This window comes from Niabella ginsenosidivorans, assembly GCF_001654455.1.
In the GTDB taxonomy this organism is placed as follows: Bacteria; Bacteroidota; Bacteroidia; order Chitinophagales; family Chitinophagaceae; genus Niabella; species Niabella ginsenosidivorans.
Window position 1 is genome coordinate 2,133,842 of sequence record NZ_CP015772.1, and the last position, 115,343, is coordinate 2,249,184.

General features: G+C 45.0%; 95 protein-coding genes and 1 tRNA gene (1 of these 96 cut by a window edge). 51 read left to right on the top strand and 45 right to left on the bottom strand.

Translation table 11 applies throughout. The annotated features are described in order from the left end of the window. Positions 1–518: 518 nt before the first annotated feature. The 9 genes from A8C56_RS08940 to A8C56_RS08975 all read left to right on the top strand — a co-directional run bounded on the left by A8C56_RS08940 (position 519) and on the right by A8C56_RS08975 (position 7,883). Entirely contained in the window at positions 519–1,076 is a 558-nt protein-coding gene (locus A8C56_RS08940; protein ID WP_067754721.1) for a dihydrofolate reductase family protein, read from the top strand. A gap of 385 nt (positions 1,077–1,461) precedes the next feature. Next, positions 1,462–1,647: an SRPBCC family protein gene (locus tag A8C56_RS24425; RefSeq protein ID WP_157097929.1), complete on the top strand. Its 186-nt coding sequence runs from the start codon at positions 1,462–1,464 to the stop codon at positions 1,645–1,647. Positions 1,648–1,706: 59 nt separating this feature from the next. Next, a complete protein-coding gene (locus A8C56_RS08945; RefSeq protein WP_067754724.1) occupies positions 1,707–2,075 on the top strand; it encodes a DoxX family protein in 369 nt (122 codons plus the stop codon). 538 nt (positions 2,076–2,613) lie between these two features. Next, positions 2,614–2,823, top strand: coding sequence for an ArsR family transcriptional regulator (locus A8C56_RS08950; RefSeq protein WP_067754727.1), 210 nt, complete (start codon positions 2,614–2,616; stop codon positions 2,821–2,823). Between the two features lie 175 nt (positions 2,824–2,998). Continuing rightward, the gene (locus tag A8C56_RS08955; RefSeq protein ID WP_449406603.1) at positions 2,999–3,259 is read left to right on the top strand and encodes a phosphatase domain-containing protein; all 261 of its coding nucleotides are present in this window, start codon (positions 2,999–3,001) and stop codon (positions 3,257–3,259) included. 69 nt (positions 3,260–3,328) lie between these two features. Further along, on the top strand, positions 3,329–4,228 hold the full coding sequence (locus A8C56_RS08960) for a serine hydrolase (protein WP_067754731.1): 900 nt from the start codon (positions 3,329–3,331) through the stop codon (positions 4,226–4,228). A 578-nt stretch (positions 4,229–4,806) separates the two neighbouring features. Next, on the top strand, positions 4,807–5,655 hold the full coding sequence (locus A8C56_RS08965; RefSeq protein WP_067754733.1) for a class I SAM-dependent methyltransferase: 849 nt from the start codon (positions 4,807–4,809) through the stop codon (positions 5,653–5,655). 355 nt (positions 5,656–6,010) lie between these two features. Beyond that, positions 6,011–7,096: an alpha/beta fold hydrolase gene (locus A8C56_RS08970; RefSeq protein ID WP_084490128.1), complete on the top strand. Its 1,086-nt coding sequence runs from the start codon at positions 6,011–6,013 to the stop codon at positions 7,094–7,096. Positions 7,097–7,205: 109 nt separating this feature from the next. Continuing rightward, positions 7,206–7,883 carry a hypothetical protein gene (locus tag A8C56_RS08975; protein ID WP_084490130.1) on the top strand — a complete coding sequence of 226 codons (678 nt, stop codon included), beginning with the start codon at positions 7,206–7,208 and terminating at the stop codon, positions 7,881–7,883. A gap of 366 nt (positions 7,884–8,249) precedes the next feature. Here the strand turns inward: A8C56_RS08975 and cysM are convergent, their stop codons facing one another. From cysM to A8C56_RS08990, 3 genes are all read right to left on the bottom strand, one after another. Next, complete coding sequence (cysM, locus tag A8C56_RS08980) at positions 8,250–9,122, bottom strand: cysteine synthase CysM (RefSeq protein ID WP_067754741.1); 873 nt, start codon at positions 9,120–9,122, stop codon at positions 8,250–8,252. 180 nt (positions 9,123–9,302) lie between these two features. Beyond that, positions 9,303–10,118, bottom strand: coding sequence for a serine O-acetyltransferase (locus A8C56_RS08985; RefSeq protein WP_067754745.1), 816 nt, complete (start codon positions 10,116–10,118; stop codon positions 9,303–9,305). 130 nt (positions 10,119–10,248) lie between these two features. Then, entirely contained in the window at positions 10,249–10,596 is a 348-nt protein-coding gene (locus tag A8C56_RS08990) for a Dabb family protein (RefSeq protein ID WP_245645812.1), read from the bottom strand. Between the two features lie 347 nt (positions 10,597–10,943). On the opposite strand from A8C56_RS08990, the gene A8C56_RS08995 reads away from it, so the two are divergent. The 4 genes from A8C56_RS08995 to A8C56_RS09010 all read left to right on the top strand — a co-directional run bounded on the left by A8C56_RS08995 (position 10,944) and on the right by A8C56_RS09010 (position 14,806). Beyond that, positions 10,944–11,561, top strand: a complete 618-nt coding sequence (locus tag A8C56_RS08995) for a TetR/AcrR family transcriptional regulator (protein WP_067754747.1) — start codon at positions 10,944–10,946, stop codon at positions 11,559–11,561. Between the two features lie 61 nt (positions 11,562–11,622). Continuing rightward, positions 11,623–12,906 carry an MFS transporter gene (locus A8C56_RS09000; protein WP_067754750.1) on the top strand — a complete coding sequence of 428 codons (1,284 nt, stop codon included), beginning with the start codon at positions 11,623–11,625 and terminating at the stop codon, positions 12,904–12,906. Positions 12,907–12,940: 34 nt separating this feature from the next. Beyond that, a complete protein-coding gene (locus A8C56_RS09005) occupies positions 12,941–13,498 on the top strand; it encodes an isochorismatase family cysteine hydrolase (RefSeq protein WP_067754753.1) in 558 nt (185 codons plus the stop codon). A 423-nt stretch (positions 13,499–13,921) separates the two neighbouring features. Further along, a complete protein-coding gene (locus A8C56_RS09010; RefSeq protein ID WP_067754755.1) occupies positions 13,922–14,806 on the top strand; it encodes a dienelactone hydrolase family protein in 885 nt (294 codons plus the stop codon). A gap of 522 nt (positions 14,807–15,328) precedes the next feature. Here the strand turns inward: A8C56_RS09010 and A8C56_RS09015 are convergent. The 5 genes from A8C56_RS09015 to A8C56_RS09035 all read right to left on the bottom strand — a co-directional run bounded on the left by A8C56_RS09015 (position 15,329) and on the right by A8C56_RS09035 (position 21,086). Next, a complete protein-coding gene (locus A8C56_RS09015; protein WP_067754758.1) occupies positions 15,329–17,851 on the bottom strand; it encodes a DNA gyrase/topoisomerase IV subunit A in 2,523 nt (840 codons plus the stop codon). Continuing rightward, a complete protein-coding gene (locus tag A8C56_RS09020; RefSeq protein ID WP_067754761.1) occupies positions 17,838–18,206 on the bottom strand; it encodes a DUF4260 domain-containing protein in 369 nt (122 codons plus the stop codon). Before A8C56_RS09020 ends, A8C56_RS09015 begins: the two co-directional genes overlap by 14 nt. A gap of 18 nt (positions 18,207–18,224) precedes the next feature. Then, entirely contained in the window at positions 18,225–19,076 is an 852-nt protein-coding gene (locus A8C56_RS09025) for a DUF1835 domain-containing protein (protein WP_067754763.1), read from the bottom strand. Between the two features lie 296 nt (positions 19,077–19,372). Continuing rightward, entirely contained in the window at positions 19,373–20,530 is a 1,158-nt protein-coding gene (gene dnaJ, locus A8C56_RS09030) for a molecular chaperone DnaJ (protein WP_067754767.1), read from the bottom strand. A gap of 1 nt (position 20,531) precedes the next feature. Continuing rightward, positions 20,532–21,086 (bottom strand): nucleotide exchange factor GrpE, encoded by a 555-nt coding sequence (locus A8C56_RS09035; protein WP_067761804.1) that lies wholly within the window; start codon positions 21,084–21,086, stop codon positions 20,532–20,534. A gap of 200 nt (positions 21,087–21,286) precedes the next feature. Between A8C56_RS09035 and A8C56_RS09040 the strand changes: the two genes are divergently transcribed. From A8C56_RS09040 to A8C56_RS09050, 3 genes are all read left to right on the top strand, one after another. After that, positions 21,287–23,683, top strand: a complete 2,397-nt coding sequence (locus A8C56_RS09040) for a hypothetical protein (RefSeq protein ID WP_067754768.1) — start codon at positions 21,287–21,289, stop codon at positions 23,681–23,683. Positions 23,684–23,866: 183 nt separating this feature from the next. Next, positions 23,867–26,245 carry a hypothetical protein gene (locus A8C56_RS09045; protein ID WP_067754771.1) on the top strand — a complete coding sequence of 793 codons (2,379 nt, stop codon included), beginning with the start codon at positions 23,867–23,869 and terminating at the stop codon, positions 26,243–26,245. Between the two features lie 24 nt (positions 26,246–26,269). After that, the gene (locus A8C56_RS09050) at positions 26,270–26,818 is read left to right on the top strand and encodes an NADPH-dependent FMN reductase (protein ID WP_067754774.1); all 549 of its coding nucleotides are present in this window, start codon (positions 26,270–26,272) and stop codon (positions 26,816–26,818) included. 233 nt (positions 26,819–27,051) lie between these two features. Here the strand turns inward: A8C56_RS09050 and A8C56_RS24665 are convergent, their stop codons facing one another. The 5 genes from A8C56_RS24665 to A8C56_RS09065 form a co-directional block, all read right to left on the bottom strand. Further along, positions 27,052–27,210, bottom strand: coding sequence for a hypothetical protein (locus tag A8C56_RS24665; RefSeq protein ID WP_169818758.1), 159 nt, complete (start codon positions 27,208–27,210; stop codon positions 27,052–27,054). A gap of 3 nt (positions 27,211–27,213) precedes the next feature. Continuing rightward, positions 27,214–27,540: a hypothetical protein gene (locus A8C56_RS09055; protein WP_218917270.1), complete on the bottom strand. Its 327-nt coding sequence runs from the start codon at positions 27,538–27,540 to the stop codon at positions 27,214–27,216. A gap of 312 nt (positions 27,541–27,852) precedes the next feature. Continuing rightward, on the bottom strand, positions 27,853–28,137 hold the full coding sequence (locus tag A8C56_RS09060) for a PIN domain-containing protein (protein WP_084490131.1): 285 nt from the start codon (positions 28,135–28,137) through the stop codon (positions 27,853–27,855). Continuing rightward, positions 28,113–28,256, bottom strand: coding sequence for a PIN domain-containing protein (locus tag A8C56_RS24430; protein WP_157097931.1), 144 nt, complete (start codon positions 28,254–28,256; stop codon positions 28,113–28,115). The genes A8C56_RS09060 and A8C56_RS24430 overlap by 25 nt, the downstream gene beginning before the upstream one ends. Beyond that, positions 28,240–28,473, bottom strand: a complete 234-nt coding sequence (locus tag A8C56_RS09065; protein WP_067754778.1) for a hypothetical protein — start codon at positions 28,471–28,473, stop codon at positions 28,240–28,242. The genes A8C56_RS24430 and A8C56_RS09065 overlap by 17 nt, the downstream gene beginning before the upstream one ends. A gap of 130 nt (positions 28,474–28,603) precedes the next feature. Here A8C56_RS09065 and A8C56_RS09070 point away from each other — a divergent pair, with 130 nt between their 5' ends. The 3 genes from A8C56_RS09070 to recN all read left to right on the top strand — a co-directional run bounded on the left by A8C56_RS09070 (position 28,604) and on the right by recN (position 32,344). Continuing rightward, complete coding sequence (locus A8C56_RS09070) at positions 28,604–29,698, top strand: Nif3-like dinuclear metal center hexameric protein (protein ID WP_067754781.1); 1,095 nt, start codon at positions 28,604–28,606, stop codon at positions 29,696–29,698. Between the two features lie 45 nt (positions 29,699–29,743). Next, positions 29,744–30,499: a zinc ribbon domain-containing protein gene (locus A8C56_RS09075; RefSeq protein WP_067754784.1), complete on the top strand. Its 756-nt coding sequence runs from the start codon at positions 29,744–29,746 to the stop codon at positions 30,497–30,499. Between the two features lie 189 nt (positions 30,500–30,688). After that, complete coding sequence (gene recN, locus A8C56_RS09080; RefSeq protein ID WP_067754786.1) at positions 30,689–32,344, top strand: DNA repair protein RecN; 1,656 nt, start codon at positions 30,689–30,691, stop codon at positions 32,342–32,344. A gap of 127 nt (positions 32,345–32,471) precedes the next feature. Here recN and A8C56_RS09085 read toward each other — a convergent pair whose 3' ends face one another. Next, complete coding sequence (locus A8C56_RS09085) at positions 32,472–33,083, bottom strand: 4'-phosphopantetheinyl transferase family protein (RefSeq protein WP_067754788.1); 612 nt, start codon at positions 33,081–33,083, stop codon at positions 32,472–32,474. A 157-nt stretch (positions 33,084–33,240) separates the two neighbouring features. On the opposite strand from A8C56_RS09085, the gene dcd reads away from it, so the two are divergent. Next, complete coding sequence (gene dcd, locus A8C56_RS09090; protein ID WP_067754790.1) at positions 33,241–33,777, top strand: dCTP deaminase; 537 nt, start codon at positions 33,241–33,243, stop codon at positions 33,775–33,777. A 136-nt stretch (positions 33,778–33,913) separates the two neighbouring features. Here the strand turns inward: dcd and A8C56_RS09095 are convergent, their stop codons facing one another. From A8C56_RS09095 to A8C56_RS09105, 3 genes are all read right to left on the bottom strand, one after another. After that, a complete protein-coding gene (locus A8C56_RS09095; protein ID WP_067754792.1) occupies positions 33,914–35,644 on the bottom strand; it encodes a DUF4091 domain-containing protein in 1,731 nt (576 codons plus the stop codon). Positions 35,645–36,206: 562 nt separating this feature from the next. After that, positions 36,207–37,307, bottom strand: coding sequence for an AI-2E family transporter (locus A8C56_RS09100; RefSeq protein ID WP_067754795.1), 1,101 nt, complete (start codon positions 37,305–37,307; stop codon positions 36,207–36,209). Between the two features lie 33 nt (positions 37,308–37,340). Then, positions 37,341–38,723 (bottom strand): methyltransferase RsmF C-terminal domain-like protein, encoded by a 1,383-nt coding sequence (locus A8C56_RS09105; protein ID WP_067754798.1) that lies wholly within the window; start codon positions 38,721–38,723, stop codon positions 37,341–37,343. 163 nt (positions 38,724–38,886) lie between these two features. On the opposite strand from A8C56_RS09105, the gene tpx reads away from it, so the two are divergent. Continuing rightward, positions 38,887–39,384 (top strand): thiol peroxidase, encoded by a 498-nt coding sequence (tpx, locus tag A8C56_RS09110; protein ID WP_067754801.1) that lies wholly within the window; start codon positions 38,887–38,889, stop codon positions 39,382–39,384. Positions 39,385–39,452: 68 nt separating this feature from the next. Then, the gene (locus tag A8C56_RS09115; protein ID WP_067761806.1) at positions 39,453–40,049 is read left to right on the top strand and encodes a TMEM175 family protein; all 597 of its coding nucleotides are present in this window, start codon (positions 39,453–39,455) and stop codon (positions 40,047–40,049) included. Positions 40,050–40,086: 37 nt separating this feature from the next. Here the strand turns inward: A8C56_RS09115 and A8C56_RS09120 are convergent, their stop codons facing one another. From A8C56_RS09120 to A8C56_RS09145, 5 genes are all read right to left on the bottom strand, one after another. Next, the gene (locus A8C56_RS09120; protein WP_067754804.1) at positions 40,087–42,921 is read right to left on the bottom strand and encodes a M16 family metallopeptidase; all 2,835 of its coding nucleotides are present in this window, start codon (positions 42,919–42,921) and stop codon (positions 40,087–40,089) included. Positions 42,922–43,352: 431 nt separating this feature from the next. Beyond that, positions 43,353–44,054: a 16S rRNA (cytidine(1402)-2'-O)-methyltransferase gene (gene rsmI / locus A8C56_RS09130; protein WP_067754811.1), complete on the bottom strand. Its 702-nt coding sequence runs from the start codon at positions 44,052–44,054 to the stop codon at positions 43,353–43,355. Between the two features lie 82 nt (positions 44,055–44,136). Beyond that, a complete protein-coding gene (gene purS / locus A8C56_RS09135; RefSeq protein ID WP_067754814.1) occupies positions 44,137–44,382 on the bottom strand; it encodes a phosphoribosylformylglycinamidine synthase subunit PurS in 246 nt (81 codons plus the stop codon). Beyond that, positions 44,379–45,125: a CDP-alcohol phosphatidyltransferase family protein gene (locus A8C56_RS09140; protein WP_067754817.1), complete on the bottom strand. Its 747-nt coding sequence runs from the start codon at positions 45,123–45,125 to the stop codon at positions 44,379–44,381. Before A8C56_RS09140 ends, purS begins: the two co-directional genes overlap by 4 nt. A gap of 3 nt (positions 45,126–45,128) precedes the next feature. Then, on the bottom strand, positions 45,129–45,692 hold the full coding sequence (locus A8C56_RS09145; RefSeq protein ID WP_067754820.1) for a hypothetical protein: 564 nt from the start codon (positions 45,690–45,692) through the stop codon (positions 45,129–45,131). 154 nt (positions 45,693–45,846) lie between these two features. On the opposite strand from A8C56_RS09145, the gene A8C56_RS09150 reads away from it, so the two are divergent. After that, positions 45,847–46,326: a YbaK/EbsC family protein gene (locus tag A8C56_RS09150; RefSeq protein ID WP_067754823.1), complete on the top strand. Its 480-nt coding sequence runs from the start codon at positions 45,847–45,849 to the stop codon at positions 46,324–46,326. A 181-nt stretch (positions 46,327–46,507) separates the two neighbouring features. Beyond that, positions 46,508–48,049 carry a carbohydrate-binding domain-containing protein gene (locus A8C56_RS09155; RefSeq protein WP_067754826.1) on the top strand — a complete coding sequence of 514 codons (1,542 nt, stop codon included), beginning with the start codon at positions 46,508–46,510 and terminating at the stop codon, positions 48,047–48,049. A 74-nt stretch (positions 48,050–48,123) separates the two neighbouring features. Here the strand turns inward: A8C56_RS09155 and dnaK are convergent, their stop codons facing one another. Continuing rightward, complete coding sequence (gene dnaK, locus A8C56_RS09160; RefSeq protein WP_067761808.1) at positions 48,124–50,052, bottom strand: molecular chaperone DnaK; 1,929 nt, start codon at positions 50,050–50,052, stop codon at positions 48,124–48,126. 370 nt (positions 50,053–50,422) lie between these two features. Between dnaK and A8C56_RS09165 the strand changes: the two genes are divergently transcribed. After that, a complete protein-coding gene (locus A8C56_RS09165) occupies positions 50,423–50,986 on the top strand; it encodes a DUF5715 family protein (protein WP_067754829.1) in 564 nt (187 codons plus the stop codon). On the opposite strand, the gene A8C56_RS09170 is transcribed toward A8C56_RS09165, so the two are convergent. Further along, positions 50,973–51,395: a VOC family protein gene (locus A8C56_RS09170; protein ID WP_067754832.1), complete on the bottom strand. Its 423-nt coding sequence runs from the start codon at positions 51,393–51,395 to the stop codon at positions 50,973–50,975. The genes A8C56_RS09165 and A8C56_RS09170 overlap by 14 nt on opposite strands. A gap of 213 nt (positions 51,396–51,608) precedes the next feature. Between A8C56_RS09170 and A8C56_RS09175 the strand changes: the two genes are divergently transcribed. After that, positions 51,609–52,625: a GlxA family transcriptional regulator gene (locus A8C56_RS09175; RefSeq protein ID WP_067761809.1), complete on the top strand. Its 1,017-nt coding sequence runs from the start codon at positions 51,609–51,611 to the stop codon at positions 52,623–52,625. A gap of 119 nt (positions 52,626–52,744) precedes the next feature. Here A8C56_RS09175 and A8C56_RS09180 read toward each other — a convergent pair whose 3' ends face one another. Further along, positions 52,745–53,812 carry an LLM class flavin-dependent oxidoreductase gene (locus tag A8C56_RS09180; protein ID WP_067761812.1) on the bottom strand — a complete coding sequence of 356 codons (1,068 nt, stop codon included), beginning with the start codon at positions 53,810–53,812 and terminating at the stop codon, positions 52,745–52,747. 241 nt (positions 53,813–54,053) lie between these two features. Between A8C56_RS09180 and A8C56_RS09185 the strand changes: the two genes are divergently transcribed. Next, complete coding sequence (locus A8C56_RS09185; RefSeq protein WP_245645815.1) at positions 54,054–54,842, top strand: phosphatase PAP2 family protein; 789 nt, start codon at positions 54,054–54,056, stop codon at positions 54,840–54,842. A gap of 381 nt (positions 54,843–55,223) precedes the next feature. Continuing rightward, complete coding sequence (locus A8C56_RS09195; protein WP_067754838.1) at positions 55,224–55,916, top strand: DUF1003 domain-containing protein; 693 nt, start codon at positions 55,224–55,226, stop codon at positions 55,914–55,916. On the opposite strand, the gene A8C56_RS09200 is transcribed toward A8C56_RS09195, so the two are convergent. After that, on the bottom strand, positions 55,913–57,388 hold the full coding sequence (locus A8C56_RS09200; protein ID WP_067761816.1) for a glycoside hydrolase family protein: 1,476 nt from the start codon (positions 57,386–57,388) through the stop codon (positions 55,913–55,915). The two genes, A8C56_RS09195 and A8C56_RS09200, sit on opposite strands and share 4 nt — an antisense overlap. Before the next feature lie 149 nt (positions 57,389–57,537). Here A8C56_RS09200 and A8C56_RS09205 point away from each other — a divergent pair, with 149 nt between their 5' ends. Both A8C56_RS09205 and A8C56_RS09210 read left to right on the top strand, forming a co-directional pair. After that, positions 57,538–59,745: an HAD-IIB family hydrolase gene (locus A8C56_RS09205; protein ID WP_067754842.1), complete on the top strand. Its 2,208-nt coding sequence runs from the start codon at positions 57,538–57,540 to the stop codon at positions 59,743–59,745. A gap of 65 nt (positions 59,746–59,810) precedes the next feature. Further along, positions 59,811–60,623 (top strand): enoyl-ACP reductase FabI, encoded by an 813-nt coding sequence (locus tag A8C56_RS09210; RefSeq protein WP_067754845.1) that lies wholly within the window; start codon positions 59,811–59,813, stop codon positions 60,621–60,623. Between the two features lie 527 nt (positions 60,624–61,150). Here A8C56_RS09210 and A8C56_RS09215 read toward each other — a convergent pair. The 6 genes from A8C56_RS09215 to A8C56_RS09240 all read right to left on the bottom strand — a co-directional run bounded on the left by A8C56_RS09215 (position 61,151) and on the right by A8C56_RS09240 (position 69,367). Further along, on the bottom strand, positions 61,151–64,225 hold the full coding sequence (locus tag A8C56_RS09215) for an efflux RND transporter permease subunit (RefSeq protein WP_067754847.1): 3,075 nt from the start codon (positions 64,223–64,225) through the stop codon (positions 61,151–61,153). A 195-nt stretch (positions 64,226–64,420) separates the two neighbouring features. Beyond that, the gene (locus A8C56_RS09220; RefSeq protein WP_067754850.1) at positions 64,421–65,464 is read right to left on the bottom strand and encodes an efflux RND transporter periplasmic adaptor subunit; all 1,044 of its coding nucleotides are present in this window, start codon (positions 65,462–65,464) and stop codon (positions 64,421–64,423) included. A gap of 5 nt (positions 65,465–65,469) precedes the next feature. Next, the gene (locus A8C56_RS09225; protein ID WP_218917271.1) at positions 65,470–66,846 is read right to left on the bottom strand and encodes a TolC family protein; all 1,377 of its coding nucleotides are present in this window, start codon (positions 66,844–66,846) and stop codon (positions 65,470–65,472) included. A 30-nt stretch (positions 66,847–66,876) separates the two neighbouring features. Next, positions 66,877–67,509: a TetR/AcrR family transcriptional regulator gene (locus tag A8C56_RS09230; protein ID WP_067754853.1), complete on the bottom strand. Its 633-nt coding sequence runs from the start codon at positions 67,507–67,509 to the stop codon at positions 66,877–66,879. Between the two features lie 136 nt (positions 67,510–67,645). Beyond that, entirely contained in the window at positions 67,646–68,503 is an 858-nt protein-coding gene (locus A8C56_RS09235; RefSeq protein ID WP_067754856.1) for a fumarylacetoacetate hydrolase family protein, read from the bottom strand. 99 nt (positions 68,504–68,602) lie between these two features. Beyond that, positions 68,603–69,367: an SDR family NAD(P)-dependent oxidoreductase gene (locus A8C56_RS09240; RefSeq protein WP_067754858.1), complete on the bottom strand. Its 765-nt coding sequence runs from the start codon at positions 69,365–69,367 to the stop codon at positions 68,603–68,605. 1,015 nt (positions 69,368–70,382) lie between these two features. Here A8C56_RS09240 and A8C56_RS09250 point away from each other — a divergent pair. The 7 genes from A8C56_RS09250 to A8C56_RS09280 all read left to right on the top strand — a co-directional run bounded on the left by A8C56_RS09250 (position 70,383) and on the right by A8C56_RS09280 (position 83,475). After that, a complete protein-coding gene (locus A8C56_RS09250; RefSeq protein WP_245645817.1) occupies positions 70,383–72,764 on the top strand; it encodes a mechanosensitive ion channel family protein in 2,382 nt (793 codons plus the stop codon). 129 nt (positions 72,765–72,893) lie between these two features. Continuing rightward, on the top strand, positions 72,894–73,505 hold the full coding sequence (locus tag A8C56_RS09255; RefSeq protein ID WP_067754867.1) for a SatD family protein: 612 nt from the start codon (positions 72,894–72,896) through the stop codon (positions 73,503–73,505). After that, positions 73,502–74,236 carry a DUF3307 domain-containing protein gene (locus A8C56_RS09260; RefSeq protein WP_067754870.1) on the top strand — a complete coding sequence of 245 codons (735 nt, stop codon included), beginning with the start codon at positions 73,502–73,504 and terminating at the stop codon, positions 74,234–74,236. Before A8C56_RS09255 ends, A8C56_RS09260 begins: the two co-directional genes overlap by 4 nt. Positions 74,237–74,328: 92 nt before the next feature. Continuing rightward, positions 74,329–75,741 (top strand): amino acid permease, encoded by a 1,413-nt coding sequence (locus A8C56_RS09265; RefSeq protein ID WP_067754873.1) that lies wholly within the window; start codon positions 74,329–74,331, stop codon positions 75,739–75,741. Between the two features lie 109 nt (positions 75,742–75,850). Continuing rightward, positions 75,851–79,711: a TIM-barrel domain-containing protein gene (locus A8C56_RS09270; protein ID WP_067754876.1), complete on the top strand. Its 3,861-nt coding sequence runs from the start codon at positions 75,851–75,853 to the stop codon at positions 79,709–79,711. A gap of 378 nt (positions 79,712–80,089) precedes the next feature. Then, positions 80,090–81,772: a TldD/PmbA family protein gene (locus tag A8C56_RS09275; RefSeq protein ID WP_067754878.1), complete on the top strand. Its 1,683-nt coding sequence runs from the start codon at positions 80,090–80,092 to the stop codon at positions 81,770–81,772. A gap of 59 nt (positions 81,773–81,831) precedes the next feature. Continuing rightward, a complete protein-coding gene (locus tag A8C56_RS09280; RefSeq protein WP_067754880.1) occupies positions 81,832–83,475 on the top strand; it encodes a metallopeptidase TldD-related protein in 1,644 nt (547 codons plus the stop codon). Positions 83,476–83,492: 17 nt separating this feature from the next. Here A8C56_RS09280 and A8C56_RS09285 read toward each other — a convergent pair whose 3' ends face one another. Then, on the bottom strand, positions 83,493–83,966 hold the full coding sequence (locus A8C56_RS09285) for a DUF3276 family protein (protein ID WP_067754882.1): 474 nt from the start codon (positions 83,964–83,966) through the stop codon (positions 83,493–83,495). Positions 83,967–84,113: 147 nt separating this feature from the next. After that, positions 84,114–85,961 carry an ABC transporter ATP-binding protein gene (locus A8C56_RS09290; protein ID WP_067761820.1) on the bottom strand — a complete coding sequence of 616 codons (1,848 nt, stop codon included), beginning with the start codon at positions 85,959–85,961 and terminating at the stop codon, positions 84,114–84,116. A 107-nt stretch (positions 85,962–86,068) separates the two neighbouring features. Between A8C56_RS09290 and A8C56_RS09295 the strand changes: the two genes are divergently transcribed. Beyond that, complete coding sequence (locus A8C56_RS09295) at positions 86,069–87,262, top strand: hypothetical protein (RefSeq protein WP_067754885.1); 1,194 nt, start codon at positions 86,069–86,071, stop codon at positions 87,260–87,262. A 113-nt stretch (positions 87,263–87,375) separates the two neighbouring features. After that, positions 87,376–88,167 (top strand): patatin-like phospholipase family protein, encoded by a 792-nt coding sequence (locus A8C56_RS09300; protein WP_067754888.1) that lies wholly within the window; start codon positions 87,376–87,378, stop codon positions 88,165–88,167. Between the two features lie 513 nt (positions 88,168–88,680). On the opposite strand, the gene A8C56_RS09310 is transcribed toward A8C56_RS09300, so the two are convergent. The 4 genes from A8C56_RS09310 to A8C56_RS09325 form a co-directional block, all read right to left on the bottom strand. Next, a complete protein-coding gene (locus tag A8C56_RS09310) occupies positions 88,681–89,877 on the bottom strand; it encodes a C1 family peptidase (protein ID WP_067754895.1) in 1,197 nt (398 codons plus the stop codon). A gap of 181 nt (positions 89,878–90,058) precedes the next feature. After that, positions 90,059–91,684 carry an ABC-F family ATP-binding cassette domain-containing protein gene (locus A8C56_RS09315; protein WP_067754898.1) on the bottom strand — a complete coding sequence of 542 codons (1,626 nt, stop codon included), beginning with the start codon at positions 91,682–91,684 and terminating at the stop codon, positions 90,059–90,061. Positions 91,685–92,021: 337 nt separating this feature from the next. Further along, complete coding sequence (gene groL, locus A8C56_RS09320) at positions 92,022–93,662, bottom strand: chaperonin GroEL (RefSeq protein ID WP_067754901.1); 1,641 nt, start codon at positions 93,660–93,662, stop codon at positions 92,022–92,024. A 129-nt stretch (positions 93,663–93,791) separates the two neighbouring features. Further along, the gene (locus A8C56_RS09325) at positions 93,792–94,073 is read right to left on the bottom strand and encodes a co-chaperone GroES (RefSeq protein WP_067754903.1); all 282 of its coding nucleotides are present in this window, start codon (positions 94,071–94,073) and stop codon (positions 93,792–93,794) included. A gap of 379 nt (positions 94,074–94,452) precedes the next feature. Between A8C56_RS09325 and nusB the strand changes: the two genes are divergently transcribed. From nusB to A8C56_RS09350, 5 genes are all read left to right on the top strand, one after another. Beyond that, positions 94,453–95,382 (top strand): transcription antitermination factor NusB, encoded by a 930-nt coding sequence (nusB, locus tag A8C56_RS09330; protein WP_067754905.1) that lies wholly within the window; start codon positions 94,453–94,455, stop codon positions 95,380–95,382. Positions 95,383–95,432: 50 nt separating this feature from the next. Next, positions 95,433–95,921: a DUF1573 domain-containing protein gene (locus A8C56_RS09335; protein WP_067754908.1), complete on the top strand. Its 489-nt coding sequence runs from the start codon at positions 95,433–95,435 to the stop codon at positions 95,919–95,921. A 15-nt stretch (positions 95,922–95,936) separates the two neighbouring features. Then, on the top strand, positions 95,937–96,278 hold the full coding sequence (gene yajC, locus A8C56_RS09340) for a preprotein translocase subunit YajC (protein ID WP_067754911.1): 342 nt from the start codon (positions 95,937–95,939) through the stop codon (positions 96,276–96,278). Positions 96,279–96,387: 109 nt separating this feature from the next. Beyond that, complete coding sequence (gene coaE / locus A8C56_RS09345; RefSeq protein WP_067754914.1) at positions 96,388–96,981, top strand: dephospho-CoA kinase; 594 nt, start codon at positions 96,388–96,390, stop codon at positions 96,979–96,981. Between the two features lie 224 nt (positions 96,982–97,205). After that, the gene (locus A8C56_RS09350; RefSeq protein ID WP_067754918.1) at positions 97,206–97,556 is read left to right on the top strand and encodes a YtxH domain-containing protein; all 351 of its coding nucleotides are present in this window, start codon (positions 97,206–97,208) and stop codon (positions 97,554–97,556) included. 654 nt (positions 97,557–98,210) lie between these two features. On the opposite strand, the gene A8C56_RS09355 is transcribed toward A8C56_RS09350, so the two are convergent. Next, positions 98,211–99,242 carry a radical SAM/SPASM domain-containing protein gene (locus A8C56_RS09355; RefSeq protein WP_067754921.1) on the bottom strand — a complete coding sequence of 344 codons (1,032 nt, stop codon included), beginning with the start codon at positions 99,240–99,242 and terminating at the stop codon, positions 98,211–98,213. A gap of 622 nt (positions 99,243–99,864) precedes the next feature. Further along, positions 99,865–100,941, bottom strand: a complete 1,077-nt coding sequence (locus A8C56_RS09365; protein WP_067754928.1) for a Gfo/Idh/MocA family oxidoreductase — start codon at positions 100,939–100,941, stop codon at positions 99,865–99,867. A gap of 359 nt (positions 100,942–101,300) precedes the next feature. On the opposite strand from A8C56_RS09365, the gene amaB reads away from it, so the two are divergent. From amaB to A8C56_RS09395, 6 genes are all read left to right on the top strand, one after another. Further along, positions 101,301–102,824 carry an L-piperidine-6-carboxylate dehydrogenase gene (gene amaB, locus A8C56_RS09370; protein ID WP_067754931.1) on the top strand — a complete coding sequence of 508 codons (1,524 nt, stop codon included), beginning with the start codon at positions 101,301–101,303 and terminating at the stop codon, positions 102,822–102,824. Between the two features lie 156 nt (positions 102,825–102,980). Further along, positions 102,981–104,648 (top strand): S8 family serine peptidase, encoded by a 1,668-nt coding sequence (locus A8C56_RS09375; RefSeq protein ID WP_067754934.1) that lies wholly within the window; start codon positions 102,981–102,983, stop codon positions 104,646–104,648. Between the two features lie 148 nt (positions 104,649–104,796). Continuing rightward, positions 104,797–106,338, top strand: a complete 1,542-nt coding sequence (gene lepB, locus A8C56_RS09380) for a signal peptidase I (protein WP_067754937.1) — start codon at positions 104,797–104,799, stop codon at positions 106,336–106,338. 113 nt (positions 106,339–106,451) lie between these two features. Then, positions 106,452–106,525: transfer RNA gene (locus A8C56_RS09385), tRNA-Asp, on the top strand. A gap of 196 nt (positions 106,526–106,721) precedes the next feature. Further along, positions 106,722–108,095 (top strand): site-specific integrase, encoded by a 1,374-nt coding sequence (locus A8C56_RS09390; RefSeq protein ID WP_067754940.1) that lies wholly within the window; start codon positions 106,722–106,724, stop codon positions 108,093–108,095. A gap of 83 nt (positions 108,096–108,178) precedes the next feature. Further along, complete coding sequence (locus A8C56_RS09395; protein WP_067754943.1) at positions 108,179–108,742, top strand: serine hydrolase domain-containing protein; 564 nt, start codon at positions 108,179–108,181, stop codon at positions 108,740–108,742. Between the two features lie 7 nt (positions 108,743–108,749). Here A8C56_RS09395 and A8C56_RS09400 read toward each other — a convergent pair whose 3' ends face one another. From A8C56_RS09400 to A8C56_RS24435, 5 genes are all read right to left on the bottom strand, one after another. Further along, on the bottom strand, positions 108,750–109,964 hold the full coding sequence (locus A8C56_RS09400; protein WP_067754947.1) for a hypothetical protein: 1,215 nt from the start codon (positions 109,962–109,964) through the stop codon (positions 108,750–108,752). Between the two features lie 47 nt (positions 109,965–110,011). After that, positions 110,012–112,105 (bottom strand): tetratricopeptide repeat protein, encoded by a 2,094-nt coding sequence (locus A8C56_RS09405; protein WP_157097932.1) that lies wholly within the window; start codon positions 112,103–112,105, stop codon positions 110,012–110,014. 23 nt (positions 112,106–112,128) lie between these two features. Then, the gene (locus tag A8C56_RS09410; RefSeq protein WP_157097933.1) at positions 112,129–113,169 is read right to left on the bottom strand and encodes a hypothetical protein; all 1,041 of its coding nucleotides are present in this window, start codon (positions 113,167–113,169) and stop codon (positions 112,129–112,131) included. 150 nt (positions 113,170–113,319) lie between these two features. Then, on the bottom strand, positions 113,320–114,039 hold the full coding sequence (locus A8C56_RS09415; RefSeq protein WP_067754956.1) for a hypothetical protein: 720 nt from the start codon (positions 114,037–114,039) through the stop codon (positions 113,320–113,322). Next, on the bottom strand, positions 113,972–114,280 hold the full coding sequence (locus A8C56_RS24435; protein ID WP_157097935.1) for a hypothetical protein: 309 nt from the start codon (positions 114,278–114,280) through the stop codon (positions 113,972–113,974). Before A8C56_RS24435 ends, A8C56_RS09415 begins: the two co-directional genes overlap by 68 nt. Before the next feature lie 178 nt (positions 114,281–114,458). On the opposite strand from A8C56_RS24435, the gene A8C56_RS09425 reads away from it, so the two are divergent. Further along, a protein-coding gene (locus tag A8C56_RS09425) for a tetratricopeptide repeat-containing sensor histidine kinase (protein WP_169818759.1) crosses the window boundary here: on the top strand, positions 114,459–115,343 show its 5' portion. It continues 1,044 nt past the right edge of the window; the window shows 885 of its 1,929 coding nt (coding positions 1–885); the start codon lies at positions 114,459–114,461; its stop codon lies beyond the right edge, outside the window.

Sequence of the window (115,343 nt, forward strand, 5' to 3'; positions counted from 1 at the left end):
CCTCCTGCCCGTCTTCCTTTATAAAGATGGGCGCGTACCGGATAACGTTAATCGTAAAATAAGGATTATTCATTAAATCCGCCGTTATCGATGTCGGTTCAAAACAATACAATGCGCGGAGCGTGTGTGGAACTATTGTGGTGACATTCTGGAAAATCAAAAGGACACAAAAGCTTTAATAAATCTGCGTTACCGCACAAAACAAGATGAACTGCGGCACATCATTATTATGGTTATCATTCTGGGAGTTACTGTTTTTGTAGCCATTAAGTTTGGAATTCTTAAATCATTATGGCTGCTGATATTAACCAGCGAACGAAATTATAATTGCCTTTTTACCATTCCTCCTGTATTGCTTTGCTACAATTTTTTGCGGTGAGTTTGTACTAGGATGCTGTTCCGCTGCCCAACTATATAAGTAGAAAAAATTATCGTTTTGCTTTGTCAATGCCCCGTAAATAGTTTATCTTTTCACGGGCATCAGGTAATAAAACGGATCATTTACAGCAACAAATAAAATGAGCAAATTAATTGCAGCCATTAATATGACACTGGACGGGTTTTGTGATCATACGGCAATCATTCCGGATGATGCCCTACATCAGCATTATGCTGACCTGTTACGGAACGCAGACGCCATTCTCTACGGGAGGATCACCTATCAATTGATGGAATATTGGCCAACTGTGGTAAAAGATCCTACCGGTAACCCTGCAATAGACGAATTTGCTGTGATCATGAACAACATTCCCAAAATTGTTTTTTCCCACACGCTGGCCCCGACAGCTATCAGCTGGGAAAGTGCACGGTTGGCTGCGGGAAGCATTGAAGAAGAAGTTTCAGCACTTAAACAGCAATCCGGCAAAGATGTTTTAGTGGGCAGCCGGAGTTTAATCGTCACCTTGCTGAACCTTCATTTAATTGATGAATTCCAATTAACCGTTCACCCGGTTGTGGCAGGCAGCGGTTTACCCTTATTCAATAATATAAACGATAGAACTACTTTTAAGCTCTTAAAAACAAAAACCTTTGGCTCAGGCGCCCTAACATTTTACTATAACCCGGTAAAAACATGATTGCCAGCTGGAATGATAAGGTTTCGCAGGCGCACTCCTGTCCGCTACAGGGCGGTGTCTAAAAATTTACGCATTTTGACAGAGTGCGAGCTTATAAAACAGGAACCCAAGGGCAGGGAGATCTATTCTGGAGATTGTTAAATGAGAGAAATAGACCAGTGGCTTAAACTGTTCCGTAAAATTTGGGAAGGCTGTTTTGATAATTTAGACAACTTACTGACAGCAATGAAAAAAAATAAGCTGTAAAAGATGCAAATACCTGGTAAAAAATCCGGTTGCCGGAAACCAGATATATGGCACGTTGGTCAGCAGTAAACTACCTTACTAAAATCAGGATTGCAACAGGAATCTAAACCAGTTTTACCAATACAAAAAATAAACAGAAATGAACAGATTGCCATTCAATGTCATCATGGATCATGAAAACAACACACTTACCATCAGACGGGAGTTTGAAGCAGTACACCAATTAGTCTGGGACTGCTATACCGGAAGTGGGCTGTCAGGCCAATGGTTTGGGCACAAACCGCTTGCTGCTAAAACCCAATCAATGGATATCAGGAACCGTTGACGGCAAAAGCCGTTGACGGAAATTTAAAATAAACAGGCAACAATAAACAGGTCAATACAATGAAAAAGAACAAAATTATTTTTTGGATAACCACAGGTATTATATTTCTGATGGAAGGTGTGATGCCCGCCCTCACCTCACAAACTGAGCTTGCCAAAGAAGGGATCAGGCATTTAGGCTACCCCGGATATTTCGGCAACGCATTGGTCGTGTTCAAAGTATTGGGAGCTTTAATATTAATAATACCACAAATACCGAAGCGCCTTAAAGAATGGGCTTATGCAGGCTTCCTGTTTGATTTTATTTTTGCAAGCATCAGCCATTTTTCAGTGGATGGAATGGATTTTCAATCTTTTTTTCCGCTCATCTTCATTATTATACTCGCCTTATCATACATCAGTTATCATAAACTGAATACGGTAAGTTAAAAAACAAATAAAATGAACAGCAATTTAGTATTTAATTTTATCGTGGATAAGTCTCAAAACCATTTTCAAACTATACAATGCTTTTGCAGACAAAGATGAAAATCCTGAATTACCAGGTTCTGAATGGGATTACACATTAATTGAACATAACGGGCATAACAACAGTGAGCATCACTATTTATAATGAATCTTTTGACCGTTTGGAACGATTGGGGAACCTGTTGGCAACTTTGAAAAATTAAAATAAAATGAATACAGCGGAGCAGATCAAAACGTCTGTGAACAACCTGTCTGCGCCAAAACACGCAGATGGGCAAGTGTTGCATCAGCATATACTTCAAACGGCATCTTCGTCTATATCATGGGTATGAAAGATAAAGCATACTTACCTCAAACATACGAAAAGAAAATAGGTCAAGGCGGTGTGGACGGGCGGTGCATTAAGTTTAACATACTGAAAAGATAAACATTGACATACCTGAAGCGGCAATACGGTATGGAATTAAGCAGACAAAGCAAACGGATAAATTAAAATAAAATGAGTAAAATAAGTAAAAAACCGGCAAAACTTTGCTACACGCATATTGGTGGCAAACTTGGAAGCTTGCTTTTAGAAAAATTTATTCAGGATAAATGGCTTGCAAAAGACAACCCAGCCGATAAGCATTTTTACATTACCGACAAGGGGCAAAAAGAATTTGCAAAACTTGGTATTGACGTTTCACAAATAAAATCTGAAGAACTGTAGATCCCCCCTCTATGCATTACCGGTTTGCCTCCGAAACAAATATCAGTTGTATTATTTGTAACGATCTAATGGATGACCGTGATCTTTTTGATGCCTCAGGTTGTGAAAACGACCGGTTGAACAGACCGTTGCCAGCACACTGGCTTTTTATCATCAGAACGGCCATCCTATCTTACTGGTTTCCGGAGGAGGAGATAAATATCGGCAACAGGCATTGCGGTTTTTAGAGAAACATGCGATCTCTTTTAATGAGTTACCGATGCGCCCTTCAGGAAATTATATAAAGGATAGTGTATGGAAGAGAGAACTTTTCAAACAACAGATAGAAGGTAAATATCATGTTCCACTGGTCCCTGACGACCAGTACCAGGTGGTGGATATGTGGCGGAAGGAACTGCAGTTGCCCTGCTTTCAGGTATTCTATGGTCCGTTTTAAAAATAAAGTCCGTTCCGCGCTTCCTGTACGGAATGGACTTTTCTTATATTTGCTAAAACCTGTTTATTCATGCTAAGATATATCCTGCTTGCGAGTGCACTTTTTATATACCTACCGGGATACACTCAAAAAGAAGATAAAAAATTAAAAGTATTAATTGAGAATGCGATCAGCGGTTTCCACGGAGATATTGGTGTATATGTGCATCATTTAAAAAAGAATACATCAGTGGCTGTTAATGCGGATACCATATTTCCTACTGCCAGTATTGTAAAAGTGCCCATACTAACCGGCGTGTTTAATAAAATTGCACAAAAGGAATTAAAGCTGTCTCAGGAATTTGTGTATGATGCCAAACGGGCGTACGGCGGCTCCGGGCTCATGCAGTTTTATAAAGACAGTGCCCGGACGGATCTGTCTACCATGATTTCCTTAATGCTCAGTTATAGCGATAATGTGGCCGCCATCTGGCTGCAGGAGCTTGCAGGCGGCGGTGCTGCTATCAATCCGCTTATGGACCAACTGGGATTGCGTAATACTAAAGTAAACTCGCGCACAGAAGGGCGCCAGGATCTATGGAAAAAATACGGCTGGGGGCAAACCACTCCCAGGGAAATGGCGCAGCTTTTCACCCTGATCCGGCAGGGAAAAGTAATTGACGCCCGGTATTCGGATAAGATGTACCGGTATTTAAAAAACCAGTTTTACAACGGCCGTTCCTTATCGCAGATCCCGGCAACGGTAAATACCATTTGTAAAACCGGTTCAATAGATGATGCCCGTGGCGAAGTGGTGCTGGTAAATGCACCGGGGGGCGATTATGTTTTTTGTATCCTTACAAAGAACAATAAAGACCGGAGCTGGACGGATGATAATGAGGCGGAAGTATTGACCCGGAAGCTATCGAATATCATCTGGAACCATTTTGAGCCCAAACAGGCATTCACCCCTTTTGAAAAAATAGATTAGCAGCAGGGGCAGGATGGTTTAATATCGCAGTGTTTCCTGGTTTACAGCATCCGGTTCAATAAGCCGGTTGGCATGAATGCTGAAGCCCGCCTAATCCGGTATATCTTTGCGGCTGTTGCCCCGCTTCGTGTCTCAGGAGCCTTTAAACTTTCATGTGTTCAACAATTAGGTATGCCCTTACCCATACCGTTTTTCAGACAAATATGCCGCCTGGTAACAAACGGTTTTTACGAAAACTGTAATCCAAAATGCTCTGGTCCATGCCTGAAATACGCCGGCCTTATTTTCTGTAGCTTTAAGTGCTTACATTATTACCTTGGTGGCATAGTGCGCTTACCGGACTGTTACTGAAGAAATCCTGCTTGTACGCACCGCAATAATATCCCCCGGCTACCGCACCGTTTTTTGTAACATTTTGTGACAATCTGTTTGTGACAAAATGAAACTGTCACTACTATTTTGTCACCAGATGAATTGGTAGCCTCCTCCGTCAGCAGCCGGCTATACTACCCCACCAATCCTGATCCAAAGCAAAGATGCTGTTACCTGCTTTTCCTGAAAAGTAGTATGTTAGCGGCATGGAAACCATAAATAAGCCGGATAACACGGCGGTAAGAACGGCCTTATGGCGGGCGCTGCATGTACAAACAGATGCTGCGCCGCACATTATTGAGGATACCACGGGCCTCCGGCTGATTGCTCCGGAAGAAGGCTGGCAGCAGCGCCCGGATATGCATGCGGAGTTTACCAAACGCCTGCGGGCATCTATGGTAGCCCGTGCCCGTTTTATTGAAGACCTGATCATAGTACAAAGCCGGCAGGGGATTGGCCAGTACGTGATCCTGGGTGCAGGGCTGGATACTTTTGCCCAGCGGCAGCCGGATATTGCCTTCAAATTACAGATCTATGAAATAGACCAGCCAGGTACACAAACCTGGAAACAGCAACGGTTAAAAGAACTGGGCTTTGGTATTCCTGAAAATCTTCATTTTGTGTCGGTCGATTTTGAAAAAGCTTCCTGGTGGGACGAATTATTAAAAGCCGGTTTTGATCTGCATAAACCTGCAGTGGTAGCCTGCACAGGCGTAACCCTTTATCTTACCAGAGAAGCAATCAGCGCCGCCCTGAAGCAGATGGCCACTTTAGCGCCTGGTTCTGTATTAGTCATGACCTTTTACTTACCGCTCCGGCTGATGGACAAGGAAGATCAGCCTTTACAGGAAATAGCCGAAAAAGGTGCCCGGGAGGCGGGAACACCTTTTTTGAGTTTTTTTGCACCGGAAGAAGTATTGACGTTAGCGAAAGAAGCAGGATTTAAAGAAGCAAAGATCATTACAACCAAAGACCTGGAGGCATTGTATTTTGCCAACCGCCCGGATGGCCTGCTACCCGCCAGCGGGGAACTGTTCCTGGTGGCAGCTACATAATAAAAGCATTTTGTTTTGCCTTGCTGACGGGCGCAGTAAATTGGTTGTAACCGGGACTGCTGCTCTGCTTCTTGCAGCTATTCACAAATGAATCCCCGCGCTGGCTATGTATAAACTTCCGGTACTGCTTTTTGCCCTCAATCCAAATCGCCGGATTGGCGGTTAGCTGTAATAAATCACCTCAAAGACAAAGCGTTGCTGCGCTCAAATCTCCAGGCGCCCTTTTTCATCTCTACAATTCCGCCTCCTGTCTACACATCCTTCAGACAGGTCGCTTCACCATACTATTGCCTGTATCGTGCTATTAATATTGTCATAAGAAAACAATAATGATCATCTCTTAAACGCTGTTATTATGCACAAATTTTATTACGACATATTGTTAATGGCAGCCGGCCTTATTACCGCACAGGATCTGCCGGCCCATGCCACAACCCCCGTTTTCATAAACCCGCTAAACAACAAGACAATGAATACAGCAAACGACTCCACACAGATCACGCATCAGTACATAACTGTTAATGGTATCCGTTATCATTATGCAGAAGCCGGCAAAGGCCCGCTTGTAGTGCTGCTTCATGGCTTCCCGGAGCTATGGTACTCCTGGCGGCATCAGCTCACCGCCCTTGCACAGGCCGGTTATCATGCCGTTGCCCCGGACCTGAGAGGGTTTGGAGCATCGGAAGTCACATCCCTAGTAGCAGATTACAGCCTGTTTCAGCATGCCTGCGATGTAAAAGCTCTTATTGATCACATTGGCGATGGAAAAGCCGTACTGGCAGGTCATGACTGGGGCGCCAATCTGGTGTGGCTGATGGCACAGCTTTATCCTGAGACGGTAAGTGCTGTAGCCGCCCTTAGTATTCCCTTTTATCCGGAACCAAGAGACCCGGCAGTGATCCGCCGGCAATGGCCGAGCGTATTTACCAATTTTGAACGAAAAGGCATTGTGGAAGCCGAGTTTGAAAAAAAACCGGAAGGCTTTTTTAAAGGATTCTTTTACGGCCTTTCCGGCAATGCACCGGAAGGTACTATTGAAAAACTGTACACGAAGACCACACCCGATGACCGGTTACTGACTAGTTTGCCCACAACAGATGCCCTGCCTGCATGGCTGAGCCAACCTGACCTTGATTATTATGTAAATGCCTATAAAAAAACGGGCATGAGCAGCGCACTGGGGTTTTACCGGAATACGGATGCAGATTACCCCCGGTTAAAGGAAGTGTATAAGAAAGACATTCAGCAGCCGGTATTGTTTATTGGCGGTGCCAAAGAAGCCGCTGTAAGATTCGGCAGCACAGAACCGATGAAACAGGTCCTGCCCAACCTTAGAAAGATCATCCTCCTGGAGGGCTGCGGGCACTGGATACAGCAGGAACGACCTCAGGAACTGAATACAGCTTTGATCCGCTTTTTAAACCAGGAAGTAAAGCAATAAACAGTATGTCATCAGGTCCGGTTATAAACACATTTTTAAAGTATCTGCCGGCAATCTTCAAACATGCCAAGGTCAGTACTATTCTAATAAACCCTAAAACATTTTTATTATGAATTCCAATGCTTCTGAAACAGCGGGCAGCACTGAGCGCAGCCCATCACCAGGCATCCTGGCAACCGTTTATTTTATTTTATTTGCCGTGGGCATGATCTATACCATTTCCGGAACGGCCGGAGCTTCCTATCCCACCCCATATGATCCGGTACAAAAAGCGCAGGCCTATTACCAGCAATATCATTCTATTATACAGGTGCATGCGCTGTTCCTTTTTTGGTCTGCATTGCCCCTGGGCATCTTCACCGCGTTTTTTACCAATCGCCTCAGCAACCGGGGCATCCACCGCGGGGGTCTCAACATAGCCACTTTTGGCGGATATGGTGCTGCCATATTGCTGGCTCTTTCCGGGTTATGCTCCTGGATCCTCTCCCAACCTGTTATTACTGATGCGCCCGGCACTACAAGAGCATTGCAGCTTCTTGCTTTTGTCACTGGCGGCACCGGGTATGTGGCTTTATCGGGCCTGCTGCTTTCCGGTCTTTCCGTAACTGCTGGCTTAGCACGCCTGTTGCCCCGGTGGCTCATGTGGAGCGGGTTGGTCATCGCCGCTATTTCCGTATTGTCAATGTTGAATATTGTGTTCCCTGGCACATCCATCCTGTTGCCCATTGGCCGGTTTTTGGGAATGATCTGGATGATTATAGCAGGGTTTAAATTGAAGCGGAAATAGTTTCATATTGGCTGCGCGGATTAAGAGCAATTGCATTATCTCCTTCCCGGAGAGGCAGGACTACAAACAAAATGCGTCTTCAACTGGGGGGAGGAAATATCCACCCCCAGTTGTACTATCCTTAAAGCCGGTGTTCCGGCCTCCGCCAGCGGGGGACAATGAACCCTGCTTTTAGTTTGAAAGTGCTATAGCGCCTGCACGAATTAAGCGCAACTGCATTATCCTCCTCTTGGAGGAGGCAGGACTACAAATCAAATGCGCCTTCGATGGGGGGAGGAAAACACCACTCTCATTTTTATATCCCTAAAACCAACGTTCCTGTCTTCACCAGGGGGATACAACGTACCTGCATTTAGTCCGGTGATGCTACCCAAAAAGATCGCTGCTCAAATAACGGTCGCCGCGGTCGCAGGCAATAAATACAATGGTGCCGCTTTCCATTTCCCTTGCCAGCCGGAAAGCCGCGGAGGCTGCGCCACCTGAGCTCATACCCGCAAATACGCCTTCTTCTTTTGCCAGTTGCCGCGTGGTTTGGATAGCTTCTTCTTCTGTAATATCCAGCACCCGGTCTACCCGGCTGGGATCAAATATTTTGGGCAGATACGCCTCCGGCCATCTGCGGATGCCGGGTATCGAAGCTTCTTCAGAAGGCTGACAGCCGATGATCTGTACCCCCGGGTTCTGTTCTTTTAAGAACCGGGAGCAGCCCATAATAGTGCCTGTGGTGCCCATAGCGCTTACAAAGTGGGTAATAGTACCGTTGGTATCTCTCCATATTTCCGGGGCTGTGGTCTTATAATGCGCGCCCCAGTTATCGGCATTGGCAAACTGGTTAAGGATAAAAGCCTCTCCCCTTGCCGCCTTGGCCTCAGCATAGTCGCGGCAGGTTTCCATACCATTCAACAACGTTACATTGGCGCCAAAAGCTTTCATGGTAAGAGTGCGCTCCCGCGTAGAGGTATCCGGCATTACCAGCTCCAGCTCCAGGTTATAGAACCGGGCGATCATGGCCAGGGCAATGCCTGTATTACCACTGGTAGCTTCCACCATCTTGTCTCCGGGTTTAATATCCCCCCGTTCCAGTGCAGAGGAGATCATGTTCAATGCCGCGCGGTCTTTTACACTGCCGCCGGGATTATTACCCTCCAGCTTGACGTATATTTTTACATCGGTATTGGGATTGAGTCTTTTCAACTCTACCATGGGCGTATTGCCCACCAGGTCCAGTAAAGAAGCCATATTAAAAATTACGGATTTTGAATTAAAATTTTGAATGCCGGTTCAGCGAATCAGGAGTTGGTTTTTAGTTTTCTGATATCAGTCATCAGCTCCGACAGCGGTCTATCAGAATCCGTATGCGGACTACTCCTTCTCCTTTCTTATTTAAAAGTTCTTATTCTTATTCTGCATTCCTCTCCGTTACTCCAGCAGATCCTGCTCTACCAGGTCAATAGAAGGGCGATGGTATACCTTGGAGTTCGGCGGAATGCTGCGCGTAAGCCATACGTTACCTCCTATAATGCTGTTGGCGCCAATAACGGTGCCGCCGCCCAGAATGGTGGCATTGGAATAAATGACCACGCCATCTTCCACCGTGGGGTGCCGCTTGCTGTTCATCATGGTCTTTTCCACGCTCAGTGCGCCTAAGGTAACGCCCTGGTAGATCTTTACATGATTGCCGATAAAGGTAGACTCCCCTATAACGGTGCCGCTGCCATGGTCGATGCAGAAATATTCGCCGATGACGGCGCCGGGATGGATATCTATGCCCGTAATACCATGCGCGTGCTCCGTAAGGATACGGGGCAGATGCGGTATATGCGATAACAGCAGCCCATGGGCAATGCGGTAATATGCAATAGCAAAAAAACCCGGGTAAGCACGGATGATCTCAAAACGGGTTTTCGCCGCCGGATCACCGGAAAGAATGGCTTCAATATCTGTATTCAATACGTGGTACAGCTCCGGGAGTTGCCGGAAAAAACTATGCGCTTTTTTAGCACCCTCCCGGCAGGTTTCCGTTACAGCTAAAATAGCTGCCAGCTCTTTTTCCCGCAGTCCAAGCTTATGCTCCACTTCCTCTGCATTAATAGGAAAACAATCTGCCCGTTCAGGAAACAGCAGGCAGATCAGCGAATCGGCCCAGGCAGCCAGTACCTGATTGGGCGGTACTGACGGTACCCCTTTCTGCGATTCAAATATTTTCTGATAAAAATCGGCTCTACGCTCATCCATACCTTACAAAACTAACATAATAAATAGAAATGAAAGTAAAACGAATTGCCAAAACTATATGGAGCGCTAACAGGTGTTTGAACCGTCTGCCTGCCGGAAACCAATAATTATAAACCTGTAAAAGGGCGGTCTATTTCCCGGTTATTCCTGTTGCCATATCATACACCACTACCCGCTCCCATAAATGGCTGTATTTTTCAACAAAGGCTACATGCACCGGGTGCTTCTGGTAGGCATCCTGATCCTGAACGCTGTTGAAATAGGCCAGCTCCGAAACCTGGAAGCTGTTATCCACCACGTCCCGTTTTAAAGTGGAAGCAGGTGTGCCAATGAGCAGTTGCTGTACCTGTGGAATGGTCTTCAATGTTTTTATTCCGGTAATCAGCTCCTTTTTATCTGCTTCCGATTCCGGGTTTTTGAGCCAGAAGAAAACGTGATGGATGACCGGTTGTTGCTGAGAAATTGGATGATTATTCATGACGAGTGGAACTACGGCCAATACGGCTGCATTTTTTATGAACGTTCTGCGGGATAAATTGTTTCGTTGTTGAGACATGGCAAAAATCAATGATCGCCGTAAAAATATTTATATTACCTGGTATTGATCTCAGCCGGTGGCAACCCGGCCGGAGCATTGTTCGGGCTTCAAGTTACAGGATTTTAATGAAAAATAATGCGGCAGTCAGTCATCAGCCGTCAGTTATTAGCATTCAGTGATCAGTTGTAAGTTCAAGACGAACTATGAACAAAGACACCCAAAAATCATATTGACAAATTTTGTTTATTTGTCAGTTTTGGGATAACTTTGCAGAAAATCAGATAGACATGTCTTCAGCAACCGATACCGAAGTGGATATTCTTCCAGGGCAGATCCTGCAGGCAGCATTACAATTGTACTTAAAGCACGGACTGAAGAAAGTGACCATGGATGATGTGTCGAGGGTTATTGGCAAAAGCAGGAGCTCCATTTATTATTATTATAAAAACAGGGATGAGATCTTTGAAGCCGTAATGGATGCTTTACTGGCAGAAGTGCTTCATGAAATGGAAACAGCCATGGAGGAGGCCGGTACAATAGCCGGTAAGATCCGCGCTTTCTGCCTGGCAAAGATCAGGACCTCTGAAGAAAAAAAGCCCCTCTTTACCGCCATTGAAGCAGGAATGAACGTGGAAGAAAAATCGAACCACGCTAAAATTATGATCGGGTTGCACCAGCGCCTCATGAAAGCCGAGGCCGCCTTGCTGAAACAGGCCCTTTCGGCTGCTGTTAAAAGCCGGGAGGTGCGTGCCCTTAAACCCAAAGAACAGGAAACCCTTATTTTTATTTTATTAAGCAGCATCCGCGGCATCAAGCGCGAAATGGCATACGAAAATGATTTCAGCAAGCTGCATACAACCGTTGATACACTGACGGCTGTAACCCTAAAATGGCTGAAAGAATAATTTTTTTATTACCGGTTTGACAATTTTACATTTTTTGTCAGGAAGTAACAGGTGAGGATATATGAGCAGTATTAGTAAGATCAGCACTTTCAGGGCATTCAGAAGTACCAATTATACCTTATATTTTATCGGCCGGTCCGTGTCCCAGTTCGGAACCTGGATGCAGCGAACAGCGGTTGTGTGGGTGGTTTACAGCATGACCCATTCCGCATGGATGCTGGGGCTGACGGTTTTTGCAGAACAGTTTCCCTCTTTCCTGTTCTCTGCGTTTGGCGGCGTGGCAGCCGACAGGCATGACCGGTTTAAAATCATTAATATTACCCAGGTCAGTTCCATGATCCAGGCCGTATTACTGGCGATACTTGTCATTACCAGGCACGGCGGTGTCTGGGAAATATTAACACTTAGTGTGATACTGGGTATCATCAATGCCTATGATGTACCGGCAAGACAATCCATGATCAATGAAATGGTTGCCGATCCGGCCGACCTGCCAAGTGCCCTTTCCCTGAGCGCTGCCATGGCAAGCCTTTCAAAATTACTGGGCCCTGCGCTGTCCGGCATCATACTGGAAAAATTTGGCCCCGGTACCTGCTTCCTCATCAATGCCGCCAGTTTTGGCGGGGTGATGCTTTCTATTTTTTTTATGAAAAAGCCTAAGAAAACGGATATACAACGTACCGGTAAAAACGTGTTTGCGGAACTGGCAGAAGGATTCCGGTACCTGAGGCAGGAATCTTCTATCGGAATGGTCATTGTAATGCTCAGCATTACAGGACTGCTGGTATTGCCTTATGACACGCTGATTCCGGTGTATGCAAAAGAGATCTTTAAGGGCAATGCCAGAACCTTCGGCTATATATCCAGCTTTATAGGGATCGGGGCCGTAGCCGGCACTGTTTTACTGGCTTCCCTGAAAAAAAATGCTTCCATGAGGCGGATGCTGCTGGCAAGCACTGCTATTCTTGGCATTGGCCTGGTTTGCTTTTCCTACACCAGCAGCTTTGTACCGGCTATGGGCTTCGCTGTGGTTACCGGCTTTGGCGGTGTGGCACAGTTTACCACCTGTAATATTATTGTACAGTCTGAAGCCTCCCGTGAAATGCGGGGCCGGGCCATCAGCATTTTGTTAACGGCAATATTTGGTATGCTGCCTTTAGGCAGCCTTCTTGTAGGTGCGGTATCCGAAAAGATCGGTGCGCCCAATACCATCCTTTGCCAGGGCATTCTCGGTATTATCATCTCCTTTATTTTCTTCAGGCTGCTGCGTAAGAAAAAGAAAAGTTTTCCTGTAAACCAGGTACAGCTGGAAGCAGCAGAAGAGCGTCTTTTGGAAAAAGCATAGCTCAGCAAAATTTTATCCACATAAAAAGCAGCATATGGAACAATCAACAACAGCATTACTGGTAATGGACATGCAGGCATCTATTCTGGGTTCATTTCCCGGCGCTCCGGCATTTATATCCAACGTGGCCAAAGCCATCGAAACCGCCCGCAAACGGCAGCTCCCCGTAATTTATGTAGTGGTGGGCTTCAGGGAAGGAATGCCTGAGATCACCAGCCGTAATATCGGTTTTTCAGCAGCAAAAGAAAGAATGGCAAATGCCAGCATGGAAGAATGGATCAAGATCCACCCCGATCTTGCGCCACTGGAGAACGACATCGTTGTTACCAAGCGCCGGATAAGCGCTTTTACGGGCAGCGACCTGGAAGTGGTATTGCGCGCACAGGACATTCAGCATTTAGTATTAACCGGTATTGCCACAAGCGGCGTTGTCTTATCTACCCTGAGGGAAGCGGCTGACAAAGATTACCAGTTAACAGTGATCGCCGATTGCTGTGCAGATGGCGATGAGGAAGTGCACCGGGTACTGACCACTAAAGTATTCCCCAGGCAGGCAGCAGTGGTTGCACTTAACGAATGGCCTCCTGCTTAATACCGGTATTCGCAGAATGGCTTTCATGGTTCGTAGTTCAACAAATTGTTAATGAGAAATGCTGTAAGCAATAATAACAGGATGTTACCCTGAGGCAAGCATAAAAGCGTTGCATTTAAGTTCATCCGGATGACAAGTTTTTTTTAATCGTCATCCGAGTGTTCGGATTCAATGAACTTGACCCTGCGGTTATTTTGGACTCAGCATGACATTACTTATTGAACAGGTTTTGATGACTCTAAAAGGTGTAAGTCATTCATACAAATAGGGCTACTTTCTGAATTCACCCTTTTAATGACTGAATAGGTGGTGTTCCGATAGCTCCGGTGAAGATGGCTGATTTATTCATCTGCCCTGCTTTCCATTATTCGCGCGGACCTTTACTCCATAAATCGTTAACTTAGTACAGTAAAATTGATCCACATGCAGGAAATAAAAAAAGAAGATATCCGGCAGGAAGTATTTGACCTTTATGATGACTATGCGCACAACCGTATCAACCGGCGCGATTTTGTTCAGAAGTTATCTGCCTATGCTGTAGGGGGTCTTACTGTAGCTTCTTTAATGGGCTTTTTAATGCCGGACTATAAAAGCACGTTGCAGGTTTCGCCGGACGACCCCGCGTTAGATACCACCTATATTACCTATGCCTCACCAAAGGGAGGAAAGAAAATAAGAGCGCTGCTGGCAAAATCCAAAGGCCTGACCAAAAAAGCAGGTGGCATCGTGGTAGTTCATGAGAACAGGGGACTGAACCCTTATATTGAAGATGTGGCCCGCAGGGCAGCAATGGCGGGCTTTGTGGCTTTAGCCCCTGATGCGCTGACACCGCTGGGTGGCTACCCCGGTAATGATGACAAAGGGCGGGAGCTGCAGAGCAAACGCGATAAGAATGAAATGCTGGAAGATTTTATTGCCGGATATGAATATCTGAAACAGGATAAAGATGTGAACGGAAAAGTAGGTGTTGTAGGATTCTGTTTTGGCGGCTGGATCGCTAATATGATGGCCGTACGCATCCCTACACTTTCCGCGGCTGTTCCGTTTTATGGAACGCAGCCGGCCGCCGATGAGGTGCCCGCCATTAAAGCCCCGCTCCTTTTGCAGTATGCCGGTCTGGATACCCATGTAAACGAAGGCTGGCCTGAATATGAAAAAGCGCTTAAAGCAAATAAAAAAGAGTTTAAAGCCTATATTTATCCGAACGTTAACCACGGTTTTCATAACGATACCACTCCACGTTATGATAAAGCAGCAGCAACACTTGCCTGGCAGCGAACGATCAGTTTTTTTAAAGAAAAGCTATAGCGCTTTCAAAATATGCACAGGTTCTGACCACTTTGAGAAACACACCTCCCGGCGGGGCAGGAAGTACTTAATTGCAACGCTATTATCAGAGAAATGCCTCCGCTCATTCCGCTCCAGCCGGAATGGCGTTTCTGATGTAAATGCATTTCCAACAACTTACAACACTTGTTAGTAACAGCCTGCCGAAGAGCCGCAACCTTACCATGACAGACTGCCAATGACAGATGTGTTATTGTTTTGGAAATCAATCTTTCTTTTTGTCATGCCGTTCCGATAGTTCGGAATTGTTTCGGCATCTATTTATACAGGTCCGGGATGACATCTTCAGGGTGATCATAAGCGTGTTTGTCATCGCCTCATTGATCAGGCCCCTTATAAAAAACTCAGGCTGACAATGCACGGGAAGGTTTGCAATGGAATCACGGTTCATCAGGAGGGAATAGCCTTATTCTTTTCTAAATCTTTTTCCCGGGAAACAATTCACCCGGCAGCGGCATTCGCGGACATGCAAACGGCCGTTGATCAAAACAATTCCTGCTGGCTGGTGGGCTTTTCATGCTCCACCCATTCCATTACAACAGATTTGTTATAGTCCGTAAGCTTGGCCCCTACGGCCTTCCAGCCCATAACGTCGGTCATCTTTGCCAGCTTGAACTTGGCGCTTCTTATCTGGCTACCCTTGCCGCTTTGTACCAGTAATACAGGCTCCGCCGTTGTTGCAGCGCATTCTACATAGTTGCCCTCACCTTCTTTAATAAACAGGAACTTATTTTTAAGGGTAGAAGTTTCTATCTTAAACCGTTTTACATTGAACTGTAACAGCTTTTTATCTACATAAACCGCGGTGATCACTTTTTCAGGGTCGAACCGTTCAATCAGCAGTACTTTTTCCGCATCCAGCTTCTGGGTCATCTCCTGGTCGGTTATTTCATAATAACCATCCGTATAAATAACGAGGATGCGGTCATCCGGCTCAAACATGCCCAGGTACTGACCCTTTTCTTCCGCACTTAACCGCCCGAACTTATCATCAAACCACAGCTTGCGCCCGCTTAATGTGGCCCTGCCGGCCTCTTTGAACTTAACGGATTTGATCGGGTATTTGGTAACCTGGTTGCCCATGCTGCTGCGCCCTTTTATGGCCAGCTCCTCAAAATAAAATTCCAGCTCTTTTATACGGGCAGAGGAATTGGGGCTCAACGTAATTTTAACCACTTCCGTTTCCCCGTTGGGATTTACCGTAAGGTAATGCACTTTGCTTTTATCATCTCCTTTTGTAAGGTCATAGACTTTATCCCGCGTAACGCCGGTTACATTAAAACGCTTGGCATAGCTTATCCCGGTCTTGCCATCCACATAGATCATGTTATAGGTGGTACGCTCATCATTTTTCTGGAAAACGGCCACGTGCAGAATATCTTTTCCGACAAAGGTCTTGTCGGATACCTTGATCACTTTCATAATGCCGCGCCTGGTGATCACAATGATATCATCCAGCTCGGAGCACTCAAACAAAAACTCTTCTTTCTTTAAGCCCGTACCCACAAAACCACCGGAACGGTCTGCATAGAGCTTGGTGTTGGCAATAATAACATTGCGGGCTTCAATAACCTCAAATTGCCGGATCTCCGTTCTGCGCTCCCTGCCTTTTCCAAATTTCTTCAGCAGGTTTTCAAAATAGGCCACAGCAAAATCGGTCAGGTTATTCAGGTCGTGCTTTACCTGCTTAATGTCTGCTTCCAGCCCTTTAATCTGCGCGTTAAGCTCATCAATATCCAGCCGGTAGATCCTGCGCACCGGTTTTTCCGTCAGCTTCAGGATATCTTCCCGGCTAATATCCCGTTTCAATTGCTTTTTAAACGGAACAAAAGCTTTATCAATTGCTGCAATGACTTTATCCCAGTTCTCATGCTTTTTCTCCAGCTCCTTATAGATCTTTTCTTCAAAGAAAATCTTTTCCAGGGACGTGTAATGCCATTTTTCATTCAGCTCTGCCAGCTTTATTTCCAGCTCGCGTTTCAGCAGTTCTTTGGTATTGTCTGCTGATATTTTCAGTAATTCCTGGACGGATAAGAACTGCGGTTTCTGATCAACAATAACACAGGCATTCGGCGATATAGATGTTTCGCAGGAAGTAAATTTATACAATGCGTCAATCGTAATATCCGGTGAAATGCCCGGTGCCAGGTCTACCTGTATCTCTACATCAGCCGCGGTATTATCTGTAACCTTTCTGATCTTTATTTTTCCCTGGTCGTTGGCTTTTACAATGGATTCGATCATCTGTTCCGTGGTAACGCCATAAGGAACACTTTTGATCAGGAGCGTTTTTTTATCCAGTTCTTCAATATGGGAACGCACTTTCACCTTTCCGCCCCGTTTGCCCTGATTATAATCTGTTACGTCGATCATCCCGCCGGTCTGAAAATCGGGGAACAGCTCAAATTTCTTACCCCGCAGGTATTTTATGGAGGCTTCTATCAGCTCTATGAAGTTATGCGGCAGAATTTTTGTGGAAAGCCCTACGGCAATACCATCAGCGCCCTGGGCCAGCAATAAAGGAAATTTCATGGGCAGCGTGATGGGCTCATTCTTGCGGCCGTCATAGCTCAACTGCCATTCCGTGGTTTTGGCATTGAAGGCTACTTCCAAAGCAAATTTGCTCAGGCGCGCTTCAATATACCGGGCGGCGGCAGCATCATCGCCGGTTCTTACATCACCCCAGTTTCCCTGTGTTTCAATCAGCAGGTCCTTTTGCCCCAGGTTTACCAGGGCATCTCCAATAGAAGCATCCCCGTGCGGGTGGTACTGCATAGACTGGCCAATGATGTTGGCCACTTTATTAAAACGCCCGTCATCCATTTCTTTCATCGCATGCAATATGCGCCGTTGCACCGGCTTCAGCCCGTCTTCAATGGCGGGCACTGCACGCTCCAGTATCACATAGGAGGCATAATCTAAAAACCAGGTTTTAAACTGTCCCTGGAGGCCTGTAATTTCATTTCCGTCAAATACTTCTTCCGTTAAATGCTTATCGTCCTTCATATTTTTTCTTTCCGATCAATCCTAAATGTGTATAATTAAATCCTTTGTTCAGTTTTAGCCCGTAACCCAGCATGCGGTCTAAGGCCGCATGCCCGAACAGGATCAGACCTGTTATCATCAGCGCCTCAAGATGCATCAAAAAACCGGCAGCAAACAAAATTATTGCAAAGCCTTTATGATGAAAAAAATTATACAATGCCGCGCCTATTCTATTATTTACCAGATAGCCGGCCATGCTTATATCGGGCCCCAGTAACAGCAGCAGGTAACACCACCAGGGCGCCTGTAACTGATACAGGCCCAAAACAGCAAGGAGCGCCATTGCCAGTTCTTCTATACTGATGAGCTTTTTCATTTTTACTGGGCTGTCTTTTTATGCTGCATCCGGAGCATCGTCCGTTATAGCAGGTTCCTTTGCGCTGCCTGCTTTTACATCAAAGCTTTTCCAGTCTTTATCGATATCCCCTTCCGCAGCTATTTTGCCGGAACGGATCAATTCTTTTAACCGCCACATAATAAAAATATCACCGGTCTTTATCTTCATCCGGTTCAGGGTATTGGACAATACCCTTGAGGCTTTCTGCCATTCTCCTGTACAGTTTTTGAGGATTTCCGCATCATAAAAGGAAACCTCTTTGCCTGCCAGCTTCTTTCCGCCTTCCAGTATGCGCACCGGGGCACTTTCCTGAGCCAGCCGGTTCCATTCATCCGGGTCAATTTCAAACTCGCTCAGCGTAACAGGCCTTGCCAGCTTTTTTGCTTTCAGGAACTCCTTGGGCTGAATTTCATGCAGCCATGAGGGATAAAAAAGCTGCCCTTTTTCATTAATGAACGGAAGATTGTTCAGGTATAAGACCATGATCCGGCCCTGGAATTCCTTTAACTGAGGGATCAGCCAGTAATAACCGCAGACATCATGTTGGTTCTGCCCCATCCAGATCCAGATGACTGCTTCGGGATCCGCTTCCAGGCGTTCTTTTAATTCCGCTACGGTTTTGCGGTCGTCAAAGCTGCCTGCGAGATCACTTGGGTAAGGAGATCCGGCGCTGATCATTCTCCACCACTCCACTCTGGCATTCCACCCTTCGGCTGTATCCAGCTCCAGTATGGGGCCAACGGCAAAGTCGTCTTTTATCTGTACAACATCCCCTTGCAGGGTATCATCCAGCTCCATTACTTTTTTCATCAACTCAACCTCCGACTGGTTGAACACAATATGGATCATCTGCTCTGTTTTATAATGGTCGCAAATCTAAAGCAAAACAACCGCTCTCCCAACCTTTTATAAAGAGGGTTCATAATGAGCACCGGTTTGTATTTTTTGAACCTGCGGCTATATGATCATACGGCTTAAAAAAATAAGAGGTTGTCAAAAGAAAGAAATCGTCATACCGGCTCAAGCGAAGCGGAACGGAGATATCTCGTAATCAATACAAAACATTTGAGATTCCCGGCTACACTGCGTTTCGCCCGAAATGACGACTTTTGATACAGCCTCTCTGAATAATTTCTTTGAAAAAGCTAACTGAACAGGTCTCTTATTTTTTCAAAAAATCCTTTTTCTGTCTTCTCAGGCTGTGGTTTCAGGTTAGGAGAATCAGAAAGCCTCTCCAATGCCGCTTTTTCTTCTTCTGTCAGTTGCTGCGGTGTCCATACATTTACCTGTATGAGCTGGTCTCCTTTTTCATAGCTGGCGTGTACATTGGGGAACCCTTTTCCTTTTAAACGGAAGATCTTACCGCTTTGGGTGCCCGGCGGTATCTTTATTTTAGCCCGCCCGTCAATGGTAGGCACTTCCAGACTGGTTCCAAAAACAGCATCGGTAAACGATATATGCAGGTCATACGCCACGTTCAGGCCTTCACGGTGCAGTTCTTTATGCGTTTCTTCTTCAATCAGCACAATGAGGTCACCCGGCATTCCGCCCCGTTCACCGGCATTACCCTTTCCGCTCACATTCAGTTGCATACCGGACTGAACACCGGCAGGTACTTCTATAGTAATCGTTTCTTCAGCATAAACGCGTCCTTCTCCTTTACAATTTCCGCACTTTGCCGTAATAGTGGTGCCTTCTCCATGACAGGTAGGACAGGTAGTTACTGTTTGCATCTGCCCCAGGAAGGTGTTCTGCACCTTGCGTACCTGACCGGATCCCTGGCAGGTGGTACAGGTTTGTACGCTCCCCCTGTCTTTAGCCCCGCTGCCGTTACAGGTAGTGCAGGTCACATATTTTTTTACCTTAATGTTCTTGGTAATGCCTTTTGCAATTTCTTCATAATTCAGCTTCAGCTTTACCCGCAGGTTGCTGCCCCGTACGCCTCTTGCCCGCTGGCCGCCCCGGGAGCGGCTGCCACCACCAAAAAAGCTGCCAAACAGGTCATCTCCGAATACATCTCCAAACTGGCTGAAAATATCATCCATGTTCATGCCGCCACCAAAACCCCTGCCGTTGCCGCTGACACCCGCATGACCAAACCGGTCGTACTGTGCCCGCTTATCCGCATCGCTCAATATTTCATAAGCCTCTGCCGCTTCTTTGAATTTTTCTTCTGCTGCTTTATCTCCGGGATTCCTGTCCGGGTGGTACTGCATAGCCACCTTTCTGTAGGATTTTTTAATTTCCTCTGGTGTAGCGGATTTGGAGACCCCTAATACTTCGTAATAATCTCTTTTTGACATCTTATTTCCCTACTACAACTTTTGCATGACGGATAATTTTATCATTCAGATAGTAGCCTTTCGTTATTTCATCCACCACTTTTCCCTTCAGGTCTTTAGTGGGCGCGGGAATCTCTGTAATGGCTTCAAAAAGATCGGGATCAAACTCCTTGCCGATCGCTTCCATCGCTTTTAATCCCCTGGCCTGTAATTTACTTCTCAGCTTGCTGAAAACCAGGTTGATGCCTTCTTTCAAGGCTGCGTTATCGCCTGATTTTTCCAGTTCTGCCTGGGCCCTGTCTGCATCATCCAGCACTTCCAGCAGGTCTGTGATCACTTCTTTCCCGGCAGTCTGAAACAATTCGATCCTTTCTTTTGCGGTCCGTTTCCTGAAATTATCAAATTCAGCAGCCAACCGCATATATTTATCCCTGCTTTCGCGCAGCTCTGTTTCCAGCGCATCGGTATCCGATTCTTCTAACGGATCTGTCAAATGTTCCGTTCCGCTAACATTTTCATCTGCATTGATATTCAACGCACTGTTTTCCTCTTCCGGAAGATTTGTGTTTTTATCCATAATTTTCATCCTATTTAGTTGGCTATGCTAACCCGTCAATAATGCTGCCAATGGGCCTGTAAAGACAAAATGGCGGTTGTTGAGCCGATTTTTTGCCACTTCACCTCTTTTTTAAAAAAAAACGCTTCTGCTTTAAGCTTTTACGCTTTTGATAAGTCAAAAAATCAGTAGCTTCAATCCGCAAAAATAATAGAACCCATATGATTCTGAAAAAACTGTTTTTCCTTATTATTGGAATACACCTGCTGCACTGCACATTTTCTCAAAACCTGGAACAACGCCTGAACAACTGGAGCCAGCAAAACCCTATCGAAAAGATTTATCTTCATACAGACAGGGAGTCCTATACGGCCGGCCAGACCATATGGCTGAAGGCTTACTGTATGTCTGAATATATTCCCAGCCGGAGAAATTCCACTATTTATGTAGAACTGCTGAATAACAGATCGGAGACAGTGATCCGGAAGATATTTCCTGCTTACCTGGGCGTTTCAATAGGACAGGTTGAATTGCCGGAAACGGTGTCGTCCGGCTCTTACCAGCTAAGAGCTTATTCCCCGCTGATGCTGAACCAGCCGGGGTTCGTGTTTAATAAACAGATTGCCATTGTGGGAGCGCTTGCAAAAAATACGGTTAAAAATAATGAAGCGGCACCCGTTGCCATACAATTTTTTCCGGAAGGAGGTAATTTAATAACCACCCTTTTAAACAATGTTGCTTTTAAAGCAACCGATGCCAATGGCTATCCTGTAAACATTACAGGGCAGCTGAAAAATAATAAGGGAGAAGTGATCACCTCCATTAGTTCCCTGCATGATGGTATGGGCGCATTTACATTAGTGCCACAGGCCGGGGAAACTTATTTTATAACGCTGGACGGTGCTCCTTCCAAACAATATGATTTACCGGCGTCAACCGGCAAAGGCATTACGTTCAGCATTACCAGCACTCCTAAGGGCAAGCAGTTCAAAATAGAGCATCCCGCAGGGGTGCCGGAAGAGTTCAGGGCAGCCTATATGATCGGGCAGATGCAGAACCAGGTGATCTTTAAACAACCCCTGCAACAGGGCAAAGATCTGATTGGCGGGCTGATACAGACCAGTAACCTGTTATCCGGCATTTTACAGGTTACCATTTTTAATAAAGATAACATTCCGTTAGCCGAACGGCTGACTTTTGTTGACAACAAGGAATATGTGCTGCCCGGAACGCTTACCGTAGATACGCTGAATAACACGGCGCACCAGAGAAACAGGTTTACCCTGAATTTGAAGGATACGATCATTGGTGATTTCAGCGTTTCCATAACGGATGCCGACTATGAACCAGCGCCCTACCGCCCGCTGAATATCTATGCCTGTTTTCTTGTGAACAGTGATCTGAGGGGCTATGTGCATAACCCGGCCTATTATTTCCGCTCTGATGCGGATTCTGTAAAAAAAGCGCTGGACCTGGTAATGATGACCAATGGATGGACCCGCTTCAAATGGACGGATGTTGCCAAAAATACATTGCCCCCGGTACAGTATAAAGACCCGGGATATATTGATTTAAAAGGCACGGTAAATATTGAAGGCACCCGGAAGCCTTTTGCTAATAAGGATCTGCTGCTGATGATGCGCCCTGTTGATACAACACTGGGGAAAGGTGGCCCGTCCAAACTGCTCCAGACCGATTCCAGCGGACGGTTCCGTTTGGACTCAATAATCTTTTATGATAATATGCGTATTCTTTTTTCAGATGTAAAAGGAAAAAAAAGCAAGTTTATTAAAGTAAAGATGGATGCAGACTCCCTAAACAGGAATTATGCCCTGCAGCCGCTTACTATTCCTTTTAAGAACGCTCTGTCTGCGGGGCTACAGGATAAAATGACAGGCGATTATAATGATTACCTGAAGGCTGAGGGGATTACACTGGCCAATGTTACTGTAAAGGCGCGTGAGAAGAGCGATAAGGAAAAGCTGGAGCAGGAATATACCAGTGGCCTGTTCTCCGGGGGCATTAATTCCCGCATACTGGATCTGCGGAACGAGCCCGTTGGCGCAATGAATATATTTGATTATTTGCAGGGCCGCATTCCCGGCATTACCGTTAGCAGGGATGACCAGGGCCAGTATGTTGTAAAATACCGGGATGGCGGCTTTGGCACTGGCAAAATGACCCTGTACCTCGATGAAATGCCCGCGGATGCCTCCATGATAGAAAGCATCCCTGTAAACCAGATCGCTTTTGTAAAGGTATTACCTGGTTTTGTTGGTGCGCCCGGCAGTGGCAATGCGCTGGCTATTTATATGAAGAAGGGCGCTGATCTGAATGCCGCAATTGAAGCCTCAACCGATATTATCACCTATAAGGGCTATTCTGTAATTAAGCAATTCTATGCCCCTGATTATGATCTGAAAACAGATGATCATCCCAAAGCAGACAATCGGATTACCCTCTTATGGGTACCGGATATACATCTTGCCAACATCAGTCCCAGGGTTCCTGTTGTCTTCTATAATAATGACCGCAGCAAGCGGTTCAAGGTAGTGATTGAAGGTGTTACCAATGATGGCAGGATGCTGATGATCGAAAAGGAGATAGAAGAAAAATAACAGTATCCGGATGTACCTTTCGCAGAATGCACTGCCCCTGTTCTGCGTTCGTCTGTGCAATCTGCGGGAAACCCAGCAAAGATCTTAAAAAAATTATGTAATTACAGCTCTGATGGAATCCTTTAGAAAACGCGCTTGGCACGCGTCTGTTTTTTTTGTAACTTAACAGAAAGGGGCTATTATATGAGGTACTTTTTAAAGCAGGGGTTAGCAGGGCTGGTCTTTATTGCAGCAGGCTACGGATATTTATCTGCACAAAATTTTACAGACAACCTGGAAAACTGGCATAAGACCAATCCAATCGAAAAAACCTACCTGCAACTGGACCGTGAAAATTATTTTGCCGGTCAGACGATCTGGTTCAAAGCCTATTTTATGGCTGATTTTCTCCCTTCTGCCGCCAACTCCACCTTATTTGTGGAGTTACTGAATAATACGTCCCAGGTCCTTGTAAAAAAAGTGCTGCCGGTTTTTGGAGCGCTTTCCTATGGCCAGATAGACCTGCCCAATACCCTGCCAACAGGATCTTACCAATTAAGGGCTTATACACCGCTGATGCTGAATTTTGACAAAAGTTACCTGTTTGCCAGACGCATTATGATCTTTGGCAGCAACCGGTTAAAGGTAAATGAAGCTCCGGCTGCAACTCCTGTTATTCATTTTTACCCGGAAGGGGGCAATCTGGTAGCAGGGTTCCGTAACAGCATTGCTTTTAAAGCAACCGGTTCAAACGGACTCCCTTTGAACGTTTCAGGTACCATTACCGATCAGGAAAATAAGACTATTATTTCCTTCGCCACACAGCATGACGGCATGGGAATGTTTGAGATTACGCCTGAGGCCGGGCAGCGTTACCAGGCGGTATTGAACAACCATCAAACAGTTGCGTTGCCCGATGCGGTTGCAGAAGGCGTTACAATAGAGATGAAGAATACCGCAAACGGAAAATCCTTTTCGATCCATTATAAAGGTTCCAAACAGGTGCCGGCCTATATCATCGGGCAGATGCAGCACCAGATTGTTTTTAAGCAACCGCTCTCGCCAAAGACCAACCAGCCCGTCAGCGGTATCCTGCAAACCGGCAATCTGCCTTCCGGCGTTTTACAGGTTACTGTTTTTAACAAAGACGGGATGCCGCTTGCCGAAAGGCTGACCTTTATCAACAATAAAGAATATGTATTGCCTGCCACCGTGCATATAGATACTTTAAGCAACGGGGCAAGAAAGAAAAATCATTTCAGCATTTCATTCCCGGACAGTGTAACCGGTAATTTTTCTGTTGCGGTAACGGATGCGTACTATGATCCGGGCGCTTACCGGCCGGCCAATATCTGGTCTGCCTTTTTGCTGACCAGCGATATTCCGGGATATGTGCATGATCCTGCCTATTATTTTACAGACAATCCTGCTGCCCGTGAGGACGTGGAACTGGTGCTGCTTACAAACGGTTGGCGGCGTTTTAAGTGGGCGGATGCACTGGCAAACACATTACCGGCACCGGTGCATAAAGACCCCGGCTTTATCAGCCTTTCCGGAAAAGTGAATGTGGCCGGCTCCCGGAAATCTTTTGCAGACAGGGACCTGCTGGTTTGGATAGCCACCGATTCCGGTCATAGCCTGCAAATGGTGAAAACGGATGCGGAAGGCCATTTTAAAATGGATTCCATGATCTTCTTTAACAAAGCCAGGGTCTTGTTCAGTGATGTGCAGGATAAAAAGAAGCAATTTCTTACGGTAAAACTCAATACAGACTCCCTTTACAGGTCCTATGCACTCCCTCCCCTGCACCTTCCTTATCAGCCCTACACCAATAATACACTGGCCGATAAAATGAATACCGCCTGGTATGATTATACAAAAGGAGAAGGCGTAATGCTGGACAGTGTTGTGGTACTGGGTACCCGCAACCGGATGCAACAACTGGAAGCGCAATACATGAGCGGGCTATTTTCCGGAGGCATCGATGCCAAAACAATCGATCTTACAAGAACATTTATTCCTAACCAGAACATCTTTGATTATTTGCAGGGACGGATTCCGAGTCTTACAATAGCAAGAGGCGGACAGTTTGGAAACTACCAACTCTTTTACCGGCAGTCGGGCTTAAGAAGGCCGATGCAGCTGTATCTTGATGAAATGCCGGCAGACGCGGGTATGATCGCTTCTTTAAATCCCAATGACATTGCGCTTGTAAAACTGTTCCCCTCTTTTGTGGGCGCTCCTGGCGGGGGCGCTAACGGGGCGCTGGCGGTTTATACCAAACGCGGCAATGACCTGAATGATGCAATGGAATCTTCCGCAGCCATTGTAGACTATGAAGGATACAGCATCCTGAAGGAATTTTATGCTCCGGATTATTCTACTGAACCTGAAAACCGGTATAATGATTACCGCTTAACGCTTGACTGGAAGCCCGAAGTTTTTATTTCCGGCAGCCATCCTGTTTTACCGGTTATCTTTTATAATAATGACCGTACAAAAAAGTTTAAAATAGTGGCAGAAGGAATTACCACTACAGGAAAGTTGTTGATGATTGAACAATCTGTTGAGCCGGAAAAGTAGCTGCGATCCGCCTATCTTTGACCGGTGAAACAAAAAATAAAAATACTGGCTGTCATTGGCAGCGCCAGCCCGCATTCTTCCAATCTTTCATTAGTAAAAAGACTACAGCAATTGAACGATGAATGGGAGCTTAGCATCTGGGAAGACCTGTCTGTACTCCCCCATTTTGACCCGGAACAGGCAGCCGGCGACAGCCCTGCATCCGTTCTGCAAATAAGGAAGGCTGTTGCAAATGCAGACGGCATCATTATTTCCACCCCTGAATATATCTTCAGCATACCTGCCCGGTTAAAGAATATGCTGGAATGGTGTGTGGCTACAACGGTATTTGAACAGAAGCCTTCAGGCATTATTACAGCATCTGCCAGTGGTGCAAAAGGACATAGTGAATTACAGTTAATAATGCAAACCCTGGGGGCACGGTTCACGCAGGAAACCTGCCTGCTGATCCGGGGCGTAAAAGGAAAAATAAGTGAAGACGGCATCATAAAAGATCCCGCTCTTGAAGAAGACCTGCAGAAATTTTCGCGGGCATTACAAAGCCTTATTGTTCCGGCTGCCGGTACGCCATAGTGGGTAACGGGACTTTTAGAGCTATGTATACCACTCCTGGCTGTCAGGCAGATTCGTTATACATCCCTATTTTATCGGTTCTATCGATGCACTGATAAGTTTGAAATATACATATCAGTTCTACCCTAACGATGGCGCGGCAATAACAAACCGTCAGTTGAGTTTTGTTTTAAAGTTGAACCTGTGTTTGTCTGCCGCACTGCTGCAAAACCATTTGTTGTGCGTTTGCTCCGTTATGCAAGTTGTTTGGATTTTGGTTTCACAGTTTGCTTTTTACTGTGCTTCGCTTTATAACCGGCAATGTGTCTGCTGATCTCTTGTTTGTCTTTGTCAGTCAAGGGTCTGCTTTGTATAATAAAGTCAACGCCTTTAGGTTCTTTTATATATCCCATAATTTATGTTTTAAAATATTTTTCAACTAAGATTTTTGCTGCGTGAGTTTCAATAATCATTCGACCCTTGCCAAAATGGTAAGCACCCAAAGAGGTTTCATAATGGTTTATTAATTTCGTCTTTGCCGTGAAAGCAACGAAACCGTCAAACCCAAACTGAAATGAAAGTTTGCAAGCATACGCAACAAGATTTCCTGCGACACCTTCATAAAGTTTGTTTTTACCAATGTTGAAGGGTGCGTTTTCAAGAAGATTCATAAACAGGTGGTCAGTCTCTTTCCGAATGCTTAAAACGCCTTGAATAATTTCCGGATTATTTACAATTGTCAATTTGTAAACTTCATTGAAATCGTTATCAAGTTCGGATTTCCAGTTAAAATTCCAACCGTTTTTCTTTGTCGTCTGTTTACTGTCTTTTAAGGAATAGTATTTTGGATAGAATTTGTCAGCCTGTCCACTATAAAATCTAACAAAATTTCATTCTCTTTTTTCACTTCGTAAATTTACGAACTTTTTTAGTACTCTCAAAGTAGAATACTGTCGCTATAGTATACTGCATAACGCCCAGATTATACCGTATTTTCCCGGGCATTACAAAAGCATCATTGCCCCGGCTACCGGCACGCCATAATGGGTAACGGGCTAAAGTGCAATCAGCTCTTTAAATTCATCAAGAGAAACAACAGTTATCGATGGAAAGGAAATTAATTTCAATATTTTAAAGCCGGCATCGTGTGTAAGCAGGTATTCGGCATTAGCGGCAACATAACAATCGGCGAATTTATTATCATCTTCATCTCTCAACAATTGCCACCGATAATATATCTGTGTAAAATATACATTCGGAAGTTCTTTCAAAGTAATAAGGAAATTATGCGCAACAGATGGAGAATATTTAGTTTTCAGAATTTCTTCATATTCCAGCAATATTCATCGGTGATATACAAGTCGAACTTTCCGTTCAGTAATGCTGTTACAAGCCAGTGATAAGCTGAATGGCGGGACAGGGAAGATACAAGCACATTGGTATCAATCACCAGTTTCATTGCCATAAGCAGGTTTATCTTCGTTCAGCCATTGATTCATTGTATCATTGGTATAGCCTTTTTGCATCCAGATGACATCGGCTTCGTCTATTGCCTTATTAGCAAAATATGACGCGAGATAGCGCTTAATATGCAGCAAATCCTCTTCCTTTATATCCGTGCTATAAAGTTTGATCAGTTCCTGTTGCAGGTTGCTTAATGTGCGCGTTGATGGCATATAAACTATTTATATCAAAGTTACGCAATTTTGACAGATTAGTTTTTGAAGAAAGTCAGATTCTATTTTAACACTTCATTTGCCGGGTGAAAGCAGATACCTGGTCTTTTCTTATCTTTAACCCCAAAAAATGACCATTGGTGCAGTGATACAGGTGCTGGAAGCAGTAGCACCGCCTTCTCTCCAGGAAAGCTATGATAACGCCGGCCTCTTAACAGGGCAGCCCTCCCTGGAATGTACCGGCATCCTTTGTTGCCTGGACGCAACAGAAGCCGTCATCAGCGAAGCCGTTGAAAAGCATTGTAACCTGGTGGTGGCGCATCATCCCATCGTCTTTTCAGGGCTGAAAAAATTAACCGGTGATAACTATGTGCAGCGCGCGCTTATAAAGGCCATTAAAAATGATATTGCCATTTACGCCATTCATACCAACCTGGACAATGTGATCGGAGGCGTAAACGGGCAGATCGCCAAAAAACTGGGGCTGATCAATCTCCGGGTCCTGGCTCCCAAAGAAAACCAGTTGGAAAAGCTGTTCTTTTTTGTACCGCCTGAAGCTGCGGAAAAAGTAATGAGCGCTCTTTTTGCAGCCGGCGGCGGAAAGATCGGCAACTATAGTGAATGCAGCTTCCGTGTTTCCGGCACAGGCAGCTTTCTTCCCGGTGATGAAGCAAGGCCCTATTCCGGAGAAAGAGGCAAAAGGCATGAGGCAGATGAACTGAAAATAGAGATCCTGTACCCCCGCTACCTGCGGCATAAAATGCTTTCGGTCTTAAAAGAAAATCATCCCTATGAAGAAGTAGCCTATGAACAGATCGCTTTGGAAAACCTGCACCAGGAAATAGGTGCCGGTATCACTGGTGAGCTGGAAGAAGCAATGGATGAAACCGGTTTTCTGCAACAATTAAAAGCGCTCTTTCATCTTCCGGTAATAAAACATACCTCCCTGCTGGGCAAAAAAGTTAAAAAAATAAGCATTTGCGGGGGTGCTGGCAGCTTTCTTATAAAAAATGCAATAGATTCAAAATCAGATATATACATTAGCTCAGATATAAAATACCATGAGTTCTTTGATGCAGACGGGAAAATTGTGATCGCCGATATAGGGCATTATGAAAGCGAGCAATTTACCATAGAGCTGCTGTACCATATTTTACAGGAAAAATTCCTTAACTTTGCCGTCCTCAAAACAACCGTAATTACGAACCCGGTGCATTATTTGTAAGAATTTTGTTGAGAGATTTTAAAATATTCAAACAGTTAAAAACATATGCCACAAGTTAAAGAGTTTTCAATTGAAGAAAAACTGAGTTCATTGATCCACTTGCAAAAAATTGACAGCAAACTGGATGAGATAAAAATTTTAAAGGGAGAGCTTCCCATGGAAGTGGCTGATCTGGAAGATGAAATCCATGGACTGCGTTCCCGGCAAACCCGTATAGAAGAAGAGATCAACGGTGTTACCGAATTTATTGAAGAACGTAAAACTGCTATAAAAGATGCTGAAGAGCTGATCAAAAAATATGAGAAAGACAGTGAGAATGTAAAAAATAACCGTGAGTTTGAGGCGATCAATAAAGAAATTGAGATGCAGCAACTGGAAATCAAACTGGCGGAAAAGCATATTAAAGACGCTAACGAAGAAATAGCTGAAAAAGTGGCGCTTCTTGATAAAGCCAAAAAGAACCTGGGCGCCAAGGAAGGCATCCTGGAAGTAAAGAAAGCAGAGCTTGAAAAGATCATTGCCGCAAATGAGAAAGAAGAAAAAGAATACCAGAAGCTTTCCAAAGAGGCAAAAGAGAATGTAGAGCCTCGTTTGCTGGCCAGCTATGAAAAGATCCGCGGAAATTTCCGTAACGGTTTAGCCGTGGTGCCGGTGGAGCGGGATGCCTGTGGAGGCTGTTTTTATTCCATCCCTCCTCAAAAGCAGAGTGAAATTAAACAGCACAAAAAGATCATCGCCTGTGAGAACTGCGGCCGTATTCTGGTTGATGAAGAACTGAACAACAGCATTGAAGTAAAATAACTGAATTATTTTTTTCTTTTTTTATTTTCCCCCACTTGCAAAAGTGGGGGTTTTTAGTACCTGCTCACTTAGCACTGCAGTAAGGCCATTCTTTGCAAAAAGCTTTTAGTTGAAACAGGGATCTGAGAAAGTGATTTTGATACCTGTCCGGAATCCGGGGTCACAAAAATTTCCTTAATTTGCTTCTTTATGCTGAAACAATTACAGATACGCAATTACATTATTATTGATAAACTGGAGATCAACTTTTCCAACGGGATGAATATTGTGACCGGTGAAACCGGAGCAGGAAAATCCATTATTCTTGGCGCACTGAACCTGATCCTGGGCGAACGGGCAGATACGGGCGTACTGGTTGACAAAGAAAAAAAATGCGTGATCGAAGGAATTTTTGATCCGGGAATGGCAGGTGAAGTACAGGAATTCCTGGAATCCAATGAACTGGATCTGCTCCCGGAGATCACAGTACGCCGGGAAATTGCCACTAATGGAAAAAGCCGTGCCTTTATTAATGATACTCCGGTCAACCTTTCCCAGTTGCAGCAATTAAGCTCATTATTGGTAGATCTGCATCAGCAATTTGATACCTTGCAGCTGGGCAATACCGGCTTTCAGATCCATGTACTGGATGCGCTTGCCAGCAATGGACGGTTCCTGAACGAATACCGGTCGGCATTTGCTGAATGGCAGCAGGCTAAAAAAATGCTGGAACAATTGAAAGCGCAGCAGGTACAGTCAGAGAAAGAAAGTGATTACAACCAGTTCCAGTATGATGAACTGGCAGCAGCTGACTTTAAGGAAAATGAGCTTGAAGATATCGACGAGTCACTGAAGCTGCTGACCCATTCTGAAGGTATTAAAGCAGCCCTGGCAAAAGCCTATAATACATTAGAGGAAGGAGAGCAGCCACTGGTACAGCAATTAAAAAGTATGATTAACGGGTTGCACAGTTATAGCAACTATCATAAACAGCTTCCGGAGCTTGTTGACCGGTTATCTGCTGCGCAGGTAGAGCTGCAGGATGTAGCTTCCGAGCTGGAACATATCAGCAATGATATCCAGTATGACCCTGAAAAAGTGGAAGCGCTGAGCGACCGCCTGTCACTGGGCTATAAGCTCCAGAAAAAGCATGGCGTACAGTCTACCAATGAGCTGCTGCTGCTGCAAAAAGAGCTGGAGGAGCGATTGCAAAATGTTTTACAGATCCAGCAGGACATTGATAAGCAGGAAACTGCAACTGATGATCTTTTCAGAAAAACAGAAGCCCTTGCGGCTAAAATAACACAGGCACGCCGGAAACAGATCGGCCCGTTTGAAAAAAAAGTGCAGGAATTACTGGCACAGGTAGGCATGCCGAATGCTGTATTTAAGGTAGCATTTGAAAAGAAATCCCTGGATGTTAATGGTGCGGACGCCGTTGACTTCCTGTTTGATGCCAATAAGAGCGGGCAGTTCAAGCCGGTTAATAAAGTGGCCAGCGGAGGGGAGCTGAGCCGGTTAATGCTTTGTATTAAAAGCCTGGTAGCGCAACGGATGAACCTCCCTACCCTTATATTTGATGAAATTGATACCGGTATTTCCGGTGAGGCAGCCAGACAGGTAGGCATTATTATGAAAACGCTGGCCGCCAACCGCCAGGTGGTGTGCATTACGCACCAGCCGCAGATCGCGGGCCGTGCAGATGCGCACTTTTTTGTGTACAAAGAAGTTGCGGGCGATAAAGTAACAACAGGTTTGCGACAGCTCAGTATTGACGAGCGTATTACTGCCATCGCAAAAATGCTGAGCGGTGAAAAGCCAACCGCAGCAGCCCTGGAAAATGCAAGGGAAATGGTGCAGCATTAATTTTCCCGCTGACGGGCGCAGAACAGGATCAGCATATTCTTCAGGTGCACTTTAATGGAGCTGTTACTGCACCTGCATTGCAGGTACCTTGCTGACGAATGCAGAAAATAGTTTCTCTGATACAGATTTATTTTTTAGTGGCTACATAGCTCAGGCAAAGCCCGGATAACTGGTTAAGGAATACATTAAGAAGCGTATTATTTTTTGTAAAACAGCAGTTAAAACAGGGCGGATCATCATTGTATGCAAGCAACCGGATATGTTCCTTAAAATCTACCTGGCCTGCCCCATACCATTTAAAAACGGCTTCCTTGGCAGACCATATCTGTGTAAGCTCCTCTATTGATAAGGGATTCAGCGCCTCTTTCTCTGCTGTGCTTATGAACTTATTCCGTATATGGATTATTTTTTCAACGGGCTTTTCGATATCCACACCCACTCTTTCCGTTTCGCTGATAATTGCTGCAGCAAAATCGCCGCAATGGGAAATAGAAAAATGAAAGGCATCGCCGCCAATATAGGGCTTTCTGGTATCTGCAATTTGTACAAGATGGTAAGGAAAGCCGGGGAAGAGGTATTGCAGCAGGTAACGCCCGGCCAGGTGCTGCAACATTTTATGCGGATGTGTTACCTGCCGGTGCACGGGCACCTTATTTCTGAAAAAGGCGGCCTCCTCTTCTATCTTCCAGATCCCAAGCCTTGTGGCGCTGTTAATTTCTTCTTGAAAAATCAGGGGCATAAATAGATCAATTCATATTAATTTGTGCAAGTTAAGTATTTAAAAATGGTGCGGGCTGATCCGGTTCTATATAAAGCAACCTGTCCTGCTCCGGGGCTCCGCAGCAGATGATTAAGGAAGTATTGCCGCCCTGTTTAAATTCAAAAGAGCAACCGCTATGATCTTATCCGATAAAAGAATTCTTGAGGAGATGGAAAAGGGAACCATTCTTATTGAACCGTATGACCGCTCCTGCCTGGGCAGTAATTCCTATGATGTGCATTTAGGCCGCTGGCTGGCCACTTATAAAAATCATCAGCTGGATGCGAAACAACACAATGAGATCGCCAGTTTTGAAATTCCGGAAGAAGGGTTTATTCTATACCCGCATATTTTTTACCTGGGGGTTACGGAGGAGTACACAGAATCCCATGCGCACGTGCCTTTTCTGGAAGGTAAATCTTCCACGGGCCGCCTGGGCATTGACATACATGCTACGGCAGGAAAAGGCGATGTGGGATTTTGCGGGCACTGGACGCTGGAAATTTCTGTAAAACAACCCGTAAAGATCTACAAAGGCATGCCTATTGGCCAACTGATCTATTTTCCTGTTGAAGGAGAAATAGCCGTTAAATACAACCAGAAGCAAAATGCAAAATACAGCGGCCAGCCGGACAAGCCGGTGGAAAGTATGATGTGGAAAAATAAATTTTAGTGCCTCTGAGGTTGAGTTTTTATTTGTGTTGCCCGCCGGGGGGGCAGACTGGCAAAAACGATACGGCACTACAAAAAATGCCATCATCTTCAGCGACTTCTCCAGTCAGAAGCATCCCCTGCATAATGGTTACAGCTCATTCATTGATAAAACGCTTTGCATCAACCACCATCTGTTCTGCTGATTCTTTTTCTAACCTCGGAATCTCAAAGGTCTTCAGCACCGCTTCCAGCTGACGCAATTTTTCTGTCTGGCCATTTTGCCGGTATTCCTTTTTCAGGATGTTGATCTTTTCAAAATCCTGGATGCCTTCTATCAGCTTTTCAAACCGGATGGAGCTTTGGGGGCCGGGATAAACCTGGTAGGTATCCCCTGCCGGCCAGGTACGAAAGCGACTGTCCATTAAAGGCTGCTGTACCCAGCTGTTATAAGCCCAGCGTAAATAGCCGTTCATATTTTTTGCTGCAGTGTACCACCCTATCCATACATGCTCTGCGGGGGGCGAGAATGTAAAGCCATTCGGATATTTTTCCGTGCAGCAGGTATACCAGGTGCTTAGCTTGTGCTGCAGCTCCCGTTCTTTTAAAATACTATCCGGAAACTGATGGGCAGAAGCTATACAATAATCATCAATGTCCTTTTCAATGGCCGTATGGTATTCTCCTGCCAGTGCGATCTTCCAGTCCTTATCGATCCCCTTTAACAGCCGGATCACCGATTGCATAGCCTCCATAGGCCGCTCATCCATTGCGATGGCTGTTTTTTCAAACCAGCCTTTTTGCTTCAGGTGCGCTGTAAAATCTTTGAGCATCGGGGCCCAGAAAGCATTATAAGCATCGGATCCGATCTTCCCCGTGAATACAGTGTCTTTTCCGGAGTTTTCATCATAATACTGAAAAGCCACTTTCCAGGGAACCATACTGTAGCAGTTGATACGTTCGTTGATGCCCGTGCTCATTACAAAGGCAATATATTTATCAAATAAACTATAATCAAAGTTCCAGGAGCCATCCTTTTTCTTTTTCCATTTTATCAGGCCCGGATAGTCATCATAGGTTTGGTGGCCCCAGGGCTCATTAACAATGCTGGCCGTAATGTATTTCTGTCCCGCATTTGCCAGCATGGTATAATATTTCCGCATCAGGTTAAAATGCGCATCGCTCCAAAGCGGCACATGGTGCACTCTTGCCACCGCTGCGGGGTGCTGCCACAGATCCAGGTGGAATGCCCATTCTGAAGGCGGAGGCAGGGTGCGGTCCAGCACTTTAACCACCAACTTCAGATCATAGGCTTTATCCGCTTTTACCGTAAGCGTTCCGGTATAGTAGCCCGCTTTTGCAGCAGGCGGCACAGTAATACTTACCCAAACAGGCTGTACATAACCTCCCGAAAGCTTGGCCGGTTGCCGGTTGCTGCTGATCACGTCCGCAACCAGCGAGGAATCAAAATCTTCCGGCTTGCGGTAACCGCAGCCGTTACGGAATTCATCGGTCATTACATACCCCACAAAACCATAATCAATACTTTCTTTGGCAATACGGGCGCCGTTTTGTGCTTCCAGGTCATTAACCGCAACGTCTATAGTCATATCCTTTGCAGCCCATACCGCAACCTGTGTATGTATCTTTTCCCCTTTCCAGGCAATCATCGTATCTGCATTTTTTTGAGCGATCTGCGGCACCCGATCCTGTGCATACCGTTTATTGCTGTTTGCAAAACTTACATGCACTGCTTTATCCAGCGCCTTCCAATGAACCGCTTTTTGTGCTGCGCTCATGGGTGGTTCTTTCTGAAGCGCCAGGCTTACATCCTGGGCGGTTGCTAAAGTTACTATAAGGATCAGGCAGGTCGTTATTAAATAGCGCATTACTCTATTGATTATGTTGCAGGCAAAATAGCGCTTTATTTAAATAAAACCAATGATAGTGAAAACGATTGCACACCGCAGTAAGCGGCCTGCCAAATATTCCTTACGTTTTGATTCGCGAACCCTGTCAATTTTACCAGAAAGAGGCAACAAAACTACCAGTAAAACTGGATTGAGGGTTAGATCCTTGTACTTGTAGTAGTTCCAGATTGAACATGATACATACCTCCAAACGCGGAAATAGTTAGGTGATCTAATCTCTTACTGGTATAAGCAGATGGTGCACTGAAATAAAAAAAGGTAATTAAAACAACGCTCAAAGATCTGAATGAGTATTTCATTGCCATATCAATTTCTAATTTAAAATTATCCGAGCGATTAAACAGGTGCACAATCATCTAAAACCCGGGAAAAGCTATTATAATCAGCGTAAATCTGCGTATTCATCGGGCAATCACAAACGATCGCTTTGTATGCGGCATACTAAATAATACCATAACGCAGCTAGCCACCTCCAGTCTGTATGCCTGCTGGTTCAGATAAGGATGCTTGTTCATTGCTGTTAAATGCCTGCCTTTTTTCTTGCCATCAGGATCCTTCGTTTACCACTGTCCAGTTCTCCCTCTTCTCCCATAAGCATTCCCCAGGCATGGAGGCCGGGAACCCTGTCAAAGATTATTTTCAGTATTGCCAGGAAAGGAATGCACAGGAACATACCGGAGATGCCCCAGACCATTTCTCCCATTATAATACCGATGAATGCGATCATCGGGTTTAGCTTTACTTTAGAGCCTACCACCAGGGGCATTATTACATTACTGTCTATGGCATGCACTACAATAAAAGCGATCACCACCAGCAAAACCTTTCCGCTGCCCACGGTAGCAAAGGTTACCAGGCAGCTCAGGAGCAGCGCAGTAAAAATGCCCAGGTAAGGGATGACATTAAAGATGCCTCCCATAAAACCCAGTAATACGGCATATTTTACCCCGAGCATGGAAAGAATAATGATCAGAGCCACTGCCACAATTAACATTTCTATCAGCAGGCCGATGATGTATTTTTTAATAATTGATTTTACCTTATCTACGATCTCTTCTACCCGCTCCTGGTGTTCTTCACTAAACACACTGATCAGGAAGGTAAACCATACCCTCCTGTAATTGAGAATGAAGAACGTAAACAGAATCGTAAAGGTCAGGAATATGAACGTAGAAGATACGGTAGATAAGGTGGTGCCAAGTATGGTGGCGCTTGTTGAGAACAGCTTTTCAGCGCCCTGGTTTATATAGCTCCATTGCTTTCTCAGGTCAATATGAAACCGGGCAGCAATCCATTCCTGGGTACTATGAAAAGCCGCCAGGCCCTGCTCCTTCAGCCGGGGCCAGTCTTCTGCAAAAGATCTCATCTCATTGCTGAAAAAGAAAATGATCCCGGCAAATACCACCAGCATTAAAATGACCGCGGTAAATGTAGAGAGACTTCTTTTAAAACGGCATTTCTTTTCAAGAAAACCAGCCAGCGGCAATAACAGCAACGCCATTAAGAAGGAAAAGAACAGGGGTGCCAGTAATGACCGGCCAATAAGCAACAGGTAACCCAGGCTGATGATACAAAAAAGCACCAGCGCTAATCTTACCAGGAAAGGGATTGATCTGTTCATAAACTAAGTTTTACGGAATAAGGGTATTATCTATTATTGATTGAGCCGTTGTTCTTTTAAAATCCGTAATTCTTTCGGATAATAATTATTGATCCTGTTTGCCAGCACGTTCATCCAGCCTATAGGAAACCCTCTGAACGCCGCCAGTTGCCAGCCCCGGCTGACGGGAACCGTATCTGCCAGCTCCTTTCGCTGTAAATACCGGATGGCATCTTCTTCGGAAAGTGTTAACCGTGCAGCATCTTTTGTGATCAGCGGGCTCATGGCCAGCGCATGATCGGGAATCAGCTTGTCGCGGATCATTTCCCCTGCCAGAGTGCCTGAATAAATGATTTTCAGTTGCTGCGCCAAAAAATCAAGCCATTCAAATAAGGGCTCAGGCCAGGCATATATTTTATCACCAAAATTTACAAACCGGCTGCCTTCTGCCTGTAACCACTGCCCAAGCGGTGCTGCTGCTTTTGCTGAAAGCGCTTTCGTTTTTGGACGGTATTTCCCGGTAGTTCCTGCAGCAGCATTTTTTCTCAGTACGGTCATAAACAGCCCCTCTCCTTTTAACAGATGCGGCCAGAAGCGGTATCCTGTATGCGGGCCTGACTGCGTTTCTATAATGTTCCAGGCCGGATTCAGCTGTAATGTTACAGGCTCCAGATCAAATGTGCCGGCAAGCCATTGCAAAACAGCTTCATCTTCCTGCCGGGAATAAGAGCAGGTAGAATAGACCAGCACTCCCCCTTGTTTTAAAGCGGGCAACACATCTGCCAGGATGCGCTGCTGGCGCTGGCTGCAAAGCATTACATTATTTTCACTCCATTCTTCAATTGCTTCGGAGTCTCTCCGGAACAGGCCGCTTCCGCTACAGGGCGCGTCTACCACCACCACGTCAAAAAAGCCGGGAAGCCTTGCAAAATCTTTCGGATCATTATTGGTAACCGCAACATTTGAGGCGCCCCATTTTACGATATTATCCCGTAAGACCGAAGCCCTGCTTCTGATCACTTCATTGCTTACCAACAGGCTGTTTGCAGCAATCAGGGACTGTAAATGGGTCGATTTACCACCCGGCGCCGCGCACAGATCCAGTATTTTCAGATCTTCCTTCAGGTCAACTGTTTGCCGGAGCGCCTCTTCCAGGAACAGGCTACTGGCTTCCTGCACATAATAGGTGCCGGCATGAAAAAGCGGATCGAATGTAAAAGATGGCCGTTGATCCAGGTAATACCCATAAACCGACCAGGGAACTTTAGCAGCACTGATCTGCCTTCCCTCAGTCAGCAACTGCACATGGGTGGTCTTTAACGGGTTCAGGCGCACAGATGTGACCGGTGCATTTGCATTATGCACATCAATAAAAGCTTTTTCATCAAAGCCGGGAAGCCCTTCCAGCGATCGAATTAAGGTTGGTGGTAGCTGCACCCGGCAAAACTAATAAAATACCGGGCCACAAGGGCAATCTTTTGCACAAGCTCTTAATGCTTCGTTATTTTATCGGATTTTTCATCAGGTCCCGCCCTCTTGCATACATAAATTTGTTTTCTTTGCAGCTGGCTCTATTTAAACATTTTAAAATTATAATACTATGGCTGAAATCAAACTAAAAGGCAACCCGGTACATACAGTGGGCAATCTGCCCGAAAAAGGAAGTCAACTAAAGGATTTTACTCTGGTGAGTTCCGGGCTGCAGGAAAAAAAATTATCGGATTATGCCGGCAAAAAAATTGTTCTGAACATCTTTCCAAGTGTTGATACCGGTGTTTGCGCCGCATCTGTAAGAGCATTTAACCAGAAAGCGGCCGCATTGGAAAATACAGTAGTGATCAACGTTTCAAAAGACCTGCCCTTTGCATTAAGCCGGTTTTGCGCGGCAGAAGGTATTGAAAATGTGGAAACCCTTTCAGATTTCAGGGGACATTTTGGAGAAGATTATGGTGTTGCCTTTTCTGACTCTCCCATGAAGGGGCTGCTAAGCCGTGCGGTTATTGTGGCAAATGAGAACGGTGAGGTAATTTATACAGAACAGGTACCGGAGATTACTTCCGAGCCCAATTATGAGGCAGCATTGAATGCCCTGAAATAAGCTGCATTTATTAATTTTGACAGGTGTGCGGGCATATCATGTTCACACACCTGTTATTTTTTATTGCTATGACAAAATCAAGACTGGAAGCATTCAGCGATGGCGTATTGGCCATTATCATCACCATTATGGTGCTGGAATTAAAAGTGCCGGAAGCCGAAGGCGGCTATACGCTTAAATCATTAATGCCCTTAATTCCAACTTTTCTCAGCTACCTGCTGAGCTTTATTTATGTGGGCATTTACTGGAACAATCACCATCATATGTTCCAGATGGCAGACAAAATAAACGGTAGGGTATTGTGGAAAAACCTGAACCTGCTCTTTTGGCTGTCCCTGGTGCCTTTTACAACAGCCTGGATGGACAAACATTATGACCGGCCAATACCTGTAGCTTTGTATGGGGTTGTATTATTAATGTCTGGTCTTGCCTATGTGATCCTGCAGAATGAACTGATCAGGATCGGCGGTCCTGAATGTAAGCTGGCCAAAGCTGTTGGGACCGATGCAAAAGGAAAAGCTTCCTGGATCCTTTACCTGGCTGGTATCGGAGGCTGCTTTATCGCTCCCTGGATTGGTATTGCTATTTACACTATTGTAGCCGTCATCTGGTTCATTCCGGATAAGCGTATTGAAAAATTATACACAGATCAGGATGCGTTTTAGTGCACGCCCTGCCTTTTATAATTCAGATCGAACCGGATCATTTACTATCCTGTTTTTTGGCCGGTTGCAGGATGGCCGTTACAATATTACCACTTGAAAAGATCGTTTGTGCTGCTTTTTTTACGCTTTCAGGAGTTAAACTATTAATATACTTTGCCGAGTTCAGGAAACGGTCTGCATCCTTCTTTTCAAGGCGTGTTTCCAGGATATAGTTTAACCAGGTTCCGTTTTGCTGCATGGCCACTTTATTGTGCTCCAGCATTTGTTGTTTTACCTTATCCAGGTTTCCGGCAGAAGGCCCATTGGTCTTGATATTGCTGGTTTCTGCGCTCATTGCTTTCAGCAAGGTGTCAACGGCAGACGGTCCGGTCGGGAGCTGCGCAAAGAAGGTAAAATGGGGATAAGGATACTGCTCCAGCCTGGCAGACGTACCCCCTGCATAAATCCCCTGGATCTTTTCGCGCAGTTCTTCAATAATGCGGATGTTCAGCACTTCACTTACCGCGCGCATATTCAAGGCCAGGTCCTGGTCATAGGCCGTTTCACCGGAGATCATTTCAAGAATAAGGCTCTTCTCGGCCGCTCCCTTGTAAACGGTAAGGTCTACCCTGCCTTTTGCAGGGCGAACCCCGTTGTCCCTGAACCGGAATTTTTTGCCGGTAGCGGGCAGGCCCCCAATATATTTTTCAACCAGTGGCTTTAGTACAGCTTCATCAATGCTGCCTACAAATGCAAACTGCATACCGCTTGCATCTCCGAAATGTTCTTTATAGATCTGTACCGCGCGTTCCATATTGATCTGGTCAAAATACTCGGGCCGGGGTACTGCTACCGGCGCTAACGGGTTATTACCATAAACGGTTTTGATAAGGGTATCCACAAAGCTGGCCTGGGGATCTGCCAGCACAAAAGCTACACTTGCCTTGTTTTTCCGGATAAAAGAATGAAAGAGCGCCGTGTCAATCCTTGGTGCCGTTGCTTTCAGGTACAATAGCTGTAACATTGTTTCCAGGTCCTTTTTGCCGGAGCTGCCGGAAAAACCATCCGTAATGGCACCCATGGAAGCCGCTGCTGACACGGTTTTGCCGGCCAGCGCCTTTTGCAGATCTGTTGGGCTAAAGTTGCCATAGCCCATTGCATTGACTACAGCCAGGGCATATTGCGCATTGAATTTGTCTGCCACACCATATTCATTAGTGCCCCCGTAACGGCTGCCTCCCATCTGTATCTCATCATCTTTAAAATCTGTCTTTTTAATGGTAACAGTAGTGCCATTGCTTAATTCCCACGTTTTGGTGCCCAGCTTTGCATCTGTGGTCTCTTTAATGATCCTGCCGGGCATCGGCTGTATTGTCAAAAGATCAGTCGCTACCGTTTTTTCTTCATCGGCCTTAAGATCGGTACGGGATGCAACAGCGGCCACTGTATTTACAAGGCCCTGCGCAGAAGGCAGACCAGCAGCTTCCGGGCCGGTAAGCGTTACCAGGTAATTGGGGTGCTGCTGCAGCGACCGGGCAAAATCATTGACTTCCTTTAAAGAAATCAGGGGCAGCAGCTCTTTATAATAAGCATTCTCTTTTGCAATACCGGGTATGGGCTCATTGGTGAGGAAATTGCGGGTATACTCTTCTACATAGTTAGATGATTCGGTTTTGTCGCGTTCATTATATGCTTTTTCCATACCGGCCTCCATCATTTTCTTTACCCGGTCCAGCTCCGCCTGGGTACTGCCAAAACGCTTTATCTTTTCAATTTCTTCAGCAAGGGCGCTTAATCCCTTTTGCACATCAGCAGCAGTGGCAACAGCCGCGCCGGCATTGAACTGATCATAGTTCCGTGCATAGGACCCGAAATAGTTATAAGCGCCAAGAAAAGGCGGGTTGGCCTGTTGCGTTAAGTCGCGCAGGCGCTGGTTTAAAATACTTGTAAAAATATTTTTGATCAGCTCCCGCTCATATTCCCCCACTGTCTGCGCTTCTTTTGAGGGGAACGCGCTATACGCAATATTGACCATATAGTTGGTGGCTTCTTTATCGGTAACCACCATTCCGTCGTTCGTGGTATAGGGTTTTACATCCGCTGCGATTCTCCTGCGCTCATTGGCGGGGTTGGTCAGCCTGCTAAAATGGCGTTTTACCATTGCCTCAGCAGTTGCCGGGTCCACATCGCCTACAATAATAGCGGCCATCAGATCCGGCCGGTACCAGTCTTTATAAAACCTGCGGATCAGGTCCGGATGATAAGTCCGGATAATGGAATCAATCCCGATGGGGATACGGTCAGCATATTTGCTGCCGGCAAACAGCCGGGGATAGATCTGGCGGAACATGCGGTCCTCCGCCCCTTTTCCCAGGCGGCTCTCTTCCAGGATCACTTTCCGCTCATCATTAATATCATCTGTATTATAGGTTACATTGTGCGCCCAGTCTTCCAGGATCTGGAACCCCTTTTCAAGATTGCCCGGCTTATCTGTCGGAATGGGCAGCATATAAACGGTTTCATCAAAACCGGTATAAGCGTTCAGATCATTTCCAAATCCCACACCAATGCTTTGCAGAAAGCTTACAATATCATTTTTCTTAAAATTCTTTGTGCCGTTAAATGCCATATGCTCTGCCATATGCGCCAGTCCCTGCTGGTCATCATCTTCGAGGATAGAGCCGGCATTCACCACCAGCCTCAGCTCTACTTTATTTTCCGGTTTTTTGTTCTGGCGGATATAATAGGTAAACCCGTTTGACAGCCTGCCTGTTTTTACTTTGGGATCAACGGATATGGGCTCATTCAAATTTACCTGTGCAATCATAGACAGGTTAGCCAATAAAAGAAAACCGATGAGTAATCCTTTTATTGAAAAGGGTTGGTACTTCATATAAATTTGATTCAGTTTTATTTTTTATAAACAGTTGTTAGCAAATTTAGGAGGATAATAAAAAACAGAAGGAAAAATTTTCAGTATTTAGAGCTTGCTGAATAACCTGAAAGAGGATGCCTTGCAGCCCAACCGGTAACTATTGCCACAGATACAAATATTTTCGATAAGGAATATACATCAGTCCGATAAACAATTTGCAGAAAACCGGCTAAAAGAAAGGATGTTGAAATAAGGCTCCCGCAGAATGCGCGGAATACGCTGAAACCGTCCTCTGCGCTTCCGCCAGGGGCGGAGGGCTGCATAATCAGTGAGCTATTAGTTATCACGGTATCAAAAATGTTCTTTACATTATAGGTTGCAAAATGCAGTGCCGGAGGTACATTGCTGTCCCGATGAATTCTATCGGGATGGCAGTTAAACAGCAAGCGCTATTGGGCATCCGGTTGCTTTTTTTTGTTCTTGGCTGCTTCAAATCCTTTTACAATAATCACAATTTCTCCTTTCACCGTTTTTTGAGAAAAATAGTCAGCAACTTCAGACAAGCGGCCTCTTTTAGTTTCCTCGTAAAGCTTTGTCAGTTCCCGGCTCACACTGCATTCACGGTCTGGGCCAAAATAACCGGCAAACTCGTTAAGGGTCTTTACCAGCCGTAAGGGCGACTCATAAAAGATCATAGTCCGTTCCTCGGTCTTCAGGCTTTCCAGCAGGGTGTGCCTTCCTTTCTTTAAAGGCAGGAACCCTTCAAAGCAAAAACGATTGGCAGGCAGGCCGCTGTTTACCAGGGCCGGAACAAAAGCAGTAGCCCCTGGCAGTGATGTTACGGTAACGCCCTGCTTTACGCATTCCCTTACCAGCAAAAAGGCGGGGTCTGAAATGCCCGGTGTACCGGCATCTGTAACCAGGGCCATTTTTTTTCCTGCGCACAGCTGGTCTGCCAGGTGCTGCAGGATCTTATGCTCATTATGCTGGTGGTAAGGCGTCAGCGGCTTGCTGATCTGGTAATGGTTCAACAAATGGAGCGTAATACGTGTATCTTCTGCCAGGATCACATCTACCTCTTTCAGCACTTCCAGCGCACGAAGCGTAATGTCCTTTAAATTGCCTATGGGTGTAGGAACAAGATAGAGCATCCAGGAATATAAAATGCAAAATATAAAATAAACAATGTAGAATGAGGCTGCGGGCCTGCCATTCCGGGTACCTAACCGGCAGCTACAGTACGGTTACTTCAAAATACTCCATCACTGCATTGGCCAGTAGTTTTCCGGCTGCTTCTTCCGCAATGCTTTTGGCTGCTTCTTTTGAATCAGCTTCTATCTGCAGGGTGATATTCTTACCAACACGCACATCTTTTATTTTTCCAAGTCCCAGGTTTTCCAATCCGCCCAAAACCGCTTTTCCCTGCGGGTCTAACAACTCTTTCAGCGGCATAACAACCACCTGCACTGTATAATTCATATTTTTTCTTTATTTGGCTTAAAAATCAAAGATACAATAACATACGCTACCAACACAACAGGAACAGCCGCCCATTTAAAAATAAGGATGGCCAGCAGTGCAATAATTGCCAGCAAAAGCTTATCAATATTGGCTTTTAGCGTATAGGATTGAAATTTTAAACTGATGATGGGCAGGTTGCTTATCATCAGCCAGCTAATAATAATAATAACGGTGTAAATAACAGCCGGGGTAAAAATAAGCTGGTTCATAGCTTCAGAACCGGAATAAGCTATGGCCGGCAGCGATGCCGCCGTTAAACCGGCTGCCGGTGTGGGCAGGCCCTTAAAATAATAGCGCTGCTCTTTATCCAGGTTGAATTTTGCCAGCCGCCAAACCGCTGCACAGGGAAAAATAATTGCCGGCAAATACCACCATTCCGTTGCATTGGAGTGGTCTGAATAGCCCGCCTGGAGCAAACGGTAAAGGATCATGCCCGGGGCCACACCAAAGCTAACGGCATCTGCCAGCGAATCGAGCTGCTCTCCCATTGCTGATGTTGCTTTAAACAGCCTTGCCACAAATCCGTCCAGGAAATCCACAACAGCTGCGCACAGCAGCAGGAAACCACCCGTCAGCATACCTGAGGTAACTACTTTTCCTCCGCTGCTTAAAAACGCCGTTTCCGGCTGCAAAATGAATTTGATAGCCACACACCCGAAAACCAGGTTCAACAAAGTAAAAAGATTGGGTATCTGCTTCATTTTTTAATACAGTCTTGCGGTTAACTGATCATTTATTTTTTTGTAAAGATGATAGGGCTTATATACCCGCCAGTTATCTATTTCCATCAGCTCAATGTACTGGTTCAGTTTGGCCAGCTTAAACTCATACTGCGTTTGCGGAGGCATATTCAGGCACACGATCCACCCATCGGCATCGCTCAGCTCTTCATGCAGTTCTTCATAGTAATCCTTATCCCCGCTGTGAAAGTTCAGCACATTTTCTGCAATTAAAATGAACTTATAAATGCCTTCCTGCATAAATACTTCCAGCACATCGCGCTTTAGGGTCATAATATCGTTCTCCACCGCATCATTCCACTCCCCGATCATTTCAATGATGGCATATCCTTCTTCATAATCTGCTATTAACACTTTTAAATAAAGGGTACGGCTGCCAAAATAATCCCATTGCGGATGGATATAATAATTATAAACAGCATCTGTATACTCAAACTGCGAATGTTCAATACCATAAAAGGGAGAACGTTCATCCTCCTCGCTCAGGTAAATATGCTGCCAGTTGTAATATGGTTCTATATCATGCACACTGCGAATTTACTGTTTTTTATGCAGCCTGCCTTGCAGGGCTTTTAAATAGCGGCAGAACACGGTGGCCTCATCTTGCCGGGCTTGTGAATGCATTATTTCCGGTCAATACGTATTTTGATTTACATTTGAAAACATTACAAACAGGAATCTGATGGGTTTTAATACTGCTAAAGCATACCTGGAACAATTTGATAAAGACAGCGAAATTATTGAGCTGGATACAACTGCCGCTACAGTGGATACGGCTGCTGCTGCATTGGGCGTAACCGGCAATGAAATTGCAAAATCGGTTTCCTTATATGATAAAGAAGGCGGCGTAATCCTGATCGTAACTGCGGGGCACCAGAAAATAGACAGTAAAAAATTTAAAGCGCAATTTGGTTTTAAAGCCAATATGCTGGCCTTTGAGGATGTGGAACCGCTGACAGGCCATCCACCCGGAGGGGTTTGCCCGTTTGGTGTTCCTGATCATGTGCGGATCTACCTGGATGAATCGCTTAAAAATAATGAATACGTTTATCCCGCGTGCGGTTCCCTAAACACTGCCATCAAACTTTCTGTTGGAGAACTGGCCGCTATTGTTGACCATAAGGGCTGGGTAAATGTTACAAAAAGCGCCGTACCCGGCTGAACGGCCCTTAAACTTTTCTTAAAAAGAACCCATACAGGGAATGGTTGTGCATCTTAACATTCTGTTAATAGATTTATCGGTACGATTCTGTAATTCGCCTATTATTCTTTACCGGAAAAGACAACAGCTGTAAAATTGTAGCTGTTGAAACTTATCATTTAATATTGAAACTTTTACAGCTATGCCCAAAAGAAAATGGACTCTTTTACTCCTGGTTATTTCCGTATCTGTACTCATCGGCTGCTCCAAATCGGATCTTACAGGCAGCAGTTCCGACACTGGTTCCTCCGGCACAACAGGCGGTACTATAACGATCGACAGCACCAGCAACAGCGGTACAGCGGAAGGCAGTGCAGATTCAGCCTACAATGCCGATGACCTGGTAGAGAACTCCACCTTTTCACACACCGTATCAATCGTTTTTGGAACTACTACGGTCATTAATAACCCGCTGGCCGGCAGCGGCGTTTCCATTGCACAATCAGGTGATGCTATTGTGATCACCTCAACAGTAAAAGAGGTGGCCTATGAGTTATCCGGAACCACGGCCAACGGATCGGTAAAAATTTACAGCGACAATAAATTCCGGCTAACGCTGAACGGGGTCAGCATTACCAGTGCAGACGGCCCGGCGATCAATATTCAGTCCGGTAAAAGAGCCTTTATTGTGCTGGCCGCCAATACAACCAATACGTTAACAGATGGCAGCACTTATGCAGCAGGCGCCGAGGATATGAAAGGCGCTTTTTTCAGTGAAGGGCAACTGATCTTCAGCGGAACCGGTTCCCTTACCGTAAAAGGGAATTATAAACACGGCATATGCAGTGATGACTATATACGGGTAAGAAGCGGTACCATTACGGTAACCGGTGCTGTAAGCGATGGCATACATACAAATGATGCCTTTATTGCAGATGGAGGAACCCTTACGATAACTGCAGACAGTGATGGTATTGAGTGTGATGAGGGGTCGATTGTGATCAACAATGGTATACTCACCATTCATGCAGGCGATGATGGTATTACTGCATCCTATAACACTGACAATACCATTGATCCTTATGTGACCATTAACGGTGGCACTATGACAATTACAACCAGTGCGGGAGAAGGTATTGAAAGTAAATCCACATTAACCATTAATAATGGCACTATTTCGGTAACAACTGTTGATGACGGGTTAAATGCCGGCAGTAAAATAAATATTAACGGGGGCTATATCTATGCCAGCAGTTCCTCCAACGATGGTATCGATTCCAACGGGCCGATGACTGTTACCGGCGGCCGCATTGTGGCTATAGGCGCGGCCGCACCGGAAGAGGGTTTCGACTGCGACCAGAATACCTTTAAGATCACCGGGGGCACGCTTGTAGGCATCGGCGGGGCAACCAGTTCTCCTACAGCCAGCGCTTCCACTCAATACTCCGCAATTTTGGGAGGTGCATCCGCCAGCCAGATCTATCATATAGAATCTGCCGGCGGCGCCGAGGCGCTTACGTTCCTGGCTCCTAAAACCTATACCACCCTGTTGTTTTCCGGCGCTAAGCTTAAGGCCAATACCAGCTATGTTATTTATACAGGGGGCAGCGTTGCAAACGGCACCAGCTTTCATGGTCTGTATACCAGCGGTACGTACACACGTGGCACCAAAGGAAGCAGCTTTACCACCAGCAGTATTGTAACCAACGAAGGAGGAAGTACCGGGCCCGGGGGCGGCAGGTAAAGCACTATCCGTAAACCTTCCATTAATAAAAAAATCCCGGCAAATGCCGGGATTACTTTTTGCTATATAAAAACTTACTTCACTTCTTCAAACGGAACATCTGTTACGTCTTCTGTACCACCTGAATTGCCACCGGGTTGCCCCTCACCGTTGCCGGGCTGGCCTGCACCTGCATTGGCCTGGGCACCTCCATCAGCAGCCTGCCCGGATTTATAAATATCCTCACTGGCGGCTGTCCATGCAGCATTCAGCTCTTCCATTGATTTGTCAATGGCTGCCACATCCTGTTGCTTGTGCGCTTCTTTTAATTTAGTTACAGCGCCTTCAATTACTGATTTTTTATCAGCAGGCACCTTATCTCCATATTCCTTCAGTTGTTTTTCTGTCTGGAATATCAGGCTGTCTGCAGCATTCAGCTTATCAATCTTTTCTCTTTCTGCTTTATCAGCGGCCTCATTGGCTTTAGCTTCTGCTTTCATTTTTTCTACTTCTTCTTTGCTTAAACCGCTGCCCGCCTCAATATGGATCTTCTGCTCTTTACCGGTGCCCTTATCCTTTGCAGTAACGTGCATGATACCGTTTGCATCAATGTCAAATGTTACTTCAATCTGAGGCACGCCTCTCGGGGCCGGCGGAATACCGTCCAGGTTAAAGATCCCCAGGCTTTTATTATCTTTTGCCATAGAGCGTTCTCCCTGCAATACGTGTATTTGTACACCGGGCTGGTTATCGCTTGCCGTAGAGAAGACCTCTGATTTCTTTGTGGGAATCGTTGTATTGGCCGGAATAAGGGTGGTCATTACCCCGCCCATGGTTTCAATACCCAGGGAAAGCGGAGTTACGTCCAGCAGTAATACATCTTTTACTTCACCGGTTAAAACCGCGCCCTGTATAGCAGCGCCAATGGCCACTACTTCATCGGGGTTCACCCCTTTATTGGGTTTTTTCCCAAAGAACTTTTCTACAATTTCCTGCACTTTTGGAATACGCGTGCTACCACCTACAAGAATGACTTCATCAATTTCAGAGGCGTTGATTCCGGCGTCCTTTAAAGCAGCCTCACAGGGCTTTAAGCAACGGGTGAACAGGTTATCAGCCAGTTGTTCAAACTTTGCACGGGTCAGTTTTTTTACAAGGTGCTTGGGCACACCGTCCACAGCAGTAATATAAGGCAGGTTGATCTCTGTTTCACTGGAAGAAGATAATTCGATCTTTGCTTTTTCTGCGGCTTCCTTCAGACGCTGCAGCGCCATGGGATCTTTACGGAGGTCAATGCTCTCGTCCTTCCTGAACTCTTCAGCCAGCCAGTCCATAATCACTTTATCAAAATCATCACCGCCCAGGTGTGTATCACCATTAGTAGATTTTACCTCAAATACGCCATCGCCCAGCTCCAGAACGGAAATATCAAATGTACCACCGCCCAGGTCAAATACGGCAATTTTGTGGTCTTTACCGCCTTTATCCAGGCCATAGGCCAAAGCGGCAGCAGTAGGTTCGTTTACAATACGGCGCACTGTAAGCCCGGCAATTTCACCGGCTTCTTTTGTAGCCTGGCGCTGCGCATCGTTAAAATAAGCCGGTACGGTAATTACCGCTTCGTTCACTTCCTGCCCCAGGTAGTCTTCGGCGGTCTTTTTCATTTTCTGTAAGATCATCGCAGAGATCTCCTGCGGTGTATACAGGCGTCCGTCAATATCAATCCGTATAGTATCATTGTCACCACGAACAACTTTATAGCTCCAGTGGCTGATTTCTTCAGAAACTTCATCAAAACGGCGGCCCATAAAACGTTTTACGGACATGATTGTATTTTGCGGGTTCGTGATCGCCTGCCTTTTTGCAGGATCCCCGACCTTACGCTCACCATTTTTTAAAAAAGCCACAACGGAAGGAGTCGTACGACGACCTTCATCGTTGGCAATCACCACAGGCTCATTACCTTCCATAACTGCCACACAGCTATTTGTGGTTCCTAAGTCAATACCAATAATTTTACCCATAATATTTAAATTTCTCCTTTTATAAAAATTTGCCACTTTTTAGCGACATATATTTGCTTTCAATGATTATGCCGCAGTAAAGGAACATGTAAAAATGTCAGCTTCTGCCCCTGTTCTTGCCAGATAACAGCTTCCGGCACAGGCATGTGCGTCAGTTACTAAAAAACAGTATTCCGCCCGTCCCCGCAAGGCTGTGCTTATCTTACCGAAGCAGCATTTAATATTGTTTTAAAGGCTCTTTTCCTGTTAGAGGGGCCGGAACAGCGTAAGAATCCCGCATCCTGCTGTTAACCGTTCATAATTTATCTGCACAGGCTCCTCTGCTATATCCCTTATCTTTGCTGCGGTTCTGACCCCTGTCCGTAATTTTATGAAGCGATACCTGGCTTTATTTATGATCCTGCCTTTCTGTGTTCTTACGCACAAACCGGTTATTGCCCAAAGCGCCCGTTATAAAGCACATTTAAGCATAGCCCGCCAGCATGGGGTGCCCCTGCTCAGGACGGATGCCCAGGTAAAAAGTTATGTATCAAAAAAAAAGCTGGCCAAAGTAAGCTCCGGGAAAGGCTACCGGGTTCAAAAACTAACCTACAGCAAGCCCTACCTGGTTCCCAGGGCCAAAACTGTTTTAAACCAGGTGGCGCGTGCCTTTTATGCCAGAACAGGGAGCACCTTTACGGTTACTTCCCTTACCAGAACTACCGGTTCGCAAAACAGGCTGAGAAGGGTGAATGGCAATGCCGTATTTGGGGTGAGCTCTCACAATTATGGCAGTTCTTTTGATATTTCCTATGTTCGCTTTAATGGCAGAAAAGGCTCCAATAAACGCCTGGAACGGGCGCTGCACGCTGTGCTGGCAGATTTTCAGGCAAAGGGAAAGCTGCTTTATATAAAAGAATATGCGGTAAGCTGTTTTCATATTACCGCCCGTTAATCTGTGCGTCAAAATGCAGCATCCACCGGATGCCGAATTTATCTTTCAACGTTCCTATATAATTACCCCCGGCTGCAGGTACCACCCGCTGATAGCTTATTCCTTCTTTACCAAGCCGCCGGTAAACAGTCAGCAGTTCGTTCAGGCTCTGGCATTCCATTAATAAAGCAATATTATTTCCACAGTGCCACCCTTCTTCCGGAACTATATCTGTAGCAATGATTTCGATCCCTGAAGCACGCAGCGAAGCCTGCAAAATATAAGAGCCCATATACTCCGGCAGTTGCATCCCTGCCGCGCTTTCCGCAAGCGTCAGGAAATGCAGTTCCCCGCCAAGGCAGCCCCTGTAAAATATCATGGCTTCCCTGCAGTTGCCATTAAAGGTCAGATACGATTTTATCCGGTTCACATTTTAAAATATTCAACTACAAACCTCGTAAATATTGCAGGGCTCCAGTATTGTATATACGCCATTTTAAGGGGTTGTTTACGACTGGTACATTCTCTATCTTTATAAATTAATTGGCAAACGGCCATCAGTCAGCTCCGGTTTGTAACCAGCCGGCTGTTTTCAGTAAGAATGCCGTGTATTGCCATTATAGAAAAATTTAAAAATATACAAATGAAAAAGGTTTGTGTATATGTTCCTGCAAACGGGATCATAGAATCGATAACGCCGGCCGTAAGGATCTTTCAGACCGCAAACGATTTTCTTGCCTCCAACGGGCTGCCTCCCAAATTTAAAGTGGAACTGGCGGGGCTGAAAAAAAATGCTTCCTTATCCAACGGGCTGTACACGATCAGCACAGACCATTTATTAAAAGACGTAACGGATGCAGACCTGCTGATCATTCCTGCATTGATGGATCAGCCGATGCAGCAGGCTGTTGAGCTGAATAAACCCGCACTTCCCCTGATCACCGCAATGCATGCCCGGGGCACTGAGGTTGCATCACTTTGCCTGGGCGCTTTCCTGCTTGCTGCAACCGGCCTGCTGGATGGCAGAAAATGCTCTACGCACTGGGCGTATTACAATGAGTTCATGCACCTGTACCCCAATACAGAAGTGGCCGATGGTTCTGTAATTACTGATGAAGCCGGCCTGTACTCCAGTGGTGGCGCTAACTCTATCTGGAACCTGCTGCTTTATCTGGTAGAAAAATTCACCTACCGGGAACTTGCGGTCTTATTAGCAAAATTTTTTGCCATTGATATTGACCGGAACAGCCAGAATGCTTTTTCCATCTTTAAAGGTCAGAAAGATCATAATGATGAAGCCATCATCAAAACGCAGGAATATATTGAGCAGAATATAAGTGAGCGCATCAGCATTGACCAGCTGGCGTCCATGATTGCAGTGGGCAGGCGAAGTTTTGAGCGCCGGTTTAAGCAAGCCACTAACAATACTGTACTGGAATACATTCAGCGGGTAAGAATTGAAGCCGCCAAACGGAAATTTGAATCCAAGCGCCTTAACATTAATGAAGTCATGTATGATGTGGGCTATACAGACACCAAGGCCTTCAGAGATGTATTTAAAAAAGTTACGGGCCTTACCCCTATTGAATACCGCAATAAATATTATAAGCCCAACCTGGGGGTGGGAATTTCTTTTGCACAGGGTTACGCGGTTTCATAAAACAAGACCGGTAAGAAAGAACTAAAGGAAAAGTTTCCTATGGCTGACTTTCCTGCAGAATAGCGCTGATAAACACTGTTAACCTGTATTCTGAAGCTTCGGAAGAGCAGAACAATCCATTAATGCCCCGCCTGAGCTTCTTTTTCCCTGTTGCTTTTTTGCTTCAGCGCCTCACGTACCCCGGGCGCGATCTTTGTTCCGTATATTTCAATGGACTTCATAATATCCCTGTGCAGCGGGGCACCTGTATCCATATGCGTTGCAAAGCGGGTAAGACCAAACAGTTCCTGTAAATACAAAATCTTATCAATAGCCTCACTGGCGTCGCCGATGACCAAAGCGCCATTCTTTGTTCTTCCAAAATCAAACTGGTTCCGCCTGTACGGGGGCCAGCCCCTGGTACGGCCTACCCTGTCCATCTGGGCTGCATATAAGGGATAATACATATTGGTTAATGCCGTGCTGTCGTCGCCGTAAAAGCCGTGTACATGTATACCGACCTGATAGTGATTCATATCATGGCCATACTTCTGGTAAACCTCTTTATACAGGTCAAAAAAGGGCTGAAACTGCACCGGAGATCCTCCGATAATGGCGATCATTAAAGGCAGTCCCAGCCTGCCGGCTCTTTCCACAGAAGAGGGAGTACCGCCAACCGCGATCCAAACAGGTATGGGCCGGGCAGCCCTTGGCAAAACCAGTTGCCGGTCCAATGCAGCGCGGTGCTTACCCTTCCAGGTGATCAACGGCTCTTTATTGATCTTTAAAAGCAGGTCCAGCTTTTCCTCAAACAGCGAATCATAATCGTTCAGATCATATCCGAATAACGGGAACGATTCAATAAAGCTTCCCCTGCCGGCCATGATCTCGGCACGGCCGTCTGAAAGCAGGTCCACCATTGAAAAATTCTGATACAGCTTTACCGGGTCTGATGAGCTAACCACCGAAACAGCGCTGCCCAGTTTTATATTTTTTGTAACCGCAGACGCAGCCGCCAGGATGATCTCCGGCGAAGGAACCGCATAATCCGGGCGATGGTGCTCTCCTATTCCAAAATAATCGAGCCCTACCTCATCCATCAGCTTTATTTCTTCAATTATTTCCTTTAAACGCACGCCAGGAGCCTGGATCTTATTGGTTGCAGGATCAAAATGCAGATCCCCAAACATACTGATACCTAATTCCATAATCATTAAATATTAAGCTGCAAAGATAAGTTCCTCCATAGGGTCTGCACTTAATATAGGTTAACTGAAACTGCATAGATCTGTAAAATATCTTGCCACTGATACCTGGCCAATTATACAGTAAAAAATAAATTGATGCGTTCGCCCTGGAAAGCTATGCATAAAACAGGGTCAATATATAACAGAACACTTAATTTGCAGCCCCGTATACCCGGTAATGATCATTTTAAACATATACGTTTTGACATCGTTTGTAAAAAATAGTATTTCATTTATCATAAGCGCCGTATTGCTGTTATCCGCAGCCGCTGCAAATGCCCAGGAAGACAGCACGCAGACAGCTGTAAATAAAACAACCCGGCCGGTTTTTGCTCCCGGTAAAGTTTCTTATAAGTCTTATGTGCTGCCTGCCGTGCTGATTGGTTATGGTACTGTTGCCACTATTATAAGGGAAAATAAGAACGGACATCAAAACCAGGTGCCCGGTGCTTCATCAAAAGAAGGGAGTATTTTTTTGCAGCCGGAAAATTATACTGCGCTTGCCCCTGCTGCTACCGTTGCGGCATTGAACCTGCTGGGCATTAAAGGCAAACACCGCCCGGCTGAAGAAGCCTTGCTGTATGCCCTGTCTGCCGGCATCTCCTCTGCTATTGTATATCCGTTAAAAAATAATATAAAGGTATTGCGGCCGGATCAGTCAGATCTCCAGTCCTTCCCGTCAGGGCACTCCTCTATTGCATTTGTTTCCGCAGAATTTTTAAGACGCGAATACGGCGATCAATCGCCCTGGTATACCGTTGCCGGTTACGCGGCAGCCACCACTACGGCTATTATACGGGTGGCCAAAAATGAGCATTGGGTTACTGACGTTTTTGCCGGGGCCGGCATCGGTATCGCCTCCACCACTACCGCCTACTGGATCTATAATAAAATAAAGAAACAACCCAAAAAAGGAAAACAGGCTTCCACTTTTCTGCTCCCTGTCGTGTCTGACCGCTTTTATGGTATTTACCTTGTAAAGCTGCTGTAATACGGAAGTGACATTTTGATCAGACCGAAAAGTTTCCTGAAAATGTAACACTTTTTATATTGGTCTGTAATGAATTTCACTTGCATGTTATATCCCGCTGAATACGCAGACTTCCGCCATTGGCGGAAGCGCAGATGGTTGGTTGTCTGTGCTGTTCTGCGCATTCTGCGGGAACATTGAACGGCACCAGCCCTTTCTTTTGGTTCTTCCGGGGATGTCGGGAATGTCATATCCGAAAATAGATCCATCTGCTTTTAGGAACTTTTTAATGCTCTGGCTATTGAGCCGCAACGCTTTGTTTAGGTCTATAATAAATTCCACTTGCGTATAACAGGAATTCCGGCACAGCTTATTATTTCATAGCTTTACGAAAAGTCCTGTATGAATAAAATCCTGTTCAATCATTCGCCGCATAACGGATCCGGCAAAGATGAAAGTGTTTCCTGCAGATCACTGCGTCCCGCTCTGTTTGAATTTATACGGTCAGACCGTCCGGATCTGAAACGATCGGATACGATATCATATAATGAATTGAATGAATACAAGGTACGTTATATTTCAAAGTACCTGCTGAGAGACATTCATCATCTTTCTGAACTGGAAGATAATGTGATCTCTTCAATGACCAATCAAACAGTGATCTCTGATATGATTGACGAAGACGAAGACACCCGTAAAAAGGCCACTTTCGGGCAAAGGCTGGCAGACAAAGTTTCTGCCTTTGGAGGCAGCTGGACGTTTATTATTGCATTTATCCTGTTTCTGCTGGCCTGGATTGCCGTCAACTATTACTGGCTGCGCAACAGGGGTTTTGATCCCTATCCGTTTATCCTGCTAAACCTGATCCTGTCCTGTCTTGCTGCATTACAGGCTCCCATTATTATGATGAGCCAGAACCGGCAGGAGGCAAAAGACCGGGAACGGTCAAAAATGGATTATATGGTGAACCTTAAGTCCGAACTGGAAGTACGTATTCTTCATGAAAAGCTGGACCAGGTGTTAGCAAACCAGGAAGAATACATGCGCCGGTTTAACGATAACAATACGCCAGCAGATGCCGGTAACGCAGGTTAATCCTTATCATATTCGCTTTCCGGCATCGGAAGGTTCCTTAATGTTGAGCTGCGCAGGGAAATAGAAGAAGATGCAGAGTACAGGCCGATGCCATTTCCGAAATATTTATAATCGATCAGCGACAGCTTTACCACACCATCAATGGCCAGCTCAATATAATTTCCATACCGGATCAGGCGGAAATGAAATTCTTTTTCTTCTTTGAGGTGAAAAACATTGTCCTGCAATACATCAAACAGAAAATTGGAACGGGGATTTACAGGGTTATATCCCCAGCCGATAACGCTTACGAAACTATTGATCACATCAAAAGAATAATAATAGCCGGAGCCTTCCTCATCAATATCTGTTACCAGCCCCAGCTTCCCCATTCCTTCCACCGTCAGTATGCCTTCCCATATAAAACAGGGCGCAGATTTCTGAATAACAAATACCTCATAACCGCTTCTGGAAGAACAGACCCAGTGATCAGCTTCCTGGCTGAAGGAAGCAGTAGGGTTTTTAAACAGTGATATGATCGTTCCCATATCTGCCTGCAGTACCTCGTTCAGCACCATCTGGTCCCACCGGTAGTAGCTTTTCAATACCAGCCGGCCCCTGTCGTCCGTTTCAAGCTGCTTGGGCGGGGGAAAGATCCTGAGGGCATCAACACTTCCATTGGCATAGAAAAAATTATAGACCAGCAAATGCGGACCGTCCCTTAAAGTACGCGCGGCATAATTACCCTGGGGCATCAGCACATTATTGTGGAAACAGTGGTATTCCCCCAAAAATCCGGGCGCAAACCAATACCGCACTTTAACATCTTCCCTTACGGAACCTAAAAGATAGTAGCGGCCGTTCAGTTCAAACACACAGGGGCATTCTACATCATCATATACCATCGGGTAATGCATGGGTGGGTGAAAGATCAGCTCTTTGCTCATCATTTCTACCAGCCCCACGCAACCTCTTCTTGAAACGGGACCGGAAGATGCTCTTGTACAAACCAGGAAAAAGGTTTTCCCTTCATAATCATAACGGAAAGGATCACGAAAGCTCATCCATAAACGGGGGTTGTTCTCATAGGTTTCATAATAGGGCGCGCGCGGGCCAAAAGGAAATACCTCATCTACTACTTTTGTCCAGTTAAAAAGATCATCTGATACGGCCAGCCCTATTTTGGAGACCACCCCCCTGTCCTTGCGCTGTAGCCCGGTATAGTACATTTCAAAACGGCCATCCGTTTCGTACACCTGCATGGTCCACAGCATATCATCATCCCAATCGCCCGGATCGCCTACAAACAGGGCATTCTTTACCCTTCGCCAGGTTAACCCGTCTTTTGACACTGCATGTGCAATATAATCATGATTGGGAATGATCAGGTGAAACAGATGATATACATTATTATATAATATCATCGTAACATCCCCTATCTCCCACTCACTAAATCCCGAACCGGAATACAAATTATCAGGTAGCCGTTCCATTCTAAAAAATTTATTTATATTTAACGCGAATGTTCTTCTACATTTTCTTATTGAAGCATGCCGGTCTGTCTGCAGACCGTTTATTATATTTACAGCATCTTCAATACCCGGAACCTTTAAAACGGTTCCACCTTTAAACCCTTTCAAATATGCAGGACTACTATATACAATTATTCAGCCCACACGGTTTAATCCGTTATCACCAGCCTGAAATTGGCAGGGATAAAGATACCGGGGGACAAGTTAAATATATTTTAGAATTATTGGAGGCTCTTTCGCATCATCCGCAGGTAAGGAAGGTTGACCTCTTTACCCGGCGCATTGCGGATAAGCGGGTATCGCAGACCTATAACCAGGAAATTGAAACCGTTTCTTCCAAAGCGCGTATCATCAGGATCAGCAGCGGTGGTCAGGCTTATAAGCCCAAAGAAAGCCTTTGGGACAATCTGGATGAATTTGTTGATAAGGTCATCCGCTTTATTGAGAAGCAGGACGATTATCCTGATATTGTGCACGGGCATTATGCAGACGGCAACTATATAGCCGGTGAGATCAGCAGGATCTTTGAGATCCCGTTCATTGCCACCAGCCATTCCCTGGGGAGGAATAAGCAGCAGATCCTGCTCAGCGAAGGGATGCCGGAAGCCACCATTAACCAGAAATTTAATATAGAACGCCGCATCAGGGAAGAAGAAAAGACCCTGAGCATGGCCAGCCTGGTCATTGTAAGCACAGAGCATGAAATAGAGTCGCAATATAAGCCCTATAATAATAAGAACCGGGCAACATTTAAAGTGATTCCGCCCGGCATCAACACAGATGTCTTTTACCCTTTTTACAGAATGGCAATGCCATCCTTTACGGTTCCGCTGGAACAGGAGCAGGCCATGTACCGCGTTAACTCTGAAATTGAGCGCTTCCTTTTTGCTCCCTCCAAACCATTGATCCTTTCCATAGGGCGCGCCGATAAACGCAAAAATTTTGAAACAATCATTGACTGCTACGGCCAGGACAAGGAGCTGCAAAGCATGGCCAATCTCGCCATATTTGCAGGTGTGCGGAAAGACATTACGCAGATGCCGCAGGATGAACAGGAAATACTTACAGGATTGCTGCTGCTGATGGATAAGTATGACCTGTACGGAAAGCTGGCGCTGCCCAAGAAAAATGACCCGTCCCTGGAAGTGCCTGAAATTTACCGGCTGGCCGCTCAAAAAAAAGGCGTATTTGTAAATGCAACACCCGGGGAGAATTTTGGGCTGACCATTGTTGAAGCCGCAGCCTGCGGCTTACCCATCATCGCATCCCCTACCGGTGGGCCAAAAGAGATCATTGGCAAAGCCCATAACGGTATACTGGTAGATGTACAGGACACCAAAGCCATTGCAGAAGCGTTAAAGAAGATCATTGCCGACACGGCGCTCTGGGAAAAATTTTCAGCCAATGGCATCAAAGCCGCACAGGAAAGCTATTCCTGGCAGTCGCATGTAAATACCTATATCAAATGCATTGATGCCATTTACCATCAGCGCAATGACAATACACCTCCGGACAGCTTTGAGCTCCCGTTTGGTAAAAAGCTGATGAAGGCCGGCCTGTTTCTCATTTCTGACCTGGACGGCACGCTGATAGAAGGTGATGATGACACCGGGCTGGGTGAAATAAAAAAATGGATAGCCGGAAGCCGGAACCGGGTGGTTTTTGGAATTGCATCCGGCCGGAATAAGGCGCTTACGGTTGAAGCTCTTAATAAATTCGATTTTCCTGAACCCGATATCCTCATCTGCTCTGCGGGCACAGAGATCTATTATACAAAAAACTGCATCCCCGATCCCGGCTGGGAGCGCCACATTAACTATCAATGGAAGCGGAATGAGCTGGTGCGTGCCTTAGAGAACTACCCCGGCATCCGCATGCAGGAGGCGGATGCCCAATGGAACTATAAACTGAGCTATTATGTCAATGATACCTTTGATGAGGGCCGCCTGGCCGATCTGTACAAGTTCCTGGACGACCGGAAGCTGAGGGCCCGTATCCTGCTTACAGATAACAGGTTCCTTGATATTCTGCCCATCCGGGCAGGGAAAGGGAATGCCGTGCGTTACCTGAGTTATAAGTGGCAGCTGCCCCTGGATCACTTTATTACGGCCGGTAACGGGGGCAATGACATTGATATGCTGCGCGGAAGCACAAAAGGCATAGTAGTGGCCAATTACAGCCCGGAGCTGGAAGCACTGCGCAAAAGCCGGCATGTTTATTTTTCCAAGGCCGGACAGGCAACAGGCGTTATGGAAGGTATTCATCATTACCTGGATCAATGGCAAAAAAACGCCGGCAAAGGCAATGAGCCCCACTGATCTCTTAATATTTTAAATGAATAAAACAATTATCTTCTTATTTTTACCGCATATAATTCAACTGTATGGCATATAATCTTTTAAAAGGGAAAAAGGGAATCATCTTTGGCGCTTTGGATGAAAAATCCATTGCCTGGAAAACGGCCCGGCAATGTTATGAAGAAGGTGCGCAGATCGTTCTGACCAATGCGCCTGTAGCTTTACGTATGGGCGAGATCAATAAACTGGCAGAAGCCTGTGGCGATGCGCCCGTGATTGGCGCCGATGTAACCAGTATGGATGATCTGAAGGCCCTTTTTGAAAAATCAACGGAACATTTTGGCGGTAAAATTGATTTTGTTTTACATTCTGTTGGCATGGGCCTGAATGTGCGTAAAGGAAAAGATTATACAGACCTTAATTACGACTGGAATCATAAAACCTTCGACGTCTCTTCCATGAGCCTGCACCGCATTTTAAAAACGGCCTGGGACCTGGATGCATTGAACGAGCATGCAAGCGTTATTGCATTAACCTATATTGCAGCACAGCGCGTATTTCCTGATTACAGCGAAATGGCTGATGCAAAATCCCTGCTGGAAAGTATTACACGCATGTTTGGCTATTACTACGGCGTAAAGAAGAAAGTGCGCATTAATACCATTTCCCAGTCGCCCACAAAAACAACCGCAGGCAGCGGTGTAAAAGGATTTGAGAACTTTATGACCTATGCGGAAAAAATGAGCCCGCTGGGCAATGCCCCCGCAGAGGACTGTGCAAAATATATTTCTGTAATGTTCAGTGACCTTACCCGGTATGTAACCATGCAAAACCTGTTTCACGATGGAGGCTTTAGCTTTACCGGTGTAACACCGGAAGTGCTGGAATCGATGGGATAATTTATAAACCGGGCATAACAGCCGCTGACATCGGGAAATATTACGGATGCCGGTTAAACCTATCGTTTGAACATAAATATTTTCTTTAACCCTACATTACAGGCAGCAACATACCGGTGAATAACCTGAAACGGCGGAAATTGGTATCACGCCGCGCTGCGGCTCTGTAATTGTTTGCGGTAGATCTATAAACAGTACCGGTGCACTGCACCTTTACCATGCGCTATGTGGAAAGCATGCTGCGGAGCAGCCAGAGATCCATAGCAGCAAATAACCACGGGCCCAAAAGGCGCGTAGCGCCGCAATATTTTTCATAGCCGACCCTCATACCGGATATTGTATATTGTGCGCAGGCCCTGGACCCGGCGTTTTCTTTCAGCTATAAAACGGCGAGTCCTGTACCATTATTCAAAGCCAGAAACAGAGACCGGCCTGGGAACAATCCTTTTCTACCTCATCATCCTTTAGACCTTCCTGAAACCCAAAGAGCGAACTGCGTACAACAATCAGCAAATTCAAAAGGAATTTTAGCCCTTCTGCTTTTCTTCCTGCGGTTGTGTTTTTATTTTGGGAGGGATCAGCTTATATACAACAGGCGTCACGATCCTTGACAATAAAGTAGAGCTGATCAGCCCGCCAATCATTACAATGGCCAGGGGGGCTATTAACGGGTTGCTGGACCATGCAATTGGAATCAGTCCGCCGATAGCGGTAAATGTTGTCAGAATAATCGGCAAAAAACGTTTCTCCCCTGCCTCTTCAATTGCCGGCATCAGTTCCATTCCCTGCTCGCGGAGCTGGTTGGTAAAATCTACCAGCAGGATCGTATTCTTTACTTCAATCCCCGCCAGCGCTACAATGCCGATGGTGGCTACAAAAGACAGTGAATTCCCGGTTATCAAAAGTGCAGCAACCGCACCCACGATCCCCAAAGGAATTACTGACAATACAATCAGCGTGCTCTTAAAGGTTTTAAATTGCAGCACAAGTACTGCAATAAACAAAAATAATGTAGCCAGTATAATAGTGCCAAACCCGCTGAAAGATTCATTTTTCCCCTCCAGTTCTCCACCCATCTGATAGCTGTATCCTTTGGGAAGTTGCAGCCGGTCCATTTTTTTTACAACCTCATTGATCACGTCCGCATTCAGGTACCCTTTTTTCACAAATGCATTCACCGTAGCGCTTCTGATCTTATTATAGTGATTAATCGTTTGCTGTGAGCTTTCAAAATTAATTGTAACCAGCTGCAGCAACGGAATGGCGCTTCCATCATTTGCATTAACATATAAGTTGTTGAACACGCTCATATCCGGATAAGGTGCTCTTGGAACGGTAACAAGAAGCTGGTATTCTTCGTTATCCCTGTCCGGCGGGGTATAAGTGCCTGCGGGGTAGCCGGCTACAGCCATGCGCACCGTTCTGCTGATGTTGATGGTAGGAACACCCAATTGCTGTGCTTTTTCCTTATTGATGCGGATACGTATATCTGACTTCAGGTTTTTTATCGGATTATTTATATATAAGGTACCTTCTGTATGATTCAGCAAGGCTTCCACTTTGGACGCCAGTTGCTGCAGGGTGTCCAGGTTTTCTCCTTTGATCCGTACTTCTACCGGGGAAATCATGGCATTCCCCTGCTCGAAATTCTTTACTTCAACTTTTGCCCCGGTATAAGGTGTCCACTTTTTTCGCAGTTGTTCAATGATCGCTATTTTTTTTACAGGATCCGTTCCGGGATATAACTGAACAAATAGTTCTGCGAAATCGCTCCGTTCATTTTGCTGGTTCACATTATAGTAAATCCGCGGATTCCCCTTTCCGGTATTTGAGGCAAAATATTGCACTTCCCGCACATTTTTAAGATCCTTCTCAATTTCCCGGCTGACAGCATCTGTATAAAAAACAGAAGACTGTGCTGGCGTGGAGATGTCGATCAGGAATTGCGGTTTCTCCGAGGAAGGAAAAAGACTGGTGCCGATTACAGGGATCAATAATAATGAAAGTAAAAAAACAGCAGCGGCAATCACAAGTGTAAATGCAGGATGCTTCAGCGCTTTATCCAGCAGGCGCGCGTATGTTCCATGAATTAGCCTTTGCAATCCCCGCAAAAAGATATTGTCTTGCTCTGCATGATTATTTTTTAACAAAATACTCGACAAATAAGGTACAATAGTTAGCGCTACGATCATGGATCCTATAATAGTGGCAATAACAGAAACCGGAAGACTACGGATAAATTCCCCGGATGCTTCCGGCATAAAAGCCAGCGGCATAAAGGCAATGATCAGGGTAGCCGTACAACCCAGAACGGCCATCCCGATCTGACGGGTTCCTTTTATGGTCGCTTCCAGGCGGGAATGGCCTTCTCGTATCCAGCGTTCTATATTTTCAACAACCACAATGCTGTCATCTACAAGAAGGCCCAGTGCCACAACAAGGCCAACAATACTTAACTGATTTAAATTGTAGCCCAGCAGATTCAGTAAAATAATGCCGATGCCCAGCGATAAAGGAATAGCGATCATTACCACCAGCGAGGCCCTGGTACCAAGAGGAAGCAAAGTAATCAGCACCAGGCTGATGGCAATAATAAAATCTATTCCCAGATCACTCAAACGGTCCCTGACCTGTTGCGCCTGATCAAAATGTAATACCAGGTCAATATTTGAAGGCAGCGCACCTTTAAATTTTTCAATTACCGGCAAGTATGCTTTTTGAACCCTGGAAATATTTTCACCCTTTTTCAATGCAGCGATTACAATTACAGACCGGTGCCCGTTGAGCCGGGTAATATGTGTTTCAGGGCCATAATCAAAATAAATACTGGCAAGATCTTTTAACAGGATAGAACTGCCGTTGCGGGAAGAAACCACTACATTTTTAATTTCCTCCAGGTTGTTAAAACCATTATTGGTTTTAACGCTGTATGTTTTATTTCCCTGGTTGATGCTGCCGCCGGGAATATTAGCCACCTCACTTTGCAGCGCCCCGGATATAAGCGTAAGCGGTACCTTCAGTTGCATCATTTTATCCGGCTGAATGTCTATACGGATCAGCCGGTCCGGTATACCCTGTACTTCCACATTTTTTAATCCGGGAACCTGTTCTAATGCATCCTGCAGGTCATCCGCTGCTCTGTTTAACTTATCGCGGGAAGCATTTTCAGACACCAGCGCTATCTGCAGGATATTAACATTTGAGGGGTCAATCTTTTTTACCTCTATACTGTAAATATCCTGCGGTAATTTCGGACGCAAACTATTTACCTCTCGTTCAAGTTCCTGGTATTTATCATCCACATTCACATTGTACCGGTACTCTACAGACAATACGGCCAGTCCGTCAAAAATAGAGGTACGGATGCGCTTCATATTCTCAAGTCCGTAAATCTCTTTTTCCAGGGGTTTTACTACCAGTTCTTCCATATCCTTTGGATTGGTGCCCGGGTAGACCACTACTACCGGAAAAATGGGCGCATTTAACTCCGGGTCTTCTGAACGGGGCATTCCCAGTAACGTTGAAATGCCCAGTGCTACCACCATCAGTACCATTACGAGTGTAAACTGATTATTCTTTATTGCATATTCCGATATTTTCATTCGTAGATTTTTTTGTTCACCCTGTATGACTGTTTAGAATTATCGAACGGGATTGATCACGGACAATCCAGGTCTGCCGGAGATTCTCTTCTGTATGAGAAAATGAAAATTGTTATAATACCGTTTCATTGCACTTCTTTTTAAATTTTTGAAAAATTTGTCAGAAAGTCTTGCCACCCCTGACAGGCACCCGCATCATCGGACCACTTTTATTTTTGAGCCTTCTGTCAGGTAGGCATTCCCTGAAAGAATAAGATTCCTTGCATTTTCGAGGCCCCGGCTGATCCACAGGCGGTCATTTTCAATTTTGCCGATCTGCACCTGTATTTTCTTTGCCGTTTTATTATCATTGGTGATAAAAACATAGCCGCTGTTCTGATCTCCGTCCAGCAAAGCATCATAAGGTATGACCCATGCGTTCGTTTTATGTGATGGAGTGATGGCTGCTTTTCCAAATAATCCGGACGCAATCCGCTTCCTGTCCGGATCGGCCAGTTGTAATTGTATAATAAACGTTCCGCTTGCGGGATCGATACCCTCTGATTTTTTGATCACTTTTGCTGTAAATGTTTCACCCGGAACCGCATCAGTAGTAACAGTAGCGTCATCTCCGATGCTGATGACTGCCCATTGCTGATCACTGACTCCCCCTTTAAGGATCCATTTTCCGCTGGCAGCGCCATTGATCTGCAATACAGGCATACCGGGGCCGGCCACCTGCCCTTCATTTGCAAACTTGTGCAGTACATAACCGGATTGGGGGGCTCTTATTACAGTGGTAGCTGTGTTGAAATCAGCGCCGGCCATTTGTTGTTTAGCCAGATCCAGGGCGGTTTTTGCATTCTGCATTTGCTCAAGGGTAACCACGCTATCTTCATACAGTTTTTTTGCGCGTTCATAATCTCTCCGGGCTTTTGTATAGGAAAGCTGTGCCTGCTGATGCATTGCATTGATTTCCGTTGGATCTATTATTGCCAATAACTGGCCTTTTTTAACAGCATCACTTTCTTTTACATAAATCCGCTTAATAATTCCCCCGTTTTTAAAGGAAAGATTGGTTTCATCATCAGTAGTAAATACGCCGGACATATATAGGGCAGGTTGCATAGCTTCCTGCTGCAGCGCCATCACTTTTACCGGAATAACATCCTCTGTTTTTTTATCAGCAGGCTTCCTGTTACAGGCAGCCAGTATAAGAATGAGCAACAGGGCAAAGCCGGTAGTAAGACCTTTTTGCATATGAGTTATTTTTTTAATGGTTCAATTGCAGCTTCTCTTTCAAAATCAGCAGCTGCCGACAATACTTTATATTCCTGAATGTTTTCTGCAATGCGCGCCTGGGCAAACTGGTTGCGCGCATCAATGGTTTCCAGAAAAGTGTTGACCCCCGCCCTGTACCCGCGGTCAATCAGCCGTTGATACGCCGCTGCCGCTTCAAGCTGTTTTTTTGTTGACTGTAATGTTTCCCAGGCAGCAAGTAAATTATTCTGCGCTGCTTTTGCTGCCATGCTCAGTTGCTGTTGAGTTTGCGCTACATTTAGTTTTGCCTGATCCATATCCAGTTGTGCCTGTCTGACCTGATTTTTTGTCCGGTTGCCCAGAAAAATAGGAACCGCTAATTGCAGCCCTAACATGTAGTAGCGTGATTCTGAATTAAACTTCCAGTTCTCAGACTGAGACCCCACATCTAAAAAGCTGTTTAGTTTAGGATAGAATGCGCTCCTGTTTAACTGTACGGTGGTTTTATGGATCGCAACCAGTTGTTTGGAAGCCACAAGCTCTTCCCGCTTTGCTCCATCTTCCTCCCGGGTCAGCAATGGTATCACAGCAGACAACTGTTCCATTGCGTTGAAGTTCGAATCGATAAGGCTCTGTTGCGGCCGGTTCAGTAAAAAATTAAAATAAATCTTTGCATTATTTGCCTGCTGCCGGGCAGTGCTGAGCTGTGCCTTTGCCTGCTCCACTTCGCTTTCAGAGCGCATCACATAAGCGGGCAACCCTTTTCCGTTATCCAGCAGGCTTTGATTCACCCGTTTTCCTTCTTCCGCCAATACTAACGATTGAGCATGGATCTGAATGGCAGCTGTTGCCGCTAAATAGTTATAATATGCGGTCTTTACATCCCGGATCAGCGTTCTTTTGTAAACAGCAATATCCAGTGCACTTAATGCAATTTGCTGATCAGTGATTTTTTTCCTGTAACCTATTTCAGCATCAATCACAGGCATAACTGCATGAATTTTTGCATCATAAAAATTCGAGGGCAAAAAGTTGATCACCTGATTTTCCAGTTGCGGAAAGCGGTTGCTGCCGGTTAACTGATTCAGCGTTCCGTAAACCCCATTTAACAGGTCACCGATCGGCAATTGAATCTGTCGTCCGCCATCAGCCGTTTGGTAACCCGCCTCAAAAGCAACGGAAGGCATATAGTAGCTTTTGGCAATGGCTAAGCCAAGTACCGCTTTTTGAAGACTGATATTTTTTTGTTGTATTACTATATTATGGGCCAGTGCACTGTCAATATAGTTATCCAGCTGATTCTGTTGTGCCGAAGCAAAGCTGACCATTAGCAGCGGTATAAAAAACAGGGCAGGTTTTATTTTCATAACAATTATTTCCATTATTTACAGTGTTAAGTAAAATTGAAAAAATTATTTGATCTGTTCCAGCATCTGTATAAATGTTTCATAGATGGCTTCCATCGGGTTTTCCAGTTGCTGTAGGCCCTCTTCTTCCGAACAAACATGATCTAAATGACCATGCAATTTCAGCGAGCAGAGACCATGCACTGTACTCCAGACCACCAGGGCCGTTGTGGCTGTGTCCATTTTTGAAAAATACCCTGCTTCCTGGCATTCTTTGATATTTTGCTTTAAACCGTCCATTGCTGCCTGCCCCTCGCCCCAATGCTCAATTTCATTGTCATTTACCAGGTGCAGGATCGGCTCTTTTAAAACAAACATCAGCTCATAGAAGTCAGGCTTATCCAGCGAGAACTGTATATAGATCCGCCCCATCAGTTTCAGCCGTTCAAAAGGGTCCCTGATCAGCCGCAGTACCTCAAACTTCAGATTCAGCAGCCGGAATCCTTCAGAATGGAGCTCATAGGCTATCTCTGCCTTATCTTTATAATACAGGTAAATGGTTGTAGGGCTGAATCCTATTTTAGCAGCAATTTTCCTGATCGAGGTGGCTTCAAAACCCTCCTTTAAAAAAAGTTCCTTTGCTGCATCCTGGATCGCTCTTCTCAGATCCATTTTATATTTTGATCTTTTTTCTTTCATGCGCCCGTTTAGTAATTACATTGCAAATATAATTAACAGTGTTAATTAAAAAAGTATTTTATGCTGAAAGATCCGCCAAGGATCAAAAAAGGCGCTAAAAGCGCCTTTCAAAAATAGTTCCTGTGCTGTTATTCTTTTACTGCCTGTTAAAAGCAACCACACGCTGCCGGGAGCTCCCCAATCCGTCAATGCCCAGTTCCACAACATCACCCGGTTTTAAATAAACCTGGGGGCTCATGCCCAGCCCCACACCTGCAGGAGTGCCTGTAGAAATAACATCCCCGGGAAGCAGGGTCATAAACTGGCTTACATAGGAAATGATATATGGCAGTTTAAAGATCAGGTTGGCAGTGGTTCCATCCTGCATGATTTTTCCGTTCACTTTTAGCCAAAGCCTCAGATTATCCACATCCGCAATTTCATCTTTTGTTGCAAGAAACGGTCCCGCCGGCGAAAATGTATCGCAACCCTTTCCCTTATCCCAGGTACCCCCACGCTCAATCTGGAAGGCCCGCTCACTTACATCATTCAGCAATAAATAACCCGCAGCATAGTCCATTGCTTCCGCTTCCTCCACATAGCTTGCCTTTTTCCCGATCACTACGGCCAGCTCTACCTCCCAGTCTGTTTTTTCGGAGCCGCGCGGGATCATGATATCATCATCAGGTCCCTGCCAGGAGGTACTTGCCTTCATAAAAATAACCGGTTCCGCAGGCACAGTGGCGTTGGTCTCTTTTGCATGATCGGCGTAATTGAGGCCGATGCAGATAATTTTTGACGGACGGGCCACAGGAGCATCCAATCGTACCTCATCTCCTATTTTCTGCAGGCTGTTCTTATGTCCGGCTATATATTGCTGCAGCCGTTCCAGCCCGTTATTTTCAAAAAAAGCTTCGTTATAATCTTCACCAAAACCGGAGGTGTCATATTTTACAGCATCAATGATAACCCCTGTTTTAATAGCCCCTGCCTGTCTGTACCTGATTAATTTCATACCTGTTATTTATTTGTTGTTATTTTATAATTTAATATTTATTATCAAAAACTAATCCTATTTATATCAATATTTAGATCAATTAAAACTATAAAGATCTCAGTTATTTAATTTTATAAAACCGCCATCTATCGGATAATCGCAACCGGTAATAAAAGAAGCTTCATCGCTGCAGAGGTAAAGGATCAACGCGGCAACCTCTTCCGGTTTTGCCATGCGCCCGATGGGCTGGGTCCTGGATAATTTGTCAAACATTTCCTGTTCCTTACCCGGGTAGTTTTTTGCCAGGAACCCGTCTACAAAAGGAGTGTGCACCCGAGCCGGTGACACACAGTTACAACGGATGCCATCACTGATATAATCCTTTGCAACGGACAAGGTCATAGCCAGCACGGCGCCCTTGCTCATAGAATAAGCAAACCGGTCCGGCAGTCCCACACTGGATGCAATAGAGGCCATATTCACGATCACGCCGTTTTTACGTTCTTTCATTGAAGGAATAACGGCAAATAAGGTATTGTATACGCCCTTTACATTGACCCTGTAGATCCTGTCAAAATCTTCTTCAGACGTTGTATCTGCCCGGCCAATATGTGATACCCCGGCGCTGTTTACCAAAACATCAATCACATCCAGTTGCTTAAAGGCGTTTACGACTTCTGCCTGCCGGGATACATCTATAAAAAGACCTTCCGCTTTGCCTCCGGCGGCTGTTATTTCCTCAACGGTCTGCTGACCGGCTTCCCTGTTAAGGTCGGCCACAATTACCTGTGCGCCTGCCTTTGCAAATAACAAGGCTACACCCCTTCCTATACCGCTGCCTGCACCTGTAACTACGGCAGTTTTACCTGTTAACTGAAACATATTGCTGTTGAATTTAATTTAGAAGCGGCAATTTAGCATATTAGCCGCATAAATCCTTAACAGATCAGTGCAAAGGCATAAATCTGTAAGATATTCCGCCACGCATACCCGCCTTCGGGCAGCTACGCTGTACACACAACTGTTTTCTCATATTGTCAGGGAGCGTGTAGTAACTGTAATTGTAATTAGCCTTTAGGAGACGGGCAAAATATCCTAACTTCGGGTAGCTGTAAAGCTGCCTGGGCCTAATCATAGAAATTCTAAAGTCGAGCGTCCCGCCCTCCCGGGTTGGTCAATTGTGGCGGAATACACCACTATATTCTAAAGCGGATAGTAGTGCCCTGCCGGAATTGTGCTGTAACCTTCCGGAATTTCGGAACCGGCTGCCCTTTTTGCGATCCTTTTTGGGCAAACAAAAAGGATCAGAAAGAAAAGTAAGTAATCGAACTTATTAAAAACGGCTCTTCCCTGCCTGCCATTCGGCAGTTCAGGCAGGCGAACGGTTGGTTCAACGGGCGGGCCGCAAAGCCGGTTAGCTGTAGTAGTCGTAATTGTGTTCCGGAATCCGAACATTCGGATGAAAAACAAGAAAAAGCAGCGTATAATAATCAGAAACGCTTATATCTGTTAGCAAAAGATATGTGTACAGGGTAGCTTCGGGCAGGCGGGCACGAATAAATTATACCGGCAGCATAAGCTGCAGCGGAGCCTGCAGCCTTCCGGAAAATCAGGAACATTGGCCGGAACAGCTGTAACACCGGTGTTATACAGGAATGCAAACAGCTCCTTCAGAATGGTCTGAAATAAAAATCCGTTTCGTATAAATTGCCGCTCCTTACTTTCAGGATTAATATAAACAGCGTCTCTGGCGCTTATTAGTGTACCGGGTATGCGGGACGTGGCATTAGGGATTACCGTTGATGGCCAACTATATCTGAAAATAAACTATATGCATCCGCCTTCTTCGTTTTATAGTTCCGCCTTTTCAAACATACATATTCCTATCTTTATACGTATGAATTCTGTAACCCTGCCCTTTACCGGGATCTATAGGATATTGCTGTTGCTCCTGTTTATCTGTGCCGCTGCTGTTGCCGGCGCGCAAATGCCGGCAAATCAAAATCATAAGCAGCCGGTACAGGGTCCTGCTGTTCTTACGGATACCAATCTTGTATCCAGTGCAGATTATCTGGAAGCCTTCCAGCAGGTTTATGAAGCCCTTAACAGGGTTCCGGCGATAACAGGTTCTTTCAGCCATATTCCGGAAATAGGAACTGCGCTGACAGGCAATGATTCGGCCATCAGCCTTTTAAAGCAACGCCTGTCTTTTAATACCCGCACCTTTAACCTGCAGAACCTTCATATGTTCAGGGCATTGCTGAATGAACTTTCAGAAAATGAAGAAGATTACAAGCAAACAATTGCCACTTATGATACGGCACTTATCAGCATCAAAAAGCAGTTGCTGGCCCTGCGAAAGGACAGCCTTATCAGAAAAGTGTTCAGAACGGCTGCACTAAGAGATTCATTTGCCACGCAGATCACCGATATACGCAAAAAATGGAAAGTGGCAGACAGCCTTTTATCCCAGAACACTGCGGCCATAAGTAGTATGAAAGCACATATTGCCGCAAACGAGCTGGCTATACAGGAGCTGCTTTACCAAACCGGTGTGCAGCTGAAATCGGTTGGGGCAAGAGCTTTTCTGAAAGACAGGGACTATATCTGGCAATCGGGCACTAAAAAAACAATAAAGAGAAATGCCGCAAACCGGGCACAGCTTTTAAACAACGAGAAACAGATCGCCGGTTATTATTTCAGGTACACCCGCAGCGACCGTCTTACCCTGCTGTTCATTTCCCTTGTATTTTTTTTATGGGTTGCCTACAGCTACAGGAGCCTGGCCAGGGTTGGCAAACTGGCTACACTGGATGAGCTGCCGCTCCGGCTGCTGTCTGCAAGACCCTGGTGGTTATCGCTCATCCTGCTGCTGACACTGATCCCGGCCTTTGAACTGCAGGCTCCCGCAATTTATATTGAGCTGGTGCAGACACTGCTGGCCCTTTGCCTGTCGAAATTATTTTATAAAAAAATTCCGGACCAGGCCTTTAAGTTCTGGCTGTGCTTTGTAATATTATTGCTGACCGTTCCCCTGTCCCGTATCATCTTTGCCACATTTTCCATGCAAAGGTGGTTCATCCTCCTGGCAAGTAGCTGTTCAATCGGGTTGGGCAGCATTGCATTCAGAAGATACAGGACCTATTACCGCAATTACCGGCTATGCTATATAGCGCTTGCGCTTTTTGTAATGCTGAACGCGGCTGCGGTTATAGCAAACATTCTGGGCAGGGGCACGCTGACCCAGTTGTTCTATACTACAGCGCCTTATACTTTATTGCATGCAGTGGGGCTTACGGTAATAGCTAACGGCCTGCGGGAAGCCTTTCTGGTACATATTAAAAACTGCCGTGTTCAGAAAGGATATTCGGATCATTTTGAATGGGAAGATATTTCCAGGGATATTGCAAAAGTATTATCGCTTATAGCGTTGGTTTTATGGCTGGCATTGCTGGCTACTAATCTTGACCTGTTCAATTCCATAACCGACTCTCTGGCTGCCTTCCTTTCCAAGCCCAGAAAACTGGGTGGCTTTTCAATCACTTTCGGAGGGCTCCTTTTATGTGTGGGCATCATCTGGCTGGCCAATTTTCTTCAGAAATACATCGCCTACTTTTTTGGGGAAACCGGCGAAGATGCCATTGAGCATGCCAATGCACAGCACTCCCGGCTTTTAATTACAAGGCTGATCCTGCTGATCACCGGTTTCTTCCTTGCAGTGGCCGCATCAGGCTTACCTATTGATAAAATCACTGTGATCATCGGCGCATTGAGTGTGGGCATCGGCCTGGGGTTACAAAGCATCGTCAATAATTTTATCTCCGGTATCATACTGATTTTTGACAGAACCATCCGCGTGGGCGATGTAGTGGAGCTCAGCAACCGCAAAGGAAAGGTAAAAGAGATCGGCATCCGCACCAGCACCCTGGTCAGCGATGATGGTGCGGATATTATTATTCCCAATGGCGATATCCTTTCGCACAATATCATCAACTGGACACTCAGCAACAATATTATCCGCTCCTCTATTTCCATTATCATTTCAAAACCCCTTGATGCAGAAACCCTGTCCGGCGCTGTTAAGGAGGTGCTGCTGGCCAACGAAAACGTTTCTCACCGCAAAATGCCGGCAATTTATCTAAGCCCGATCAGTGCCAAATGGTCTGTATTAAAAATCTTTTTCTGGAGCGATCTTTCCAATGCCAGCACTACCAAGAATGTGTTGACCGACGCAGTGTATGCAAAGCTGAAAGAGCTGGAAATAGCAACGCCTGAATAGTACCGTCTGCCCCGGTTACACTGCCGGCAGGGCTTCAATCTGCATCATAAGCTATTTTGCTAATAATTTTAATTATAAGTTATTTTACTAATAATTTTAATTATAAGTCTTTTTGCTTATATTTGGAATATGATCGCTATCATTACAGGAGACATAATCCGCTCGGAAACCACGGACCCGCAGGAATGGATGCCCGTATTAAAACGCTTTTTGAAAAAGCAGGGTAGCACCCCGGCAGACTGGGAGATATACCGGGGCGATGCCTTCCAGTTAAAACTGCCGCCGCAGGATGCATTGTTTAAATGCCTGCTTTTAAAAAGCATGGTCAAACAAAAGCCGGAGCTGGATGTACGCCTTAGCATCGGCCTTGGCACCGTCGATTATGAGGCCGGTAAAATAACCGAATCAAACGGAACAGCTTTTGTACGCTCCGGGAGGCAGTTTGACCACCTGAAAGAAGATAAAATAAACCTGGCATTTGCAACAGGGGATGCGCAAGCAGATACCACGCTGAACCTGATGGCCCGTTTTGCCTCTTTAATAACCGACAACTGGAGCGTTGCTGCTGCAGAAATAGTACAGTTATTTATGGAAAAACCGGAGCTGAACCAACAACAGATCGCAGATCAGCTAAAGATCAACCAATCTGCCGTAAGCCAGAGCCGTAAACGGGCCCAGTTTGACCTGCTGATGGATTTTAACACCTATTATAAAAATACAGTAAAAGCCCTCAACACATGATCTTATTTATCCAGCTATTGCTTGCGCACCTTTTAGGTGATTTTGTATTGCAGCCCACACAATGGGTAACAGAAAAAGAGCACCGCAAATACAAAAGCGCCAAGCTGTACCTGCATGCACTGATCCATTTTGGGTTGATCCTGCTGATAACGGCTGATATCCATTACCTGCCCTTAGCCGCGGTAATAGCAGTCAGCCATTTGCTGATTGACCTGCTAAAGCTGCAATTGCAGAATGAAAAGAACAGGCGGCTGCTTTTTATCACAGACCAGGTACTGCACCTGGCAGTACTTGCAGGAGCCGTATATTATACAACGCATCCATCGCTGGAGCTGTCTGCAGCAGCCTGGAACAAAATACTGGTCATTGCTACAGGATTTGTTTTCCTCACCACTCCCGCATCCGTTATTATAAAAACAGTGCTTTCAAAATGGGCGCCTGCAACAGAAATAAGAACGGATGTGATCGAAACCAAATCCTTACAGCACGCCGGTATGATGATCGGTTATCTGGAACGCACACTGGTACTGATCTTCATACTGCAGGGGCAATGGACCGCTATTGGTTTTCTGGTCACAGCCAAATCTGTTTTCCGTTTCAGTGATCTGAAAATCGGTCAGGACCGTAAACTTACAGAGTATATCCTCATCGGTACCTTATTAAGTTTTGGCATCGCTATCCTGACAGGTGTGATTGTACAAAAAATAATAACCGGCAACTGGATGGGGTAAGCATTATTTTTTGCTTTGTTCATAACCCTTATTTTTAACTTTTAAAAGAAGAATGAACCGGGCAATTTTTAAGAGGCATAAAATAACTGCTATTGGAAAAGAGTGATACAAACGGGTTAAAGAGAGGCCTGCAGAACCGCCACATACAACTCATAGCATTGGGAGGCGCCATTGGCACCGGTTTGTTCCTGGGCATCGGGCCGGCAGCAGTTCTGGCAGGGCCCTCCGTAATCCTGGGCTATGCCCTTGCAGGGATGATCGCCTTTTTTATTATGAGGCAACTGGGAGAAATGGTAGTGCAGGAGCCCGTTTCCGGAAGCTTCAGTCATTTTGCCTATAAATACTGGGGGCCTTTTGCAGGCTTTGCCTCGGGCTGGAATTACTGGATGTTGTATATACTGGTAAGCATGTCTGAGCTCACCGCTATAGGAGTATACGTTCAGTTCTGGTGGCCGGAGATCCCGCTATGGGCTTCCAGCCTGTTCTTTTTCATAGCCATCAACGCGCTGAACCTGACGTCTGTAAAAGTGTATGGCGAAGCAGAATTCTGGTTTTCCATTATAAAGGTTATTGCCATAATTGCAATGATCCTGTTTGGCACTTACCTGCTTGTAAGCGGAACGGGTGGCCCGCAGGCTACCATCACCAATCTCTGGCAGAACGGCGGGTTCTTTCCAAAAGGCTGGTTCCGGTCCGATGGTAACGGAAGCTACCAGGGGCTATTGGCAGCAATGGCCACGATCATGTTTTCATTCGGTGGCCTGGAGCTGGTAGGCATCACAGCTGCCGAGGCAGAAAACCCTGAAAAAAATATTCCCAAAGCCACCAATCAGGTCATTTACCGGGTACTGATCTTTTACGTGGGCGCCCTGGTGATCTTATTCGCATTATCACCCTGGGAGAACATTACAGGAAAAAGCAGTCCCTTCGTTATGGTATTTGACCGGCTAAAAGCTTTCCGGTTCAGCCTCATGGGGCATACCATTTATGTTACCAGGATTATTGCAAACGCCCTGAACATAATTGTATTAACGGCGGCGCTCTCCGTTTATAACAGCAGCGTTTACAGCAACAGCCGTATGCTGTACGGGCTGGCAGACCAGGGCAACGCGCCAAAATTCCTTTCAAAGCTCAACCGGAACCACGTACCGGTTATGGCCATTATGGTATCGGCCCTGTTTGCAGCCATCTGTATCATTATTAACAAGGTCATTCCGGAGCAGGCACTGAAAGTGCTGATGTCATTAGTGGTTTCATCGCTGATCATTAACTGGGTAATGATCAGTTTTACCCATATAAAATTCCGGCAGGCGCACAGAGGGGAACCAACAAAATTCCCTTCCCTGCTCTACCCTCTCAGCAATTACAGCTGCCTGGTCTTTCTTCTGGGCGTTTTAATAATAATGTGGCTTACCGGTGAAAGGGCTCCTGTGGAACTGATGCCGGTATGGATCATATTCCTGTACAGTTGCTATGCCCTTTTAAAAAAGAACAGGAACAGATAGCCTGCCGGAAAAACAGCCGCTTGCGCAATCGTTTCCATAAACAGGTATCCGCCTTTAATTCTTCGTTACTTTTACCCGGATTTTTTTATTCAGAAAATTTCAATAAGTAATGAGCAGGTATTTACAGGCAGCGTTATCAAAGACTACAGTTTTCCTAGTATTTTTTACAGTAACATTTTCATTGGCCGCCCTGGGGCAGGCTGATCAGAAAAGAACAGCGTCTGTTCAACGCAATGCAGATACCGTGCATGTTCTAAGCGCTGAAAAGATCAATGCCACAACCGTAAAAGTGCACTGCTCCAACCAGCAATACATGCTGCTTGATTTTTATGGCGACAACATTTTCCGGCTTTTCCGGGATCCTTCCGGCGGCAGCCTCCGGGACCCGGAAGCTGCTCCCCCGGCAAAGATCCTTACAGACGATCCCCGGAAACCGGTATCCGTGATCAGTATCAGCCATACGGCCAGCAGTATTACCGTTGCCACAGGCAGCATTGCTGTACAGCTGGACAAATCTTCAGCCCAAATAAGCATTACAGACAAACGCATCCATAAAACAGTAACCACATTTGTTGCTCCCGCCCGTTTTGAAAAAAGAAGCGTATCCCTGAAGCTGAAAGAAGATGCCAATGAATATTTTTATGGCGGTGGTGTGCAAAACGGCCGCTTTTCGCACAAAGGAAAAAGCATTGCCATTGAAAACCAGAATAGCTGGACAGATGGCGGTGTGGCCTCTCCTACCCCCTTTTACTGGTCGACCAATGGCTATGGCTTTATGTGGTACACGTTCAAAAAAGGAAAATACGATTTTGGAGCCAGGGAAAAAGGAGTGGTGCAACTGACACATGAAGCACCTTATCTGGATGTGTTTTTTATGATTGACAAAGAACCGGCAGCATTACTGAATGATTTTTACCAATTGACAGGCAACCCTGTATTACTTCCCAAATTCGGTTTCTATGAAGGGCATCTGAATGCCTACAACCGCGATTACTGGAAGCAGGACACTGCCGGAATCCTTTTTGAAGACGGTAAACGGTATAAGGAAAGCCAGAAGAACAATGGCGGCATTAAAGAATCCCTGAACGGGGAAAAGAACAACTATCCCTTTTCTGCCCGTGCAGTGATTGACCGCTATAAAGCGCATGATCTGCCCCTGGGCTGGATCCTCCCGAACGATGGATATGGCGCGGGCTATGGACAAACAGGCACTTTGGACAGCAACATTCAGAACCTGAAGTCCTTTGGCGATTATGCACGCAGTCATGGCGTGCAGATCGGGCTCTGGACCCAATCAGACCTGCACCCCAAAGACAGCATCCCCGCTTTATTGCAGCGGGATATTATTAAAGAAGTAGGCGTGGCCGGGGTGCGCGTATTAAAAACAGATGTAGCCTGGGTAGGGCCCGGTTATTCCTTTGGATTAAATGGTGTGGCCGATGTGGGCCGGATCATGCCCCGGTACGGACAGAACGCCAGACCCTTCATTATTTCATTAGACGGATGGGCCGGAACGCAGCGCTATGCTGCTGTCTGGAGCGGCGACCAGACCGGCGGCGTATGGGAATACATCCGTTTTCATATTCCTACCTACCTGGGATCAGGGCTGTCCGGTCAGCCGAATATTACCTCTGACATGGACGGTATCTTTGGCGGTAAGAACCCCGCAGTTAATGCCCGTGATTTTGAATGGAAGGCCTTTACGCCCATGCAACTGAATATGGATGGCTGGGGCGCTACTGAAAAATATCCGTATGCACTGGGCGAGCCCACCACCTCCATCAACCGTACCTATTTAAAATTAAAATCCGAGCTGATCCCCTACACTTACAGCATTGCCCGCGAGGCCGTAAACGGCTTGCCCATGATCCGCGCCCTGTTTCTTGAGGCGCCTGATGCCTATACTTTAGGAACCGGCACGCAGTATCAATACCTGTATGGCCCCTATTTTCTGGTAGCCCCGGTTTATAAAGCCACCAGGCCGGATGCAAAAGGCAATGATATCCGCGACGGCATCTATCTGCCCAAAGGCACCTGGATCGATTATTTCAGTGGCGAAAAATATGACGGCGGCCGCATCATTAACAATTTTGATGCGCCTGTATGGAAGCTGCCGCTTTTTGTAAAAAGCGGGGCCATCCTGCCCATGACCAACCCCAATAATCATGTTTCAGAAATCAACAAAAATAAACGCATTTATGAATGGTACCCTGGCGGTAAAAGCTCCTTTACGGAATACGATGATGACGGCACTACAGAAGCTTATAAAACCGGCAGAAGTGTTACCACAAAAATCGAATCGCAACTGGTGAATACAACTGCTACAATGACCATTTATCCTGCCCGGGGTGACTTTGATGGTTTTGTAAAAAATAAATCGACCGAGTTCAGGGTCAATATGACCCAAAGGCCGGCGGGTATTTTCGTTCGCCGCGGCAGCAGTAATATAAAACTAACAGAAGTAAAAACAAAAGAAGCTTTTTTACAAAAGGAAAACATATACTACTATGACGCGGCCCCAGACCTGAACCGGTTTGCAACAAAAGGAAGCCCGTTTGAAGAGGTAGTAATTACCAAAAACCCGCAGTTGCTGATCAAAGTAGCTGCTGCTGATATCACTGCCCATCCATTAAGCCTGACCATAAAAGGCTACCGTTTTGCCCCCGGCAACAAATACTTAAGATCAGCCGGACCGTTAACTGCCCCGGCCGGTGCGCAGGTAGCAGATTCCAACCGGGCAGCTTATACGTTAATGCCTTCCTGGAACAGGGTGCCCGGTGCAGACTATTATGAGATCAGTTTTAACGGGGAGCTCTATACTACCATTAAGGACACCAGCTTATTGTTTGACGGGCTTTCCGCGGCAACTTCTTATCAGTTTAAATTGCGCGCTGTAAACAGCTCGGGCAGCTCAGACTGGACAACATTTTCAGCAGCAACCAAAGCCAACCCGCTGCAATTCGCCATCAAAGATATACTGGGAACAAGTTCAGTGCCAGACCAGGAAGGGAATGAGCTTTCCCGGCTCTTTGATTTTGACGAACAATCGATGTGGCATACCAAATGGGGGGCAAAGGCCGTTCCGTTTGATATTGTTATGGATCTGCGATCCGTAAACCAGCTGGATAAGATCCAGTACCTGTCCCGCACCAGGGGAAATGGGATCTTCCTGAAAGGTGCCATTTATTATAGCATGGATAAAATCACCTGGACTGCAGCAGGAACCTTTGAATGGGCAAAGAACAGCGATATCAAAGTGTTCCCGTTCAGCAATCACCCGACCGCACGCTATCTCAGAATAGCAGTGACTGAAGCTGTGGGAGATTATGGCTCCGGCCGCGAACTGTACGTATTTAAAGTACCGGGATCGGAAAGTTATATTCCCGGTGATATCAATAACGATCATATCATTGACAACAACGACCTCACCTCCTATATGAATTATACCGGCTTAAGAAAGGGCGATGGCGACTTTGAAGGATACGTAAGCAATGGCGATGTGAACAAAAATGGGCTGATCGATGCTTATGACATTTCCAATGTGGCTACCCGGCTTGAAGGCGGTGCCGATGTAAGTACAGCAGACAGCCTCAGCGGCCGGCTGGAGATCAGCACTGCAAAAACAGTATATGCTCAGGGCGCAACAATTGAAGTACTGGTAAAAGGCATTGGACTGAGATCAGTAAATGCGCTCAGCTTTGCATTGCCTTATAACCCGCAGGATATGGAATATATTGGCATTACTCCTTTGAACATGCAGGAAATGGAAAATATGACCAATGACCGTTTGCACAGTAACGGAGTAAAGGCCTTATACCCTGCTTTTATAAACATTGGCAACAGGCCGGTTCTGGAAGGCAGCGGAGATCTGTTTATTATAAAATTCAGAGCCAGGCGGCAGCTTCATTTCAGCCCGGAGCCCATTGACGGCATCCTGGCAGACCGGCATTTGAATACCATAAAATTTTAATACGAGCTTAAAAAACAAGCCGGCCCTGCTCCGGTACAGGGCCTGCCATACATCAGGCAAAGTAGCCATTGAGGAATTGAGGCTGTATTAAAAGTCATCTCAGAGTTCTGAACTTGGTTCAGAATCTATTGAGAACCATATCTCATTATCAGATGCTGAAATAAATTCAGCAAGACAACAGTGAACTTTTGATACAGCCCCTGGTTTATTGATCAGCGATCCGTTACTGTTTTATTATTATAAGATTAGAGCTGCCCCCTGCATGTTTGGAAATATTCTATATTCTTTACCTTCTGAAAAACAATATTCTTTATAAATAATAGTATCTTTCAGAAAATATTTTATTCTTTTATCAAGCAGTAACTGTATACACATTTTATGACCAGATGTCTGCGATTATGGATCACGTTGAGTTGCCTAACCTTTTTTTCACCATCCGTATCAGGGCAGGATCTGCTGATGAATGTGCTCACCAAAGAGCTGAACCGGGAATTTAAACAGTTGAAGGCTGCCGATAGCCGGTTGTATTATATGAGCTACCGTGTTGAGGATATTCTGGTATACAACATCCGTACTTCGTTTGGCGCTGTATCCGGTATTGACTCAGCTCATTACCGCATATTTACCCCTTCCGTCCGTTTGGGAAGTTACCAACTGGACAACACGCATAACATCAGCTTTGGCCAGACTGCAGCGGCACTTCCCGTAACTGATAACGGAGACCTGCTTACGCTGGCTATCTGGAAAAGCACGGATAATAGTTACAAGAGTTCGGCACAGGCATATGAGCAGATTCTTACCAGTAAAAAAGTGAATGTTGCAGAAGAAGATACTGCAGCAGATTTTTCCCCGGCAAATAAATCTGTATACTATGATCCTCCCGTGGATTATGACCGACTGCGTCCCGACATGCATATGCTTACAGGGAACCTGGCAGCGTATTCCGCTGCATTGAAATCCAACCCGGACCTCCTGGCAGGCATAGCAATGCTTGAATTTAAAATAACGCGCAAATATTTTACAGATACCAAGGGCTCGGCGATCATTGAAAACGGAACCAGCACCTGGCAATCTGTCTACAGCTATACAAAAGCGCAGGATGGTATGGAACTGCCCCTGTTCCGGATGTATTTTGCCTGGAACCCGGAAGGATTGCCCTCCCCCGACAGTGTGTTAAAAGACGTTCACACCATGAGCGCAAAACTTACAGCGCTCCGCTCAGCGCCCATAGCAGACCCTTATGTTGGCCCTGCCATCCTTTCCGGAAGGGCTGCCGGTGTTTTTTTTCATGAAATCTTTGGTCACCGGCTGGAAGGCAAAAGAATGAAAAGCGACCAGGACGGACAAACCTTCAAAAACAAGATCGGCACCCAGGTGTTGCCCTCCTTCCTTAGCATTACCATGGATCCTACAATAAAAAAGCTGGACAATACGCAAGTAGACGGCTTTTACCGATATGATGACGAAGGTGTGCAGGCACAAAAGACCAATGTGGTGCAGGACGGGATTTTAAAAACATTTTTAATGACCCGTACTCCCATTAACGGGGTCAGCGGATCGAACGGGCATGCCCGTACTGCTGCAGGAGGCATTCCTGAAAGCCGGCAAAGCAACCTCATTGTAAGTGCCGGTATTACCCGGTCGCCCGATGCATTAAAACAGCTTTTACGCGACGAAGCAAAAAAGCAGGGCCGTGAATATGGTTATTATTTTGAGGATGTGCAGGGCGGTTTTACCAACATTGGCCGTACCACGCCCAATGCATTCAATGTAATGCCCATTGAAGTGTATAAGGTGTTCACAGATGGCAGACCGGATCAGCTGGTACGGGGGGTTGACCTCATCGGAACGCCCCTGTCCATGTTCCGGAGGATTATAGCTGCCGGCAATACCCGGCAGACCTTTAACGGAATGTGTGGCTCAAACTCCGGATGGGTGCCTGTTTCCGCATCGTCTCCTGCCATATTTGTGGATGCTATTGAAACGCAGAAAAAAAATAAGTCCACAGACAGACTGCCCGTGCTTCCCAGGCCGGACCTTGATAAAGAACCTGCCCGATGATTTGCTCAATTCCGAAAACGATGTTCCAAAAATTACTTTTATCCTTTTGCTTTTTTTCAATGATCTCCCCCGTAAAGGCGCAGGAGATCAGGGATTATTTTTATATAAAGGTCTTATCACAGGAGCTGGACAGAAATATCCGGAAGCTGAACCTGCCCGATCTGGGAAAGCCCTTTTTCATCAGCTATCGTTTACGGAACACGGTCTCATGGAATATACAGGCGGAAAGAGGGGTAATCACCACACCCTGGCTGGCGCCTGACACCTCCAGATACGCTGCTGTTAAGTTGCTGGTAGGCAATTACCACCGGAATTTTGACTACCTGTTTGCTGAAGGTTCTTTTGTGCCCCTGCCTGCTGAAAACAATGCAGATGAGTTCAGGCGGTTATTATGGCTGGAAACAGACCGCGTTTACAAAACAGTTTCCCGGCAATACAATGCGGCGATGGCTGCCCTGCAAAGAGTAGCTGTGGATCCGAAAGAGCTGGCCCTGGACGATCTTTCTAAAATAACGCCCGTTGTCAAAGACTACGGAGGTTTGCAGGAATTCTCTCAGGCAGATGCGGAGCATTGGAAACGCCTGCTGCAGCAGCTTTCTGCCTTATTCATTCCTTATCCTAAAATTACCACAGCCTCCTGTGACCTTTCCGTCAATAATACAGAGGAGTGCCTGGTGTCCAGCGAAGGAACCCTGATCCGTAAACCGGTTTCCCGGGCCATCCTTACCCTGTCCGCAGCAATGCCCGGAGATGAAGGGAATAATATCTATGAGCTTTATAATGATTTTGTAACTACCCCCAATGAGTTGCCCGCCTATGATCAGTTGAAAGATAAAGTGCTTCATATCATCAGCCGGCTGGCGGAACGGGATACTGCCTCAAAATTTGAAGGTGCTTACCTGGGCCCTGTATTATTTGAAGGCAGGTCTGCAGCCAGCCTGGTCAGCAGTTTTTTCCGGTTCGGCCTTAGCGTCAACCGCAAGTCGATCCTATATCCCGACAATAATGAAACCTTTTATGAGGATAAGATCGGGCAAAAACTTATAGCCACTGATCTTAGTCTTACGGCGTTGCCTCACCTAAAGAGCTACGGGGCACTTAATACTACCGGGGCATTTGATATTGACTACGACGGTGTGGCCCCGCCGGATTCTCTGGTACTGATAAAAAACGGCGTTCTGAAAGGTTTATTAAATGGCCGGACGCCAACCCGGAAGTTCCCGGTTTCACAAGGGTTTGCCTTTACAGAAAGAGGCTGTAATGCGGGTGTGCTGCGGCTAACGGCACATACAACGGCTCCTTGGTACCATATGAAAGAAGAGCTGATAAAAGCCGCAAAAGAAGAAGGTTTGCCTTATGCCTATATTGTGCGGGGTACAGATTTCGATTACGGACAACCCGCCTTTCTGTACCGGATCGACACTGCTACCTTAAAAGAGCAGCTGATAACCGGCGTCAAATTCACCAACTTTAATCTGCGCAGCCTGCGCAGATTTATTATTGCCGCTGATTCAATGCAACTGCTCAACCAGCAGCAGCTTTCCATTATCTGCCCTCAAAGCATCATTATCGGGGAAATAGAGCTGGAGGAAGATAATAACGTAGTAAAAGCAAAACCCATCATTGTTACTAACCCGCTACTGGATCACAAAACGCTTCCGGCATCCCATAAAAAAAATGCTTCCGGCAGAAAGCATTTTTAAATATTCTGAAATAAGATTTACCATTTTTCCACTTCCTCATGTCCCTGGGAAGAAGCATCGTTCTCTGATGTTTTGGGATCCGGGTTCTCTATTACTTTTTCATCATTATCCGGCGCTTCTTCAATTTTCTGCGGTTCAGCAACTGGTGCCGGCGCAGCAGCAGATGGAGCCGGTGTTCCCTCATGCGCCTCTTCATCATAATCCTCATGATTAAAAGCATCAAAATTAAAATCAGGCATTAAGTCCGTTTTTACAAAATCAATGGCCTCATTCAGCGCTTTAATGAACTTATTAAAGTCCTCTTTGTAAAGGAAAACTTTATGCCGGTCATAACCATTATCGTCAAAACGTTTACGGCTCTCCGTTATGGTCAGATAATAATCATTTCCCTTTGTAGACCTTACGTCAAAAAAATAAGTTCTTCTTTTTCCTGCACGGAGTCTTTTGCTATAAATACTCTCCAGTTTTCGATCGTTATGCTCGTTCTCCACGTGTTTCTTTTTTAGTAAGTCAAAAGTTTTTTATACAAACAAATATATGTATGTTTTTAATAAAAACTAAATATAGGGAAGTTTTAGCAATTTTTTTTAAACAATTTTCAGATTTTATAATTCTTTCAGTCTGAGGCTGCAAACCCATTATTTTTCTGCTTCATTTTCATCCTCTGTCCCGGATTGCTGCCGGTGGTACAACCGTGCGTAAAACCCATCCGGTATTTTCATCAGCTCCTCATGCGATCCCTGTTCTACAATTTTCCCTTCATCCAGTACAAGAATCCGGTCAAAACTCAGCAGCGAAAATACCCGGTGAGTAATAATAATGGAAGTCTTATCGTTCAGGTATGCGTTCAGCCTTCCCATGATCTCCTGTTCCGTTTTGGCATCCACGGCGCTCAGGCAATCGTCAAAAATGATAATGGCCGATTGTTTGATCAGTGCCCGCGCGATCGAGATCCGCTGTTTCTGACCGCCGCTCAGCGTTACGCCCCGCTCCCCGATCATTGTTTCATACCCGTTGGCAAAGCCTTCAATCTCTTTAGCTACCCCGGCAATGGTTGCGGCAGCCACCACTTCTTCTCTGCCGGCATCCGGTTTCCCGAAACGGATATTGTTTTCTACCGTATCACTGAATAAAAAGACATCCTGTGGTACATAGCTGATCTGCTCCCGTAAGGAAGACAGATCGATCTCTTTTATATTCTTATTGTCCAGCCGGATCATCCCGCTGTCTGCATCATACATCCGCAGCAGCAGTTGTGCCAGCGTTGTTTTACCGCTGCCTGTTCTTCCGGTAACGGCAATTTTTTCTCCCTTCCGGATGTGCAGGTCAAATGCCCGGATGGCCCTGATGCCTGTATCCGGGAACGTGAAGTTGACATTGTCAAAGTCGATCTTTCCTTCCAGCGCAACCGGAGCGGCACCTGGCTCATTTTTTACTTCCGGAACAATGTCCAGGAATTCGTTCAGCCTTTTCTGAGAAGCAGCAGCGCGCTGTACCATACTGGCTGTAAGGCCAATGGCGCTTACAGGGAATGTAAGCATATTTACATAAACAATGAACTCAACAATTGTACCCAGGGTAATTCCATGCTGGTGATGAATATAATACAAACCACCGATCATTATCGTAAACAGGGTACTGATTCCGATCAGTAACTGTATTGAAGGGAAATAAACGGCCTCTACCCTTGCCAGGGCAATGGCATTTTTACGGTAAGTTTCGCTGTTATCAGTAAAGAAACGGTACATGGCATTTTCCTGGTTAAAGGATTTAATTACGCGGATGCCGGAGTAGGATTCCTGCGCGTTGGTGGTCAGGTCGGACAGCGCCGCCTGGATCTGCTCGCTTTTTTTATGAATATTACTGTTTACAAAATAAATGATAACGGCCAGTATGGGCAGGGGGATCATTACATAGATCGTCAGCTCTACACTGCTCTGCACCATAAAGAACACACAAAACAAAATAGTGGTCAGCAGGTTTACAATATACATAATGGCCGGCCCCGTAAAAATGCGCACGCGGCTTACATCTTCGGCAATACGGTTCATCAGGTCTCCCGTGGTATGGCTCTTGAAAAAACGGTTATCCAGTTGCTGGTATTGCGTGTACACCTCATTTTTCTGGTCATACTCTATATGGCGGCTCATTACAATAATGGTCTGCCGCATCAGGAACATAAAAAAACCTCTCAGTAAGGCAAGTAATAATATAATGATACTGGCAACCAGCACTACTTTTGCAATACTGCTGTATCGGGTTATAAAACTGATGAACTTCCGCACAAGGATATCATAGCCTTTTAATCCGGCGGCATGGGGTGCTCCGGTTAAGGATAAGGAACGGTCTACATAGTTAATAATGAACTTCATTAACTGCGGAGACAACACATTGAAATAATTTGACAGCGCCACAAAGAAGATGCCCGTGCCCAATCGAACCCTGTACTTCCAGAAATATTTACCCAAGGCGCTTAAGTGCTTCATGCATGCAAGATAAAATAAATTGATTAGTTCCTGCTGCTGAAAAATATAAGACCGGAGCTTTGACAAATTCCTGCAATACCGTATCTTGTTACAGTAAATTCATTTGTATGGTTCCGGTACTAAGAGATGCCTATAACGCTGCTTTTACGCAGGAGCAGTTTGACCGTTTTTTACATGACCTTAATAAAAAATATGTTCCGTTACAATTTCGCGTTGCAGAAACACCTGTTTTTGTGCCAAAGGGTTTTTCCAGGCAATTGTTTGATGCTTGTGAAAATATTATAGATATTATTCTACAGCCGGGCTTTAAGGAAAAGACGGACCGGGCCATACCCAGGAACTACCAGGTGCCCAATGAAAACGGGCATCCGCATTTTATTGCCTTTGATTTTGGCATTTGCGAAAATGCTGATGGTGCACTGGAACCGCAGCTGATAGAAATGCAGGGCTTCCCCTCCCTCTTTGCTTACGAAGTATTCCTGGATGATGTTTACAGCAGCTATTATGATATTCCCGAAAATTATTCCAGCTACCTGGGGGGGCTTAACCGGGAGGGCTACCTTTCTGCACTTAAAAGCATTATCCTGAAAAATGAACAGCCGGAAAACGTGATCCTGCTGGAGCTCTTTCCCCAACGGCAAAAGACCAGTATTGATTTCTATTGCACGGAAGATCTGCTGGGTATAAAAATGGTCTGTGTTACGGAGCTGATCAAAAAAGGCAACCGGCTCTACTACCTGAATAATGGAAAGGAAACCCTGGTCAAAAGGATCTATAACCGTCTTATTTTTGATGAGCTGCAGCAGCAGGAAACAACCGTTCAGGAAAAGGCCAGGCTCCTTTTTGAAGACCTGGATGTGGCATGGGTAACGCATCCCGCCTGGTTTTACAGGATCAGTAAATTTACCCTGCCGCTGATCCGGCATAAAAACATACCGGAAACAAGGTACCTCAATGAGATAAAAACGGTTCCCGAAGATTTGGAGCAGTATGTTTTAAAACCCCTGTTTTCTTTTGCCGGACAGGGTGTGGTTATAGACGTGACCCCGCAGGACATCCAAAACATAAAAGACCCGGAGAACTGGATCCTGCAAAAAAAAGTAAATTATGCCCCGGTCATAAAAACACCGGACGAGCCTGCAAAAGCGGAAATACGTATTTTTTATTTCTGGGAGGAAGACGCGCCAAGACCCCGGCCCGTAAACAACCTGGCAAGGCTGAGCAAGGGAAAAATGATCGGCGTACGTTTTAATAAAGATAAAACCTGGACCGGCGGCAGCTTTGCATTGTTTGAAAAATAACCGTTTTGAATACCTTATAAACAGTGAATACCAGAAGTGTAACCGGCCGTTCTTTCAGCACAATAACAATGGCAGGCTTTGTATTCATCAGATCAGAAATTTATCATTGAACTATGAGTTGGTTCTCCTTTAAGAAAAAACAACCGGTGATCGGGCTGACCTTATCCGGCGGGGGTATGCGGGGCGTGGCGCATATTTCCATTATAAAAGCACTGGAAACATTTGGCCTTAAACCGCAGGTAATGTCCGGAACAAGTGCCGGGGCCATTATAGGGGCCTTTTATTCTGCCGGCTATTCGCCGGATAGGATGCGGGAGATCGTAGAGCGTACCACTTTTTTTTCCCGCTCCTCTTTCCGGTTGGGAACCACGGGCATTTTTAACCCTGTTTTTTTATCAAAATTATTCCGGGAATATTTTCAGGAAGACGATTTTAAAACCCTTAAGATTCCCCTGTATGTTGCCGCCACTGAAATCACGAACGGACGACTGGAATATTTTTCAGGAGGCAGATTGTCGCAGGCATTGCTGGCTTCTTCCAGTATTCCCTACGTTTTTCCCCCGGTAAGGATCGGTGATAAGGTGTATATGGACGGGGGCATTCTTAATAACCTGCCCATTGAGCTCATATATAATAAGTGCGATTTCCTGATCGGCTCGCATGTCAATTCCATTATTTATGATGATATGCACAAGATCAGTGCCCGTAAGGTTTTTGACCGGGTGATCCATTTGGCCATCGGCAGCACCGTAGACAAAAAAGGGCGCGCCTGCGACATCTTCTTTAACCCTCCCAACATGACGCGCTACAGCCTGTTTGATAAAAGAGGGGTACCGCAAATGCTGGATGCAGTGTATGAATATGCTGTAAGATTACTTGAGGAAAAGGGGTACTCTAAAAAATAGAACCGTTATTTCCTGTACTTTGGCTGCCTTTTGCACTGATGTTATACGTTCAGAGTAGCAGGTGACGATCTTGCACAGGCCGGCAGGCATTCGTAAAATGAATTGTTCCGTTTTCCAAGCTGATATGCACCGTGCCGGGTGGCACTCAATAGCCTGACTATACCCTTTACTTGCGGAATAAGTTCCGGAGTTTTTTATAAAAAGCAGGCCGATGGCCTTTTATTGCGCAGGTTGCTGTACAGCCCTGTGCAACAGCAATGCAGCAATTATGTAACAGCCGGAGTTATTGTAATGAAGGCCCTGCACAAAAAGAAAGACCCATCTGCTCCGCAGAGCTCATTGGAGAGAAGTAAGAGGCAACATCCCGTTCTGTCATTTTAATTGCGAACTTTGGCTGGCTGTATTGTAATGCTATGGGAAACAGAGAGCCATGGGCCGGCCCATAAGCAAGACCTCACCATAATAAAAAAGGAGGCCCTGCGGCCTCCCTGCATACAATTATTTAAACAATAATTACATAGTAATTTTTGAAGCCACCTCTTTGGGCACCGCCTTTTTATTGACCAGAATGCCCGTAGTTTTCAACTGCACATAGGCTTTTGTTACATGCAGGTATCCCTTATATTCATTATGAGTGCCCCATGAATTCTTTACGATGTAATATTCTTTCCCGTTCTGATCTTTGGACAGGCCCACAATATGCATTCCGTGATCATCAGTTGTCTGGCCGTTCTCAAGCCCCGCCTGTCTCAGTTCCGGTGTAATTTCCGGTTCCGGTTTCGGGCCGCTGAACAATTCCCTGTTCTGGGCGGGCGAAAGCTTTTTTCCATAGGATGCAGGGGTTTGCGGTACAAAAGCCACTCCGTTGGGCCAGCTGAAATAAGGTTCGGAAACATCTGTTCCCCAGGCCACCGTATACCCGTTTTTAAGGGCGTTATCAATAATATCAGTTATTGCAGACGGCGGAATGTTATAATCCCATTGAAAAGCCCAGTTATCAGGTGCCAGCATCATGGCTTTTTGCCAGTAAGGCGTATTGGTCTGGGAAATAAATTCTATATAATTATTGGGATCAATGCCTACGACTTCTTTTGCAAAGGTCTGTGGTGTATAGCTTTTGTTCTGGTACATGAACATGGCCGGCACGGGTCCCAGGTAAGCATCCAGGGTAGCAGCAAAAGCCTTTTTCCAGTTGGGAGAAATGCTTCCTGCGGGATTTTTAACCACCGCATCCAGCATGGATTTCAGCAGGCCCTGCATTTCGCTGAAGTTATTGGTGGTGGCACCGTTCAGCAGCCCCGTATAGGCTTCCTCCGGCATGGCCCCGTATTTGGCATACATGTTGATCACGTCATGGGCTTCTCCTCCATCGCCCCAGCTCAGGTTTCCTCCCATTCTTACATAGTTCTCTGCCTTATCTTCATAAGACTTACGGGCGGTATAGATCTTGGCCAGCGGAACCGGTTTTTTCCCGGCTTTGATCATCTCCGACTCCAAAAATGAATTGGTAGAATAGCTCCAGCAGGTACCGGATGAGCCCTGGTTCTCTACCGGTGTTACGGCAAGGTTGATCACATCTGTAAACCGGAAGCCCGTGCTGTCACTGCGGTTACCGCTGATCTTTTTTATTAAATCGTCCTGGGCATGTATAAAACTGCTGCCCGCAAAGGCCACTGAAAAAGCAGCCATTAAGAAATACTTTCTGATCATTTTTTATTCAATTTAAGTCTCAAAGCAATACTATAATCCTGCAAAGAAAAGATTCTGATTCAAATGGCGGTAATTTTTTTGATGAATGGCTTTAAAGAACTTAATAAATTTTTTCCGGACAACAATGATAAAAGGGCTGTTCTCACGGTGGGGGGAACAGCCCTTTTCAAATTATATATAGTTATGCGTACAGCTCTTCCCGCAGTTTTTTGACGCGCTCATCCGCCAGGTATTCATCAAAAGTGCTCAGCCGGTCAATGATCCCTTTGGGCGTCAGCTCAATGATCCGGTTGGCCACTGTTTGCATGAAGGTATGGTCATGGCTGGTTAACAGCACAATACCGTTATAAACCGTGCACTGTTCGTTAAAGCTCTGAATACTTTCCAGGTCAAGATGGTTTGTTGGCTGGTCTAATATAATTACGTTAGGATTTTGCAACATCATTTTGCTGATCATGCAGCGCACTTTTTCCCCACCGCTTAATACGGTTGTTTTCTTTAGCACTTCTTCACCGCTGAACAGCATTTTACCCAGGAAGCCACGCAGGAAAGGTTCATCCACATCGGTCACATGCGGCGGCACATACTGACGCAGCCAGTCCATCAGGTTCAGATCCTGCTGAAAATATGGGCTGTTGTCAACAGGCAGGTAGGCAGAGGTAACTGTTGTGCCCCATTCAAAGGTTCCGCCATCCGCTTTTGCCTCCCCGTTTATAACATTAAAGAAGCTGGTAACGGCAAGAGGGTCTTTGCTGATAAAGGCGATCTTATCGCCCTTGTTAACGCTGAAAGTAACTTTGTCAAAAAGCACGCGCCCTTCAACAACGCTTTTCAGCTTTTCCACGTTTAATATCTGGTTGCCTACTTCCCGCAGGGGCTGAAAAATAATGCCCGGGTATTTACGGTAACTGGGCTCAATTTCCTCAATGGTTAATTTTTCCAGCGCTTTTTTACGGCTGGTGGCCTGTTTGCTTTTTGAAGCGTTGGCGCTAAAACGGGCAATAAAGTCCAGCAGGTCTTTCCGTTTTTCTTCCATCTTTTTGTTCTTGTCCGCGATCTGGCGGGCCATCAGCTGGGAGCTTTCATACCAGAAGCTATAGTTCCCCGTAAATATTTTTATTTTCTGGCGATCCACATCGGCCACATGGGTACAAACCGCATCCAGGAAGTGGCGGTCGTGACTTACTACCAATACAATATTTTCATAATCAGCCAGAAAGTTTTCCAGCCAGCTGATGGTTTCAATATCCAGCCCGTTGGTAGGCTCATCCAGCAGCAGGATATCCGGGTTTCCGAATAAGGCCTGGGCCAGCAATACCCGCACCTTCATGTTGGAGGGGATGTCCTTCATCAGTAACTGGTGCAGCTCATCATGAACACCCAACCCGTTTAAAAAGGCTGCTGCATCGCTCTCTGATTCATAGCCCCCCATTTCACCGTATTCCGCTTCCAGTTCGCCGGCCTTCATATAATCATCTTCCGTGGCATCCGGGTTGGCATAGATTGCATCCCGCCGGGTCATTACATCCCACATTTTCTTATGCCCCATTAATACCGTATTCAGTACGGTCTCATTATCAAACTCAAAGTGGTTCTGCTTCAGCACCGCCATGCGTTCCCCGGGCGTAATGCTTATAGTGCCTTTGTTGGGCTCAATTTCGCCGCTTAAAATTTTCAGAAAAGTTGATTTGCCGGCCCCGTTAGCGCCAATAACACCATAGCAATTCCCTTTGGTGAAATTTACATTCACGTCTTCAAACAGAACGCGCTTACCGTATGCCAGCTTCAGGTCTTTTACACTGATCATGAATTTAGAATAGTTTATTTAGTTGATTTCAAAAAGTGGTGCAAAGGTAACGTAAAGTTCACAGGCTGAAAAGCGGAAGGCTGCGAATTTTAGCCTTTGCCTGGATTATAATAGAAAACAGATGGTGAAAACCTCAACAGCGGCCTTTATTACTAATTGCCGAAGGGCTGCCGGATAGCAGCGGCACCGCAGTGAAACGGAGGTATAGCGGATAGCCGGAACAACAGCACAGTCCTGTACTACCGCCGACAGCCCATAAAAAAAATGCCCATCTTCCGATGAACATTTTTTATTTGTAACCGGCGGCTTTTGCTGCCACCTTGTCCGATAGCTCTTATTAATAGCCCATACCGCCCATATCAGGACCTCCCGGCATTGCAGGAGCTGCTGTTTTAGGCTCTGGTTTGTCGGCCACCACGCATTCTGTTGTCAGTAACATACCTGCAATAGAAGCAGCATTTTCAAGCGCTACACGGCTTACTTTTGTAGGATCGATCACACCGGCTTTAAACAGGTTCTCGTAAGTTTCTGTTCTTGCGTTGAAACCGAAGTCGCCTTTGCCTTCTTTAATTTTCTGAACAACGATCGATCCGTCGATACCGGCGTTGTCAGTTAATGTACGTACAGGAGCTTCCAGAGCACGCTTTACAATAGCCATACCGGTTGCTTCATCTTCTATCTGGCCTTTTACTTTTACATCAAGGCTTTCAATAGCACGGATGTAAGCCACACCGCCACCAGGTACGATTCCTTCTTCCACTGCTGCTCTTGTTGCATGCAGGGCATCATCTACCCGGTCTTTCTTTTCTTTCATTTCTACTTCAGTAGCAGCACCTACATACAGTACAGCCACACCGCCGCTTAATTTAGCCAGGCGCTCCTGTAATTTTTCACGATCGTAATCGGAAGTAGTATTTTCAATCTGTGCCTTGATCTGGTTTACGCGGCCGGTAATATCTGCTTTTTTACCTTTACCACCTACAATAATGGTATTGTCTTTATCAATGGTAATGGAAGAAGCCTGACCCAGTGCGCTCAGATCTGCACCTTCTAATTTATGGCCCAGTTCTTCAGAAATCACAGTACCGCCGGTAAGGATGGCAATATCCGTCAGCATTTCTTTTCTTCTGTCGCCAAAGCCCGGGGCTTTAACAGCAGCCACTTTCAGGGTTCCGCGCAATTTATTCACTACCAGTGTAGCCAGTGCTTCACCTTCCAGATCTTCAGCAATGATTACCAGCGGACGGCCACTTTGAGCCACTTTTTCAAGAATGCTCAGAATGTCTTTCATGGCACTGATCTTTTTATCATAGATCAGTATATAAGGGTTCTGCAATTCTGCCTCCATCTTTTCACTGTTGGTAACAAAATAAGGAGAGATATATCCGCGGTCAAACTGCATCCCTTCTACCACATCAACGGTAGTATCAGTACCTTTTGCTTCCTCTACAGTAATCACGCCTTCTTTACCCACTTTTGCAAAAGCTTCAGCGATCAGTTTACCAATAGTTTCATCGTTATTGGCAGAAATAGTAGCCACCTGCTGGATCTTTCTGCCATCGCTGCCTACCGTCTGGCTTTGGGCTTTCAGGCTTTCCACAACCAGTGAAACAGCTTTGTCAATACCCCGTTTCAGATCCATAGGATTAGCGCCTGCAGCCACCATGCGTAAGCCTTCACCAATAATGGACTGAGCTAAAACAGTAGCGGTTGTGGTACCATCTCCGGCAATATCAGCAGTTTTAGAAGCTACTTCTTTTACCATTTGAGCGCCCATATTTTCAACTACGTCTTCCAGCTCAATTTCTTTTGCCACAGTAACACCATCTTTGGTTACAGAAGGTGCTCCAAATTTTTTCTCAAGTACTACATTACGTCCTTTTGGGCCTAATGTAACTTTTACTGCGTTGGCCAGGGAGTCAACGCCTTTTTTCATTTTATTTCTTGCTTCAATATTGAAGAAAAGTTGTTTTGCCATTTTTTAATTAGTTTGAAAATTTGAAAATGTGAAAATGTGTTTAAGTCACAATTCCGTTTTTATTTTTAGAATATGATATAACTGATGTGCCAATTTTCAAATTTTCACATCAGCACCTTTACACATTAATTAAACAATTGCCAAGATATCGCTTTCTCTCATAATTAACAGGTCTTCCCCGTCAATCTGGATCTCAGTACCGGCATATTTCCCATATAATACGGTATCGCCGGGTTTTACTGTTACGGGTTCATCTTTTTTACCAGGACCTGCTGCAACTACAGTACCGCGCTGTGGTTTTTCTTTTGCGGTGTCAGGGATAATAATGCCGCCAGCTGTTTTTTCTTCAGCTGCTGCTGGTTTTACAATTACCCTGTCGTGTAAAGGGGTAACAGTCGTTTTTTTAGCCATAATCGTATTGTTTTTAAAAATTTTAATTTAAAATGCCCAACTATAATTTAGTAAGGCTGGCTAAAGTAGCATAAATAATATGCCATCCGGCATGAAAGTGAAAATTTTTCAGTTTTACTCCTTATTTTAAGCGTATTCCCGGAGAACACGAACCTTTCCCTGTCAAAATTGCATTTCATGTAAGCGAAAGTATCCGCTTATTTTACAGTATATTGCCAAGCAGGCCGCAAGGCACAAAAGTAAAATCATTCCGGCAGGGCGGCCTTTATATTGCTGCAGATGGTTATTTGCACGTTCAGCGCGCATTTCCCTATTGTTTTTTGTACATTCAATAATAAAACATCTATCTTCGCAGCCGCAAAAACAGTTCATTCAATCAATGATTAGCAGAAGAAACATAAGGGTGAAAGTGATGCAAACCCTGTATGCTTACAGTGCTGAAGCAACACAGGAAAGCAAAGCTCCTTCTCCCTCAAGAATTTTAGACCAGCATTTTAACCAGACCCGCAGCTTATTTGTTTATCTGATTTATTTTCTGACCCAGGTGGCCCGCTATGCAGAAAAAGATGCGCATAAAAGAGCCAGCAAATTCATCCCTTCTGCAACTGATCTGAATGTAAATACAAAACTGGCCGGCAGCAGCCTGCTCTGGCAGATACTGGAAGACAAGCTGCTTGAAGAACAGTTGAAAAAAGAAAAACCGGAACAGCTGATTGATGAGGAGCTGGTAAAGAAGATTTACAATCAATTAACAAAAACCGCTGAATACCACCACTATATATCTGTAAAGCAACAAAGCAAACAGGAAGACCGCAAAATATTTGAGTTCATTCTCAATGATTATCTACTTGGGAATGAAGATTTTATAGCTCATGTTGAAGAACTATTCTCCAACTGGAATGATGATGGCGAAATGGTGGCGCAACTGATGCAAAGCTACCTGCATAAACCGGGCACCATAAAATTCCAGGAGATCATTAGCCCGGATAAGTCCCGTTTTGCGCACAGCCTTTTATCCACGGTCATAGAAAAGAACGATTACCTGCTGGATTTCATCACCCCCAAACTAAAGAACTGGGATCCGGACCGTATTGCGCTGCTGGATATGGTTATTATGAAAATGGGAGTTGCCGAGTTCTTATATTTTGAGACTATCCCCCCCAAAGTAACTATTAATGAATATATTGACCTGGCAAAGGAATACAGCACGGCACAAAGCGGTCATTTTGTAAACGGGATCCTTGATAATATTCATAAGGAGCTGGCACAACAGGGCCGTTTAAAGAAAACCGATTATAAAAAGGCGTGATACTGGCTATTTAAAGTAATTTTGCCTTTTCAAAAATAAAAAAGAAAAGAATGAGAAAAGTATTGTTGGTGGCAGCCGCTGCTGTAGTATTGACAGCATGCAAAAATACTTCCGGTAAAGCTTCCGCTTCGGGGGCAGACAGTAACAAGCCCAGCCTCATATCATCTCCCGGAGCCCTGACGCCGCTTCCTGAAGCATTAAAGGATTCTGCAAACTTTACAACTGTTGTTTGGGTGGACTCTACCTTTAAAGATGTGGGCAAGGTAATAAAAGGACAGATCGTTGAAATTCCTTTTACTGTCAGAAATACAGGCGATAAGCCCCTGGTCATCACTTCCGTTCAGCCGGGCTGCGGATGTACAGTAGCGGAAAAACCGGAAGAGCCCATCCTGCCAGGTAAAGAAGGAAAAATCGTTGCCAAATTCAACAGCGAAGGGCAAAGTGAGGGGGAGCACAGGAAAAATATAACGGTACAGGGCAATATAAAGCCTACCACACAGGCATTACTGGAATTTAAAGTAGATGTAGTTAATAAATAAATTTAAAATTAAGCAATGACACAGGTAATTCTGCAGGCACAAGCTCCCGGCCCTTTCGGGTCAATGACAACAATGGTATTTATGATCGGGATGATAGTGGTTTTCTGGCTATTCTTTATCCGCCCACAGGCCAAAAGGGCCAAGAACCAGAAAAAGTTTATTGAAGAGCTTCAGAAAGGTGATAAAATCGTAACCATCGCAGGCATCCATGGAAAGATCAGCCAGGTAAATGAGGATGGCACATTAAATATTGAAGTAAGCCCCGGTAATTATATTAAAATTGAAAAGTCTGCCATCAGCATGGATTGGACCAGCCAGTTGAATAAAGGCACCACTGCACCGGCAGCTACAAAATAGCAGCGTGTTGCCGGTCTTTTCCGGCACTACTTATTCTGAATAATCTGAGGTACACGGCAAAGAGCTATTTTTGCCGTGTTTTCATTTACAGACTAAACATTTTTTTAATTTGCTGAAAGTAGGCATTACAGGCGGTATCGGCAGTGGCAAAACACTGGCAGCATCCCTGTTCAAAACATTAGGCATTCCTGTATATGATGCAGATGCGGCTGCAAAGCGTTTAATGAGCACCAGTAAGTCCCTGCAACAGCAGCTTATAGCGGCTTTTGGAGAAGAGGCATTTAAAAACGGGCAGCTGGACAGGGCTTTTCTTGCTGCCCGGGTCTTTGGTGATGATGAGCAGCTAAAAAAGATCAACAGCATTGTGCATCCGGCAGCCATCCAGGACAGCCAGGACTGGTTTAAACAGCAGCATGCCCCTTATGCCATTAAAGAAGCCTCTATTCTTTTTGAAACGGGCAGTGATCAGTACCTGGACTATATTATTGGCGTAACGGCTCCCGAACAACTGCGCATTCAACGTACAATAGAACGCAGCCATTTAACAGAACAACAGGTAAGAGAACGAATGGATAAACAAATGGATGAAACAGAAAAGATGCGGCGTTGCCATTTTGTAATTAACAATAACGGGCACCTGTCACTGATTGAGCAGGTCGTAAAGATCCATGAAGCGCTTCTTTACAAGAGCGCCCGGCAATAATTGCTTCTGGCCCCGGATCAGCTCCTCTTACTGATACACAATACGGGAATATCGATCAGAAATACACCCGGAAATTCGTTAAAAAATAAATAAGAACCCTGCAATCATTGCGGTACAACCGAAGCTGGCATAAAATTCGGTAATAGTTTTATATAACAGGGCCGTAGGATAATACTGTTATTTAGCTGTAAACGTTATTTATTCAAACTTTAAATTATAATACTATGGAAGAGAACAAAGATTCCTTTATGGACAAGGCAAAAGAAAAATTAACGGAATTTAAAGATAAAGCCGGGGATGCCTGGGAGCAGACTAAAGACAAAGCAGAAGAGATATGGGACAAAACAAAAGATAAGGCAGAAGATCTGAAAGACAATCTGAAGGAAAAAATAGACGAAGCCAGGAACAAAAAGAGCGATCCGGAAGCGCAACAGGAAGCACATATTGAAGCTGCAAAGGATAAAGTGAATAATGTAAAAGATTATATAAAAGACAAGCTGGACGATGCAAAACAGGAAGCCGGCAACCTGGCCGGTAAGACAGAAGATAAACTGGATGATCTGAAAAATAAGTGATCCCTGCTTTTTTAAAAATCCTTCTTATAAAAGGTACAAGAACCGGTGCTCCCGGTTTTTTTATGATGAAAGGCATCCTAGTGTCAACATTTTTCAGGACGGGTCATTTTGCAAACAAAATACCTGTCAATCAAAGCTCCGTTTACAAAACGCGTGTTCACAAATTGTGAACAGCCGGATTGTGAACACAAAAATCATTCACAAAAACTCTGTTCACAAATCCGCCCCCCGCCACCCGCTTTTGGCCCCCGGGCTGTTAGTTGTTGACAGCAGCTCATCATTCCGGGGCTTCATTGCGTTGCCCGCTTCAGTTTCATCATTAAACAGTTATACCATTTAGATTAAATTGCACCAGTGAAGGTATGTCAGGCTCAACTCTGCCGAAGCCAGGTCCCCTTCAGCAAGCTGTTAATAACAAATGATGTAAAATATTCATTATCAATAAATAAGAACTGTTACCCTGTACTATAGGAAGGATAAGATTACAATTGAATCATGCTTCGTCAACAGTTCAACAGGCTCCTTGTGACAATCAGCTGACAGCGCTACCTGTCATTTTAAAGAACTTAAAAGCAACGTCTTTATGGTTGCTTCAGAGAAACAATGTTCTTTTAATGTCTGAAGGGTATTGAATATTTAAGACGGTAGTATTCCTTAATCTTTCCAAACATTCAGCCCCTCGCTGCAGTTGGCACAAATATCAATAGCGGCACGTCCAGATTTTAATGCTTTGCGGAACTGGTTGTATTGATGATTCTTCCAGATTTCCTTAAACGACTTATTTTTCAGATCCCCCAACCGGTGCGTGGCATCTTTATCAAAACAGCAGGGAACCACCAGGCCGTCCCAGGTAATCACGTTGGAATGATGCATTTTCCAGCAACCGTTCTTAATCTTATTCTTTGGTGAGTAAGTGCCGTCTGCATTTCGTTTATAGCGGCTATACCGGTTTATGGTAGGAATTAAATGATTCGGATCTTCCCGGTAGTCGTAAACCTGGGCCGTTTTGAAACGCACTTCGTTCACTCCTACCTCTTTTGCAAGGCGTTTTATATCTTCTATCTGGTGCTGATTCGGTTTTACAACTAAAAACTGAAAAAAAACATAAGGGGTTTTGCTGTTTAGCTGTTTTTTCCATTTTACAATATTCCGGGCGCCTTCGATCACTTTATTGATATTTCCGCCTACCCGGTATTGCTGATAAACGTCCTGCGTAGTGCCATCGATGGAAATGATCAGGCGATCCAGCCCGCTTTCAATAGTGCGCTTTGCCATTTCATCCGTTAAATAGTGCGCATTGGTACTGGTTGCCGTATATATTTTTTTGCCGGAGGCATATTTTACCATATCCAGGAAACCGGGATTCAAATAAGGCTCTCCCTGAAAATAAAAGATCAGGTAAAGCAGCTCTTTGTGGATTTCGTCAATTGTTTTTGTAAAAAAGTCTTTCTCCAGCATTCCTTTGGGACGGGTAAAAGCCCTTAACCCGCTTGGACATTCAGGACAGCGTAAGTTACAGCTGGTAGTAGGCTCAAAGGAAATGGAAACCGGGTACCCCCATTGTACTGTTCCCAGGGGCAGCCGGTTTATATAATAGCTCATCCACACTTTAAAAGCATTCCAGGCCCTCCGGGGTGTAAACTTGCTGATCAAATTGGCACTATCATCCAGGTTGAATTTCGGCATGAAGCAAATTTATAAAAAACAATACATATCTGCTGGTACAGCTACCTTGTACACATATCTTTTGCTAACAGATATAAGCGTTTCTGATTATTATACGCTGCTTTTTCTTGTTTTTCATCCGAATGTTCGGATTCCGGAACACAATTACGACTACTACAGCTAACCGGCTTTGCGGCCCGCCCGTTGAACCAACCGTTCGCCTGCCTGCCGAACGGCAGGCAGGGACGAGCCGTTTTTAATAAGTTCGATTACTTACTTTTCTTTCTGATCCTTTTTGTTTGCCCAGAAAGGATCGCAAAAAGGGCAGCCGGTTCCGAAATTTCGGAAGGTTACAGCACAATTCCGGCAGGGCACTACTATCAGCTTTAGAATATAGTGGTGTGTTCCGCCACAATTGACCAACCCGGGAGGGCGGGACGCTCGACTTTAGAATTTCTATGATTAGACCCAGGCAGCTTTACAGCTACCCGAAGTTAGGATATTTTGCCCGTCTCCTAAAGGCTAATTACAATTACAGTTACTACACGCTCCCTGATAATATGAGAAAATAATTGTGTGTACAGCGTAGCTGCGGGTACAGGCAGGAACAAGTGCATACAGCTATACCAGAAAAAGCAGCATTTTAGAGTGTTACCACCTGTCCGGTTCTTACCGCTTCATCACAGGCAAAGGCAATGCGCAGGCTGTTCACCGCATCATTCATATGATCTGTAAGATCTGCATTATTGACAATTGCATTATAAAAATAGCGCTGTTGCCGGTTGCACAGCTCCTGGTGCCCCGGCTCATCGTTCATACTGATCCATTCATCTTTCTTTGTAAATACATCATTGGCGTCTACATCTGCATGGTGCAGCAAAACAGATTCGGTCTTTGTGTGCGCATCAATATTTGAGGAGGAGCCTGCTGCTCCTGCATTCTTTGCAACAATGGAAACGGATCCTTTAGGGCCTATAACATCCTTCACAAAAAAAGCGGTCTCACTGATCATGGGGCCCCAGCCGGCCTCATACCAACCAACAGAACCGTCCTCAAACCGGATCTGCAACTGGCCGTAATTATAATTTCCTTCCGGTACCTCCGGCGTAAGCCGTGCTCCTATTGCCGTTACCTGTAAAGGTTTTGACCGTGTCATCTGGCACATAACATCAATATAATGCACGCCACAGTCAACAATAGGGCTCATATTCGACAGGAATTTCTTATGTACCTGCCATTCATGCCCGCTGCTTTGCTGGTTCAGGTTCATCCGCATGACCAGGGGTTTTCCCAAACCTGCCGCCAGCTCAATAAATTTTTTCCAGGAAGGATGGTGCCTTAAAATATAGCCGATCACCAGTTTCCGGTTATGCTTTTTTGCAGCCTGCACCACACGCTCTGCCCCTGCAACCGAATCTGCAAGCGGTTTTTCAATAAAAACATCGCATCCCGCTTCTATAGCTTTGATGGCATACGCCTCATGCGTATCCTGGTAGGTGGCTATACAAACGGCATCCGGCGCAGCCAGTTCCAACGCTTCATAAAAACCGGAATACAAGGGGTAATCTGCATTCAATTGCTGATTCAGTGCTGCGTTACTGTTTCCCCTTGAAACCAATCCCACAATCTCAAATTCGCTCATCTGGTGATAGGCCGCTGCATGCGAACTGCCCATATGACCACATCCCACCACCAATACACTGATTTTATTTTTCCCCATAACTAATAAAACAATTTTTGCAGGTGCCCAAACTTACATGAAATTTTCCAATCCCGGTTTCATAAAAGACGGGATGAGGATTTTATATGCAAGCGAAATTCATTACAGTCCGACAAAAAAAGCATTGTGTTTTCGGGGAAACCTTTCGGTCTGATTAAAATGTCACTTTCGTATAAGAAATTTTTTCTGGTTAAAACAGCTATACATTTTTCAGGAGACGCATATCAGGACTTCTTATCAAGAGCATTTCTCTTTTGTATTAAAAGCTGCCGGCTCTTTATGGCTGTTTATGGCTTTGTGGTATTTAACTCATCCAGACAGCTAATTTTTCGTAAATTTCGAGATCAAATAAGCACATTATGGATTTTTTAAAGAAGTTAAACCTGAAAAAAGAAAACAAAGGCACCTGTACCGGCACGGAATGGCAGGGTAAAGTTACTGACGGCATTTCTTCTTATACACCCGTTGATGCAAGCCTGATCGGATCAGTAAGTTTAACTACAAAAAAAGAATATGAGCTGGTGGTAAAAAAGGCGCAGGCCGCATTCCTTGAATGGCGTCAATGGCCTGCCCCCCGTCGGGGAGAAATTGTGCGCCAGATCGGCGAAGCCCTGCGTAACAATAAAGAATACCTTGGAAGACTGGTATCCTATGAAATGGGCAAAAGCCTGCAGGAAGGCTGGGGAGAAGTACAGGAGATGATCGATATCTGTGACTTTGCTGTGGGGCTGAGCCGGCAGTTGTATGGCCTAACCATTCACAGTGAGCGGCCGGGCCACCGGATGTATGAGCAATACCATCCGCTAGGGATTGCGGGCATCATTACCGCATTTAATTTTCCTGTGGCTGTCTGGAGCTGGAACACAATGCTGGCACTGGTTTGCGGTGACACCTGTATCTGGAAGCCTTCAGAAAAAACACCGTTATGTGCAGTAGCCTGTCTGCAGATCGTTTCAGGGGTCTTTAAAGAAAACAAGGTACCGGAGGGTGTGTGCAATCTTATTTCGGGTGCCAGGGAAGCTGGTGAATGGCTGGCAAAAGACAGCAGGATCGCATTAGTAGCTGCTACCGGTTCAACAAGAATGGGCAAAGCTGTAGCGGCTATGGTAGCCGCAAGGCTTGGAAGGTCACTGCTGGAACTGGGCGGCAACAATGCCATCATTATTTCAAAAGACGCCGATCTTAACATTGCAGTATCGGGCGCGCTTTTCGGAGCGGTAGGCACTGCCGGACAGCGGTGCACAACAACCCGCCGATTGATTGTTCATGAGGCCGTATATGAAACCGTTAAAAAGAAACTGAAGCATGCCTATGCCCAGCTAAAGGTAGGCGATCCGCTGAACCCCGCAAATCATGTAGGGCCTTTAATTGATAAAGAAGCGGTTCAACTGTACCTGAATGCCATTACTGCCTGTAAAAAAGAGGGCGGCAGATTCCTGGTGGAAGGGGGTGTATTAGAAGGGAAGGCTTATAAAAGCGGCTGTTATGTAAAACCGTGCATTGCAGAGGTCAAGGCCGGTTTTAAGATAGTAAAAGAAGAAACGTTTGCCCCTATACTGTATCTGATAAAATACAAGGACCTGGATGAAGCTATTGCAATACAGAATGATGTACCCCAGGGGCTCTCATCGGCTATAATGACCCTGAACTTAAGAGAAGCAGAACAGTTCCTTTCACATGCCGGAAGCGATTGTGGCATTGCCAACGTAAACATTGGCACTTCCGGAGCCGAAATCGGCGGGGCATTTGGTGGTGAAAAAGAAACCGGTGGCGGACGCGAAAGCGGCAGCGATGCCTGGAAAAATTATATGCGCCGCCAGACAAATACTATTAATTACAGCACAGCACTTCCCCTGGCACAGGGTATCAAATTCACTATTTAAAATTGTTAAAAAAATATACGATGCAACGGATCCCTCATCCGTTACATCGTATCCTGAAAGGAAACTGACCCGGAAAAGTATTCTTTAAGAAATTCTTAATACAGGAAGCTTTATTTTCGCGTCTTTTTATTATAAGAAAACCCAATAATAGAACACATGAAGAAATTGTTGAAGAACGCCGGGTTAGTCACATTAGCGTTGGCAACTGCTCTTGGAGGTTTTGCGCAATCTGCAGGTACTATTCCGGAAGGATGGCATTTAAAAGACCTTAAAACAGATGGTTATTATGGACTTAGCCTGGATAAAGCTTATGAATTCCTGAAATCAAAAAACAGACAAAGCACTCCTGTTATTGTTGGAATAGTCGATTCCGGTATTGACACCACCCATGAAGACCTGCAATCCGTTTTATGGATCAACAAAGAAGAAATTCCCGGAAACGGCATTGATGATGACAAAGACGGATACGTGGATGATGTGCATGGCTGGAACTTCCTGGGCAGCAAAGACGGAAAAGAAAATGTGACAAAGGATTCCTATGAAGCGGCGCGTGTATACTGGGGCCTGAAAAGCAAATATGAAAATAAGACAGAGGAGCAGGTACCAGCAGCAGACAAGGAAGAGTACAGGATGTGGGCCCGTGCAAAGGCTGAAGTATTTAAAGAAGACGGCGCACAGGATGATCTGATCCTGCGGTCAATGAAACTGATCCGGATGGGCGATGAGACCATTCGCTTTGATCTGAAGAAAGAGGTGTACAGTTGCAAAGACCTTGTCAATTACAATCCCACAACTGTTAATGCCAGTAATACCAGATCATTTCTTCTGAGCGTATGCAGCGCAAACGACAATAATGAGATCACCAACAGGGAACTGCTGGATCAGATGGATAATGATATTGAAAAGATCAATAACAGAAAGCAGGCCCCCAAAAATTACAGGGACAGCATTGTCAAGGACCATTACGGGGATATTAATGATAAATATTATGGCAATAATAACCTTACTGTTAATGCCGATGCACCCCTGCACGGCACCCATGTTGCAGGGATCATTGGAGCAGCGAGGAATAACGGAAAAGGGATGAATGGCGTTGCGGATAATGTGCAATTAATGAGTGTACGCGCGGTTCCGGATGGAGACGAGCATGATAAAGATATTGCCCTGGGGATCCGCTTTGCGGTGGACCATGGTGCCCGTGTCATTAACATGAGCTTTGGCAAGTCCTATTCTCCGGAAAAAAGATGGGTGGATGATGCCGTAAAATACGCAGTAAGCAAAGGGGTTTTACTGGTGCATGCGGCCGGCAATGACAGCCAGAACAATGATTCCACTTATAATTTTCCTTCTGCCTATTACCTGGATAAAACGCGCCCTGCCACCTGGATCACTGTGGGTGCCAGCGGCCCTAATGAACAAAGCGGCATTGTAGCCAGCTTCTCCAATTACGGCAAAAAAGAAGTAGATGTTTTTGCACCTGGTGTAAAGATATATTCCACACTCCCGCTCGGCAACCGTTATGGTAATGAGCAGGGCACCAGCATGGCTTCCCCCGTGGTTGCAGGGCTTGCTGCGCTTATTATGAGCTATTACCCGGATCTTACAGCGTTGCAGGTAAAGGAGATCATTGAAAAATCTGTAGTGAAACCAACAGAATGGGTTACCAATCCCGGCACAGGCGCTAAAGTGCATTTATCTGATCTTTGCGTTACCGGCGGTATTGTAAATGCTTATGAAGCGGTAAAGCTGGCAGATACCTATAAAGCTGCCGGCGGAAGTAAGACCGTTCCGGGCAAAAAAGCACGTTCTAAAAAGCATAAATAAAAGATTTTTTGTTATGGCAAGAGGCTGTTTCCATATATTTGGGCAGCCTCTTTGGTTTTCAGTACCTTCAATTGTTAATTCTGAACCATAAAAGGCCATATTGTAACCCGTTTACAATAAATTTGTCTGATTAAAATTTTTTGAATCGATGCCGTTGCACCACTTAATTGTTATTTACTTAATAAGTACCCTCTTAGTATTCCTTCCTTCTTTTGGTTTAGCGCCTTTGTTTAAAAAAGCAGGGCAGGCATCCTGGAAAGCCTATATACCGTTTTATAACACCTGGGTAATGCAGGATATTGCTCAAAGGCCCAGGCATTGGGTTTTCTGGCAGTTTATTCCGGTGGTGGGCTGGTTTATTACCCCAGGGATCTTTATTGAATTTGCAAAAGTTTTTTGCCGGTTTTCCTTTTTAGACCACTTGTGCGCTTCATTATTTGCACCGTTTTATTTTCCATGGCTTTCCAGGAACAAGGATGCCCGCTTCATTGGGCCGGAAGGGGTAAAAAAGCATCAGAAGCCTGGCTGGCGTGAATGGGTGGATGCAGCCATCTTTGCAGTAGTTGCTGCTACCCTGATACGCGTTTTTATTTTTGAGGCCTATGTGATCCCGTCCAGCTCCATGGAAAAAACATTGCTGATCAATGATTACCTGTTTGTAAGTAAATTCAGCTATGGCCCCCGCATACCCAATACTCCTTTATCAGTGCCCTTTGTGCACAATTATCTTCCGGGAAGTTCCCTGAAATCTTATTCCACATTAATACAGCTACCCTATATCCGTTGGTTTGCATCGCCTGTAAAAAGAAATGACTGCGTGGTATTTAACTTTCCTGAAGGCGATACCGTGGTAAACCGGCCCGACTTTCAGTCTGCCGTTCCCTACTACTACCTGGTGCGGCAGTTTGGCAGGGATAAGGTTCTGGAAGACCCGCAGTTTCAGCCATTGGCCATTCATCCGGTCGATAAGACCGACAACTACATCAAACGGTGCATTGGCATAGCAGGAGACTCTTTAAGGATCATTGATGGCATCGTGTATATTAATAACCAGCCGGGGTTCGTGCCTCCCACTTCTGCTACTTTTTATTATTTCCGCACAAAAAATAATGTAGCCGTTGATGCAGACTTCCTGAAAGAGTCCGGTATCCGCCTGAACATGGAAAGCAGCGACCCCGATTTTACAGCGGCCGGTAATGGCAGCTATAAGATCAATCTTTCCTTATCTGAGCTGGATATACTGAAGAAACTGACCGTAATAGACCCTAACAGTATCACCAGAGAGCTATACCCTGCCGGATATGCAGAACCACAGGTATTTCCTTTTGATACGCTGCATTTTAAATGGAACCGGGATAATTTCGGGACCATCTGGATCCCGAAGAAGGGTGCTACCATTACCTTAACCCCTCAGAACATTGCATTATACCGCAGGGCGATACAGGTGTACGAAAAGAATACGCTTGTCGAAAATCCTGATGGAACCTATATTATCAATGGTGCAGCCACTAATAAGTATACTTTTAAAATGGATTATTACTGGATGATGGGCGACAACCGCCATAAATCGCAGGACAGCCGTTATTGGGGCTTTGTACCGGAGGATCATGTGGTGGGTAAAGCCGCTATGATCTGGTTCAGTTATGAAAACGGTCCAAGATGGAGCCGGTTCTTTAAAATTATCAGATAAACGGCAGAAGCCGGCAGCACTATTTTTATTGAAAATCAGAAAAAATAGTTTAAAAATTTTGCGGGCAATCGTTCAACAACTATATTTGCACTCCCAACGGAAAAATGGTTCAAGGATCGGTAGTTCAGTTGGTTAGAATGCCGCCCTGTCACGGCGGAGGTCGCGGGTTCGAGTCCCGTCCGGTCCGCAAAAAAGGATTATCAGCAATGATGATCCTTTTTGCTTTTTACCCTACTTTACTTTTAAGGGGCTGACTTTCAAAGTCTCATAACAAAATCCACTGAGAATCTTTACTACCTTTAAAACAGCTTAACAATTTTAAAAAGTAGACCAAAAGTAGACCTGATTTCAGGCTACTCAAGTCGATTAAAATTGTTCAGGTTATGTCTCTCCCAATTAAGCTAATTTGTCGAAAAAACCGGGTTCATGCTGATGGAACCTGCTCCATTTTTGTTCAGTATTGTTGCAATGAAAATCAGAAACCTTTATTTGGAACGGATGTCAAAATTCCACCCATCTATTGGGATAACGGAAGCCGCAGTATTAGTGATCGGCTACCTGCAACGCATGGTGATTACAACGAGCTCAATAATGAGCTAAAACGACTGAAAAAAATTGTAGAAGACATTGTTACCTATGCCGGATTAAAGAAAATTCCAATTGAGGCCCGCGCTGAGTTTACAAAGAAACATTTTTCGCCGACTTTTGACTTTGATGATATTGAAGCAAAAGAAAAAGAAGCCGCAGAAAAACAGGAAACCGAAAAGAAGAACAAGCTTAGTGTTTATTATCAATTTGATGAGTTTATAAAATCCAAGAAACGGAAGGTAAGTAAAGCCACTCTAACTGTTTATGGTAACGTAAAGTCCCATTTGCTCGCCTTCGAGGAATTCCGTAATCAGCAGATCACTTTTGATAGCTTTGATTTTAGCTTCTATGAAGATTTTGTGGACTACCTGACGTTTGAGCATGTACATATCCGCAGAAAAACATTGCTGGTCGGGCTTAAATTAAACACTATTGGAAAAACGATCAAGCATCTCCGGGGTTTTATTAAAGACCGGGTCAAAAGAAAAGTTATTAAGCCCATCGACCTGTCTGATTTCAGAATACCGGAGGAAGAAAGCGACGCCATATACCTCACCCATGAGGAGATCGCCAAAATCTACCAAACCGATCTGTCAGAACATCCCCATCTTACAGAGTACAGGGATTTATTTGTTCTAGCTTGTTTAACAGGGCTGCGGTTTTCAGACTTTTCAACTCTTCGACCAGAGGATCTCCAAAGGGATATGCTCTATAAAAAGCAGGAAAAATCCGACCATTGGGTGATTATTCCTTTACGGCACGAAGCAAAATTGATCTTTACCCGTCAGTTCCGCGATCGCATACCAGAGTTGACAAATCCTGAATTTAACAGACATATTAAGACCATTGGGAAACTTGCGGGAATTACCCAAATAGTAAAGTTTTCCTACAAAAAAGGCAACCAAACAATAACGGTGACCAAGCCAAAATATGAGTGGATCACATCTCATACTGCACGCCGTTCTTTCTGTACTAACGAGTTTCTAGCAGGTACGCCGGTTGAGCTCATTATGAAGATCAGCGGTCATAAAAGAACAAAGGACTTCTACAAGTATATCCGCATTACTCCAGAGGAAGCTGCAATGAAGGTTAAAGAATTATGGTTGGCTCGGAATGATATGAAATTAATTAAAGAAACGGTATCTGAAATAGAATTGCAATATAACTAATCCAAATATAATTAATGACGATCTAAAGGGACTTTGTAATTCATGATTGAACGCCGCATCCCAAACTTTATTACTTTTAATATATGAAAAAATTATGTGCTCTCTGCATTGCCCAAACACTGCTGTACGCAACCAGCATTGCTCGGACCCCAAATGAAAAGACAGACCGCTATCTGATAACACAGATGAAACAGAAGCAGATTCCCGGTCTACAAATTGCAGTTATAAAAGGAACCTGTGTGGTTTTCTCCGCTTCAAAAGGAATTGCCGATGTGGCTTTTAATATTCCGGTAAGCGATAGTACCATTTTTTCGATTAATTCTATTGCAAAGATCTTTGCTGGCGTAGCATTAATGCAACTAGTCGAGGAGGGCAAAGTTCGTCTCAATGATCCTATAGGACGCCACGTAGACAGCTTGCCTCAAAGCTGGCAGAGTATTACACTTAGACAACTGATGGAACATGTATCCGGCCTGCCAGATGTTGAAGATGATCGTACTGGCGGACCAGTTGGCGGGCGTGGAGAAGATAGCGCCTGGAAACTGGTACAACGCCTGCCGCTCCTGGCTAAACCGGGAGAAACTTTCAACTACATGGCTACGAACTATCTTCTGATCCAGAAGGTGATCGAATTTTCTGATAGATAATTTATTGCTACTTCAACAGTTTTTTTAAAGCCTCAAAATCAAAATATTCCGTAAAATTGTTTAGAATTCTAAGAGAAGAAGGTATAGTTACATACCGGAAGGCAACTGTTATTAACTGTGGAGTAGCGGCACCTACGTTGTTTCTCTTGAAATAATCGGGATTTATTTTATAAAGTGGCTGGCTTTTGTCTTCCCTATCATAAAATCTCCAAAACCGATTGTAATTAGTTTTCTCTTTTAGCTTTGCTTTGTAATTTTGCGAAGCATCCTCTATTTTGTTTACGACAGCTTGCTGCTGCAGCCATTCATCTTTCTGTTCACTTAGCGCTTTTTTTACTTTGCCTATTTTATCGGTTACATCGGCTTCCCAGTTTCCATAATTATGTTCAATACCTTTGTTGTGATTGGAGCTTAATTCTGAAATCAGTTTTGGAAAATATAATTTTTCCCTTTCGTAATATTCTAAAAGACTTTGCAAATATTCTTTTCGGCTTACCGGAACTAAAACAGGAACATCTTTTTTCTTCACAAACCAATAGCGATAAATAAAATTATTTCGGTTGTTGGGTTTGATGTCTTTTTCGGCCACATCCTGGAAATATTTTTTTCCGGAGTTAATGGCGTCAATCAACTGTTCATTATTACAGTAAAAATAATTGAACAACCGGATTAACGGATCATTTACATTAACGGGCTTATGATTTTCCCAATCCAGGAACTGAAAACCAAAGTCATATTCCCCCAGGCTGCTGCCAAAGGGATAATCTAAAAAACGACTAAGTGTGTTGAAGGGAATAGCATTTACATAAATCCGCAAAATGGTTCCGGCTTCGTCGTTACGTTTCAGTTTACCATTCAGGCAAAAAAACTCGTGCAGCGAAGCTTCAAAGCTGTATTGTCCCAGCCTGGTATTGCCCAAATAAGCGTATCCTTTTGTTGAATAAATATTTTCCCAATTACCGCCGGTGAGGGTAAGACTGACATGCGTTTTCGCTTCAATATTTTCTATATCGGCTAATATCTTTTTAACCATAGCTTTATCCGGCGCGGTGACCATATTTTTGAAATATTCAGCCTTTACAGCAGGCCAGGGATATTGTGCGGCAGGTTGGTATTTTCCCGGCATCGTTTCCACCTCGGCGCTGGTTTTGCAGTCTTGTGCGTGGGCAGTAGTGGATAATAGCGCAACAGGTATTATTGCACCAATAAATATTTTATTCATGACGTCCAATTATTTTTGAAAATTTATTTTTAATGAAAATATCTATGTCACTTACCAAACCCACTTATTCCGCCGCTCATATTTCCTGAAATCAAACTCATTCGGCCTGAAACAGTAATGCTCACACTGGGGTCGCTTACTATACCGGCCGGGTCGCTTACCGTATTGGAACCTGTTGTCACTTTAGCTTCCCCAGTGGCATATACGTCTTCTATTCCCCGGTTGGTAAATTCTATACCCATACCGGCTTTTACCGATGCGCCCACCTGTAGCGGGCCTTTACCGGCAGAAACACTTTTATCAATTACCGTTGCTTCCATAGTGCCTTTTACGAAACGTTCTTTTCCGGTATTATCAGATTTAAAATGAAAATTGCCACTAAGCCGACCGGCGTCAAATGATATAGACGACTTACCACACTCAAATATCATGGTACACACCCTAAAATCCAGCATCGATTTGTATATGCAGTGCATATCATCAAAGTCGGCAAGTTTATATTTTGATGTTTTCTTTTCGGCCGCTTTACAATCGCCATATTTATTGGTAGCAATGTATCTTGTATTTCCAAGGGCAACCAGCCATTCCTTTTTGGCCGCAATTTTGGTGGCTTCAAATGTAGCTTCATCTTGCACAAACTGCTCCCAGTACAATTCTTCCGTAATTTTTAAATACAACTGGTGTAAATAATTTTTATACGCTTCTTCTAAGGGTTTATTGTAATTGGTATAAACCCAATCGCTGTATTTTTGTTGCACCACGCAGTTATCATACCCCAGGTTTTCTCCTTTTTTGGCCAGTTCAGTTTCCTGTTCCGCCTTAATGCTGTTTTGTTTTTCAATGGATTTGCGTTGTGCTTCATCCTTAGCCTTAAAATCTTTTATCAAATCATCAATTTGTTTTTTTGCAACCTTTAAACGGTAAGCGGCGCCACCATCCTTATTCATTTCTTCTAGGTTGCGTTGGGCAGTAGCCTGGTACAATTTGCTTTCCGTTGCATTATCGGATTTCATTTGCAGGATTTGTCCTGCGCTTTTACCGGCAAATTTTTCATAAGCCTGTTGGGCTCTTTGATTATTTGTCTGCTGGTAAGGAATAAGGTCTTTTGCCAATTGCATGCTTTTTTCATTTACCTGTTTTTGAAAAGCATCCCAGTCGGCGCTTAATCTTAATTCATCGGCATAAGACATGGGAACATCGGGGCGGATAAACTTTTTTAGCCCCAACGGATCCGGATCGAGGCGAAACGGAATACGCATATCGCTTCCTTTTACTTTATAGCCCAGTTTGCGCAGCATATTTAATTTATCCAGCGAATAACTGTAGGCAATGGAGTTTTTCATTTTCTCTATTGCCTTAGGCGTATTGCCTTTGCTTTGCTCAATAAGGCATTGTGTATAGTTTGCCTGCGGGTGATAAGCAAATGCTTTTACCACCTTATTCAATTGTTCATTGGCCTTATCTGTTTCGCCCAGGTAAAACCAGGCCTGCCCCAGGTTGTTGAGTATCGTTGTATTGCCGGGGTATTGTTTATTGAGATATTCCAACAGCGGAATGGCTCTATGTGGCGCCCCGCCCATACTTAGCATGGCGGCAAAATTGCTCAGCAAATCTGCGTCTGTGGCATTGTCGGTGCAGGCACGCCCCATGATGTATACAGCAATTTCCAAGTTACCGATTGTCCAATAACCAAGCGATGCATTCCCGATAGAAGCTGCATCGAATTGATTTGCCTTAAGGGTTGCATACACCTGCTGTGCAAATATTTTTGCATCATTGCTAATGCCTTTTTCAATATAATCGTTCAACGACTTTATGTAGGAAGGCAGCGTGGCTGTTGTTACGGTTATTTTAGAGATAGCAGAGATGAGCACCGTATTTTTTGAAGGCACACTGAAAGCATCTCCGTTTACTGCTGCTTTAACATCTGCATCGGTAATGCCGTTGGGCATTGATGGAACCGTGGTTGACATGCCCATTTGCTCCATCATCTTTTTTTGTTCCGGTGTCAGTTTATCCAACTGCTGCTGCGCCTGTTTGATTTTATCCCGCATTTCTTTTGTTGTAGTGGGATTTTTTTGCTGAGCCGCTGCATTGTGGATACAGACAAAAGCCAATATCCATAGAAAAATATTTTTCATTGCTATTTTCATTTTTATGCAAATTATAATTTGAATCCCGGCGGATTGTCAATAGATGATGCTGATGTTCTTAGGCTATACCTCACTTCAATTGGATTATTATCATTGTTTGATTGAGCTCCGTCTCTTTGTGTAGCATTTGCGGCTTTTAGTATAACCGCATTACCATAAGTTGGGTCGTTAATTGTCTCAAAAGTATAAGTAGTTTTTTCCAGTTTATAGTTGGATGACTTTTTCAATGGCCCCCATTCCTTAGTGCTTGACTTCTTTCCCCAAAATCCTGCTTTCCCCTTTTTAGGTGTAAGGGTGAGTTGGTTGCCCTGCACTGTATAAGTTCCGGTTTCGTGCATAAAAATAATATTGGGCGCTGTAGTAAGCCATTGTTTGTTGCGGTATGTATAAGTCCCGTCCATGTTAAATTGGTATTCCCTTCTCATGTATCCGGACAACCCGACTCCCTCTGAAACATAATAGGTCCATAAACCGGCAATGGAAAAAGTTTCAGAAACGCTTGCTGGATTGTTATCGTCCATCGTTTCCAGATTATTGTTTTGATTGTTCATTACACTGTTGTTTTTCTGTATTACGTTATTGGCATCCAAGTTTATACTGGCAATAAAATCTTTCAGGTTTTTCATATAGGGTTGCGCAGTGCCGTTCCACAAAACACTTACACAAACATTTCCATTGCTGTAAGTCGTAAGCACCGTTGCTACGTTTGTGCCATTGTATTGCCATATGCCGCTCCGGCTCATTACCTGCCAGCCTTCGTCAGATTTTGGCATCGTCTTGTCCTCCTGTTCTATAGTATGCCCCGCCAAAACAATATCCTGCCAGTCTTTTTGTGCATCTTCTTCAATATTTCCACTGCTTTGTCTGCTTTTATAAACGGCAATCTGGCTCCAGCTTGCTCCGTCAATTCTGGAGTAAGAAACATAATCGCCTTTGGTATCTTTATTCCAATTTGCGGGCGGTGTATAGCTTACAATATCAAAGGTTTGCTTCTGGGCAAAAACACCTATGGCAATGGTTGTAATCATTATGAAAAGTAATATCGGTTTCATCTGTTAATTTTTTATAAAACAAGATTACAATGCTATTATTGATTGCACAATCATTAAAAAAGATGATTTTTATCTGGAAATTGCCACGAAGGCACGGAGGTTCCAAATTTCTCCATTCTTGTCCTCAAACCTTCGTGGCAATAGAAAAATCTATTTCACAAAAATGCCAAACGCACCGGACCGGTCGCCGGTTGACAAAATAGTTTCCACACCATTTTTAAAATATTTGGCTTTCTCCCCCGAAGGAAAGTCGTATTCGGTTACTGCAACATATACATCGCTGCCAGATACAAAGATGGATTTAGCTTCTGCAGAATAAGATGCGGTAGCGGTAAAGCTGGTTTCCACGCCATTTTTCCAATACTTAGCAGCCCCTTTTTCATAACCCGCTACATATACATCGCTGCCGGATATAAAGATGCAATTTGCACGAGAAGAATAAGTCCCTAAATCAATGCTAACGCCGTTTTTCCAGTATTTGGCAATCTCAATAGTACCGTTAAACTGATACCCGGCAACATATACATGGCTGCTAGATACAAAGATGGAATTAGCACGGGAATATTTTCCACCACTTGTAACATTAGGAAGAACCACTTTAGCGCCGTTTTTCCAATAACAGGCTACATCCACTGAGCCGCTATTTTCATATCCTGCCACATACACATCACTGCCCGATACAAAGATGGAACTGGCCGTGGCTGTTCTGATACCATCAGTAAGTCCTATTGCTGTGCCATTTTTCCAGTATGTGGCTACATAATTTGAACCATTGTCAATAAAACCTGCTACGTATACATCGTTACCGGATATAACGACCGAATTGGCCCTGGAATTTGGAAGAAGTGAAAGAACCAGCGCCTGCCCCATCGCTGGTTCTGGAGGTCAGATCAATGGTGGGGTTGGCAGCGGCACCCCATACAACACCACGGGCAGTCACTGCAGCAGAGCCCTGATTGCTGATTTCGCCCCCCGCCATTGCTTCACTACTTGTTGTGGCGTTAACGGGAATGATGGTTACGGTTGGTAATATAATGTCCGCTTCTTTATCCTTCTTACAGGAAAAAAATAATACTGCCGTTGACAATGCGACTGAAAGAATGGTTTTCATCTGTTTTTTTTAGAAACAAAATTGCCATGCTATTATTAGTCGCACAATCGTTAAAAAAGATGATTTTTGGAATGCCACTAAAAAAATCATCAAAAAAGATGAGAAAACATGATAACTTCAAATGTAAATTGCAACCATTATGTTGCCAAGTTGCTCAAAAATGATAAAAAGGCTATTCGTGCAATCTATCTGTTTGGCTGCTATGTCTGTTTCGGCTATTTCACAGACAGGAAATAAAAAAGACAGTTTGCTGAAAGGGCTGGTTACTGCCAAAGAGGATACAGCTAAAATCAGGCTATTACTAAACATTGAAAAATTATACTCCAGTAAAAATTACGACAGCTTTTATTATTACTTAGACCAGGCAAATACACTAGCCAAAAAGCTGAAGACTGAGAAATTTGATTTTTTTATTAATGCGGGCTTTTCTGAATACTTCTATTACCAAAACGATTACAAAAACGCTGTTAAACATGCATTGCACAGTAGAGATGTTGCCGAAAAAGAAAATGACTTGAAGTTATTAGCCAAAAGCTATAACAATCTTGCGGCAGTGTACAATCACTTTGGTAATAAAAAAGAGGCGATTAATTGTATATTAAAAAGCCTTGATCTTTCTGAAAGAACAAAGGATAGCATTAGTTTCCCCGTCCGACATCTTACGGCCTCCGCTACTTACTATAATTTAGAACAATTCGATAAAGCAATTATACACGCCCGGAAGGCCGTTGAATATGGAAAACACTTTGCCAATTCTTTCGCAATTGCTATGGGGCTAAATAACTTGGCCGCCAGCTACTCCCAACTAAATATTCTTGACAGTGCCATTAGTATTGGCAAAAAGCAACTGGACTTTGCAAAAAAGGAAGCAGATGCAGATAATATCAATAATGCTCTAATCAATCTTTGTTACGATAATTTTAAAAACGGGAATATCAGGGAAGTTGCCTTCTATTCGAATGAATTAAAAAAAATAAGTGTAACACAGCAAGATAAAAAAAACACACCGGAATTAAACGTCTCTTACGCTCTAAATTTTATGGCACAAGAAAATTATATTAAT

Bases quoted from the DNA above. Each gene is read 5' to 3' on its own strand.
- A8C56_RS09205 (WP_067754842.1), top strand. From the start codon at position 57,538: ATGCAGGACTACTATATACAATTATTCAGCCCACACGGTTTAATCCGT.
- A8C56_RS09005 (WP_067754753.1), top strand. From the start codon at position 12,941: ATGGAACAATCAACAACAGCATTACTGGTAATGGACATGCAGGCATCT.
- A8C56_RS09200 (WP_067761816.1), bottom strand. From the start codon at position 57,388: ATGGAACGGCTACCTGATAATTTGTATTCCGGTTCGGGATTTAGTGAG.
- A8C56_RS09225 (WP_218917271.1), bottom strand. From the start codon at position 66,846: ATGGAAATAATTGTTATGAAAATAAAACCTGCCCTGTTTTTTATACCG.
- A8C56_RS09405 (WP_157097932.1), bottom strand. From the start codon at position 112,105: ATGAAAAATATTTTTCTATGGATATTGGCTTTTGTCTGTATCCACAAT.
- lepB (WP_067754937.1), top strand. From the start codon at position 104,797: ATGCCGTTGCACCACTTAATTGTTATTTACTTAATAAGTACCCTCTTA.
- dnaJ (WP_067754767.1), bottom strand. From the start codon at position 20,530: ATGTCAAAAAGAGATTATTACGAAGTATTAGGGGTCTCCAAATCCGCT.
- A8C56_RS09085 (WP_067754788.1), bottom strand. From the start codon at position 33,083: ATGCCCCTGATTTTTCAAGAAGAAATTAACAGCGCCACAAGGCTTGGG.
- A8C56_RS09115 (WP_067761806.1), top strand. From the start codon at position 39,453: ATGACAAAATCAAGACTGGAAGCATTCAGCGATGGCGTATTGGCCATT.
- A8C56_RS08965 (WP_067754733.1), top strand. From the start codon at position 4,807: ATGGAAACCATAAATAAGCCGGATAACACGGCGGTAAGAACGGCCTTA.
- tpx (WP_067754801.1), top strand. From the start codon at position 38,887: ATGGCTGAAATCAAACTAAAAGGCAACCCGGTACATACAGTGGGCAAT.
- recN (WP_067754786.1), top strand. From the start codon at position 30,689: ATGCTGAAACAATTACAGATACGCAATTACATTATTATTGATAAACTG.
- A8C56_RS09040 (WP_067754768.1), top strand. From the start codon at position 21,287: ATGATTCTGAAAAAACTGTTTTTCCTTATTATTGGAATACACCTGCTG.
- A8C56_RS09020 (WP_067754761.1), bottom strand. From the start codon at position 18,206: ATGAAAAAGCTCATCAGTATAGAAGAACTGGCAATGGCGCTCCTTGCT.
- A8C56_RS08995 (WP_067754747.1), top strand. From the start codon at position 10,944: ATGTCTTCAGCAACCGATACCGAAGTGGATATTCTTCCAGGGCAGATC.
- A8C56_RS09355 (WP_067754921.1), bottom strand. From the start codon at position 99,242: ATGCCGAAATTCAACCTGGATGATAGTGCCAATTTGATCAGCAAGTTT.
- A8C56_RS09180 (WP_067761812.1), bottom strand. From the start codon at position 53,812: ATGGAATTAGGTATCAGTATGTTTGGGGATCTGCATTTTGATCCTGCA.
- A8C56_RS09215 (WP_067754847.1), bottom strand. From the start codon at position 64,225: ATGAAAATATCGGAATATGCAATAAAGAATAATCAGTTTACACTCGTA.
- A8C56_RS09400 (WP_067754947.1), bottom strand. From the start codon at position 109,964: ATGAATAAAATATTTATTGGTGCAATAATACCTGTTGCGCTATTATCC.
- A8C56_RS09140 (WP_067754817.1), bottom strand. From the start codon at position 45,125: ATGAAGCAGATACCCAATCTTTTTACTTTGTTGAACCTGGTTTTCGGG.
- A8C56_RS09295 (WP_067754885.1), top strand. From the start codon at position 86,069: ATGGTTCCGGTACTAAGAGATGCCTATAACGCTGCTTTTACGCAGGAG.
- A8C56_RS09220 (WP_067754850.1), bottom strand. From the start codon at position 65,464: ATGCAAAAAGGTCTTACTACCGGCTTTGCCCTGTTGCTCATTCTTATA.
- A8C56_RS24425 (WP_157097929.1), top strand. From the start codon at position 1,462: ATGAACAGATTGCCATTCAATGTCATCATGGATCATGAAAACAACACA.
- A8C56_RS09010 (WP_067754755.1), top strand. From the start codon at position 13,922: ATGCAGGAAATAAAAAAAGAAGATATCCGGCAGGAAGTATTTGACCTT.
- A8C56_RS09175 (WP_067761809.1), top strand. From the start codon at position 51,609: ATGAAAAAGGTTTGTGTATATGTTCCTGCAAACGGGATCATAGAATCG.
- A8C56_RS09150 (WP_067754823.1), top strand. From the start codon at position 45,847: ATGGGTTTTAATACTGCTAAAGCATACCTGGAACAATTTGATAAAGAC.
- A8C56_RS09045 (WP_067754771.1), top strand. From the start codon at position 23,867: ATGAGGTACTTTTTAAAGCAGGGGTTAGCAGGGCTGGTCTTTATTGCA.
- A8C56_RS24430 (WP_157097931.1), bottom strand. From the start codon at position 28,256: ATGAAACTGGTGATTGATACCAATGTGCTTGTATCTTCCCTGTCCCGC.
- A8C56_RS09275 (WP_067754878.1), top strand. From the start codon at position 80,090: ATGACCAGATGTCTGCGATTATGGATCACGTTGAGTTGCCTAACCTTT.
- A8C56_RS09025 (WP_067754763.1), bottom strand. From the start codon at position 19,076: ATGATCCATATTGTGTTCAACCAGTCGGAGGTTGAGTTGATGAAAAAA.
- A8C56_RS09065 (WP_067754778.1), bottom strand. From the start codon at position 28,473: ATGCCATCAACGCGCACATTAAGCAACCTGCAACAGGAACTGATCAAA.
- yajC (WP_067754911.1), top strand. From the start codon at position 95,937: ATGACACAGGTAATTCTGCAGGCACAAGCTCCCGGCCCTTTCGGGTCA.
- A8C56_RS09235 (WP_067754856.1), bottom strand. From the start codon at position 68,503: ATGAAATTAATCAGGTACAGACAGGCAGGGGCTATTAAAACAGGGGTT.
- groL (WP_067754901.1), bottom strand. From the start codon at position 93,662: ATGGCAAAACAACTTTTCTTCAATATTGAAGCAAGAAATAAAATGAAA.
- purS (WP_067754814.1), bottom strand. From the start codon at position 44,382: ATGAATTATACAGTGCAGGTGGTTGTTATGCCGCTGAAAGAGTTGTTA.
- cysM (WP_067754741.1), bottom strand. From the start codon at position 9,122: ATGGCTTCTTTACTGGACCTGGTGGGCAATACGCCCATGGTAGAGTTG.
- rsmI (WP_067754811.1), bottom strand. From the start codon at position 44,054: ATGCTCTATCTTGTTCCTACACCCATAGGCAATTTAAAGGACATTACG.
- A8C56_RS09070 (WP_067754781.1), top strand. From the start codon at position 28,604: ATGACCATTGGTGCAGTGATACAGGTGCTGGAAGCAGTAGCACCGCCT.
- A8C56_RS09315 (WP_067754898.1), bottom strand. From the start codon at position 91,684: ATGATCAGTGTAAAAGACCTGAAGCTGGCATACGGTAAGCGCGTTCTG.
- A8C56_RS09075 (WP_067754784.1), top strand. From the start codon at position 29,744: ATGCCACAAGTTAAAGAGTTTTCAATTGAAGAAAAACTGAGTTCATTG.
- A8C56_RS08945 (WP_067754724.1), top strand. From the start codon at position 1,707: ATGAAAAAGAACAAAATTATTTTTTGGATAACCACAGGTATTATATTT.
- A8C56_RS08960 (WP_067754731.1), top strand. From the start codon at position 3,329: ATGCTAAGATATATCCTGCTTGCGAGTGCACTTTTTATATACCTACCG.
- A8C56_RS08950 (WP_067754727.1), top strand. From the start codon at position 2,614: ATGAGTAAAATAAGTAAAAAACCGGCAAAACTTTGCTACACGCATATT.
- A8C56_RS09120 (WP_067754804.1), bottom strand. From the start codon at position 42,921: ATGAAGTACCAACCCTTTTCAATAAAAGGATTACTCATCGGTTTTCTT.
- nusB (WP_067754905.1), top strand. From the start codon at position 94,453: ATGATTAGCAGAAGAAACATAAGGGTGAAAGTGATGCAAACCCTGTAT.
- dcd (WP_067754790.1), top strand. From the start codon at position 33,241: ATGATCTTATCCGATAAAAGAATTCTTGAGGAGATGGAAAAGGGAACC.
- A8C56_RS09270 (WP_067754876.1), top strand. From the start codon at position 75,851: ATGAGCAGGTATTTACAGGCAGCGTTATCAAAGACTACAGTTTTCCTA.
- A8C56_RS09095 (WP_067754792.1), bottom strand. From the start codon at position 35,644: ATGCGCTATTTAATAACGACCTGCCTGATCCTTATAGTAACTTTAGCA.
- amaB (WP_067754931.1), top strand. From the start codon at position 101,301: ATGGATTTTTTAAAGAAGTTAAACCTGAAAAAAGAAAACAAAGGCACC.
- A8C56_RS09365 (WP_067754928.1), bottom strand. From the start codon at position 100,941: ATGGGGAAAAATAAAATCAGTGTATTGGTGGTGGGATGTGGTCATATG.
- A8C56_RS09375 (WP_067754934.1), top strand. From the start codon at position 102,981: ATGAAGAAATTGTTGAAGAACGCCGGGTTAGTCACATTAGCGTTGGCA.
- A8C56_RS09000 (WP_067754750.1), top strand. From the start codon at position 11,623: ATGAGCAGTATTAGTAAGATCAGCACTTTCAGGGCATTCAGAAGTACC.
- A8C56_RS09350 (WP_067754918.1), top strand. From the start codon at position 97,206: ATGGAAGAGAACAAAGATTCCTTTATGGACAAGGCAAAAGAAAAATTA.
- A8C56_RS09240 (WP_067754858.1), bottom strand. From the start codon at position 69,367: ATGTTTCAGTTAACAGGTAAAACTGCCGTAGTTACAGGTGCAGGCAGC.
- A8C56_RS09155 (WP_067754826.1), top strand. From the start codon at position 46,508: ATGCCCAAAAGAAAATGGACTCTTTTACTCCTGGTTATTTCCGTATCT.
- A8C56_RS24665 (WP_169818758.1), bottom strand. From the start codon at position 27,210: ATGGGATATATAAAAGAACCTAAAGGCGTTGACTTTATTATACAAAGC.
- A8C56_RS24435 (WP_157097935.1), bottom strand. From the start codon at position 114,280: ATGAAAACCATTCTTTCAGTCGCATTGTCAACGGCAGTATTATTTTTT.
- A8C56_RS09100 (WP_067754795.1), bottom strand. From the start codon at position 37,307: ATGAACAGATCAATCCCTTTCCTGGTAAGATTAGCGCTGGTGCTTTTT.
- A8C56_RS09280 (WP_067754880.1), top strand. From the start codon at position 81,832: ATGATCTCCCCCGTAAAGGCGCAGGAGATCAGGGATTATTTTTATATA.
- A8C56_RS08990 (WP_245645812.1), bottom strand. From the start codon at position 10,596: ATGAATAATCATCCAATTTCTCAGCAACAACCGGTCATCCATCACGTT.
- A8C56_RS09415 (WP_067754956.1), bottom strand. From the start codon at position 114,039: ATGGGGCAGGCGCTGGTTCTTTCACTTCTTCCAAATTCCAGGGCCAAT.
- A8C56_RS09335 (WP_067754908.1), top strand. From the start codon at position 95,433: ATGAGAAAAGTATTGTTGGTGGCAGCCGCTGCTGTAGTATTGACAGCA.
- A8C56_RS08970 (WP_084490128.1), top strand. From the start codon at position 6,011: ATGCACAAATTTTATTACGACATATTGTTAATGGCAGCCGGCCTTATT.
- A8C56_RS09210 (WP_067754845.1), top strand. From the start codon at position 59,811: ATGGCATATAATCTTTTAAAAGGGAAAAAGGGAATCATCTTTGGCGCT.
- A8C56_RS09255 (WP_067754867.1), top strand. From the start codon at position 72,894: ATGATCGCTATCATTACAGGAGACATAATCCGCTCGGAAACCACGGAC.
- A8C56_RS09250 (WP_245645817.1), top strand. From the start codon at position 70,383: ATGAATTCTGTAACCCTGCCCTTTACCGGGATCTATAGGATATTGCTG.
- A8C56_RS09230 (WP_067754853.1), bottom strand. From the start codon at position 67,509: ATGAAAGAAAAAAGATCAAAATATAAAATGGATCTGAGAAGAGCGATC.
- A8C56_RS08985 (WP_067754745.1), bottom strand. From the start codon at position 10,118: ATGGATGAGCGTAGAGCCGATTTTTATCAGAAAATATTTGAATCGCAG.
- A8C56_RS09165 (WP_067754829.1), top strand. From the start codon at position 50,423: ATGAAGCGATACCTGGCTTTATTTATGATCCTGCCTTTCTGTGTTCTT.
- A8C56_RS09390 (WP_067754940.1), top strand. From the start codon at position 106,722: ATGTCTCTCCCAATTAAGCTAATTTGTCGAAAAAACCGGGTTCATGCT.
- A8C56_RS09260 (WP_067754870.1), top strand. From the start codon at position 73,502: ATGATCTTATTTATCCAGCTATTGCTTGCGCACCTTTTAGGTGATTTT.
- A8C56_RS09325 (WP_067754903.1), bottom strand. From the start codon at position 94,073: ATGGCTAAAAAAACGACTGTTACCCCTTTACACGACAGGGTAATTGTA.
- A8C56_RS09300 (WP_067754888.1), top strand. From the start codon at position 87,376: ATGAGTTGGTTCTCCTTTAAGAAAAAACAACCGGTGATCGGGCTGACC.
- A8C56_RS09395 (WP_067754943.1), top strand. From the start codon at position 108,179: ATGAAAAAATTATGTGCTCTCTGCATTGCCCAAACACTGCTGTACGCA.
- A8C56_RS09410 (WP_157097933.1), bottom strand. From the start codon at position 113,169: ATGAAACCGATATTACTTTTCATAATGATTACAACCATTGCCATAGGT.
- A8C56_RS09290 (WP_067761820.1), bottom strand. From the start codon at position 85,961: ATGAAGCACTTAAGCGCCTTGGGTAAATATTTCTGGAAGTACAGGGTT.
- dnaK (WP_067761808.1), bottom strand. From the start codon at position 50,052: ATGGGTAAAATTATTGGTATTGACTTAGGAACCACAAATAGCTGTGTG.
- A8C56_RS09195 (WP_067754838.1), top strand. From the start codon at position 55,224: ATGAATAAAATCCTGTTCAATCATTCGCCGCATAACGGATCCGGCAAA.
- A8C56_RS08940 (WP_067754721.1), top strand. From the start codon at position 519: ATGAGCAAATTAATTGCAGCCATTAATATGACACTGGACGGGTTTTGT.
- A8C56_RS09035 (WP_067761804.1), bottom strand. From the start codon at position 21,086: ATGGATAAAAACACAAATCTTCCGGAAGAGGAAAACAGTGCGTTGAAT.
- A8C56_RS09015 (WP_067754758.1), bottom strand. From the start codon at position 17,851: ATGAAGGACGATAAGCATTTAACGGAAGAAGTATTTGACGGAAATGAA.
- A8C56_RS08975 (WP_084490130.1), top strand. From the start codon at position 7,206: ATGAATTCCAATGCTTCTGAAACAGCGGGCAGCACTGAGCGCAGCCCA.
- A8C56_RS09310 (WP_067754895.1), bottom strand. From the start codon at position 89,877: ATGATCAGAAAGTATTTCTTAATGGCTGCTTTTTCAGTGGCCTTTGCG.